Genomic DNA, 115,343 nt, shown 5'->3' with positions numbered 1-115,343 from the left:
TGTGTCCTTTCATGTCAATGAGGGCGAGACGCTCGCCGTTGTCGGCGAGTCCGGCTGCGGCAAGTCGGTTACCTCGATGTCGCTGATGCGGCTGATCCCGGAGCCGCCGGGCAGGATCGCGGGCGCGATCCGCTTCGCCGGCAAGGATCTGCTGCGGATGTCCGACCGCGAGATGCGGGCCATCAGGGGCAACGACATCTCGATGATCTTCCAGGAGCCGATGACGAGCCTCAACCCGGTTCTGACCGTCGGCCGCCAGATCCGCGAGACGCTGATGATCCATCAGGGCCTGGATAAGCAGGCGGCAGAGACGCACGCGATCGAGATGCTGACGCTCGTCGGCATTCCCGAGCCGAAGCGGCGCGTCCGCGAATATCCGCACCAGCTCTCCGGCGGCATGCGCCAGCGCGTGATGATCGCGATTGCGCTCGCCTGCAATCCAAAGCTCCTGATCGCCGACGAGCCGACCACCGCGCTCGACGTCACCATCCAGGCGCAGATCCTCAAGCTGATGCTCGATCTGAAGCGTCGTGTCGGCGCCGCGATCATCCTGATCACCCACGATCTCGGCGTCGTTGCCGAGATCGCCGAGCGCGTCATGGTGATGTATGCCGGCCGCAAGGTCGAGGAGGCGCCGGTCGCCGAGCTGTTCCGCTCGCCGCGCCATCCCTATACGCAAGGATTGCTCGGCGCGGTGCCCAAGCTCGGTTCGTCGCTCGCCGGCACCACGACGCGGCTCGCTGAAATTCCAGGGCAAGTGCCCGATCTGCGCAAACCGATCGCCGGCTGCGTCTTCGCCGGCCGCTGTGCGCTGGCGACCGATCTGTGCCGGCAATACGCGCCGGGCCTCGAAGAGAAGGGCCCGGGCCATATCGCGGCCTGCCACTACGCATCCAAGGGAGCCGTCGCGGCATGAGTGTCCCTCTGCTCCAGGTCAACGACCTCAAGAAACATTTTCCAGTCAACAAGGGCCTGTTCGGGCGACAAACCGAATTCGTTTATGCCGTGGACGGCGTGTCGTTCGAGATTGCGCGTGGCGAGACGCTGTCGCTGGTCGGCGAATCCGGCTGCGGCAAGTCGACGGTCGGCCGCGCGATCCTGCGGCTGTTCGATGTGACCTCGGGCCAGGTTGTCCTCGACGGTCAGCGTATCGACGACGCACATCCGAGCACGATGCGCCAGCTGCGGCAACGCATTCAGGTCGTCTTTCAGGATCCATTCTCCAGCCTCAATCCGCGCATGCGGGTGCGCGACATTCTGGCCGAGCCGATCCGCAATTTCGGCCTCGCCAAATCGGCAACCGATCTCGAGACGCGCGTGACCGCGCTGATGGACACGGTGCGCCTGCCGCGCGAGGCGCTGAACCGCAGACCGCACGAGTTCTCCGGTGGCCAGCGCCAGCGCATCGGCATCGCCCGGGCGCTCGCGGCTGAGCCCGAGCTGATCGTCTGCGACGAGGCTGTCTCTGCGCTCGACGTCTCGGTCAAGGCGCAGATCGTCAATTTGCTGCAGGATCTGCAGCGCGAGTTTGGCCTTGCATTGCTGTTCATCAGCCATGATCTCGCAATCGTCGAACACATGACCCACCGCGTCGCGGTGATGTATCTCGGCAAGATCGTCGAGATTGCGCCACGCCGTGAGATCTTTGCAGCACCCCGACATCCCTATACCAAAGCGCTGCTCTCGGCGGTGCCGCTGCCGGAGCCCGGGGCCAAGCGCAATCCCATCATTCTCGGCGGGGACGTGCCGAGCCCGATCAATCCTCCAAAAGGCTGCCGTTTCCATACGCGCTGCCCGTTTGTGTTCGATCGTTGCCGGACCGAAGAGCCGCACCTTCGTTCAGAAGGCGAGCAATGGGTCGCCTGTCATCTGGATGCGCTGCCGGCGGGATAGGGCGCAGTCGTGATGCTGAACGCAGCCATAAAAAAGAGGCCGTCCTGTTGGGGGCAGGGCGGCCCCAAGAGGCTCGTAGGCCCGGGAGGAGGAGGGCGCGAGCCGGCGCAAGCGGCAGGGCACTTACGCGAAGAGCGGTATCGACGGTGTTGTCATGCAGCCGTGCTCACGATGTGGTCCTGATCCCATGACGGGCGTCGTCGTGGCATCGCTTCAACGTCAGGCCGGTGGTTCTTGCTGGCCGCACGCCAGCGCGCCGGGGTCTCGCCGCTGACGCGCTTGAAGACGGTCGAAAAGTGCGCCTGCGTGCTGAAGCCGACTGCCAGAGCGATCTCCGCCAACGGTCTCTCGGTCGTCGTCAACAGCGACTTCGCCTGTTCGATGCGATGATTGAGCAGATATTCACGCGGACGATATCCGGTCGCTGCACGGAACTGCGCGGCGAAATGCATCCTGGAAAGGCCCGCGACGCCGGCGAGCTCGGACAGGCTGATGCCGCGTTCGAAATGAGCGGCGATGTGTTGTTCGACGCGCCGCAGGCGCCATTTTGGCAAGGCATTGACCTTGGCGCGCGGCAATTCGGGCCGGGCCAGATGCATCGCCAGAATCTGGCCAATGCAATGCGCGAATTGATGTCCGGCAGCGTCGCCTTGCTCGGCGAGCGCTCTGGCCAGTCCCGCAGCGAGTGGATCGCGCAGCAGAATGAGGTCGTCGAGACCTTCGGCTGCGGCTACGGACCACCGCGTCGGGAATTGCTCGGCGGAGATGTGGAGGTGCAGGAAGGCGCAAGGCGACTGGAATTGTGCGCTCAGTTGCCGCGACGGCGCGCTGACAAATAGCGTGCCTGACGGCATGGTGCCGTCGAAGATGATCCGGCGGCCCCTGGTCAAGGTGGCCCGCGTCGTCTTCAGCGCAATGCCGACAAAATAGCGATCGGACGGCGTCGTCGCTGAATGCCAGGAGGTCTCGCGGGAATTCTCCCACCGCGAAATCGTGATGTCGTCTAGCTCGGTCTGCGCGCTGCAAGCGATCTGACGCCACTCGTTTTCCCGGGTGATCGCCTTGGCGGCGCGGGGCGCTTCGTGATTCCCCCGACCGGCCGGAAGATTGATCCGGGCGTGGGCCCTCTGCAATTCGGTCAGCATTGCCTGTTCCTTCTGAGCTGCGCGATCGTTCGCGAGGATCGGTGGAGACGCATCCTCGGCATGCTCACAGGATAGGCCTGGGCAGGCTCGGACGCCCGTTAGGGGTGATTAGGATCTGTTAGATTATGTGGGGGTGGATCGGATGCCGCGGCCAGTCGCAGCGACCTCAACTTAAGCCAATATGTCAGGGACTTATCGGTCACTCGAAGACGGCATCGAAGATCTCGACGTCGATCAGCACGGGTTTGGCAATCACGGCCGCGTCAGGCTGTCGCGTCAATGTGCGTCGGAGGGTTGGCACCACGATGCCGCAGAAATTCTCGTGGGCCCACGAATAGTGCGCGACACGCGCGCCCAGGAGATCGTGGTCGGCTCGTCGCTGCAAGGCGTTCTCGTCGAAATAGAAGATTTGCTCGGACGCAAGGTTGATGAGGCTCGACGGGAATTGCGCGCGAAGGCATCGCCACGTCTCGCTGTTCTCCTGCCAGGGCGGCAGCTCCTCCACCACGACGTCAGGACGGGCGAGGAGGAATGGTGTCGTGAGATAGGTCCAGATCTGGACGCCGCAGAAGAACACCAGATGCAGTTCGTCCGCCAGCGCATGCGTGCCGTTGGTCGGGAAGTCAAGGCTTGGGTTTCGCCAGGTTCGCAGCACCTGGCCATCCAGGCTCTCGATCGTGATCGCGTCCGCCTGAAAGGCGCCGGACTGCTCGCCGCCGGTGATTCCAGTGAAACGGACCGATTGTGTGCGCGTCGATCCTTCCGCGGTCACATCCTTGAATTCGCGGGCATGTCCGGCGTCGGAAAACAGGCTACCGCCGACCGACAGATGCAGAGTGAACCGGCTCAAGCTGTCCCAGCGGGCCAGTCCCCCGCAGGCGTCGATCGCATCATCAAGAAGTGCCATGTCTCACTGCATCCACCATGAATTGTCGTCACCATGGCGGGGCGCGGGCGGCTTGGCGTGTTAGAAGTTGTTAGGAGTTGCAAGAACGTGATTTTGCGGTATCCCGTTGAAGACGCTTCTAATTCAGGGTGCTCAGCAGCCCTTTGGCGGCGACCAGGTCGCGGCTCGACAGGCCTTCCTGATAGTGCGCGACGATCGGCGCCAGCAGGGCCTGGGCGTCGCTCTTTCGACCGGCCTGCAGCCAGACGCGAGCGAGGCTCATCGCCCCCCGCAGCTCCCAGCCGCGCGCGCATTGCCGGCGCGACAAGGCGAGCGATTGCTGGAGCCAGGCTTCGGCTTCCGTCGCCCGGGCGGATTGCACCAGAATGTCCGCCTTGACCCGGAGCATTTCCGGCATGTCGAAGGATTCGCCGTGATCGCCGATCTGGGCGATGGCCTCATCGATCGTGCGCAACGCCTCATCAGCCTGGTTCTGGGCCGCAAGCCCCTCCGCGAGCGCCGTTGCGAACACCGTCGTCATGATCCGGTGCCGCGTGGCGTACAAGGTCGCCTGGCTGCGGCGAAGATGCTCGATGCCTCCGGCGATATCCCCGCGGCGGAGCAGAAGCTCGCCCTTCTGGCCGATACCGACCGCGTGATAGGGGCCGAGAAAATGCCGCGCGGCGTGATCGATCAGCCGCTCGATCAGGCTCTCGGCGCTGGTCCAGTCACCGACCCACAGAAACACGTAGATGGTCCAGATCAGGGAAATGCCGAGCGTCAGCGGTTGCTCGAGCTGCTCGGCTTCCCTCACGGTGTAGCGCGCCGCCTCGATGGCGCGATCGGGCCGGCCGCTGAGCCAGAGCCCTCGCGCCAGAGCCACCAGCGCGACAATGCGGTCGTCATAGCCAAGATGGCCGATATTCAGCCGCTGTGAGCCCGGATTGTCCACCATCGCGCTCTCGCAGAACTGAACAGCCTTGTCCTGGTTGCCGATCAGATGATGGGCCACCCCCAGCATCCACTCGACGTTCAGCGTGCTGGTCGGGTCGTTCAGCTTCCTGGCGACGGCCTGGCCTTGTTCGCCGGTGCCGAGCGCACCGTGAAAATCGCCGACCCGGGTGAGATAGATATGCAGCCCGCGCAACAGCCAGAGCTGCCAGTGCAGATCGTCGAGTTCCTCGGCCAGTTGCAGGCTGCGCGTGAATGCGGAGCGGACCCCTTCCGCATTGCCCTGGGTGAACATCACGGACACGCCGTGGGCCGCCTGCAAGGCCATTTCCTTGCGGCGGTCGATGGTATCCGCAGATGCAAGCGCCTGCTGGGTCCAGCTATGGCATTCCGTCAGCAAGGTCAGCTCGAGGAAGAACTGCGCGGCTGACGCGGCCAGGTCCACGCCGACCGTGCGGTCGCCACTTTCCGAGAAGCTCCACGTTAGCGCGGCGCGCACATTGGGCAGATGATCGGCATAGGGCAGGAAACCGCCCGCGCTCTGCATGCCCGTCGATTTCGCCGAGATGTTGTGCAGGAAATCGCGGAAATATTCGGCGTGGGCGCGCGCGACGCGGGCCGATTCTCCGCTCTCGACGAGCTTGTCGCCGACAAATGCGCGAGTCGTATCGAGCAGGCGGTATCTCAGCCGACGTTCCGCAGGCGAGGTCGCAATGAGAGATTTCGAGAGCAGATTAGTGATCGCTTCGACCGCCTCGGCTTCGTCGATGCTCTGACTTGCGGCGACCGCGAGTGCAGCTTCCAGCGTGAATGGTCCGACGAAGATCGACAATCCGCGCAAGGTCGCGCTCTCCGCCACGGGGAGAAGATCGTAGCTCCAGCTCAGCGCCGCGCTCAGCGTCTGGTGCCGGGGTATAGCGGTGCGACGTCCCCGCCAAAGCAGCGAGAAACGGCTGTCGAGCAGCGATGCCGTGCCGGCGATGCCGTAGGCATTGACTCGCCCGGCGGCAAGCTCGATCGCGAGCGCAATGCCGTCCAGGCGCCGGCAGATATCGGCGACGAGAGGCGCATCCTCCTCGCTGAGTTCGAATTCGCTGAGGCTCTCGGCGATCCGCTCGACGAAAAGCTGGCTGGCCGGATAGGCAAGGACGTCGGCCACGCTCAGTCCGTCGCGTTGCGGCGGACAATCCAGCGGAAACAGCCGGTATACCCGTTCGCCTTCGGTGCGGAAGGATTCCCGACTGGTGGTGAGAATATGCAGCTCAGGGGCTTCCCGCACGATGCGCTCTGCCAGGGGGGCGAGCTCGTCGATGATATGCTCGCAGCTGTCGAACACCAGCAGCATCGGGCGGCTGCTCAGCGACTGCAGCAGCCCCGGTAGCGGGTCGTCGGAACTGACGGTCAGGCCAAGGGCTGCGGCGATCGTGCCAGGGACGAGCTGAGGGTCCGTCAGCGCGCCAAAATCGACGAAGCAGACCTGGCCGTCGAAGGCCGCATACTGGCCATGCGCCACGGCGAGCGCGACGGAGGTCTTGCCGATGCCGCCGGGGCCGACGATGGTGACGAACCGATGCAGGGAAAGTTCGGCTCCGATCTTCTCGACCGCGTCGTCGCGGCCGATCATCTTCGCAAGCGGGGCGGGCAGGGAGCGAAGTGCGGAAACAACCGCGCCGGTCCTGATCTCTGCAGGTGCCGCGCGGAGCAGCGGCGCCGTGAAACAATAGCCCCGGCCAGGCACGTTGACCACATAGCGGGAGCCTTCGCCGGCATCGCCCAGCGCCTTGCGAAGCGACGTGATGTGAAATCGCAGGCTGCCCTCATCGACATTCACATCGGCCCAGACCCGCTTGACCAATTCCCGCTTGTCGACGACCTCGCCGGCACGCTCGGCGAGAAAGATCAGAATGTCGAGCGCGCGGCCGCCGAGATGCAGCGGCACGCCATCCTTTTCGAGCAGCCTGGACCGCGGAAACAGCCGGAAGGCCCCGAAGGAAATGGCTGAGTCCTGGTCGTTAGTGTCCGGCACGCGCCATGGTTCCAGCGAAAGGAAAGAGCTGCTGTCTGTTTGATCTACCAGAACGTTACCGAGAGTAAACCGGCCGAAAGCGGCGAAATCGAGCAACAGGCATAGGACCGGGTCGAAAGCGTTGGGATGAAACGCCGCGAATTTTGTTTAAACGCGAACGGCTTATGCGGGAAGCGGGAAATATCAGAGTGCTTCAGGCTGAAGCTTGTGCCATGGCCCGAAGATATCACGCGCCATGCAATCATAACACAATCTTGCAACGTCTAACGAGCGTGAGCGGCGGGTCTGCATCAGTATAGGCTTCGAGTTAGGCCCAATTTCAATGGGGGAAGCTATGATGCCCGATATCAGCGCTCGGCCGAACGACAGGGGCGTTCGATCACATTATGTCGCCAATCTGGACGACGTCTCGCGCGACTGGGAACTCGTCCTGCGTGAGTCTCACCATCGTATGAAAAACACGCTGACGCTGCTGGGCGCGTCAGTCCGTCACGACTTCACGCGGGCCGGAGGCCGGGACATGTCGGTTGCGGTGGAGCGGCTGGAGCGGCGGATTGTCGCCTTCGGCAGGCTCTATCAGCTCTTGTCCGACAATGACGACCTCTCGGAGATCTCCGTCGGAGCCTTCTTCGAAAAGCTCTGTGGTGCGCTTTCCGAAGCGGTGCTGGAACCGGCCGGCATCCGCTGCGAAGCATCGGTCGAAAACGGGGCGCTGCCGGCCTGGCAGTGCCACCGGCTCGCGCTGATGTTGACGGAACTGATTACGAATGCGGCAAAGCATGCCTTTCCATGCAAGAACGGCGCGCTGATCCGCATCGAGGTTGTGAACCGCGAGGGCAGCTGGCTTTGCGCAGTGGCCGACAATGGCGTCGGCGCGACCGGACCGCTTCAAGGGGCCGGCAGCCGGATCCTCGAGGGCTTGGCGCGCAGCATCTGTGCCCGGATGCATGGCGAAGCCGGGCGGGGCGGCACACGTGTCACCATCGCCATGCCGCTCGCTGCTGCGTGAGGAAGTGGCGCACATTCGCTAACGAAGCATAACAACCGATAGCGAGCACTATTTCATCGTTCGCGCAAAACTCGTGGTGTCACAAACGGTCTCGGTGCCGAGCCCGTATCTCAAATCAGGGAGTGCGACATGACCATCGCCGGGATGAATCACACAGCCGCCGCCAACCCGGCGAAATCGCGTGCCGTCGACCTCAAGCTCGAGGTCGTCGTGATCCCCGTGTCGGATGTGGATCGCGCCAAGGCATTTTATGCCAGTCTTGGCTGGAGGCTGGATGCGGATTTCGCCTCTGCCGACGGCTGGCGCGTCATTCAGTTCACACCGCCGGGCTCAGCCTGTTCGGTGATCTTCGGCAAGAACGTCACGTCAGCGGAGCCCGGCTCGGCGCAAGGCCTGTATCTGATCGTCTCCGACCTCGAAGCCGCACGACAGGATCTGCTCGCGCGTGGCGTCAAGATCAGCGAACCCTTTCACGGTGGCGGCGATGTTCACGCCGGCACGGACGAGCCATACCTGTTCGGCAGTATCAGGCTCAACGGTGCTGATCCAAAACGCGGCAGCTACAGCTCGTTTGCCTCCTTCAGAGATCCAGATGGCAACGGCTGGCTGTTTCAGGAGATCACGACGCGGCTGCCGGGTCGGATCGAGGCCACGGACACCACGTTCACCTCGTCAAGCGAACTTGCAGGCGCGCTGCGGCGCGCGGCAGCGGCGCATGGCGAACACGAGAAGCTGACTGGCGGACACGACGAGAACTGGCCGGTCTGGTACGCCGATTACATCGTGCGCGAGCAAGCCGGTCAGCCGCTGCCGACCTGACTTACGACCTTAGCCGATAGGTCGGCATTCACGGCGCGCGATAGCCGATCTCGCGCCGTAATGCGTTTGCACGGCGCATCTTGTGATGATCATGCTTCACCTTTCGAGCTTGCGTCGCGACAACTCGCAAAGGCTAACGCGCCCTAACAATCCATAACGAGCCAATGGACTGTCTCTGAGCCAATCTAGATCAAGGACGAGCCGATCTCGATTTCGAGTTTCGGTCAACGTCACGGACCAGAACCAGGGAGATGCGTAATGACAACGCAGACACGAGTCGACATCATCAACCCGGACCGCCGCCAATTGCTGGGTCAGGCCGCGATGATGGCTGTTGCTGCAGGCACGGCGAGCCTGTTTCCGGCGGGTTCGGTCAAGGCCGCCGCGAGCGATGCAATCCGCCCGTTCCACGTCAGCGTGCCTGAGGAGGATCTACTCGACCTGCGCCGCCGTCTCGCCGCGACGCGGTGGCCGGATCGCGAGATTGTCGCCGATCAGTCGCAGGGCGTGCAGCTGTCGACCGTCCAGCAGCTCGTTCGCCACTGGCAGACAGACTACGACTGGCGCAAGATGGAGGCCCGCCTGAATGCGCTCCCGCAATTCGTCACCGAGATTGACGGCGTCGACATTCACTTCATCCACGTGCGTTCGAAGCATGACAGCGCGCTCCCGATGATCGTCACGCATGGCTGGCCCGGCTCGGTCATCGAGCAGATGAAGATCGTCGGTCCGCTGACCGATCCGACCGCGCATGGCGCAGCAGCCGCAGATGCGTTTCACCTCGTGATCCCGTCGCTCCCGGGATACGGCTTCTCCGGCAAGCCCGCGGCCCTTGGCTGGGATCCGCAGCGTGTTGCAAGGGCCTGGGTCGTGCTCATGGAGCGGCTCGGCTACAGCAGGTACGTCGCCCAGGGCGGCGATTGGGGTAACGCGATCACGGAGCAAATGGCGCTGCTGGCGCCTCCGCAGTTGCTCGGCATCCACACCAATATGCCCGCGACCGTTCCGGACGAGATCGCCGAGGCACTCCAGCCCGGTGGGGCAAAGCCGTCGGGCCTCATGGCCGACGAGAACCTTGCCTACGATCAGCTCGACGATTTCTACAAACATGGCCTCGGCTATGCGATCGAAATGTCGAACCGGCCGCAGACGCTCTATGGCCTCGTGGATTCGCCGGCAGGTCTGGCGTCCTGGATGCTCGACCACGACGCCCGCAGCACAGCGATGATTACACGAGCCTTCGACGGCAAGTCCGAAGGATTGTCGCGCGATGATGTCATCGATAACATCACGCTCTACTGGCTGACCAACACGGCGGTGTCTTCGGCGCGTCTGTACTGGGAGAACAAGCTGGCGTTCTTCGCGCCCAAGCACGTGAAGATTCCGGTCGCTGTCAGCGTTTTCCCCGACGAGATCTATGCCGCGCCGCGCAGCTGGGCCGAAAAAGCCTATCCCAAGCTGATCCATTACAACCGGCTCGACAAGGGCGGCCACTTCGCGGCATGGGAACAGCCCGTGCTGTTCTGCGCGGAGGTGCGCACCGCGTTCCGCTCGTTGCGCCAGTCGATTTGAGGCAGGCCGGCAAGTTGAGGCAGGCCGGCAAGGCGTGTCCCGCCCTTCAAAAGACACTTCGGCGGTGCAAATCCTGAAGTGTCCCACGCAATGCCAGCGGCGCCGCCCTTCCACCGGTGCGGAGCGCCGCTGGTCGATCCGCCCCCAACAAGGAGAAGTGAGATGATCCGCAAGGCAAAGGCAGTTTGGCAGGGCACGGGCCGCGATGGCACTGGTCATCTGTCGAGCGAATCCGGCGTGCTCGCCGCGACCCCTTATTCGTTCAAGACCCGTTTCGAGACTGAGAAGGGCACCAATCCCGAGGAATTGATCGCGGCCGCACATGCCGGCTGCTTCACCATGGCCCTGGCGTTCGGCCTCCAGCTCGCCGGGTTCACGCCGACGGAGCTGTCGACCGAGGCCGCAGTCTCGCTCGAACCGGAAGGCAAGGGATTCAAGATCAGCAAGTCCGCTCTCACGCTGCGCGCCAAGGTGCCTAATCTCGACGATGCCGGCTTCGCCCACATTGCCGGCGAGGCCGAGAAGAACTGTCCGGTTTCCAAGGTTCTCAATGCCGAAATCAGCCTCGACGCCAAGCTGGTCTAGTCGGACCGCTTCGAATAGATTGGCCATCCGGTCCTTCGCCAAGAGGCTGAAACCGGAAGGACGTCCCTAGCATGACGGGAGCTGACAAATGACGACAGAGCGCGCGGTTTTGGCGGGAGGTTGCTTCTGGGGCATGCAGGATCTCATCCGCAAGCAGTCGGGCGTGATCTCCACGCGCGTAGGCTACACCGGCGGACGGGTGAAGAACGCCACCTATCGTAACCACGATGGCCATGCCGAAGCGATCGAGATCATCTTCGATCCTGCGAAGACCACCTTCCGGACCATGCTGGAGTTCTTCTTCCAGATTCACGATCCGACGACGCTCAATCGCCAGGGCAATGATTTGGGGACCAGCTACCGCTCAGCGATTTTCTACACGTCAGATGAGCAGAAGCGTGCGGCGGAAGATACCATCGCAGATGTCGAAGCGTCTGGCCTGTGGCCCGGCAAGGTAGTGACCGAAGTTGCTCCAGCCGGCGAATTCTGGGAAGCCGAGCCCGAGCATCAGGACTATCTCGAGCGTTACCCTGAGGGCTACACGTGTCACTTCATTCGGCCGAACTGGAAACTGCCGCGGCGCGCGGCCGTCGCCGGAGGCTAGCGATGGCCAAGGGCTACTGGATCACCCTCTATCGTTCGATTTCCGATCCAGAGGCGCTGGCGGCCTACGCGAAGCTCGCGGGGCCCGCGATTATTGCCCACGGTGGTCGCTTCCTCGCCCGCGGCGTTGCTGCGAAGGTCTATGAGCAGGGCATCGCCCAGCGCACCACGGTGACCGAGTTTGACAGCCTCGAACTCGCGGTGGCGGCACACGACAGCCCTGCCTATCAGGAGGCGCTGAAGACGCTCGGCAATGCCTGCGAGCGGGATGTCCGGATCATCGAAGGACTGGAGTGAGGGGCGGCGGTGCGAACTCGAACCGAATCGCGCTGGTGCTTGATTTGAGAACGGTCGCTAAACTCTAACGAGAAGGCGGGCGGAAATGCGCAAGCCATCCTCGCCGCATTGCCAGCAGCGTTGGTTGCCAACCGGCTCGGCCGGTAAAGGGCTTGATCTCAGGCGGGCGTCGCGTCTTGGCGCGCCTCCGGCCGGCATCCGCAGATCGCGTCGACGGCCTTCCGGGCGAGTTCTCGCAGTTCGGCGCGGCGGGTGCCAGCACGCGCGCGAATGGCAATCGTCTGCATCGTGGCAGCAGCAAGGATTGCGAGTGCGGCAGGGTCGACGTCCGGTTTCAGCTCGCCCTCGTCCCGCGCGCGGCGGAAGCGAGCTTCGAAATCGGCATCGATTGCGCGCAGTCCGGCCGAGACGCTGTTGCGGATCTCCGCATCTTCCGCGACTTCGGTTACGGCGGTTCCGACCACGAAGCAGCCGCGCGTGGTTCCCCTGCCGGAAAAATAGATCGAGAGCGCTGCCTCATAGGCCAGCATCAAGGCTTCGTCCAAGGGATGGTCCCCTGCGAGGGCCTCGCGCGTGGCGGCCAGGCTCGTCTCCCAATAGTGCGCGAGCGCCTCAAGATAGAGCGCGTGCTTGTTACCGAACACCGCATAGAGGCTCGGCGGGCTCATGCCGGTCACGGCGGCGACCTTGTCGAGAGATGTGCCGGAATAGCCGGTCCTCCAGAACGCTTCCGTGGCCCGTTTGAGGGCCGTTTCTGCGTCGTAGGCGGGGGGGCGTCCGCGGCGCGACGGGCTCGTGTCGTTCTTCTTCCGTGCCATGTCAGCATGATCCTGGTTGCGACGGTCTACACGTATATTTGTATGGATCGTTATAAAAATCAATGGCGGGCCATCTTGATCACCATATGGAGGTACAATATTTGTAACGAACGTTATTAAATGAGATAAGGACAACTTCTATGAGTCTGAACTTTGCGCCAATCACCGGCTGGCTGGGTGATCGCAGGCGCTCCCGCGGGAGCGGAGCAACTGAGCCTTTGTTCGGAATGGATCTTGCCGAGCGGCTGCGCCTGCCCCTGATGGTTGTGCTGCCGGCCGCGGCTGCCATGTTCGGCGCCTACATGTATCTGGTGCAGGAACGCTTTATCTCGACGGATGACGCATTCGTGCGCGCCGCGAAAGTGACCATCAATGCACGCGTGTCCGGTCAGGCGGTCGAGATCGCCGTGCACGACAACGAGCGCGTTCGGCAGGGCCAGGTCCTGTTTCGGATAGATCCGGAGCCTTATCAGATTGCCGTCGACCAGGCCGAGGCCCGGCTCGCCAGCGCGCGGCTCCAGATCGAATCGCTCAAGGCGACCTACCGCCAGCAGCAGGCTGAACTGCAATCGGCGAGGGACGCTGCTGCCTTCGACGAGCACGAGTTCGATCGCAAGAAAATGCTGGTCGCTTCCGACTTCACGCCGCGCGCGGTCTACGAGCGGGCTGAAACCGATCTCAAGGTCGCGCGTCAACGCACGGCGTCGATCGAACAGCAGATTGCAAACACGGTCGTCGCGCTCAATGGCGATCCTGATACCGACATCGACCGCCACCCGACGGTTCGTGCGGCCAAGGCGCAGCTCGACCGTGCACGGCTCGATCTTTCCTACGCGACCGTGAGGGCGCCCGACGACGGTGTCGTTACGAAGGTCGACGACCTGCAGGTTGGTGGGTTCGTTTCCGCGGGGGCGCCCACGTTCTCGCTGATGTCGAGCCGGGACGTGTGGATCGAAGCCAATTTCCGTGAGACAGGCCTGACCCACATGCGTCCGGGCCAGGCGGCGATGATTGATGTCGACGCCTATCCGGACCGCAAATTCGAGGCGCATATCGTCAGCATGAGCCCCGGCACCGGGTCGGACTTCTCGGTTCTGCCGCCGGAAAACGCGACCGGCAACTGGGTCAAGGTGGTCCAAAGACTGCCAGTGCGTCTGGAACTCGACGATACCGATCCGAGCCGACCATTGTTCTCCGGCATCAGCGTGACGGCGCGCGTCGACACGGGCCGTCGCCGAAGCTGGATACAACTGCTCCAACCCGCGAGCGCGACGGAGGTCAAATGAGTAGGCCCATCCCATCGACATCGGGGGCCGGCGGTCGTTATGCAATCTCCGCGGCGGCCCTTATGGCAACCTATTTGCAGGCGGTGAACATTTCCCTGCCGAACGCGGCGCTACCGCACATCCAGGCGACGCTCTCGATGGCCAATGACGAGGTCGGCTGGGTGTTCTCCTCGTATATCGCTGCAAGTGCCGTGACCATGTCGATCACACAATGGCTGGCGGGACGGTATGGGCGGAAGGCGATATATCAGGCGGCGCTGATCACATTCGGCCTAGGTCTCGTCTTCGATACGCTGGCGACGACGTCGATCCAGTTCGTGCTGGCCCGGATTCTCCAGGGAGCGGCGAGCGGGCCGCTGGTGCCGCTCTCATTGGCAATTCTGCTCGAGGTGACGCCGGCAGAGCAGCGTGCGCGCATGGGTCTGGCCGCGACGGCCTGCTCGCTGCTCGGCATCAGTACGGGTCCCGCGATTGGCGGCTGGCTCAGCGAATATTACGGTTGGCCGTCGATCTTCAACGTCAGTGTGCCGATGACGGCCATCATCTTCGTGACGATGGCTCAGTTGCTGGGAGAGAAGCGTCAAGACCGAGGCCAGGCGTTCGACTTCTTCGGGCTGACGACCTTTTCCGTTGGCATGATCGGGCTACAGATGCTGCTTGATCGAGGCGAGCGCCTGGAATGGTTCGCCTCGAAGGAAATCTGGGTCGAAGCGATCGCCGCGGTTCTCGGCTTCTATCTCTTCACCGTGCACGTTTTGACGAGAAAGGAGCATTTTCTGCGCACGGTGCTGTTCAGGGACCGCAATCTTCTCCTCGCGACGGTGATTTCCTTCGTGCTCGGTTTCGTCCTGTTGCCGACATTGGCATTGACGTCTCCGATGCTGGAGGAATTGCTCAATTACCCAGTCGACACCACCGGCTACATGAGTGTTCCCCGCGGCGTGGCGTTGGTGGGAGCCCTGGTACTGACGAGCCTTGCTCCGAGCCAGTTAGACTATCGGCCGTTCCTCATGGGTGGAATGGTGCTCGTGGTCTATGCCAATTGGTTGATGCTCGGCTATTCGCCGGGGATGGATTGGCGGCCGATTGTCGAAGCCGGTTTCCTTCAGGGTGCAGGTCTCGGCATGTCGCTGGCGGCGCTCGCGAGAGCGGCGTTCGGAACCCTTGATCCGAAGTTTCGCCCTGAAGGTAGCGCTCTGATCAACCTGTCGCGGCTCTATGGCAGCACCATCGGCATTGCCGTGGTCCAGCTGTTCTTCTATGCCAACACGCAGGCCGTGCACATAGCCCTCGCCAAGCACCTCACACCGTTCCGTGTGGCGGCGAATACGGTAGGTTCGATCGCGAAGCCGAGCCTCGCCGCTCTCAATGGCATTGTCACGCGCCAGGCGGCCACCGTTGCAGTTATCGATCAGTTCGAGATCCTGATGTTCGCCATGCTCGCCGTGATCCCGCTGGTCTTCTTTCTCCGCAAGCCTCGGCCCTCCGGTTAAGGGCGCGAGACAGAAAGTCGCATCTCATCTTCAACTTCAATCATTTCGTCCCGCGCAGGTGCGGGAGTCGGGGACAAGCAAAGGAGTATCAGCATGACGACGTCCGATTCGCTTCGTGACACGAGGATTCCCACACACGCGTCCGGCTCCGTCCCCGCCGTGGGATTTGGCACGCTGATCCCGGATCCGGTCGTGACGAGGCAGGCCACGAAGGCTGCTTTGGAGGCGGGGTTTCGACATCTCGATTGCGCCGAGCGCTACCGCAACGAAGAAGCGGTCGGCGACGCGATGCAGGAGGTGTTCGCAACGGAGAAGCTTCGGCGTCGGGACCTCTTCGTTACGACCAAGCTATGGAACACCAACCATCGGCCGGAGCGGGTGAAACCCGCATTTGACGCGAGCCGCAGGCGGCTGAAACTCGACGACATCGACTGCTACATCATTCACACGCCCTTTGCCTTTCAACCTGGCGACGAGCAGGACCCGAGGGACGAGCGCGGGCGGGTCATCTATGACTCTGGAGTCACGTTGGCGGAGACATGGGAGGCAATGGAGCGGCTCGTTGACGAGGGCCACTGCAGGTCGATCGGCCTTTCGGACATCACTTTGGAGAAGCTGCGCGAGATCGTCGCAGTCGCGCGGATCAGGCCCGCCATGGTGCAGGTCGAATCCCATCCGTATTTGCCGGAATGGGAGTTGCTCGACTTCTGCCGCGAGCATGGAATTGTGCTGCAAGCGTTTGCGGCACTTGGACACGCCATGAAGCCGAACGTCCTGGCCGATCCTGTGATCACAGCTATCGCGGAGCGCCTGCATAAGACGCCGGCTCAGATTGCGCTCGCGTGGGCCGTACAACGCGGCTCTGCCTTCCTGACCACCTCGACGAATCCTCGGCGCATCCGGGAAAACTTCGATATCTCGGCTCTACCTGAGGACGCCATGCGGGAGATAAAAGAGCAGATCAAGACGAACATCAGGTTCAACTCGGTAGTTGAGACCGGTGTACCCGGCTTTATTCCGAGGGCCGAATGAACGGAATGACCTGAGCCGCGTTCCATGACCACGATCAGCTTTGACTTTTTGGATCGGAATCTCCGGAGCGAGATGCGTTCGGATCATGTTTGCAGGTCCGCAATCAGGTCGCGCGCGAACCGCATATCCGCGATCCCGGATCCTTCGGTCATCGCATTGCATGCCCTCTCCAGAACCGCGCGTGCCTCAGCGCGCTGGCCTTGTCCGATCCTGAGCTGCGCAATGCTGATCGCGCAGCGCAGCTGCCAGAAATGCGCGCCTTGCTGTGTTGCTAGATCCATGGCTTCGTGAAAGCAGGCGTCGGCGGCTTCCGATTGCGGTGACTCCCTCAGCAACAGCTCACCCTTGATGCGGAGTAGCTCCGGCAGATACCAACGCTCCTGCCTGTCGTTGCAGCGCGCCAACACGTTCTCGATCGTGTCGAAGCCATGATGAACCTGATTGGCTTGTCCGAAGCAGGCGGCTAGCTCGCCAAGCAGGGGAAGGAAGCGCGGCAGGAAGCGGGCATCGCCGGCGCGATTGAGCTCGTCTCGCAACAGCGGCAAGCCGGTCTCGACGTCTGTGCGCTTTGCAGCGACCAGCGCGTTGAACGCGCGGGCCCATAGCCCCCAGAGTCGGATGGCGTGGCGATCAGCATGCTCCAGCAATTCGGTCCCGTAGCGCTCGGCGGCGTCGTAGTCGCCAGCCAGGAAGGCAATCGGGCAGGCGGCCTGTCCCAGCACGCTGCAGAAGGTCAGCGCATGGCCGTTGGCCCGACCTTCGTGGATATTCTGTTCGGCCAACGCCAAAGCCTGATCGGCATGACCCTGCAGCCACAGGATGCGGGCGCGAAAGTATTGCGTCGATATCCGCAGATCGAGCGGGAAGATCTTGGGCTTCTCGGCCAATACATGCAGCGAGGCATTGACCCGGTCGATACGGACCCGTGCCTCGCTCTGGTCTCCGAGATAATGCAGTGCGACGGCCATCAACCGGTCCGCCAGCATGAGATCAGTCTTGTCGGACGAATTCGCGGCGGCTTCGGTGAAACGATCGGCGAGCGCGCGCGCCTTGCCAAACGCCCCGTTGTTGAACTGATCGATGCACAAGCCCCAGAGAGCCCGTAACCGGAAATCCTTGTCGTCGAGCTTCTCGGCCAATTCGAGCGTGGACTCGAGGATCGGGCGGGCCTCGCGTGCCCGGCCTTCGCCATACATCAGCGACCAGCCGAGCGCTGCCAGGAGCTGCATGCGTACGCGCTCCTCGTCATGGTCTGCCAGCGCGGCAAGCGCGGTCCTGGCGCGCTCGCGACACTCTGCGAACAACGAAAGCCGAATCCAGAGCGTCACGGCCACCGCCGTCAGGGCGATACCAAGCCGTGCATCGCCTTCAGGCGAAAAGGCCCAGTCCAGCGCAGCGCGCAAATTGTCCAATTCGGCGCCGTAGGCGCCAAGCCAGTCCGACAATGGGGAGGAGGTTTCGGCTTCAGCGCGTTCGAACAGGCCGTGAAAATATTCGGCATGCCGCTGTGCGATCCGCTTCGCTTCATTGGCTTCGCTCAGCTTGCCGAGCGCATAAGTGCGCGTGGTGTCCAGCAGGCGATAGCGCAATGTTCGCGCACCTGATGGTGCGATCAGCGACTTTGTGACGAGATTGTCGATCGCCTCCATGGTCGCGGCGGCGCTGAGCCCGTCGCCCGAGGCGACGGCAGCAGCCGCCTCCGGCGTGAACGGCCCGGCGAACACGGAAAGTCTCCGCAAAATGGCGCTCTCGGATGCGGGAAGCAGGTCGTAGCTCCAGTCGAGCGCGGCGCCGAGCGTCTGATGTCGCGGGATGGCCGTGCGCCGCCCGCGCCATTGCAGCGAAAAGCGGCTGTCGAGCAGGGATGCCGTGCCGGCGATGCCATAGGCGTTGACGCGCCCTGCTGCGAGCTCGATCGCAAGCGCGATGCCGTCGAGGCGGCGGCAGATGTCAGCCACCAGCGGTGCTTCTTCTGCGCTCAGCTGAAATGGTCCGGAGCTCTGCGCGATACGTTCGACGAAGAGCTGGGCCGCCGGATAGGCAAGGACGTCGGCCACGGCGAGGTCGTCGCGCCGGGGCGGACAATCCAGCGGGAACAGCCGAAAGATCCGTTCGCCTTCGCTGCGAAAGGATTCCCGGCTGGTTGCCAGCACATGCAGTCGCGGTGCTTCGCGAACCAGGCGCTCGACCAGCGGCGCGAGCGTCTCCAGCACGTGCTCGCAGCTGTCGAAGATCAGCAGCGTCGGTTTCGTCTGCAGGTGCGTCAGCAGCGCCGGGACCGGATCCTCCGCATTGATGGATAGCCCGAGCGTCGATGCGATGGTGATTGCTGCGAGTTCAGGCTTCCGCACCGGTCCGAAGTCGACGAAGAACACATGCCCGTCGAAATGGGCAAGCCGGCGATGGCCGACGGTCACGGCCACTGCGGTCTTGCCGATGCCACCGGGGCCGACCACTGTCACGAAACGATGCATCGCGAGCCCGGTCGAAATCTTCTCGATGACGTCGTCTCGCCCGATCACGCGCGCGAGCGGGGCGGGAAGGAAACGCGGTAGAGGGATATCAGTCGGGCGAGCAGGAGGGGCGGGAGCAACCTGGGTGAGAGATGCGACGAAGCAATAGCCGCGCCCGGGGACGTTGACGACATAGCGGGCCGACTTGCCGGTGTCGCCGAGTGCCTTGCGCAAGGCTGCGATGTGGAAGCGGAGGCTGCCATCGTCGACATTCACGTCTGCCCAGACACGCTTGACGAGCTCGCGCTTGTCGACGACTTCGCCGGGCCGCTCGGCCAGGAAGATCAAGATGTCGAGCGCGCGGCCGCCGACATGAAGATGCGCGCCGTCCTTTTCCAGGAGTCGCGACCTTGGAAATAGACGAAATGGCCCAAAAGAAATGGCCGAGTCCTGGTTGTTGTCTGACACGCGCCATCGCCCCCGCTGCGGGGAGTCAAAATTGTTTGACTTTTTCCTATCAGAACGAAGCGTACAGTAAACTGGACGAAAGCAGCGGGAGCGGCTTGAGGTGTGCGCGCTGTTGCATTGACTGGATCAGGGGCATTTTGAAATATTGCTGTCAGATGAACGGTTTAGGCTAGTGGATGAGGTTGGTCATTCGCTGAGCTGTCCGTCTTGCGCAGGGATCGTAGTCGAAAAACGGATGGACACTCTCATTTTGCGCACGAACCGCGAATGCCTCGCTGATCGACTGTGCCGTTGACGATGGCCGGTTGCTGCTGCGTATGGAGGCTTGGGAGCCGGTCCCTTCTCTGATCAAAGCTTACGACGTTCGGAACAGGACATGTCTTCGCTCTCGCGACGAGATTTCGTCAATGCGGCCACGTTTGCCGTTGCGCTCGCCGGACTTTCGCGCGGCGGGAAAGCCGCTGATTATCCATCGCGCCCCATTCGGCTTGTGATTCCCTATGCGGCCGGCGGCTCGGGCGATCAGATCGGGCGCCCCTGGGTCGAGAAGATGTCATCTCAACTTGGCCCGACGTTTGTGGACAATGTCGGCGGTGCGGGCGGCGCGATCGGGACGTCAGCGGTGGCGCGCGAGAAGCCCGATGGCTATTCGCTGCTGCTGGGAAACGGCAGCACGCAGGTCATCATCCCCCTGACGACGCCAAATCCCTCGTATTCCATCGGGGATTTCCGGGCGATCTATCGCCTGATCAGCAGTGCGCTGGTTTTCGCCGTCCATCCATCGCTGCCTGCCACAGACCTGCAAGGCCTGATCGCCTATGCCAGGAGCAAACCGGGTACGCTGTCCTATGGAACTCCGGGCATCGGCACCGGCAATCACCTCGTGGGGGAACTGTTCAAGCAGCAGGCCGGAGCCCTGGATATCGTCCACGTTCCCTATCGCGGCATCGCACAGGCCACCAACGACCTCGTGAGCGGTCAGATATCTCTCGTCATTGCCGTCATGTCGGTTCAATTGCAGCAACTGGGCCGGGCCGGCAAGGTGAGGTTGCTTGCGGTCACGACCGACAGACGGTTGAGCGGCGCGCCGGAGATTCCGACCGCGATCGAGTCCGGCATGCCTGATCTCAGCTACGAGGGATGGTTCGGTCTTTTCGCTCCGAAAAAGACTGACGACGCGATCATTGATCGCATCGCGCAGGCAACACGGGTGGCGATGGCCGATCCGGCACTGCTGGCGAATTATCGCGCGCAGGGGATGGAGCCCGACAGCGATTCGGGTCCGGAGAAATTCCAGCAGACTGTCGATGCCACTTCGGCAAGTCTTGCGCCGGTGATCAAATCAATCGGGCTTCAAGCGCTGTAAGCGCGCCGGCGTTTCGTGTGTTGGAGGCGTCGTACAATCTCTGCGGGCCCGATGCCGGTGGCCCACGAACTGCGCTTGCAATGTTTAGTAAACCGTGCATTACTAAACAAATCGAGCCTGCCGGGCCTATAGAATCCGGGTGGCGCGAGGAAACACCAGTTTAGTTACTCAGCTCGTCGTGGACTGTGTCGCTCTGCTCGAAGCATTCGAGCGGGTAGGAAAGCCGCGCCATGTCGATGGCCGGCCCACTCGGAGGGAACGTGTAATGAAACGAACGAAGACGCTTGTAGTGGCATGCGCGGCAGTCGCCGCCGCGCTCAGTGTCGGCGCGGGCACCACGCCCGCGCACGCGCAAGGAAAGACCATTACGCTGTGCTGGGCCGCATGGGACCCCGCCAACGCATTGGTCGAATTGTCGAAGGACTTCACCGCCAAATCGGGTATCGGTATGAAGTTCGAATTCGTGCCGTGGACCAATTACGCCGATCGCTTCCTGAACGAACTCAATTCGCATGGCTCGCTGTGCGACCTCATCATCGGCGATTCACAATGGATCGGAGGCGCCGCGGAGAACGGCCAGTACGTCAAGCTCAACGATTTCTTCAAGAAGGAAGGAATCAGCATGGACGACTACATGCCGGCGACGGTGGTCGGTTATTCCGAGTGGCCGAAGAACACGCCGAACTATTGGGCGTTGCCCGCGATGGGCGATGCGGTGGGCTGGACCTATCGCAAGGACTGGTTCGCGCGGCCTGACGTGCAGAAGGACTTCAAGGCCAAGTACGGTCGCGAGATCGGCGTGCCGAAGACGCTTGCCGAGCTGAAGGACATCGCGCAATTCTTCCAGGGCCGCGAGATCGACGGCAAGAAGGTCTATGGTGCCTCGATCTATACCGAGCGTGGCTCGGAAGGCATCACCATGGGCGTCTCGAATTACCTCTACGATTACGGCTTCAAATACGACGATCCGAAGAAGCCTTATGCGATGGACGGATTCGTGAACTCGGCCAATGCGGTGAAGGGACTCGAAGCCTACAAGGAGCTCTACAAGTGCTGCACGCCGCCCGGCGCCTCCAACTCCTACATGTCGGAAGGGCTTGACGCCTTCAAGTCCGGTCAGGTCGCGCTGCAGATGAACTTCTTCGCGTTCTTCCCGGGCCTCTACAAGGACCCGAATGTCGGCGGCGACAAGATCGGCTTCTTCGTCAATCCGGCCGGTCCCGCCGCGCAGGCGACGCAACTCGGCGGACAGGGCATCTCGGTGGTCTCCTACTCGAAGAACCAGGCCGAGGCGCTGCAATACATCAAGTGGTTCTCCGGCGGCGACGTCCAGAAGAAGTGGTGGGCGCTCGGCGGCTATTCCTGCGCCAAGTCCGTGTTGAACGATCCGAGCTTCCCTGGTAGCGCGCCCTTTGCCAAGGAGTTCCTGCAGTCGATGGGCATGGTGGTCGACTTCTGGGCCGAGCCGTCCTACGCCCAGCTGCTGCAGGCGGAACAGAAGCGCGTGCATGATTATGTGGTGGCCGACAAGGGCACCGCACAGGAAGCGCTCGACGGTCTGGTCAAGGACTGGAAGGCGATCTTCAAGGAAGAAGGCAAGAAGTTCTGAGGTTGATACCCGGAGCGCGTGCGCTCGCGCTCCGGGCTTTCCTTCGAGATGACCGGGATCTGTCGCCACGCGACGGCCCGGGTGCCAGGATCGGTCGCTGCAATGAATGAATTGAGTGCCTCTTCGCGGATCACCTATCGGGCCGTCATGGTCCGGCCCAGTGTGGCGCGTCGTGTCCGCGGCCTGTCGGACAAGACACTCGCCTGGCTCTTCATCACGCCGACGATCGTGTTGCTGCTGGCGATCAATATCTTTCCGCTGCTCTGGACGATCTATCTGTCGTTCACGAACTATCGCGCCAACCGGGCCAATGTACCGACTATCTGGCTGGGTGCCGACTGGTACCAGTCGATCCTGACCGATCCGGACATCTGGGCGGCAATGCAGGTCACGGCGCATTTCGTGATCTGGACTGTTGTGATCGAGACCGTTCTCGGATTTGGCCTTGCCTACCTCATCGACAAGAAATTCCGCGGCCACGGCATGTGGACCACGATCATCCTGCTACCGATGATGCTGTCGCCCGCGGTCGTCGGCAATTTCTGGACGTTCCTCTACCAACCCCAGATCGGCTTGTTCAATTATGTGGTCGCCTTTTTCACGGGACGCGCGGCCTCGTCCTTCCAGATGCTCGGCGACGTCACGCTGAGCCCCTGGGCCATCGTCATCGTCGATGCCTGGATGTGGACGCCTTATGTGATGCTGATTTGTCTCGCCGGCCTGCGGTCGATCCCGGATTACATCTATGAAGCCGCCGAAGTCGATCGCGCGTCGAAATGGCGGCAGTTCTGGTCGATCACGCTGCCGATGGCGCTGCCGTTCATCATGTTGGCGGTGCTGTTCCGCGGCATCGAGAATTTCAAGATGTTCGACATGGTCAACCTGCTTACCGGCGGCGGGCCGGGATCGACCACGGAAGTTGCCTCGATCACACTCAAGCGAGCAGCGTTCGAGAGCTGGCGCACCGGCTACTCCTCGGCCTTCGCGATCATCCTGTTCGTGACGGTCTTCGGCCTCGCCAACATCTATGTCAAGGCGCTGAACAGGGTGAAAAGCCGATGACATCAGCCACCACAGCCCATTCTGTCGTCGAGCCGTCGGCCACGACGCGGCGTTTTGCCGGCTCGCTGGTCGTGCTCTACGCTGTCATCACCATGATCCCGCTGGTCTGGATCATGCTCACCGCGTTCAAGTCGCCTGACGATGCGATCTCCTATCCGCCCAAGGTGCTGTTCAGGCCGTCGCTCGAAGGCTTCTGCAATCTGTTTACGACACGCTCGCGCCAGACGCCAGAGTTCATCCGCTCGTTGGGACCGCCGCAGGGGATGTGCGACAGCATCGCGCGCGACCGCAACATGGTGGTCGCCGGTCCTTCGAATTATGTGCCGCGCTTCATCAACTCGCTGATCATCGCGTTCGGCTCGACCGTGCTCGCTGTCGCGCTCGGCACCTTGTCGGCTTACGGCTTCTCGCGGTTCCGCGTGCCTCTGAAGGATGATCTGCTGTTCTTCATTTTGTCGACCCGGATGATGCCGCCGATCGCGGTCGCGATCCCGATCTATCTGATGTATCGCACCATCGGATTGTCGGACACGAGACTCGGAATGATCCTGCTCTATACCTCGGTCAACGTCTCGCTCGCGGTCTGGCTGCTCAAGGGCTTCATCGACGAAATTCCGCGCGAATACGAGGAAGCCGCGATGATCGACGGCTATACCCGCTTCCAGGCCTTCGTGAAGGTGGTGCTGCCGCAGGCCACCACGGGAATCGCGGCAACGGCGATCTTCTGCCTGATCTTCGCCTGGAACGAATACGCTTTCGCGGTGCTTCTCACCTCGGGCAATGCGCAGACGGCCCCGCCGTTCATTCCGATCATCATCGGCGAGGGCGGACAGGACTGGCCCGCAGTGGCCGCCGGCACGACGCTGTTCCTGGTGCCGATCGTGGTGTTCACGGTGCTTCTGCGCAAGCATCTGTTGCGCGGCATCACCTTTGGAGCTGTCCGCAAATGAGCCTCGATGTCACCCCAGCCATTGCACGTCGTGGTCTCGCCGACCGTGTTCTGCGTCGCGGCCCGCTCGAAGCCATCGCGACGACAATCATCGCCGCCGGCGTCGTGATGCTGATGCAGCCGTTCTCGCTGACACTGTATTCCTGGTCGTTTGCGACAACCCTGTTCGGCACGGTGATGTTCACCATCGTGTCCAAGGTGCGGGAGTAGGGCGCGATGGCACAGATCAAGGTCGAGGCGCTCGACAAATCTTTCGGTGCGTTTCATGCAGTCAAGTCCGCCAGCTTCACTGTGGAGAATGGGCAGTTTCTCTGCCTGCTCGGGCCTTCCGGCTGCGGCAAGACCACGACGCTCCGCATGATCGCGGGACTGGAGCTGCCGACGGCAGGGACTATCCGGCTCGACGGCGAAGACGTGACGATGAATCGCGCGTCGGCCCGCGACATCGCCTTCGTGTTCCAGCTCTTCGCGCTCTATCCGCACATGAACGTCCGGCGCAACATCGGCTTTCCCCTGAAATGCGAGGGCATGGGTGCGGCCGAGCGCAACCGGCGGGTGGTCGAGGCCGCGCGCATCCTGCGGATCTCGCATCTGCTCGACCGTTCCGTCTCGGGCCTTGCGGGCGGCGACCGGCAGCGCGTGGCGCTGGGGCGGGCGATCGTGCGCAAGCCAAAATGTTTTCTGATGGACGAGCCGCTCGGCGCGCTCGATACCGAGATGCGCGAGGCCATGATTCATGAGCTGCGTTCTCTGCATGACCGGCTCGGCGCCACGACCGTCTACGTCACCCATGACCAGCTTGAGGCCATGGCGATGGCCGACAGGATTGCGGTGATGAACAATGGTGTGGTCGAACAGGTCGCAAGCCCGCGCGACATCTATGACCGGCCGGCTTCGCTGTTCGTTGCGGACTTCATCGGCTCGCCGCCGATGAACTTCCTGCCGTTCCGTGGCGGCTTGCAGACCGGTGCGGAGGCGATCCGACTCGGCGAACGGGACGTTGCGATTCCGGCTGCGCGCGAGGCGATGGCGGAGAGCGAGCTCGTGCTTGGGGTGCGGCCCGAGCACATACGTTTCACGGATCGCGGCATGGTGCGCGGCGAGGTCTATGGCACGGAATATCTGGGCACGACGCAGATCGTGACGGTGGCGACGAGCTACGGCGCGCTCAAGGCCCGCTCACCCAGCAGCAGATCGTTTCGGACGGGCGAGACTGTCGGGCTCGACTTCCGGCCCGATACGCTGTCGATCTTCGACAAGGCGTCGGGTCGGGCCATTCGCACCGCGCTGCACGAAGGAGTTGTGCATGGCTGAGGTTGAGATCATCTCCGTCTCCAAGGCCTTCGGCAAGACGCAGGCGCTGAGCGACTTGTCGCTGACGATAGGTGACGGCGAATTCGTCGCACTGCTCGGGCCGACCGGTGCCGGCAAGACCACCGCGCTGCGTTTGATTGCCGGGTTGGAGCAGCCGGATGGCGGCTCGATCCGCATCGACGGGCGCGACGTCACCGGCGATGCTCCCGCGGACCGCGACGTTGCCTTCGTCTTCCAGCAATATTCGCTGTATCCGCATCTCACCGTGTTTGAGAACATGGCCTTTGCGTTGCGGGCGCCAACCCGCCGCGTAGGCGAAGCCGATATCCGCACGAAAGTGCAGGAGGTCGCGCGTCTGCTTCATATCGAGACCAAGCTCGACAACAAGGCGACGCAGCTATCGGGCGGGCAGATGCAGCGCGTCGCGATCGGTCGGGCGCTGGTGCGTTCGCCTTCGATCTATCTGATGGACGAGCCGCTGTCCTCGCTGGATGCCAAGCTGCGCGGCGAACTCCGCCTCGAGCTGAAGCGGATCCAGGTCGATCTCGGCGCGACGATCCTCTATGTCACCCACGATCAGACCGAGGCGATGACCATGGCCTCGCGCATCGGCGTGATCGAGGGCGGACGGCTGTTGCAGATCGGCTCGCCGCGCGAGATCTACGAGAACCCGATCAACGCGCATGTCGCCGCAAGGCTGGGCCAGCCGACGATCAATCTGCTGCCAGCGGCCCTGTTCGGTCGCGCGCCTGCCGGTGCCGAGACGGTCGGCGCTCGGACCGAGCATCTGACGATTGCGCGCGGCGGCGGCGATGTCTCGGCAACCGTCAGGCGGGTCGAGCATCTCGGCGACCAGAGCCATCTCCATCTCGACCTTGCCGGCCGACCGGTTGTGACCCTGGCGGATCCCGAGGCGGGCTTTGGCGCCGGCGATGTCGTGTCGCTCCGTCTGAACAAGCCGCTGTTTTTCGATGCGAATGGCTGGAGGGTGGCGGCATGAGCCTTGATCGGGTAGCCAGGGAAAGACTGGTGCGAGCGCTGGCATGTTCAGTGATCGAGCACGCGGACGAATTGACGAGCCTCGACCAGGCGATTGGCGATGGGGATCACGGGCTGAACATGAAGCGCGGTTTCGAGGCGGTGCTCGCGGCATTGCCGGGCCTTGCCGACAAGTCGCTGCCCGACATGCTGAAGGCGATTGGAATGACGTTGGTAATGAAAGTCGGCGGTGCGTCAGGGCCGTTGGTCGGAACTTTCTTCATGGAGCTGGGTAAGTCTCTTCCGGAACAGCCGAGCCGGTCTGATCTGGTCGCGGCGACGGACAAGGCGATCGAGGCCGTCAAGGCGCGCGGTCGTTCCGAGGCGGGGCAGAAGACGCTGCTGGATGTCCTGGTACCGGTTCACGCCATTCTGGCAGGCGGCGGTGATGCCAAGGCCATTGCGGCTGAAGCTGTGCAGGCGGCCGATCGCACCACGCCGATGCTGGCGATTCGCGGCCGCGCATCGTTCCTTGGTGAACGCTCCATCGGTCATATGGACCCGGGCTCGCGCTCGGCATCCCTTCTGATCGGCGCGGCAGTTGAGATATTGGAATTCGAGGTCAATCCATGAGCAACGTCGGAATTGTCATCGTGTCGCATTCGCCGAAGATCGCGGAAGGCGCGGCCGATATGGTGCGCCAGATGGTCGGTGAAGCAGTGCCGCTGGCCTGGACCGGCGGCGATGTCGATGGCGGGTTAGGTACGAACGTTGCCGGAATCCTCGAGGCGATCGAGACCGCCTGGTCGCCGGCGGGTGTTGCGATCCTCGTCGATCTCGGCGGCGCCGAGACCAATTCGGAGATGGCGGTGGAGATGCTCCCCGAAGATCGTCGCGCGCGCGTGCTGGTTTGCAATGCCCCGGTGGTCGAGGGGGCGGTGATTGCTGCGACCGAATCTTCGGGCGGCTCATCGCTTGCCGCCGTCAAGCGCAGCGCGGAGGAATTCTATGCATGATGCCAACGCCAACCGGGCGGCTCAGTCGTTCGCGCCGCTGACCGCCTCCGCGGTTCTCGTCAACCCGGTCGGCCTGCACGCGCGACCATCGGTGAAGCTTACGCAACTGGCAAAGGGCTTTACCGCGAAGATCGAAATTGCGCTTGCGGCGGAGGGACCCTGGACTGACGCCAAGAGCCCTGTGAAGGTCATGCGTGTGAAGGCGCCGCAGGGCGCAACGCTCCATTTCCGCGTCAACGGTCCTGATGCCGAGGCCGCGCTCGCGGCCATGCTGGCGCTGGTGCATGACGGTTTCGGCGAGGCGTAAGTCGTGGGCGAGATCCATCTCACCGGCCATCCCGCTTCGCCCGGCCTCGCCATCGGGCCGGTCGCGGTGCTGACGACAGAAGTGGCGGGCAGGGCTGAGAAGGGCGATCCGGCACAGGAGGCCGCGGCGCTGAAGGCAGCGATTGAAGGTGCAGCAGCGGAGCTCGCCGATCTGATCGCGACGGTTCACGGCGAGGCCGCGGAGATCCTGGAGTTCCAGGTTGCGATGCTCGGCGATGATGCGCTTGCAGAAGGCGCTTACGAGGCCGTCGCGGGCGGTACGGCCGCCGATGAGGCCTGGCGCGCGGCGCTCGAAGCCGAGATATCAGGCTATCGCGCGGCGGACGAGGAATATTTTCGGGCGCGTGCTGCCGATCTCGTCGACATTCGCGATCGCGTCCTCGCGGGCCTGAACGGTGCAAACACGATCTCTGAGATTTCCGGCGATTCCATCGTCACGGGTGATGATATTTCGCCATCGACGTTCCTCGCTGTCGACTGGACCCGCGGCGGCGCAATTGCGCTCGCCAGCGGATCGCCGTCATCGCATGTTGCGATGCTCGCGCGATCGCGGGGCGCTCCGATGGTGGTCGGGTTGGGGCCGTTGCCATGGAACGGACAGCCGCCGTCACTGGCGCTGGTCGACGGTGACGCCGGCACCGTGATCTTCGATCCCCAGCCTGAAACGCGCCGCCTGTTCGAGCACCGGATGGCAGCCGCGACTGCCGCGCAGATTGCTGTCGATGCTGGTCGCCTCAAACCCGCGCTGACCGCCGATGGAAAGCGCATCGCCGTCATGCTCAATGTCGCCGCGCCGGAAGAGCTGGCGAGTCTCGATCCCGCCATCTGCGACGGCATCGGCCTCGTACGGACGGAGTTTCTGTTCGAGGGATCGAGAGGGCTTCCGGGCGAGGATGCGCAATATCAGGTCTATCGGCGCATTCTCGAATGGGCCGAAGAGCGGCCCGTGACGATTCGCACGCTCGACGCTGGCGGCGATAAGCCGATTCCCGGCGTGACGGTCGATGGCGAGCGCAATCCATTCCTGGGCCTGCGCGGAATCCGGCTCTCTCTGGCGCGACCGGAGGTGTTTCGCGTGCAGTTGCGCGCGCTCTGCCGCGCGGCCGTGCATGGGACACTGAAGGTGATGCTGCCGATGGTCGCTGTCCCCTCCGAGCTCGACCGCGCCAACGCCATGCTGGGCGCAGAGTTTGCGGCTCTCAGCGCAGAGGGCATTGCCTGCGCCCGGCCGCCGCTCGGCATCATGGTCGAGGTCCCCTCGGCCGCACTCTGCGCCGACGATTTCGACGCGGCGTTTTATTCCATCGGGTCCAACGACCTCACTCAATACACAATGGCCGCGGCGCGCGACATCGGCGCTGTCGCGGATCTCAACGACGCCGGCCATCCCGCGGTGCTGGCGCTGATCGCGCGGACGGTCGAGGCCGGGCTTAAGCGTGGCGTCGAGGTCTCGCTCTGCGGCGATGCCGCCGCCGATACGCGCTTGACGAATGCGCTGCTGGCGACGGGCCTGACGATCCTCTCGGTCTCGCCGATCGCTGTAGCCCGGCTCAAGGCTGCCATCGCCGGGGTGACCGCATGAGTGACGATGCAGGCGAAGACGCGAGCCGGCCGGGCGACAGCAACGTCGCGGATTACAAGCTCATCCTGCGGCGGGCGCTCGACAACCGGCCCTCGGGGACGCGGTTGAAGCTCGCGGCCGCGCTCGGCAAGAACCGCTCCTTCGTCAGCCAGATCACCAATCCGGCCTATCTGGTGCCGATCCCTGCAAAGCATGTCGCGATCATTTTCGAGGTCTGCCATCTCTCCGGCACCGAGCGTGCGGCGTTCCTCGAAGCCTATGGGCGCGCGCATCCGGGGCGGCTGCGCGGCGCCCATCGCGAGGCGCGCACGCGCGTCGTGACGGTGACGGTGCCCGATCTCGGTGACGACAAGAAAAATCGTGCGCTCGAGCAGCTCATCGTCGACTTCGCTGCCCAGCTCGCCCGCTACGCCGAAAGCATCGGCTGACGAATTCGTAACGCAAAAGATAACCGGGAGGACGCCATGAAAAAGCTGATCAACAGCGCCGACACGGTGCTCGAAGAGAGTCTCGACGGATTGGCGGCAGCCCATGCCGATATCCTGCTGCTCGGTGCTGACAGGAAGTTCGTGCGCCGCCGCAATCTGAAGCCTGGCAAGGTTGCGCTGATCTCGGGCGGTGGCTCCGGGCACGAACCGCTCCATGCGGGTTTTGTCGGCCACGGCATGCTCGATGCTGCCTGTCCGGGGCAGGTCTTCACCTCGCCGACGCCGGATCAGATGATCGAGGCGGCGGAGGCCGTCGATACCGGGGCAGGCGTGCTCTTCATCGTCAAGAATTACGAGGGCGATGTGATGAATTTCACCATGGCCGCCGAGATGGCCGGGCGCGAGGTTGCAAGCGTGGTCACCAATGACGACGTCGCGGTCGAGAAATCGACCTACACGACTGGTCGTCGCGGCGTCGCGGGCACGCTGATTGTGGAAAAGATGGTTGGCGCTGCGGCCGAAAAGGGCATGCCGCTCGCCGCGCTCAAGACGCTCGGTGACGATGTGAACAGGCGCACCCGCTCGATGGGCGTCGCGCTGTTGCCGTGCACCGTGCCGGCGGTGGGCCGGCCGAACTTCACGCTGGCCGACAACGAAATGGAGATGGGCGTCGGCATTCACGGCGAGCCGGGGCGACGCAGGGTGCCGCTGGCCTCTGCCGATGCGATTGCAGCCGACATACTTGGCGCGATCCTGGATGATCTCGAACCGAGCAAAGGCAGCGAAGTCCTGCTTCTGATCAACGGGTTCGGTGCGACGCCGCTGATCGAGCTCTATCTGATGGCCAATAGCGCCAAGCGCATCCTGGACGGGGCGGGAGTTACGGCCACGCGTTTTCTTATCGGCTCCTATGTGACCTCCCTCGACATGGCCGGTACGTCGATCACTGTCTCCGTGCTCGATGGTCAATCGAAGGAATTGTGGGACGCGCCGGTGCATACCGCCGCGCTTCGCTGGCGCATGTGATTGGCGGAAACCAGGCTCGATCACCAACGACATGGCTCACGTCGCTCGATGACGGATTGGGGCGAGGGTTGGGTCTTGCAAGATAGCGTGTGCACGATGCGCCCACGGGAGCTTCAATAGAAGCCGATCGCAGTCGGTATGAGCTGGCTTTGGCCAGCCTCGCACGATGTGTGCGACCCGCGGGCGTCTGGTTGCGGAAGCAATTTCTGTCGCTGGACGAGGAACGTGGCGTCGGAGCAATCGTGCCCCGTCCTCCACTTTAGGCAAATTCCCTGAAAGCACCGGCCGCCCTTGCCGCCGCCGCAGTCGGACGACCTGGGACGGCGCCAGCGGCCGTTCGAACCGGCTCGGGAAGGCGGGATCTCCCATTGACAGGTCGCCCGGGATGATAGAATTATAACAAGATAAGTTGCAAAAATAACAATATGTCACCATCGTACCAGCATCTCGCGGGGGCGACGGGAGGAAAGTTTGGAATTGTCCGGTTCGGTTGCAGCAGAATCCCTGCCGTCGACCTCGCTTGTGATGGTCAGTGCCATCAACAAGCGTTTTGGCGGCGTGCGGGCGCTCCGCGACGTCGACCTCCAGGTTCGCGCCGGCGAGGTGCATGCGCTGCTCGGCGAGAACGGCGCCGGAAAATCCACGCTGATCAAGATCCTCAGTGGAGTTCATAGCCTCGACAGCGGCACGATCGAGATCGCTGGCATTCCCGTGGAATTCGACAGCCCGGCGAAGTCGCGCGAGGCGGGGATCGCCGTTGTCTACCAGGACCTCAGCCTCGTCGAATCCTTGAGTGTTGCGGACAATTTGCTGCTCGGTCGCGAGCCGCGCACAGCTTTCGGCTTTGTCCGGAAGCGCGCGCTGATGGTCAGGGCCGAGGCGTTCCTGAAAGAGCTGGGCATTCCCCTGGATACGCGCGCGACTGTCGGCTCGCTGCCGTTCGCCTACCGCCAGATGACGGAGATCGCAAAGGCGCTGATGGGCGAGGTCCGGCTGCTGATCCTCGACGAGCCGACGTCGTCGCTGACATCGGATGAGGTCCGGATCCTGTTCGACGCGATCGGGAAGGCGACGCGCCGCGGCGTCGGCGTGATCTATGTGACCCATCGGCTGAACGAGGTCTTCGAGATCTCGCAGCGCGTCACTGTGCTGCGCGATGGCGCCAACGCCGGCACGTTCATCACCGCCGAGACCGACATGAAGCGGCTGGTGAACGCCATCGTCGGGTCAGATCGATCGGTATTGACAGGCTCGCGCACTGAGCCTGCCGTGAAGCGTGAGTTGGATCCGTCGCCGGTTTTGTCGCTGTCGAACGTATCCAACGACCGGCTTCGCGCGGTCGATTTGTCCGTGCGGAAGGGCGAGATCCACGGTCTTGCCGGGCTGATCGGGAGCGGACGCACGGAGATTTTGGAGACGGTGTTCGGCCTGCGACCGCTCGAGAGCGGCGCAATCGAAATCGAAGGCCGCCGCTGGCTGCCGGCCGGGCCGGCCGATGCGATCGAGCAGGGCGTCGCGCTGGTGCCGGAGGACCGGCACGTGCAGGGCCTGGTCCTCGATCATTCGATCGAACGAAACGTCACCTTGCCGCGGATTCCGCATTTCTCGCGCTGGGGCTGGATGCAGCAACGCGCCGCAGCCAGGCGTGCGGAAAGTGCGGTCGCAAGGCTTTCGGTGAAAGCGCAAGGCGCCTCCAGCCTGGTCAGGACGCTCTCGGGCGGTAACCAGCAGAAGGTCGTGTTCGGAAAATGGAATGATCCGCGGCCGCGCGTGCTGCTGCTGGACGAACCGACCGTTGGCGTCGACGTCGGCGCGCGTGAGGAGATCTACGCCGTGATCCGGAATGCCGCCCGCGACGGCAGCGGCGTTCTGGTCGTCTCGTCCGACCTCGTCGAATTGATCGAGCTCTGCGACCGCATCTCCGTGATCGTCAATGGGCGCGTCGCTCGAACGCTGGTGCGCGGCGAGATCGATGACGCCGAAGAGCTGCACCATCTCCTCCAAATCTACCAGGCCTCCGGGCTGAGCACATCGCAAGAGTTGTCCGCATGACCGAACTGACCGCTCCCAACGTCGTCGCTTCGTCGACCCGGTCCGACCGGCGCCGTAGAATTGTCCAGAATCTGCTGCGGGGCGAGAGGCCGTACATGCTGTACATCGCCTTCGTGATCCTGCTGGTCGTGTTCAGCCTGTCCTCGCCCTGGTTCCTCTCGGTCGACAACTTCCTGAACATCGGACGGCAGACCACGCTGGTGTCGATCATCGCAGTCGGCATGACCTTCATTATCATCGCGCGTCAGATCGATCTGTCGGTCGCATCGACGCTGGCGCTGTCAGGCATGGCGGCGGCTCTGGCGATGAGCCAGATCAACAACAGCTGGATCGTCGGCGCCGTCGCCGGGCTTGGCACCGGCGCGCTGGTCGGGCTGATCAACGGCATCCTGACCACGCAACTGTCGATTCCATCCTTCCTGGTGACGCTGGGCTCACTGAGCATGGCGCGGGGACTGGCGATGATGGTGACCAACACCAAGCCCGTCATCATCACCAACGAAACCTATTTCGCGATCTTCGGCGAAGGCACATTCCTCGGCGTACCGGTTCCGATTGCCTGGACATTGGCGGCGATGATCGTCGGCATCCTGCTGCTACACTACAACGTGTTTGGCCGTCGCATCTATGCCGTCGGCGGCAACCCGACCGCGGCGCTCTATTCCGGCATCAACACCAAGCGGATCACGACGGCGGCCTTCGTCCTCACCGGCACGCTCGCGGGCCTCGCCGCGCTGGTGCTGTCCGCGCGCTCACATGCCGCGCGACCCGATGTCGTGCAGGGCATGGAGCTCGACGTCATCGCTGCCGTGATCCTCGGCGGCTGCAGCCTGTTCGGCGGGCGCGGCTACATCCTGGGAACGCTGTTTGGCAGCCTGATCATCGGCACCCTCAATAACGGCCTCGTTCTGCTCGGCGTGAGCTCGCCGATGCAGCTCGTGATCAAGGGCGCGATCATCGTGGCCGCGGTTGCCTTCACGAAACGCTAGCCAGAGTCAGGCGCGGCGCATGAGCCACTGGTTCATTGCGCCGCGTGGGTAGGGGCAAGGTCGCTGGCCCTCCGGTAATCGGCGACCAACATGGAGGAAACAAATGAAACCAATCTTGCGACACGCCTTGCCTTTGACCGTGTTGATGGCCACTGCGGCCGTCGCGACGATCCCGTCGGCCCGCGCTGAAGTGCCCGCGACCTGCGTCAAGGGCGTCGATCTCGCAACGCTCGGACCAAAATCGATCGTCGGCCAGGGCCCCCACGGCGAGAAGGCGGCTTCGCCCGAGGTGCTCGCGCTGTCGGAGGCCGACGTTGCGAAGATCAAGGAGAAGCACTTCAAGGTCGGCATCTCCATGCAGACCGTCAACCTCGACTGGTCGCAGCTCCAGATCCAGGGCATCACCGACACGCTGAAGAAGTACGGCGTGACGGTGACCGGCGTCGCCTCCGCCGAATATCAGGTCGACAAGCAGATCGCCGATATCGAGAACACCATCCAGCAGCATCCTGATGGCATCATCTCGATCCCGGTCGACTTCACCGCGACCGCGCCGACCTACAAGAAGATCGCCAAGGCCGGCATCAAGCTCGTGCTGATGGACAGCATCCCGACCGGCCTGAAGCATCCCGAGGAATATGCCACGATGGTCTCGGCGGATAGCCAGGGCAACGGCCAAATCGCAGCGCAGATCCTGGCGTCCTGCATGCCGCAGGGCGGCACCATTGGTCTCGTCAATTTCGGCGTCGACTATTTCAGCACTAACGAGCGCACCAAGGGGGTGCGGGAGTGGATGAAGGCGAACCGGCCCGACATCAAGATGAAGCAGGTCGATTTCACTGATCCGCCAAAGGTCTCGCAGATCGCGGGCGACTTCCTCACCGGCAATCCCGACGTCAAAGGGCTCTACGCGGTGTGGGATCAGCCGGCACTGGATACGCTAAGCTCGATGCGCGCCCAGGGCATCGACATTCCCATGACGACGGTCGATCTCGGCCTGCAATCGGCGATCGAGATTGCCAAGGGCGGTCCATTGAAGGCGACCGGCTCGCAGCGTCCCTATGACCAGGGCGTCGCCGAGGCGATGGCGATGATGAACGCGCTGTTGGGCAAGGAAACGCCCGGCTGGGTCGGTGTGCAGTCGCTGCCGGTGACGCAGGCGAACGTGTTGGAGTCCTACAAGACCGTCTTCAAGAAAGACCCGCCGGCCGAGCTGACGGATGCCTGCAACAAGGCGAAGCCCGCTTGTAATTGAGCTCGCGGTTACAATGCGTGGTTCTACCGGACCACGCATTGTCCAGCAGGCCTGATCCGGGCGGACCAGCCCCCATCCGGATCAGGCTGCGCTGGTGATGTATTCGACGGGAAGGTTGCGGAAGTGCTTGCGCGTGTCTGGTGGCACTGCGCCGCCGACGATGATCCGCGAGAATGAGCCGACGTCAGAGAAGAAGGCCGGCTTGAGGCTGCCGAGCTTGCTGGCATCAACCACCAGGATGCTCTCCATAGCGGTCGCGATCACGGCCTGCTTGATAGCGACCTCGTGAAAATTCGAGCAGCTGGCGCCGCGGGTCCAGTGCAGGCCGCCGGCCGAGATGAAGGCCTTGTTGACCCCGAGCCGCCGCAGATAGGACAGGCCGTCATCCGACGAGAATGATTGCGATGATGGATGGTAGAGCCCGCCCATCAGCATCACCTGCGTTGCCGGGCGGTGAGTGACGATCGTGGCAACGTTCAGCGAATAGCAGATCACCGAGAGCGGCATGTCCTCGGGCAGGCAATCCGCCAGCGACTGCATGGTGGTGCCGCAGTCGATGAAGATGGTGTCGCCTTCCCTGATCGAGGCGGCAGCGGAACGGCAGGCGAGGCGCTTGTCCTGCGTGTGCTGGTCGATCTCCTGCTCGAACGTGTACTTGATACCGGTCGGCGAGGCCGCATTGACCACGTAGCCGCCGAGCAAGGCGAGCGTACCGTCCGGACCGGCGAGGTCGCGCCTCACCGTCATCTCCGACACTTTCAGCAAGTCAGCGGCGTCCTTCAGATGCAGCGCGCCGCTGGTTTCGACGGCGCGGCGCAGCCGTTGCAGCCGCTGGACGCGGGTCTCGCTGGAGCGTGCGGTCGGTGTTTCAGCCATTTTCGTCACCGAGCTTGCTTATCCGGTTGACAATGATCTTACAATGATGTGAGTTTAGCAACGTCAATTTGTTACAATAATAACATCTAGTCCGGAGGGCGGTCCTGTCAGCGATGGCAGGCAACGGAAGCTCCGACGGGCAAGGGATGGGAGGATCGCATGTTGCAATCGGCACCAGTCTATCTGTCGCTTCCGCCGATTCGCTAGCACAGCACGCGTACCGATGGCGCAGGGCGTCTTGATATCAAATCCATCCGCGGTGCCGGTGCAGCCACATGCACGGGATCACAATCACACTCATGCCATCGCGCGCAACACCGGCCGCGCGCTCGAGATGGACTGGGTCGACGAGATCAGGATCAATCTGTCCGCCGCCGAGCGCCGCGTCGCGAGCCTGCCCGGCCGACGCAGCGTCAAGAAGGACGCGCAGGCGGCGTGGCTGCTCAAGGCAATCACCTGCATCGATCTGACGACACTCAACGGCGACGATACGACCGAGCGTGTGAAGCGCCTCTGCGCCAAGGCGCGGGCGCCGCTACGGCGCGATCTCCTCGAGGCCGTGGGCTTTGCCGGGCGCACGCTGCACACGGGCGCGATCTGCGTCTATCACCGCTTCGTCGCAACCGCCGTCGAAGCGCTCGAAGGATCCGACATTCCGGTGGCTGCGGTTTCGACCGGTTTTCCTGCGGGCCTCATCCCCCACGATCTCAAGCTCAGGGAGATCGAGGCTTCCGTCAGGGACGGCGCGCAGGAGATCGACATCGTCATCACGCGCGAGCATGTGCTGACCGGCGATTGGCGCGCGCTCTACGATGAAGTGCGGGATTTCCGCGCCGCCTGCGGGGAAGCGCATCTCAAGTCGATCCTGGCGACCGGCGATCTCAAGACGCTGCGCAACGTCGCCAAGGCCTCGATGGTCTGCATGATGGCCGGCGCCGACTTCATCAAGACTTCGACCGGCAAGGAAGGCGTCAACGCCACGCTGCCGGTGACGCTGGCGATGCTGCGCATGATCAGGCTCTATGAAGAGCGCACCGGCTTCAAGATCGGCTTCAAGCCAGCCGGTGGAATCTCGACCGCGAAGGACGTGCTCAACTATCAGTTCTTGATGAAGGAGGAGTTGGGGCGCGACTGGCTCGAACCGGATCTATTCCGGATCGGCGCCTCGAGCCTGCTCGCCGATATCGAGCGCCAGCTCGAGCATCACGTCACCGGCCGCTACTCGGCCTTCAACCGCCATCCCGTGGGCTGAGCATGAGCATCGCACATTACTACGAGACCATGGAGTATGGTCCAGCTCCCGAGGCGGACGGCGAGGCGCGCGCCTGGCTGAAGCGGCATGAGGCGACGTTCGCGCATTTCATCGCCGGCAAGTTCGTGAGCCCAGCTTCGGGCAAGCATCTGACGACGATCGAGCCGGCCACCGGCAAGTCACTCGCTAAAATCGCGCAAGGCGTCGCTGCCGATGTCGAGGCTGCCGTCACCGCAGCCCGATCGGCGCAGGCACCGTGGGCGAAGCTCGGTGGTCACGGTCGCGCCCGCCATCTCTACGCGCTGGCGCGTATGCTGCAGCGTCATGCGCGACTGTTCGCGGTGCTGGAAGCGATCGACAATGGCAAGCCGATCAGGGAAACCCGGGATCTCGACGTGCCACTGGCCGCGCGCCATTTCCTGTATCACGCCGGCTGGGCGCAATTGCAGGAGCGCGAATTCGCCGACCACGTTCCGGTCGGTGTGATCGGCCAGATCATCCCCTGGAATTTTCCGCTGCTGATGCTGGCCTGGAAGATCGCGCCCGCGCTGGCGGCTGGCAACACCGTGGTGCTGAAGCCGGCGGAGTTCACCTCGCTCACCGCGCTGCTGTTCGCTGAGCTCGCGGCGGAAGCCGGCTTGCCGCCCGGAGTGCTGAATGTGGTGACCGGCGACGGCGCCACCGGCGCGCTCCTGATCGAAAATCCCGGTGTCGACAAGATCGCCTTCACAGGATCGACCGAGGTCGGCCGATTGATCCGCCAGTCGACCGCAGGCAGCGGCAAGTCGCTGACCCTCGAGCTCGGTGGCAAGTCGCCGTTCATCGTGTTCGACGATGCCGATATCGATGGCGCCGTGGAAGGCGTGGTCGACGCGATCTGGTTCAACCAGGGCCAGGTCTGCTGCGCCGGATCGCGGCTGCTGTTGCAGGAGGGTATCGCCGAGACCTTCCGCAAACGTCTGATCCGCCGCATGGAGACGCTCCGCGTCGGGTCGCCACTCGACAAGGCGATCGACATGGGGGCGGTGGTCGCGCCTGTCCAGCTCGAGCGGATCAAGGCGCTGGTCGAAACAGGTGTGAAGGAGGGGGCCGAGAAGTATCAGGCGTCCGGGGCGATCCCCGCAGAAGGCTGCTTCTATCCGCCGACCTTGCTCTGGAACGTCCATCCGTCCTCGACCGTGGCGATCGAGGAGATCTTTGGGCCCGTGCTGGTCGCAATGACATTCCGCACGCCTGATGAGGCCGTGATGCTCGCCAACAACACGCGCTACGGGCTTGCCGCCAGCGTCTGGAGCGAGACCATTGGCCTCGCGCTCGATATCGCGCCAAAACTTCAAGCCGGCGTGGTCTGGGTCAATGCGACCAATCTATTCGATGCCAGCGTCGGCTTCGGCGGCTATCGCGAGTCCGGCTTCGGCCGCGAGGGCGGGCGGGAAGGTCTCTTCGAATATCTCAAGCCGAAAGCATGGGCCGGCCGCAAAGCGCGAGCCAAGCTGCCGCCACTGCCTGAAGCCGCGACCGAGGGCGCTGGGTTCGGCACGCCGTCGATCGACCGAACCGCCAAGCTTTTCGTCGGTGGCAAGCAGGTCCGCCCCGACGGGAATTATTCGCGCAGCGTGTTGTCGCCGAAAGGAAAACACCTTGGCGAGGTCGGCGAGGGCAATCGCAAGGACATCCGCAACGCGGTGGCTGCCGCGCGTACGGCTGAAGCTTGGGCGCGGGCGACGGCGCATAATCGCGCCCAAATCCTCTACTACCTTGCCGAGAATCTGTCAGCGCGCGGCGACGAGTTCGCCCGGCGCATCAGTGATATGACCGGCGTTTCGCCTGCCAAGGCGCGCGCCGAGGTCGAGGCGAGTATCGAGCGGTTGTTCAGCTATGGGGCCTGGGCCGACAAATATGAGGGGACGATCCATGCGCCGCCGCTGCGCGGCGTGGCGCTTGCGATGCACGAGCCGATCGGCGTCGTCGGGGTCGCCTGTCCGGACGAAGCTCCGCTGCTGGGCTTCATCAGCCTGGTGGCCCCGCTGATCGCGATGGGCAACCGCGTCGTCGCAGTGCCGAGCGAGCGGCATCCGCTGGCTGCGACCGATTTCTACCAGGTGCTGGAGACGTCGGACGTGCCGGCCGGCGTCGTCAACATCGTGACGGGCGAGCGCGATGCGCTTGCCAAGGTCCTTGCCGAGCATGACGACGTCGATGCGCTCTGGGTGTTCGGCTCGCAGGAGGCCTCGACTGCGGCGGAGCGGCTCTCGGTCGGCAATCTCAAGCGCACGCTGGTCGACCATGGACTGGCGCTCGATTGGTACGACAGGGCAGCGAGCGAGGGGCCGATCCTGCTCCGCCATGCGGTGCAGGTGAAGAACATCTGGATTCCCTATGGTGACTAGAGACGTCACCTGGCGGTGATATGAATGGGCATCCGGACCATCAGAGTCCGGTCGTTTTTGAAGAAGGGAGGACACAACATGCTCAAGGGCATCAACCCACTGCTCAATGCCGACGTGCTCTATGCCTTGCGCGCAATGGGGCACGGGGATCGCCTCGTCGTGTGCGACACCAATTTCCCGGCGGACTCGATCGCGCGTCAGACCGTGTTCGGCGAGCTGCTGCGCATCGACAATGTCAGCACGGCAAGGGCGATCGAAGCCATTCTCTCGGTGATGCCGCTCGATACGTTCGTGGACGATGCGGCGATGCGCATGGAGATCGTCGGCAAGCCTCAGGAGGTGCCGCCGGTGCAGCACGAGGTGCAGGCCGTGATCGACCGCGCAGAGGGGCGCTCCTGGCCGCTGGTCGGGGTCGAACGCCACGCCTTCTATGAGAAGGCCAAGACGGCCTATTGCGTGATCGCGACCGGCGAGCGGCGCTTCTACGGCTGCTTCATCTTCTCCAAGGGCGTCATCGCGCCGGACGGAGAGTGATGACCATGAGCAAGTCTGGCGTCGCAGTCCTCGGCATCTTCGTCGTCGACCTGGCCTTCCGGGCCGGCAACATGCCGGCGATCGGCGAAACCATCGCAGGCTCGGGATTTGCCATGGGGCCGGGCGGCAAGGGCTCGAACCAGGCCGTCGCCGCGGCGCGCGCGGGCGCGGACGTGACCTTCATCTCCCGGATCGGCAGCGACGCCTTCGGTGATCTTGCCATCAAGACCTGGGAAGCCGAAGGCATCAGGCCGCGCGTCGCCAGGACCAAGGAGGCGCCGACCGGCGCCGCCTTCATCTACGTCCACGAGACGCGTGGCGACAACGCCATCATCGTGGTGAGCGGGGCGGCCGACGGCCTCAGCCCCGATGATGTCGACGCGGCCGCGGAGGCGATCCGCTCTAGCCGCGTCTTCGTGACCCAGCTGGAGCAGCCGGTCGCCGCCGCGCAGCGCGGGCTCGAGATCGCGCGCGCCGCCGGCAGCATCACCGTGTTCAACCCGGCGCCCGCGGGCGTCTTCGACGATGGCCTGTTCGCCTTGTGCGACTACGTCGTCCCCAACGAGACCGAGGCCGAAGCGCTGACCGGGATCGCGGTCGGCGATCTCGCCGGTGCTCGCCGCGCGGGCGAGGCGCTGCTGGCCAAGGGCGCCGGCACCGCGTTGATCACGCTCGGCGAGCGTGGGGCACTGTTTCATGGACGCGATCGCTCGCTGCACGTGCCGCCGTTCGCTGCCGGCAAAGTGGTCGAGACGGCCGGCGCGGGCGATGCCTTCGTCGGCGGCTTTGCGGCAGCGCTCGCGGGCGGCGCCGATCCGCTGGACGCGGCACGCTTCGGCTCGGCGACAGCGGGGATTTCCGTGACGCGCGCCGGCACTGCGCCAGCGATGCCGCGGCGCGCCGAGATCGAGGCCCTGTTGAAGGTTTGATCTACCGATGATGCGGAACGATCCGATCAAGCATGTCTTCATCTGGCCGGCGGTGCTCGTCGTGCTGGCGATTTCGATCTTTCCGCTGATCTATTCCCTCACCACGAGCTTCCTCAGCTATCGCCTGATTCCGCCGATCCCGCCGCGTGTGGTGTGGTTCGGCAATTATGTCACCCTGTTGCAGGAGCCGCGCTTCTGGAACGCGATCCTCACGACGACCTTGATCGCCTTCATCGCGGTCAGCTTGCAATATGTTATCGGCTTTAGCGTTGCGCTCGCGCTGAACGCGCGCGTGCCGGGCGAACGGCTGTTTCGCGTGGCCTTGCTGCTGCCGATGCTGCTGGCTCCGGTTGCCGTCGCGCTTGTGGCCCGCATGATCTTCAATCCGACCATGGGTCCGCTCAACCAGTTTCTCTCCATGTTTGGCCTCGCGAACCTGCCGTTCCTCACCAATGGACATTGGGCGCTCGGCTGCATCATCGCGGTCGAGATCTGGCAGTGGACGCCCTTTGTGGTCCTGATGATGCTGGCCGGCCTGCAAACGCTCCCAGAAGACGTCTATGAGGCTGCCGAACTCGAGAACGCCAGCGCGTGGCAGCAGTTCTGGGGCATCACCTTTCCGATGATGCTGCCGATCTCCGCCGCTGTCGTCTTCATCCGCCTGATCGAGAGCTACAAGATCATGGACACCGTGTTCGTGATGACGGGCGGCGGACCGGGCGTCGACACCGAGACGCTGACCCTGTTCGCCTATCAGGAGGGCTTCAAGAAGTTCAATCTCGGCTACACCTCGGCGCTGAGCTTCCTGTTCCTGATCGCCATCACGATCATCGGCGTGACTTATCTGGCGCTGCTGCGTCCGCATCTGGAGAAGCGCCGATGAGCGGGCAGGGCCTCACCGGACTGTCGACCTGGAGCCGCCGCCTGATCGCAGCAGGCGTTCTCGCCTGGTGCCTGATCACGGCGTTCCCGCTCTATTGGGTGGTGGTCACAGCCTTCAAGACGCCGCCGGGCGTGGTCGGTGGTCCGACCTATATTCCCTTCGTCGATTTCACGCCAACGCTTCAGCCCTTCATCGATCTCTACCAGGGCATCCGCGGTGAATTCTTCCACACCTTCCTGAACTCGACCATCGTCGGGCTGTCCGCGGCAGCGATCGCGACCGCGATCGGGGCGATGGCGGCCTATGCGCTTGTCAGGTTCGAATTCAAGGTGCGATTTGGCGCCGGCCTGATCTTCTTCCTGCTCGCGCTCGGCGGATATCTGCTCTTCAACAACAATCTCGGATTCACCCGCGCGCAGGCGCTGCTGCTCGCGTTTCCGATCGCGCTGGTCGTTGCCATCGTCGCCAACCGCCTGCCGCTGCCGGGTCCGATCCTCGGCAATGAGGACATCCTGTTCTGGTTCGTCAGCCAGCGCATGTTTCCGCCGATTGTCACGGCCTTTGCTCTGTATCTGCTCTACAGCGAAATCGGCCGGCTCGGCTTCCAGCTGATCGACAGCTTTGTCGGCTTGACGCTGTGCTACGTCGCGTTCTCGCTGCCGATCGTGGTCTGGCTGATGCGCGATTTCTTCGAGGCGATCCCGATCGAGGTCGAGGAAGCCGCGATGGTCGACAACGTGCCGAGCTGGCGCATCTTCCTCGGCATCGTGGTGCCGATGTCGATGAACGGGCTGCTGGCGACTTTCATGATCACGCTGGCCTTCGTCTGGAACGAGTTCCTGTTCGCGCTGTTCCTGACCAATTCCAAATGGCAGACGCTGCCGATCCTGGTGGCCGGACAGAACAGCCAGCGCGGCGACGAATGGTGGGCGATCTCGGCCGCGGCGCTCGTCGCCATCGTTCCGATGATGATCATGGCGGGCCTGCTCAGCCGCATGATGCGGTCGGGTCTGCTGCTCGGGGCAATCAAATAGCAAAAACTGATCTAGGGAGGACTGGACGATGTTGCGACGGACGTTTCTGATGCTGACCACCTCGCTCGCCGTGGCTTGCGCTGCGAGCCAGGCGAACGCGGCCTGTAGCCCGGATTATTCCGGCGTCACCTTGACGGTGGCATCGCAGACCGGACCCTATATCGCCTCCGCGCTCAAGCTCGGCGCGGATGAATGGACCAAGAAGACCTGCGGCAAGGTCAATGTCGTCGAGTTTCCGTGGTCGGAGCTTTACCCGAAGATCGTGACGTCGCTGACCGCATCGGACGCGACCTTCGACCTCGTCAGCTTCGCGCCGGCTTGGCTGCCGGACTTCGTGCCCTATCTCAGCGAGATGCCGAAGGCGATGCAGTCAGGCAAGGACTGGGATGATATCGAGCCGGCCTACCGCGAACGGCTGATGGTGTGGGAAGGCAAGATCTATTCGCAGTCGATGGACGGCGACGTCCACACCTACACCTATCGCACCGACCTGTTCAACGATCCCAAGGAGAAGGACGCCTTCAAGGCCAAGTACGGCTACGATCTGGCGCCGCCCAAGACCTGGAAGCAATATCTCGACATCGCCGAGTTCTTCCAACGTCCCGACAAGGGACTTTGGGGCACCGCGGAAGCCTTCCGTCGTGGCGGCCAGCAGTTCTGGTTCTTCTTCAGCCACGCGGCAGCCTACACCAACAACCCGAACTATCCGGGCGCGATGTTCTTCGACCCCGAAACGATGGATGCCCAGATCAACAATCCGGGCTGGGTGAAGGGACTGGAAGAATATATCCGCGCCTCCAAGCTTGGCCCACCCAACGCCTTGAACTTCTCATTCGGTGAGGTCAACGCGGCCGTGGCGGGCGGTCAGGTCGCGGAATCGATCGGTTGGGGCGACACCGGCGTGATCGCGGCCGATCCCAAGCAGTCGAAGATCTCAGGCAAGGTCGGCTCGGCGGTGCTGCCTGGCTCTGACGAGATCTGGAACGCCAAGACCAAGAAGTGGGACAAGTTCCCGGCCGTCCTGCCGGCGCCCTTCATGGCGTTCGGTGGATGGCAGATTGCCGTGCCGAAGGTCGGCAAGAACCAGCAGGCGGCATGGGATTTCATCAAGACGCTGACCAGCCCCGAAGTCTCCGGCCAGGCCGCCATTACCGGCGGCACGGGTGTCAACCCGTACCGCAAGTCGCACACCGCGAATCTGGAGCTGTGGAGCAAGATCTTCTCGCCGCAGGAAGCCAAGCAATATCTCGGCGCGCAGGCCGACTCCATCAACGGCAAGAACGTCGCGCTCGACATGCGTCTGCCCGGCTATTTCTCCTACACCGAGGTGGTGGAGATCGAGCTTGGCAAGGCACTGGCCGGGCAGACCACGCCGCAGGCCGCGCTGGACACGGTCGCAAAGGAATGGAATCGCCTGACTGACGAGTTCGGTCGTGCAAAACAGCTCGCTGCCTATCGCGCGGCGATGGGCCTGCCGCCCAAAAACTAAAGCCGAGAACTAAAGCCAAGAACTAACCTGAGAACTAACCTCCGCTGAGACTTCCCCGGATGACGCGTCAGCGTCATCCGGGTCTTGTTGACCGTCGATCTAAGGGACGGGAAAAGGATTCCATGGCGCGCGTCGAGATCGAGAATGTCAGCAAGGCATACGGGCCCTATGAGATCATCGAGGGGCTTGATCTGAACGTGGCTGACGAGGAGTTCGTCGTGCTCGTCGGCCCGTCGGGCTGCGGCAAGACCACGACGCTGCGCATGATTGCAGGACTGGAGACGGTCACGAGCGGAAGCATCCGCATCGGTGATCGCGATGTGACGCAGCTGCGTCCGGGCCTGCGCAATTGCGCGATGGTGTTTCAGAGCTACGCGCTCTATCCGCATATGACGGTTGGCGAGAATATTGGCTACGGCATGAAGGTGCGCGGCGAGGAGCGCGCCAGCATCGCGAAAGCGGTCCAGGACGTGGCCCGGGTGCTCGACCTCGAGCAATATCTGGACCGTCGTCCCAAGCAGCTCTCCGGCGGGCAGCGGCAGCGTGTCGCGATCGGCCGCGCTATCGTGCGCAGCCCGGACGTGTTCCTGTTCGACGAGCCGCTATCGAACCTCGACGCCAAGCTCCGCATCGAGATGCGGACCGAGATCAAGGCCTTGCACCGTCGTCTCGCCAAGACGATCGTCTATGTCACCCACGACCAGGTCGAAGCCATGACCATGGCCGATCGCGTCGTGGTGATGAATCGCGGCCGGATCGAGCAGGCGGCCGATCCCATCACGATCTATGAAAAGCCCAGCAATCTCTTCGTTGCGGGCTTCATGGGCGCCCCCAGCATGAACTTCATCCATGGCGAAATCGCCGCGCGCGATGGGGCGCTGGTCTTCACCGAGCCGTCGGGGACGGCGTTGAAACTGCCGAAATCCCGCGAGGCGGCCTATGCAGGCAGCGTCGGCAAGCCTGTCGTGCTTGGCGTGCGGCCCGACCATGTGTTGCGGCAAGACGCCCCGGCTGGCTCGTCCGTTCGGATCATGGTGAAGGACGTAGAGCCGCTCGGGCCGCATACGCTCGTGATCGGCACCGTCGGCGCGTTCCCGTTCACGGCGCAGATGCCGGTGGGGGTGGCTGCGGCGCCGGATCATTTCATCGACGTCGCGCTCGATCTGGAGCGGACCCATCTGTTCGACAAGGCGTCGGGGAAAGCAATCACCTGACAACGCGGCTCAGAACCGCTTCGCCATCTCCGCGAGGCGGCGATGCGCGGTCTCGCGGGCGGCGCGGATCGGCTCAGTCGGACCCGCGGTCGGTCCGATCGGCACGAAGCGCACGTCGCTGACACCGATGAAGCGGAGCGCCTCGCGCAAATAGGGCGTAGCCATGTCGATGCGGCCGCGGTTCATGCCGGTGGCAAAGTCGCTGCCGGAGGCGAGGATAACGATGGTCGGACGATCCTTCAGCAATGGAAGATAGCCCTGCGCGGGCTCGAAGCGGAACGTCAGGCCGGGCTGGATGATGATGTCGAACCACTGCTTCAGCTTGTAGGGGATGCCGAAATTCCACATCGGCGTCGAGATCAGAACGCGGTCGGCCAGTGAAAAGCGCAGCGCCATCCGTTCGGCCTCGGCGAAGCTGTCCCGCTGCGCGTCATTGAAGGCCTGCGCCGTCATCCGCGCATATTTGGCCTCGACGATGGGTCCCGCAAATTCCGGCATCCGTTCGCGCCAGAGATCGACGACATCGATGTCCCAATTGGGGCGGGCCTGGCGAAAGCCGTCAAGGAAGACGGCCGCGCCGGCGCTCGACTCGGAATCGGGGCGCGGCGAGCAGGAGAGATGCAGAAGCTTTGCCACCGCTCATCCCAGCGCTCTGATGACGGCATCCGCCCTGGTAACGACGGCAACGTTCTGCATGGCAAAATTGATCGAGGCCGAGTGCCAGTCTGCATTCATGGTCGAACAGCAATCCTCCGGCACGATCATGAAATAGCCCTTGTCGGCGCCGGTGCGCGCGGTGTGCTCGACCGACATGTTGGTCCAGGCACCGGTGTTGATGATCATGTCGCGGCCGGTGGCTTTCAGGATCGTCTCCAGCTTGGTGCCTTCCCAGGCACTCATCCGCATCTTCTCGACCACGTAATCGCCGGGCCGCGGCTCGAGGCCTGACACCGGCGCGGCGCCCCAGCTGCCGCGCACCATCGCCTTGCTGTCGACAAGCCCTTCGAACAGCGGCGCGTTCAGCGTCACGCCGGGCGCTCCTGGCTCGACCACGAACCAGACATGGATGATGGCAACGCCGCGCGCCCGCGCCGTCTCCGCCAGGCGCCGGACGTTCTCGACGACATGCTGCTGCTTGGCATGGCCTGGCGCACCGGAGTCAGCGAAGGCGCCGCCATCCATGATGACGTCGTTCTGGAGATCCTGGATGATCATGGCGCAGCGCTGCGGATCGAGGCGCAGCTCGCCGTCGGCAAGAATCGGCGCCGCAGCTGCAGGACCGGGGCTCGCGGCGCCACCGCTGCTGCGCCTGCCGCTCATATAGGGTTCGTGGCGCGGTCCGGTCCTGGTCGGGATCGCGTAGACCGAATGCGTCGAGGTCAGGTAGAGCGTGCGAAAATCAGGTCCACCCCAGGCGAGGTTGGCGACCAGTTCGGGCACGCGAACCTTGCCGAGCAGCTCGCCCCGCGGCGAATAGACCCAGACGCCGCCGGGCGCGGTGACCCAGACATTGCCGTGCTGATCGCATTTCATGCCGTCGGGCAGGCCAGGCTCGAGCTCCGACTTGATGCCGCTCGCGAACACCCGAGCATTCGACAGCGAACCGTCGCCGCTGACGTCGAACACGCGGATCAGCGCCTGCACGGTGTCGTTGACATAGAGCAGTCTTTCGTCGGGCGAGAAGCAAAGCCCGTTCGGCTGGTCGAACAACGTTCGATCGACCACCAGCTTTGGTTCGCCGCCAGGCATCACACGGTAGACGCCCTGAAAGCCGAGCTGCCGCGGTCGCTCGACGCCGTAGACCGGCATGCGGCCATACCAGGGGTCGGAGAAATAGATCGCGCCCGAGGAGTGCACGCAGACATCGTTGGGACTGTTGAGCTCCTGCCCCCCAAAGTGCGAGGCCAGCACCTCGCGCCGTCCGTCCGGCCGTTCACGGATCAGCGACGACGTCGCATGCTCGCAGACGATCAGATTGAGCTCGGCATCGTAGGTCATACCGTTGCATTTGTTCGACGGACGCTTGACCTCGGCGACACCGCGCCGCGAATCCCAGCGCCGGCGCACGTCGCCCGGCATGTCCGAGAACAGCAAATAATGATCGATCGGATGCCAGATCGGTCCTTCCGTGAACTCAAAGCCTGTGCCGACCTGGGCAACGGGTGCGTAAGGATCGATCAGGGTCTCGAATTCAGAACGTAAGGTGACGTGCGTCATCGGTCGGTCCTCACATCGTGCTACGCGGGAAACCAGTTGCGTGCGGGCAGGGACTGCACGATTGGTCCGGGCACCTGATCGTGCAGACGCCCCACGACATTGCCGCCTTCGATCTTGGCGGGGCGGTCGTGCACTGGCAGCAGATAGCGCGAGTTGCTGAGCAGCTTCTTGATTGCGGCCTTCTCCGCACGCTTGCTGGTGCCGTGGTTGCCCGTCGTGCGCGGCTCCCAGTCATGGATTTCGTGGAAGGGCGTGACGATCTGGTCGTTGAAATCGTAGATCACGTCGCCGCAGATGGTGGCGATTCCGTCGGCGGTCTCGACAATGATGTTCATCGAGCCCTCGGTATGGGCATTGGCGGCATCGCAATAGACGCCGGGCATCAGCTCGATCGGGCCGGTGATCTCCAAGTCGAGAAAGCGGAGCGCACTCTTGGTGTGCAGGCGGTCGATCAAATGCTTGATGTCGGGTGCCGGATATTGCGGATGCATCAGGCCGGAGACTGAATATTCCAGCTCCTTGCGGTTGAGAACGACCGTCGTGTTCATCGGGAACAGATCGTCCTTGCCCGCATGGTCGATGTGCAGATGGGTGTGGCAGACGAAGCGCACGTCGCCCATGCGCACGCCGTGGCGGGCGAGCTGGTTCTCGATCATGTGTTCGTGGTATTGCAGCCCCCGCATGCCCAGCGTCTCCATGATCTGATTGGAGCGATAGCCGGTGTCGACCACGACAGGATATTTGCCGCCGAGGATCAGAAAGCCCAGCGTAAGGACGCGGCGGGTGCGGCCGCAGTCGCGACCGAGCACCAGGAAGCTCGATTCCAGCTCGATATCCCCGTAGTCCAGGATCTTGATCTCCAGCGCCATTCGTTTCCCTCCTCGTGTTCTTTCTTGTCTTTCAAAGCCGATAGACGCGTGTTGCGGTGCCTCGGAAGATCGCATCCCGCTGCTCGGCGCTCAGCGGAGCGGCGGCTGCGCGAAATGCGTCAACAAGCGCGCGATAGCTGGTCCACAATTTCTCGATCGGGAAATTCGAGCCGAACAGGCAGCGCTCGGCGCCGAAGATCGCAACGGTATCCATGACCACCGCGGCGATGTGCGCGGGATCATTGCGGTGGATGAAGGTTCCAAGCCCGGAGAGCTTCGAGACGACATTCGGGCAGGTCGCAAGCCGCGCCATGCCCGCGCGCCAAGCGGCGCGGCCTGCTGGCGAAAGGTCTTCGAGCATGCCGGCATGCTGGAGGATGAAGGTCACCTTGGGGCAGGATTCGGCGAGATGTGCGGCATCCGGCATCTGCGGCGTGAAGACCTGGAGATCAAAACTCCAGCCGTAATCGGCGAGCCGCGCGACGTTGCGGCGGACCACGGGATCGATGCACAGATCGGGCTTGGCCGCGAAACGATAGAGCGGGTTTGCATGCCAGTGCAGCTGCATGCGCACGCCGCGCACCAGGGAATAGCGCTTGAGGCGGTCGAGCTGCGGACGCACGTCGTCCACGGCGAAATTGGCATAGGCGACGATGGCGTGCGGCCAACCGGTCTCGTCGGCGGTCCGCTGCACCCAGGCCGCCTCGTCCTCGAAACGATCGTTGGCCCAGTTGGTCTGGACGTAAACCGAGCGGGTAACGCCGTTGCCCTTGAGATCGTCGAGAAATTCCTCGATCGGATAGTCGCGCCGGATGGCCTCGTAGGGTCCGAAGATGCGAGGTTGCATCGGGCCGACCAGCCAGGGCAGATCGGCCTGCCGCCAGATATGATGATGCCCGTCGATCATCTCAGTCACGCAACTCTCCTTCGTCCCAAGGCGAGGACATGCGCGACGATCGACGCGCTCGATCCGCCGTCGACGAGATCGTCGACGAAGCGCTCGATCGCAACGAGCGCCTCGGTCTGCGGCCGAAAGCCGGGTCCGGACGCCAGCGGCGTCAGCCAGCTCACGCGCCAGGCCCGCTGCGATAGTTTGGCCACCGCATCGCGCAGGGCATCGGGCTCGCCGCGCTCCAGCCCATCGGAGACGACGACCACGGCCGCCCCGCGGGCATAGCCGCCAAAGCGCGGCACCGCGAGGAAGGCTTGCAGCGCATCGCCGATGCGGGTGCCGCCGTCCCAGTCGCTGACGAGATGCGCGGCCGCGCTCAGCGCCTGCTCGCGGCGCTTCACGCGCAGCGCGCGGGTGACACGGGTCAGCCGGGTGCCGAAGGTGAAGACCTCGACATTGGGCGCGGCCTGCACCAGTGCATGCGCCAGCTTCATGTTTTCCTCGGTGCGGCTCTTCATCGAGCCGGAGACGTCGATCAGCAGCAGGAATTTGCGTGGGCGCTGGCGCCGCTTCAGATGCCCGAGCCGCAGGATCTCGCCGTCGCTGCGGACGGAGTCGCGCAAGGTGCGACGGAGGTCGGCAAACGGTCCGCGGCGGGCGCGCATACGACGGTGACCACGTCGCTGCGGCAGGCGCCGTGGTGCCTCGCGGGACAAACGGCGGAGCGCCTCGGTGGTGGACAGCTGCGCGAAGCGGCGCTCGACCAGCGCCTCGGTACGGGTCGCTGTCAGGCCGGACTCGTTGGCGTCGTCGGAGAACAGCGGCTCCTCGTCGCCGCGGCCTTCTTCCTGGAGCCGAACGGTCTCGTCATCCTTGCCGTCATCGGCATGCTCGATTGCCTCACTGCCGCGGAAATGAAGGTCGAATAGCCGGTCAAAGGTCACGCGGCGCTCGGGTGGCGGGGCGAGGGTGGCCAGAGCGGCCTGCCTGATATCCCCGAGGTCGCGCGGGCCCAGCAGTTCGATCGCGGTAAGGAACGCAGTGGTCTGCTCCGGCGCGACAGCAAAACTGTTGGCGCGCAGCAGTGCGACAAAGGAGACGAAGACGCGGGCGGCGCGCGGAAGTTGAAGCTCGGTGCTCATGCGGTGGCCTCCGCGAGCATTGCGTCGAGCCGGGGCGCGATGAAGTGCAGATCCTCCTCGTCCTTGAGCGCCACGCCGATCGAGCGCTTGAAGGCGTCGGGCCAACGCGCACCGCCCTTGTGCAGCAGCGTTGCGGCCTCGGCCCAGTCGACAGCTTCGGCGATTCCGGGCGCTTTGCTCAGCGGCTCGCGCCGGAGCTTGCCGACCGCCGCGACGACCGCCCGCGCAGTGGCTTCGGCGACGCTTGAGGCTCGCAGCATCACGATGCGCGCCTCGCGCTCCTCGGTCGGATAGTCGATCCAGTGATAGACACAGCGGCGGCGGAGCGCTTCGTGCAGGTCGCGCGTCCGGTTCGATGTCAGCACCACCACGGGACGCTCGGCGGCGCGCACGGTGCCGCGCTCGGGGATCGAAATCTGGAAGTCAGAGAGGAATTCGAGCAGAAACGCCTCGAACTCCTGGTCGGCGCGGTCGATTTCGTCGATCAGGAGCACCGTGGAATCAGGCGCACGCAGTGTCGCCAGCATGGGCCGCTCGATCAGGAACGTCTCGCCATAGATGTCGATGCTCTCATCGCCGGCCTGGCGGATCGCGAGCATCTGACGAGGGTAATTCCATTCGTAGAGCGCCGCGGAGGCGTCGATGCCCTCATAGCATTGCAGGCGGATCAGCCGGCGGCCGAGCACGGCGGCGATGGCCTTTGCCGCTTCCGTCTTGCCGACGCCCGGCGCACCCTCCAGCAGCAGCGGCTTACCGAGCGCGAGGCCGAGATAGGCCGCGGTCGCAAGGCCTTCGTCGGCGAGGTAATAGGCCGCGCGCAGCGCCTTCTCCAGCGCCTCCGGGCTGTCGATGCCGACGATGTTGCTGCGGACCGCCATGAACCAAAACCTCTAGCGCCGCGCCTGCGGCCGCGCGCCGCCCTGGGCCTTGATTGCGCGCAGCACCCTCTCAGGGGTGATCGGAAGATCATCGATGCGCACGCCGACCGCGTTGAAGATCGCATTGGCCACCGCCGGCAGCACCGGGTTCGCGCACATCTCGCCGGGGCCCTTGGCGCCGAACGGACCATCCGGGGCAGGGCGCTCCAGCACCGCGATGTCATGCGGGCAGATGTCGCCGGGGCCGGGCATCAGATATTCAACGAAGTCGCGCGGGCCATGCACGGGCTCTGGATAGTAAGGCTCCGGCGTCTCATAGAGCGCGTGGCTGACGCCCATCCAGGCGCCGCCGACGAGCTGCTGCTCGACCAGGCGCGGATTGAGCGCACGGCCGAGTTCATAGGCCGAGTCCATTCGCACCATCGCTACTTCGCCGGTCTCGTCGTCGACATCGACCTCGGCGACGAGGCAGGCATGGGCGTAGCATGTCGCCGGCGACATCTCGCCGGTCTCCGGATTCACTTCGGAGAGCGGCACCAGGAAGATGCCGCGACCCGAGATGGTCTTGCCCTGCTTGAACTGCGCGGCAATCGCGACGTCCTTGGTCGAGATCGAGCGGTGCGGCGCACCCTTGACATGGATATTGCCGCGCCCGTCGGTCTCGAGATCGGCGGCGTTGACCTCCAGCTCCTCGGCGGCCGCCTCCATCATCACGCCGCGCGCCTCGCGCGCCGCCGCCATCACGGCATTGCCGACGCGATGGGTGCCGCGCGAGGCGAACGAGCCCATGCAATGCGGGCCGGTGTCGGAATCGGCCGTGTCGACATAGACATCCTCGACCGGCACGCCGAGCGTCTCCGCGCAGATCTGCCGCGTGACGGATTTCATGCCCTGGCCAAGATCGATCGACGACAGCGCCACCGTGAACTTGCCGCTCGGGTTGGAATGCACCAGCGCCTGGCTGGGATCACCGCCGAGATTCATGCCGATGGGATAGTTGATCGACGCGATGCCGCGTCCGCGATGCCGGGTCATCTAGCGCCTCCTGGTGCCGAAGACGGAGGAGAAGCGGGTCGCACCATGCGACGGTGCAGGTGGCCGCGGCGAGGGCGGCGGAGGAACCGGTGGAGGCGGCTCGCGCGGCGGTTCGCGCGTGACAGTGGGTGGCAGCCTGTCGTAGCTGGTGCGCTGCTGAGCCGGAGCGGTGGGACGTGCGCGCGAAGCATCCGCCGGTGTCGGCGGGATTACGGCGCGACTGCCGCCGCCGTCCTTGCGCGACGATGCGCGCTTGAATTCCTCGCGAAGCGGCCATTTTGCCTTTTCGGCCGCAACCTGCACACATTCGATCAGCGCCGTGTTCTTGGCTTCGCGCCGGTGCGCTTTCATGTCACCGTCGCGATAGGCGTTGAGGATCCGGAACTCCATCGGGTCCATGTTGATGAGGTGCGCCAGCTTGTCCATCTGGCACTCGATGGCAAAGTCCATCGCGGTGACACCGAAGCCGCGCATGGCGGTCGCCGGCGTGCGGTTCGTGAAGACGCAATAGACGTCGCCATAGACGTTCGGGATGGTGTAAGGGCCCGGCAGATGCGCTGCGCATTTCACCGCGGCGTAGCTCGACAGCCGCGTATAGGCGCCGCTGTCGAAATAGGCGAGGATCTTGCGCGCGACGATGCGGCCGTCACGCATCACGCCGTCCTTGATGTAGATGCGCTCGGCGCCGCGCGGCGGGCCGTATTGCATCTCCTCTTCGCGCCCGAACACGTAGCGCACGGGTTTTCCAGTCAGCATCGCGCCGAGAATGGCGAGCGGCTCGGTCAGCGTATCAACCTTGCCGCCGAACCCGCCGCCGACGGTGCCGCCGATGAAGTGGAAGGTGTTGGAAGGGACGTCCAAAATCTTGGCGCAGGTATCGACCGAGAAGAACAGCGCCTGGGTCGAGGTGTAGACGACGAAACGGCCGTTGGTGTCGGGGGCAGCGATTGCACCATTGGTCTCGGTCGGCGCGTGCTCGATCGGCGACATCTGGTAGCGCTGCTCCAGCACGTGATCGGCCGTCGCCAGCGCCGCATCGGCATCGCCGAAGCGAAGCCGCTGGTGGTCATAGGTCTCGTGATAGGTGAAAGTGTTCTTCGGATAGGTCTCGTTGACCACGGGCGCGCCGGGCTTCAGTGCGTCCTCGACGTCGAATACCGCCGGCAGCGGCTCGTAGTCAATCCTGACCTTTGCGATGGCCTCAAAGGCCTCGCGCTCGCTGTCGGCGACGATGGCGACAACGGGCTCGCCCTTGTAGCGGACCTTGTCGACCGCCAGCGACGGCTCGTCGTCCTTGCCGAAATTGATCAGGCTCAAAAGCGTGTTGAGATTGACCGGCACGTCGGCGCCGCGGATGATCCGGCGCACGCCGGCCGAACGCTCGGCCTCGGCCGTGTCGATACGGCGGATGCGTGCATGTGCCTGCGTCGAGCGTACGACCTTCAGATGCAGCATGCCCTGCAGCTTGTGGTCATTGAAGTAGCTCGACGTGCCCGTAACGTGGCCGAGCATGTCCTGGCGCTGGGTGCCCTTGCCGATTTCCTTCAAATTATCGTCGCGCTCGTCGGCGAAAATATCCTTGCGCAGTTCCAGCATGGCGACGTCCTTCAGGCGCTGACCCGGCCGCCGGCGGCGGCGAGGATGGCATTGATGATCGGCTCATAGCCGGTGCAGCGGCAGATGTTCCCGGAGATGGCCTCGATGACCTCGTCGCGGCTGGGCGAGGGATTGCGGTCGAGCAGGGCTTTTGCAGCCATCAACATGCCCGGCGTGCAATAGCCGCACTGGGCGGCGAAATTGTCCGCGAAGGCGCGCTGGAGCGGATGCAGGTTCGGACCCTGCTTCATGCCGTCGAGCGTCTCAACGGAGCGGCCCGCGACTGTTTCCGCCAGCGTCAGGCAGGAGAGGTGGAGTTCGCCGTCGATCAGCACGCTGCAAGTGCCGCAGCCGCCTTGGCCGCAGCCGAATTTCGGCGTCATGTCGCCGATCAGTTCGCGCAGCGCCACCAGCAGATTGGTGCCGCCGTCGACGAAGATCGCGACGTCGCGGCCGTTGTGACGAAATTGCAGGGGTATTTTGGACATGCGGTCTATTCCTGTCCGGACAGCAGGCGGCGCAGGTGGACGCCGACAATTTCGCGGCGATACCAGGCGCTGCCGAGCGCATTGTCGGGGGGTGACGTTCCTTCGGTCGCCGCGGATGCAGCGGCGGCGATGGTCGCCGCGTCCAGCGAGCGTCCTTCCAGTGCCCGCTCGGCAGCGCGGGCACGGATCTGTGTCGGCGCCATCGAACCCAGCGCAATCCGCGCGCCTGCGATCCGGCCGCCTGAGATCGGCAGATGCGCGGCGAGCGTGATGACCGAACCGCCCTTCGGCTTGATACGCGCGATCTTGCGATAGCGGAACGCCTCGCTGCTTACAGGCCGGGTGCAGGAGATCGACAAGACCAGCGTTCCGGGCTGCCGGTCGCGCGCCTGCAAAAATTCTTCGACTCCGATGTCGCGCGCGCCAAAGGCGCCCGCGACGGCGACGGTCGCATCGAGCGCGAGCAGCGCGACGGTGAAATCTCCATAAGGATTCGGCGCAAAGAGATTGCCGCCGACTGTTCCCATGTTGCGTACCGCAGGGCCGCCGATCGAACGCGCAGGGGCGTGCAGGAAGCCAAGATCGCGGTCAGCGAGGATGCGCGCGAAGGTGACGCCGGCGCCCAGCGTGATGCGCGGGCCGGATGCGTCGATCCGGGTCAATGCCTGATCTTGGGCGCGGACGACGGTCGAGATCGCAACATCGCCCTCGTTCAGCGCTCGCATCACCAGCGTGCCGCCGCCGAGATAGCGCGCGCTGCGATCCGAGGACAGTGCCCCCGCCGCCTCGCTGGCGCTCGCAAAAGTCTTCACTGTCACGGCCATCTAGGCGGCCTCCTTCAGATGCCGGCGGATTGCATCGAATCCGGCCTGGTAAATGTCTTCGGCGACCATGTGGGTGATGCGGTCGCGGTCTTCCGGCCTGGCCGTGAAGCGCGACTCCCAGTGCCAGAACGTGCGGTCGCCGTCGGTCACAGGCAGCAGGCGGACATGGGCGACGTAGTTGAACATCGGGATCGGTGTATCGAGCAGGCAGTAGCTAAAACTCTGTTCGAGGTCGGATAGCGCCAGCAATTGCTCGCGCAGCTCCGCGCCGTCCTTCAGCTTGAACCGCCTGATACAGCCGATCTTGTCCGAGGCATGCGCGCGCTCGATCGAGGAGGTCGCCACTGCCGGATGCCAGCGGTCGTGCCCGTTGAAATCGCGCAGCATCGCCCACGCCGCATCGGTCGGTGCGTCCAGGATCGTGCTTTTGACGATATGCGGCACGGATATCAGCCTCCGAACACGCGCTTCAGGGCATCGAACCCGCCCTGGAACACACCGCCGCCGATATTGCCGACGAGCTCGGTCTCGCGCTCCGGCGCGCAGTCGAACTCGGCGGTCCATTCCACAAAGGTCTGGTCGCCGTCGGTGACCGGCGTCAGGCGCAAGGTTGCGACGTAGTTCTCGACGCCCATCGGGGATTCCAGGATCGAGTAGGTGCAGAACATGTCGTAGTCGGAGAGGCCGAGCAGCTTCTCGCGGATGCGGTCGCCATTGCGCAGGCGAAAGTCGCGCACACATCCGATCTTGTCCGAGGGCTCGCCGCCCTCGATGCGGCTTTCGGCAATCGCCGGGTGCCAGTTCGGCAGGCCGTTGAAATCACGCACGCGCGCCCAGACGCGATCGTTGCGCGCATTGACGACGGTGGAGACGTAGACGCGGGGCATGGGTCAGACCTCAGCTCTTCTTCCGCGGACCGCGTTCGGCCGGCGGTTCGCCGCCGCCCTCGGCCGCAGGCGGGGAGGCCGCGGGTTTGTCGCCGCCACCGCCGCTCTTGCGTGCGGACTCCTTGATACCCTGCATGTCGCGAGCTTCGCGGATCAGGCCCGGCATCTTGGCAAGGCTGCCACCCTCGACGCCGATGTCCGACAGAAGGGAGTCGATCAGCGGCGCCTGCACGCGGTAGCGCAGCGCGGAGTCGATCACCTCGTCGGTGGCGCTGCGTCCGCCATTGCCACCGCCGCCGTTGCCATGGAGGCCGTCAACCTGGAGGATACGGATGCCCTCGATCTTCTCCATCGGCTTGACGCTCTCGCGCACGATACCTTCGATCTTGTCGAGCAGCTTTCGGCGGAACAACGAATAGCGAGCCTGGTCGGTCAGCACGTTCTCGGCCTCGTTGAGCATCCGCTGCGCCTCGGCTTCGACGGCCGCACGCACACGTTCGGCGTCCGCGGCGATCCGTGTCTCCTCGGCCTGCTTCTCGGCGAGCAGCACCTCGACCGTCTTGCGTCGTTTTGCGATCTCGCTCTCGCGCGCGGTGATGACGCGTTCGGCGGCCTCGGTGGCCCGCATCCGCGCTTCCTCCGCCATCGCCTTCGCGGCCGATTCTTCCAGCGACTTTTGGTGAATGGCGATCGCCTTCTCCATCAAAACAGTCTCGACCTCCTTCTCGCGGTTGACCTCCAGCTTGCGCAGCTCGCGCTCGCGGCCGACACGAGCCTCGTCGAGGCCGCGGTCGGACGCGATGCGGGCGCGCTCGACTTCCTCGCGGGAGGCGATCTCGGCCTCCTGCAGTGACTGGACACGGGCCACCTCGAGCTGCTCGATTGCGCGTCGGCGCTCGAGGCGGGCGGCCTCCAGCGCCTGCTCGCGCGAGACGTCGGTGGTCTCGACCTCCTTGCGGGCGACGATTTCGGCCTGCCGAACCTGGCGGTCGGCGTCGATCCGCTCGGACTTCTTGGCGGAGAGCGCGATGACGCGGTCTTCGTCCGCGATCTCGATCGCCTTCTTCTGCTCGATATTGAGCACCTCGCGCTTCTTGGACGAGTTGATCCGCTCGGCCTCCAGCGCGAGATCGACCGTGATGCGCTGCCGCTCGATGGCATCGCGCCGCTTCAGCTCGGCGGCCTCCAGAATGCCGGTGCGTTCGATCTCCAGCGAACGCGTGTCGCGCTCGGCCTGGATGCGCTCGGCCGCGACCGCCTTCTCCTGGGCAATGCGGGCCGCCTCGATCGCCTCGCGGGAGGCGATGTCGGCCTCCTCGACGGCCCGGTTGCGCGCGATCTCCAGCGAGCGGACGCGCTCTTCCTGGGCAATGCGCGAGGCTTCCGTGGTCTCGCGCGCGGCGATCCCGGCGACTTCGAGGCTCTGGTTGCGCTCGATCTCCAGTTGCCGCGTGCTCTGCTCGGCGGCGATCCGCTCAGCGGCCAGCGTCCGCTCGCGGCCGATGCGGGCGGCCTCGACCGCACGCTGCGCCTCGATCTCGGCCTCCTGGATGGTGCGGACCTGCTGGATCTCCAGCGCGCGGGTACGCTCATCGGAGGAGATGCGCTCGACATTCACGATCAAGGTCTGGGCGATGCGGGCCTTTTCGGTGGCTTCGCGGGCGGCGATCTCGGCCTCGTCGACGGCGCGGGTGCGCTCGATCTCGCGGCGCTTTGTCTCCTCCTCATTGGCGATGCGGGCGTCGGTGACGACACGGTCCTGCTGGATGCGGGCCTTCTCGATGGCCTCGCGTGCCGCGATCTCGGCTTCCTCGACAGTGCGCATGCGTTCGATCTCGCGCTGGCGGACATCACGTTCGGAGGCAATCCGCGTCGTGTCGATCGAGCGCTGATTGGCGATTCGGGTCTTCTCGATCTCCTCGCGCGCCAGCAACTCCTTTTCTTCGATGGTGCGGGTGCGCTCGATTTCCTTCTGGCGCGTCTCGCGTTCGGCGGCGATGCGGGCCTCCGCAATCGCCTGCTCATTGGCGATCCGCGAGCGCTCGATCGCCTCACGCGCAGAAATCTGGGCCTGTTCGGCCTCGGTCTCGCGCAGCGCGCGTTCGCGGGCGACTTCAGTGCGCTGGAGCGCGCGGCGCATCTCGATGTCGCGTTCCTGCTCCAGCCGCGCGGTCTCGCTCTCGCGCTCGATTTCGAGCGCCTGCCGCTCGGCCTCAAGATTGCGGGTGCGGATCTTGATCATCGAGTCCTGCTCGATGTCATTGCGCAGCTTGCGCCGGGCCTCGATGTCCTCCATCAGCCGGGTCAAGCCTTCGGCGTCGAACCGGTTCGAGGGATTGAAGAATTCAAGGTCGGTCTGGTCGAGATCGGTGATGGCGACGGATTCGAGCTCAAGACCATTCTGGGCGAGGGCTTCGGCCGCATTGGTCTTGACGCGTGTGACATAGTCGCCGCGTCGTTCGTGCATCTCTTCGAGGGTCATTTCGGATGCGACCGAGCGGATCGCTGAAATGAACTTGCCGGCCAGCAGCGCATGGAGCTGTTCCGGCTCCATGGTGCGGCGGCCGAGCGTGGCGGCGGCGATCGAGACCGCTTCGCGGGTGGCCTGGACCCGGACATAGAAGTCGGCCTCGATGTCGACACGCATGCGGTCGCGGGTGATCACCGCGTCCTGCCGCGAGCGCACGATGCCCATCGGCAGCACGTTCATGTTGACGGGCGTGTAATCGTGGATGAAGGGCAGCACGAACGCGCCGCCGTTGATGACGACGCGTTCGCCGAGGAAACCGGTGCGGACGAACGACACCTCCTTGGAGGAGCGATGGTAGAGCCAGTTGACGATGTAGACGCCAACCACGATCACGATGATGGCGACGATCAGCCAGAGGATGAGCTCGCCGACCAGGATCCCTGACATGTTTCCCTCCCTCGATCTTGCAGGCGTTACGGCGCGCCGATCGCCTTGAATTTGCGGACCTGTTCCGTCAAAGCCCGCTCCACCGGCAGCCGCTCCATCGAGGAGGCGCCGTAGAAGCCGTGGCAGTAACGCGTGTTCTTCATGATGAAATCGGCATCGGCGGGATCCGCGATCGGGCCGCCATGGGCGAGCACCAGGATGTCAGGGTTGACGCTGAGCGCCGCGGATGCCCAGGTGTCGATGCGTGCCGGGCAGTCCTTCAGCTTGGGCGCGGTCTGCGCGCCGATCGTGCCGCCGGTGGTGAGGCCGAGATGGCAGACGATGATGTCGGCGCCGGCGATCGCCATCGCCGCCGCTTCCTTCTCGCTGAAGACGTAAGGCGTCGTCAGCAAGTCCTTCTCGCGCGCCTTCGCGATCATGTCGATCTCCAGCGCGTAGGACATGCCGGTTTCTTCGAGATTGGCGCGGAAGACGCCGTCGATCAGGCCGACGGTCGGAAAGTTCTGCACGCCGGCGAAGCCGAGTGTCTTGAGCTGGTCGAGGAACACATCCATGTCGCGGAACGGATCGGTGCCGTTCACGCCCGCGAGGACCGGCGTCTTGCTGACGACCGGCAGCACTTCGCCGGCCATTTCGACGACGATCGCGTTGGCATCGCCATAAGGCATCAGCCCGGCAAGTGAGCCGCGCCCAGCCATACGATAGCGGCCGGAATTGTAGATGACGATGAGATCGACGCCGCCGGCCTCCTCGCATTTGGCCGACAGGCCGGTGCCGGCGCCGCCGCCGACGATCGGCTCGCCGCGCTTCGCCATCTCGCGGAACCGCTTCAGGAGTGCTGCGCGTTCAAACCGGGCCATCGGTCACCTCGCTACTCTCCGGCGTGCCCCGGCGCGTCCGAACAGGGTTCGGAACGCGCTCACGATGATCGAGGCGAACTCGGGATCGTTGATGTTCTGCTTGACGCGAATGAGTTGCCGGTTGCCGGTCTGCCGTACCGTGCGCTCCAGCGCGCGGAACAGGGCAGCGTCGGCCTCGGGGTCCCAGAACGGCTGGCCGCGGGCATCGAGCGCGGAAACGCCACCCTCGGGCAGGAAGAAGCGCACTGGCCCGTCCATCTGGTTCAGCCGTTCGCCGATCCAGCGGCCCATGCGTTCGTTCTCGTCCGCAGTGGTGCGCATCAAGGTCACCTGCGGATTGTGGACGTGGAATTTGCGGCCGCGACAGCGCTCGGGGATGGTGTCGGGCGCGCCGAAATTGACCATGTCGAGCGCGCCGACCGAGCCGACATAGGGCAGGCGGGTGCGGATAACAGCGCCGAAGCGATCCTCCGTCGCCGGAAACACGCCGCCCATCAAGAGGTCGCAGATCTCGGTGGTGGTGAGATCGATCACGCCGGCAAGCTGACCGGAATCGACCAGCTTCTCCATCGATCGTCCGCCGACGCCGGTGGCGTGGAAAACAAGACACTCGAAATCGTCGGCGAGCTCGGCTGTGATCTTCTGCACCGCCGGCGTGGTGACGCCGAACATGGTGATGCCGATCGACGGCAACCCGGCACTCGCAGCGCGCTCCTTCGCTTTACGCGGGTCGAGCCGCGCCTTGACCATGCCGGCGATGGCATTGGCGCCGTTCGACAGCACCGCGCGCGAGATCGAATTCAGCCCCTGCACGTCGGTGACCGAATACATCATGGTGATGTCGGCAGGACCGACATAGGGCGCGACGTCGCCCGAGGCGACCGAGGAGATGATCAGCTTTGGCACGCCGACGGGGAGGGTGCGCATGGCAGGGGCGACCAGCGATGCCGCTCCCGAGCCTCCGGCCGAAATGACGCCGGCGATGTTGCCCTGGCGCTTGATCCAATTGGCGAACGCATCCGCCATCGCGGTGACAGCGGCGCCGCGGTCCGGGCCGAACACAGCCGAGCCGCCGCGGCCGTGGTTCAGCGCAATCTCCTGCGCGGAGACGTCGCATGTGGCGTGCTTGCCGCTTGTGGAGACGTCGACGAGCCGCGTGCGCAGCCCGCTCTCGCCAATGATGTCGCGGATGAAGCGAAGTTCAGTACCCTTGGTGTCGAGCGTGCCGACGACCAGAACCGCTGGGGGCCCTGACGTCTGCGTCGTCACCGGCTCGCGCTTGCGCCGTGCGGGCTCGTCGAGGCGCGAGACCTGCGTCGACAGTGTGCGCGCGGCGGCTTCGATACGGCCGATCGGGACCGGCTGCGACCAGCGCGTCGGCGGAGTGGGGTTGGAAATGTAGACCCGGATCGGACCGCTGGTGCGTGGAAGCTGAGCAGCTGGCTTGGCCTCGCCGTCGGTAGAAGGCACATCGAGATCGGGCTCCAGTTCGGCGTGCAGTCCGACGCCAAGCAGGCGTTGCTGGAGCTCCCGGTCGGCGGACAGCCGAGCTGAATCGATGATGCGGTTGATGCGGCCGTTGACCATGATCGCGACGTTGCGCGAGATCGCGGTGGCGACGCCGATGTTTTGCTCGATCACGAGCACGGACATGTCGCCGTCTTCGCCGAGCTGAAGCAGCATCTCTTCGACCTGGGCGACGATGACGGGTGCAAGCCCTTCGGTCGGCTCGTCCATGATCAGCAATTGCGGATTTGTCAGCAGCGCGCGCGAGATCGCGAGCATCTGCTGCTCGCCGCCCGAGAGCTGGCCGCCGCCGTGGTCCTTGCGCTCGGCGAGCCGCGGAAAGGTGTCGTAGATGCGCTCGACCGTCCAGGGGCCGGAGCGCATGCCGCCGGCGAGCCGCAGATGTTCGTCGACGCTGAGCGAGCGCCAGAGTCGGCGGCCCTGTGGCACATAGCCGACGCCGAGCCGCGCGATATTCGCGGGCGGCCGCCGCGTGATGTCGTCGCCGCGAATCCGGATCGAGCCCCCGCTCACGGGCACCAAGCCCATGATCGCCTTGCACAGCGTGGTCTTGCCCATCCCGTTGCGACCGACCACGGAGAACACGCCGGCATCGAGCGTGAGGTCGACGCCCTGCAGCGCGTGCGAATGGCCATAGTAAACGTCGAGGCCGCGGACCTCGAGCGCTGCAGCGCTGCGGCGGGCCTCACTCATGGCCGCCTCCGAGATAAAGCTCCTGCACCTCGGGGTCGGACTGGATCTCCTCCGGCACGCCTTCCTTGAAGATGCGGCCGTTGTGCATCATCGTCACGCTCTCGACGACGCGTAAGGCCACGTCCATGTCGTGCTCGATGATGATGTAGCCGATATGCGCCGGTAGCGAGGTGAGGATCTCGACCAACTCGGCGCGCTCGGTCGGCGACAGGCCCGCGGCCGGCTCGTCGAACAGCACGAAGCGGGGTGCGCCGGCGAGCGCCAGCGCGATCTCGAGCTGCCGCTGCTGGCCGTGCGCGAGCTCGGCGACGCGCTGGTCCCTGACCGCGCTCAAGTGCACCGCCTGCACCAGATTGTCGGCGGCGTGCATCAGCGCATCATTCTGACCGGGCCGCAGGAACGAGAAGCGTCCGCGCGAGACGCCGCGGCAGGCGAGATAGACGTTGTCCTGCACCGTGAGGCCGGGGAACAGCGCGGAGATCTGGTAGGTTCGCCTGAGGCCGCGACGGATGCGCTCATAAGGGGGGAAGTGCGTGACGTCCTCGCCAAAGAAACGGATCGTGCCTGAGGTCGGCGGGAAGTCGCCGGTGATGCAGTTGAACAGCGTGGTCTTGCCGGCGCCATTGGAGCCGAGCACGGCGCGCCGCTCGCCGGGGCGCACGGTGATGGTGACGTCGGTGAGCGCCGCCAGCGCGCCGAACAGCCGCGTGACGCCGCGCAGTTCCAGGGCTGCACCGGCGCCGACGGCGGAGAGGCGCTGCGCGACGCTATCCATGACCGCGCCCTCCGCCCGGGCGATCCGACTGCGGACGATGGCTCCGCCGCCAGCGCTGCCACAGGCCGATCACGCCATCCGACGACCAGAATACAATCGCGAGGAAGCCGAGGCCGATCAGCAGCCGGAAGCGGTTGCCATCGAGCCCGATCTTGACCAGGAAGTCGAGCGCAAAGGTACGCAACAGCACGAACACCAGCGCGCCGATATAGGGGCCGATCGGCCGCGTGATGCCGCCGACGATGGCGATGATGAGGATGTCGATGCAGGCGCCGACGCTGACAGAGCCCGGCGAGATCTGGCGATAGTTCCAGACCTGGAGCACGCCGGCGAGGCCCGCGATGAAAGATGCCACCGCATACGCGGCGACGCGGTGGGCATTGACATTGAAGCCGAGCGCCGCCATGCGGCGCGGATTGTCGCGCACGCCCTGCAGCGCAAGGCCGAACGGCGCGCGGGAGATGTAGTCGACGGCGAAATAGCAAAGCGCGGCGACCGCGAGCACGACATAGTAGAACGGAATGTCCGCCCGCCAGTTGACGCCCCAGAAATGCGGCGTCGCGACGTTGTTGATGCCGGTATGGCCGTTGAAGATCGCCCAGTTCTGATTGGTGAAGTAATAGAACGCAGCCCCGATCGCGAGCGTGATCATGATGGTGTAGATGCCCTCGGTGCGCACGGCGAGCGCACCGCCGAGCGTGCCGAAGATGGTCGCGAGCGTCAGCGCCATCGGCACCGCCAGCCACCAGGGCCAGCCCAGGCTGATATTGGCGTTGTCGCTGGTTCCGAACACCGCGACCATGTAGGCGGCAAAGCCCGCGATGGTGAGCTGCATCAGGCTGACCATGCCGCCATAGCCGGCCAGGAACATCAGGCTGAGCGCGATGGTGCCGAGCATCAGCGTGGTTGCGAAGATCTCGATCAGGAAGAAGCCGTTGGCGATCAGCGGCATGATCAGCAGGATGATCGCTACGATCCAGGCGGCGGGATTGTTGAGGTCGGGCCAGGAGCGAGCAGCCTGCCGCTGCGCCGCCGAGGCGGGGCTGCGGATCTGAATGCGCGTATCGTGGGTAACGGACATGTCAGCGCCTCGCCAGCAGGCCCTGCGGCCGAAGCGCCAGCACCAGCACCATGATCAGGAAGGTCACGACGATGGCGTATGTCGGGATGTAGACCGAGCCGAGTTGCTCGGCGAGGCCGATGATGAGGGCGCCAAGCGCGGCGCCGGGGATCGAGCCCATGCCGCCGACGATCACGACGACGAGCGAAGCAAGCAAGAAGCGAATGTCTTCGCCGGGCGACAGTGACTGGAAGGTGCCGCCGACCACGCCCGCGATGCCGGCAAGGCCCGCGCCGAGCGCGAAGACCAGCACAAACACGGCCTGGATGCGCACGCCGGTCGCAGCAAGGATGTCGCGGTCGTCGACGCCGGCGCGGATGATCATGCCGATCCGGGTGCGGTTGAGCGCAAGCCACATCGCGATGCCGATGATCACGGAAGCCAGGAAGATCACGAGCCGGACCAGCGGATAGCGCAAGTAAACCGGCTCGCCCGACGATTTCACCGCGGTGATGAGCGGCAGATCGATCGGGCCAATCAGCCAGTTCGGGGTCTGGATCTGGTAGAAGTCGCCGCCGCAGGCCCACAGCATGAGATCGGCGAACACGATGGAGAGGCCGATCGTCACCATGGTCTGGCGCAGATCCTGGCCCTCCATGCGGCGGAACACGAGCACCTGGAGCAGGACGCCGACCAGCGCCGTCAGGATGAAGGCGACGATGAAGGAGAGGATCCACGATCCGGTCGAGGCGCTGATGGCATAGCCGACATAGCCGCCGAACAGATAGAGCGAGCCGTGCGCGAGGTTGACGTTGCGCATCAGGCCGAAGATCAGGGTGAAGCCGCTGGCGACGAGGAAATAGAGGCCGCCGAGCGTGATGCCGTTGAAGAGTGCGTTGAGGAAAACCCGCTTGCGACCGATCGCGTCTTCAAGCCCGGGCGGCCAGACCGCAAAGATCAGCCACAGCACTACCGCGACCGCGATGATGACGATCAACGACCAGGCCGGATGGCGTTCGACAAAGCGGGTCATGGCGTCACCTCGCTCCGCTTGCGATGGCCACCATCACACCTCGAATGCAGGTCGGACAGCCTTGTGCAGGCTGCGTACCGCGCCATGGATTTGCGTCCTCCCCGGACATGCGATCCTCTTGCAGGGATCGCGTTCCGCCCATCCTAGTGGGGCGGCGAGAGAGGCACTTGATCGTGAGTATCTTTTCGCGCGTCCGTCAGCCGCGCAAAACCTTGGCGGCGCGGCGATAATCGGTCGGCGCCATCCCGACATTGGCGGCGAAGAAGCGGGTGAAACCGCTCTGCGAGGAGAAGCCGAGGTCGAAGCCGATATCGGCGATCGGCGCCTCGCTCGCCACCAGCGCCTCCAGCGCCTGCTCCATCATCAGGGTGTTGAGATAGAGGTGCGGCGTGACGCCGGTCTGGGTGCGGAACAGCCGGTAGAAATGCGGCCGCGACAGGCCGGATTCGCGCGCGATGGTGTCGAGCTCGATCTCCGCGCCGGGGCTCTCCGACATCATCTTGATGCACTTGCGAACGCGAAAATCGGTGATGGAACCATTCGCGCGCAGATCGGGCGCGGTCTCGGCCTGCTGCCAGCTTTCGTCGTAGCAGATATCGATCAGCCGTCGCAGCTCGCCGTCGAGGCTGTTTAGCGAGGGTGCGCCGCACACAAGGGCGGCCGCGTGCCTGATGTGCTTGTCCAGCGCCGGCGTTCGCGCGAACTGGGTGCGGCCGAAGCGGAGGCGGTCGGCGCCGGGCGCATCGGGTGCGAACCATTCCGGATTGACATAGAGCACGAAGAAGACCGCGCCGCCGTCGAGGTCGGTGGGAAGGAAATTATGCGGCTCCCATGGATTGACCGCGACGACGGAGCCTTCGGTGAGGTCGTAGCGTCCGTCGTTGACATCGATGCATGCGGAACGCCCGCCGACATGGAAGATCAAATGACCTTCGCGATGCGCGTGGATATTGAAGGGGCGGTTCAACTGATAGACCGTCGCCCGGCCGAAACGGCCATGGAAGACGGCGAGCGCCCGGCTCATGCCTTCCCTCCCGGAAGCCTTTGACTTTTTTTGATAGCGTTCAACAACCGGGGAGAGAATGCAAGGGCGTGCGTGTCGCGCGCTTTGCAAATCTCTCCCCGGTCAGTCATCACATCGCTGATGCGACTACGTCAGTACTTCTTACATTCCGGTACTGTACGACTGGGCAAACCGATCTTGGCGAACACGGCGGGGTCGTAGCCCAGCGTCTGGTTCACGTTCGGGATCACCTTCACGACCTTCGAGAACAGCGCACCCTTGCCGTCATCCACCACTTCGGTGACGAAATTGGTGCCGATCGCCTGACGGTTGGAGTCGAGCTTGATCTTGCCGTTGGGCGCATCGAGCTCGATCTTGGCGAGCGCAGCCTTGTACTTCGACTGATTGTCGCTGAGATCGCCATTGACCTGACGCAGCGCCAGGATCAGCGCCATGGTCGAGCCGTAATAGTTGGTGGCGAGCAGCGACGGGCTCGGGAAGCGCTTGGCCGGGGGGAAGGCGTCCTGATAGTCCTTCACGAATTTTTGCCAACCCGGATCCTCCCAGGTGTCGGCCTGGCCGCTGGCGGCCAGCGTGCCGACAAGCGCGTTCTTGGCGTTGCCCTTGGACGACAGGATGGTCTGGTCGATCATGATCGAGCCGCCCATCAGATGCGCCTTGCCGCCAGCCTGCTGGTACTGGTTGAGGAAGTTGACGGCGTCGGCACCGCCGAGGCCCAGATAAATCGCGTCGACATCGTCGGGCAGGGCGGCGATGACCGAGGCAAAATCCTTGGTGCCGAGCGGCACCCATTGCCGGTTGGTGACTTGCCCGCCGGCGCCGCAGAACTCGAGCACGAGGCCGAACACCTGGGTGTAGATGAAGGAATAGTCCTCGCCGACGGTCGCGATCTTGCGATAACCCTTGGTCTCATAGGCGTACTTGCCGAGGCCGACCTGCCACTGCGCGCCGTCCATGTTGTAACGGAAGAAGTTCGGGGCCGGATCGACATAGGTCGTTTCCTGCGCGCCGGAGGCTGCGTTGATGAAGGTCAGCTCCGGATGAGTCTTCGCGAAGTTCTTGACCGCGATGCCCTCGTCGCCCGAGAGCGGGGACAGCAGAATCTGCACCTTGTCCTGCTCGATCAGCTTCCGTACCGCGCGCACCGCGGAGTCCGGTGTCGCGTCGGTCGAGGCGATGACGAATTCGAGCTCCTTGTCGCCGACCTTCTTGCCGAGCACGTTCAACGCGGTCTGGAAGCCACGGATGCCGTCCTCGCCGAGCACGGTGTAGGTGCCTTCGAGGGTGGCGGTGACGCCGACCTTGATCTTCTCCTGTGCAAATGCGGTGCCCGACATTAGCAGGCTGCTCAATGCAATCAGTCCTAGACTGCCTTTCAACATTGCTCTCCTCCCTGTGCGTTTTGTCGCTGTTTTTTCACTGCGCCTCACGCGTCCGCCGCGCGGTGCGACGTTCTTGCAAAGCTCAACGGGTCTTCGACGATTTCTTGGGATGAAAGCTAGCCGAACTCGCATGCGGCGCACGCGTCGGAGCTACGCGCGGCTTAACAGGCAGTCTCATTTTGAATGGTGCGTCGCAATTCGTCCCGCGGTGCAATAGGCGCGGGCCCACGCGCCGTGGTTGTCGCTGAAACCCGGCCTCGGGATAGCGCGAGGTCGTGAAGTTCCCAGCTTGACACTGTCTGGCGAAAAGAACAGAAGTCGAACATGGACTCCAGGGAATCACGGGGAACTTCGACCAGAGCAGGAGCGCGCTACGCCGCGCCGAGGGCGACGCGCGGATGACGCTGCCTGTCCTGCCGGTCTACTATTATCACGACCACTTCACGGAGATGCTGAGCTTCGTTTGCGAGACCTACGGTCCGGTGCTGGCCGAGAGGCATCATGGTTTTGTCGCTCGCTTCTCGTCGGTGTCGAAGGACGCCCAGTGCCTGTTCATCCGGATGGTCAACCGGAACGGCACTGTCTTCAATCCCTCCACGTTCAAATACGCTGAGATCGCTGACCTTGTCGGTGCGCTGGGGGAGCTTGGCATCGCCGGCTACGTTCGAGGCCTGACCGAACAGGACTACGCTGCGTTCCTGGCGTGCCTTGCAAAGCCTGACCTGTTCGACGGCGCCAAGGCAGCCGGCATGAGCGATGTCAGGGCGTCGTGGCCCAAGGCCAAGCTATCGGAGTACTATCTCGCCAATCTGTCGTTCGGCACGGCCTTCCGGCTTTGCGGTGGTGATGCCTTCATCGCGCTCGGCGACACCGAGCCGCTGGAGTTCCTGCTCTATCTTTATTTCGGCAAGACCGAGAACAACCTCAAGAATTTCGCGCTGCGCGATCTCGGCATCCTGCGCACCAACGACCAGGCGGATTTCAGCGCCCGGTTTGCCGATGCGGACGAGGCGAGGGCCTGCTTCCACTACGCGCGCCTGCTGCGCCACCTCGAGGCCAAATCTGACGAGGTGTATCGCAGGTCCGTTGCCGACATTCTCGGCGGTCCTGTCTGCCCGACGGATTACGCCATCGATCTGCGCAGCCGCGCGGCCCACAAAGCGGGTCTGCACTTCGAGAAGAAGGGCGAAGCCGCACTCGCGGTGGAGCTCTATGGCGCCGGCTCCTCGGCGGAATGCCGCGAACGGCTCGCACGGCTTCTCTATGCCGAAGGCGACAAGGACGCCGCCGAGGAACTGCTGCGGCGTATGATCGACGATCCCGCCAGCGACGACGAGTTCGTCTTCGCGAGCGACTTTTATGCCCGGAAGTTCGACGGGCGCCGGACGGGATTATGCACCGAGCTGCTGCGGGCCGGACGAACGCTTCGGGTCGACGATACCTGGCGCGGCAGCCCGGAGGCCGGGATCGCGGGCGTTCTGCGCCGGCAGGGCCTTGAGGTCTTCCACGCCGAAAACACGCTCTGGCACTGCCTGTTCGGATTGCTGTTCTGGGACGAGCTGTTCGAATCCGGACAGCTGCACAGCGGCTTCGACTGGATACCGCATTGCCTGAAGGACAGAACCTTTGCGCAGATGTTCTCGTCCCAGATCGAGACGAAGCTGGCGGCCGTCGCCTCCAGCTCCGCGCTGCCCCAGATCCTGCGGATCGTTGCCGCGAAATGGGGCAAGCCGAACGGCGTGTTCGCATGGGACCATGTCGATATCGATGCGCTCCGCGCGCTGCTTGCGGGCGCAAGCGCCGATGGTCTCGCCACGATCCTCCGCCTGATGTGCGAGGACTATCGCGCGATGCGCGACGGCTTCCCCGATCTCATGCTTGTGGCCGATGGCGCCGTCTCGTTCATGGAAGTGAAGGCCGAGGGCGACGTCATCAGGCGCAACCAGCTGACGCGGCTTCGCCAGCTCGGCAACGCCGGCATTCCAGCGGAGATCGGCCGCGCCGATTTCCGCTTCGATCCGGACCAGGACTATGTCGTCGTGGACATCGAGACCACCGGCGGCTGGACCGGCGGGGATCGCATCACCGAGATTGGCGCCGTCAAGATCCGCAACCACGAGGTCGTGGCGGAGTGGCATTCGCTGATCAACCCGCAGCGGTCGATCCCCGCCAAGATCGTCGCGTTGACCGGCATCACCAACGAGATGGTGCGCAACGCGCCGTTGTTCGCGGAGGTCGCTGATAGTTTGATGCAGTTCATGGGTGACGGCGTTTTCGTCGCCCACAACGTCAATTTCGATTACGGCTTCATCACTGCGGAATACGAGCGCCTCGAACGCCGTTTCCGCTTTCCAAAACTCTGCACCTGCGCGAGCATGCGCCGGCATTACCCAGGTCACAAGTCTTACGGGCTCGGCAAGCTCACCCGGGCCTACAATATCGAGCTGAAGGACCACCACCGCGCCCTGTGCGACGCCCGCGCCGCCGCGCATCTCCTCAATTTGATCAACGCGAAGCGCGACGAGCTCGAGAGCAGGGCGGAAGAGATCGCGGCGTAATCCTTCGAATCCTGGCGACTGGATCAAATTTCGAAAGTGAGTTGCGGCTCCGCATCGTCTCCGACCTGGAGCGATGACAGCGAGACGCCCAGAAGCCTGACCCGTTTGGGCAGGGGCATCTCGAGCTCGAGCAGGCCGCAGGCGAAGCGAACGAGCTCGTCCCGGCCTGCGACCGGTGTGGCCACGGACCTGCTCCGCGTGATGATCTCGAAGTCGGCAAACTTGATCTTCAAGGTCACGGTGCGGCCCCGGCTGCCTGATGTCTCGCAATGGCGCCAGACCTTGTCGACGAGCGGGCGCAGCTCGACGGCCAGCGCCTCGAAATCGGAAAGGTCGGTCGAGAACGTGGTCTCGGCGCCGATCGACTTGCGGATCCGGTTGGCCCGCACCGGCCTTTCGTCGACGCCGCGCGAGATCCAGTAATAATAGGCGCCCGACTTGCCGAAATTCACGTTCATGAACTCGAGCGTCTGGTTGCGGATGTCGAGACCGGTGAACAGGCCGAGCGCATTCATCTTTGCACTCGTTGCCGGTCCGATCCCGTGGAACTTGCCGACGGGCAGCGTCTCCACGAAGGCGGCCCCCATCTCGGGCGAGATCACGAACTGGCCGTTCGGCTTGCGGTGATCGGAAGCGAGCTTTGCTAGGAACTTGTTGTAGGAAATGCCCGCCGACGCATTGAGGCCGGTCTCGGCCTTGATCTTCTCACGGATCCGCAGCGCGACATCACGGGCAAGCGGGATGCCTTGCAGGTTTTCCGTCACGTCGAGATAGGCCTCGTCGAGGGACAGGGGCTCGATGATCTCGGTGTGCTCGGCAAAAATCTCGCGGATCTGCCGGCTGATCGCCTTGTAGACCTCAAAGCGGGGCTTCACGAAAATCAGGTCGGGACATTGCCGCTTCGCGGTCACAGACGCCATCGCGGACCGAACGCCGAATTTGCGCGCCTCATAGCTCGCCGCCGCGACCACGCCGCGCTCGGCCGAACCACCGACAGCAACGGGCTTGCCGCGCAGGTCGGGATTGTCGCGCTGTTCCACGGATGCGTAGAAGGCATCCATGTCGATATGGATGATCTTGCGAACGCGCGGCGCGTCGCCGTCCACGGCATCGGACTCGCTCATGCCTCGATGATACAATCGGCCCGCAGGAATCGCGAGGGAGTATGCGGATACGAGACCGTCACCGAACGAGAGCAATATATTGTTGGGCGAATGACAGCCTGATCGCGGCACCTTCAGCCGGAATCTCATCGGTTTGCCGGCTGACGACAAAAAGCTCGCCGATCGGCGTCGAGACGATCATCTCGACGTGATCGCCGAGGTAGGAGGATTTTCTGACGGTTCCGGCGAGGTCATCGCCGAGCATGATGCCGTGGGGCCGGATGGCGGCTTTTGCCGGCCCAGGCGTGAGGCCGCGCGCCGGAAGCGTCAGGCGGAGAGGCCCCAGCATGACCTGTGCCTGCCCGTCATGCACCGCTTCGATCATCACTTCCACGAGATTGGCATCGCCGATGAAATCGGCAACGAAGCCGTTCGCAGGGGCCTCATAAAGCTCGCGCGGCGAACCCTGCTGCGCGATCTTCGCATTCGACATCACGATGATGCGGTCGGAGACCGCAAGGGCCTCCTCCTGGTCATGCGTGACATAGGCGACGGTGAGCTTCAGCGACTGCTGGAGTTCGCGGATCTCCTGCCGCACCCGGCGCCTGAGCTTGGCGTCGAGATTGGACAGCGGCTCGTCGAACAGCAGCACCTGCGGCTCCAGCACGAGGGCGCGTGCCACGGCAACGCGCTGCTGCTGACCGCCGGACAGCTCGGCCGGATAGCGCTTCTCGAAGCCTTTCAGCCCGACCAGGGCGAGCTTCTCCTGCGCCATCGCCTCGGCCCGCGCCTTGCCCAGCCCCTTCACCGTCGGCCCATACGCCGCGTTCTCCAGCACATTCATGTGCGGGAACAGCGCGTAGGACTGGAACACCATGCTGACGTCGCGATCCGCCGCCGAGAGCCGCGTCACATCCTTGCCGCCGATCAGGATCTGCCCTTCGCTCGCGATCTCGAGTCCGGCGATCATGCGCAAGGTCGTCGTCTTGCCGCAACCGGAGGGGCCGAGCAACGTCACGAGCTCGCCGGCGTGAATCGTGAAGCTGACATCGTCCACCGCCGTCACATTGCCGTAGCGCATGCTGACATGTCTGAACTCGACGGAGGCGGGACCTGATTTGAGCATGGGAGATCCTATTTGGCGGGCTCGGCGGCCGAGGTCGCGAGCGCGACGGGCCTGCGGCCGAGCTTGCGCTCGCCGACGCCGAATTGGATGAGCGCGATGCCTGCTGCCATGACGACGATCAGCACCGAGGAATAGGCGATGGCGAGGCCAAACTCGCCGGCCTCGACCCGTCCGACGATGTAGGCGGTGGAGAGGTTGTACTCGGCCGACACGAGAAAGATCACGGCGCTGACCGAGGTGATGCTGCGCACGAAGCTGTAGATCAGCGCCGCGGCGAGCGCGGGCTTGAGCAACGGCAGCACCACACGGCGCAGCGTCGTGAAGCTGCGCGCCCGCAGGGTCGTCGAGGCCTCGTCGAGGCTCTTGTCGATCTGGGCCAGTCCCGCTATGCCCGAGCGTATGCCGACTGGCATGTTGCGGAAGACGAAGGCGAGCACGAGGATGAGGCCGGTCCCGGTGATCTCGATCGGTGGTACGTTGAAGGCTAGGATGTAGGCGACCCCGAGCACGGTGCCGGGAATGGCGAAGCTCAGCATGGTCGTGAACTCGAGCAGCTGCCGGCCGACGAAGCGTTGCCGCGTGAGCAGATAGGCGGTGAGCAGGCCGATCAGCGCCGTCAGAGGTGCGGAGATCGCGGCGACCTTCAGTGTCGTGAACAAAGAGGGCCACGCTGCGCCCTCGAAGAACAGGCCGTGGCTGAAATCGACGGCGAAGCCGGTGCGGTAATGCTCCAGCGTCGGCGTATGGTCGCGGCCCATCGTCTTGACGAAGCCGCCGATCAGGATCACCGCGTAGATCACCGCCGTCAGCACGACCCAGGGTATGATGACCGCGGCGGAGAGCACGGTGACGGAGGTCGGCAGCTTCGCCGGAATGCCGGCGTCGCCTTTGCCGGAGACCGTGGTGTAGCTCTTGCCGCCGAGCCAGCTCTGCTGCAGCCAGAACGCGCCGAGCGTGAAGACGAGCAGCACGATCGCGAGCACGGCCGCCAGACCCTGATTGTGTGCGGCACCGACCACGGCGAAGAAGATCTTGGTCGAGAGCACCTCGAAATTGCCGCCGAGCACGAGCGGGTTGCCGAAATCGGCCAGGCTCTCGACAAAGCCGAGCAGAAAGGCGTTGGCGAGCCCCGGTCGCAGCAGCGGCCATGTCACGGAGCGGAACGTCTGCCAATGCCTGGCACCAAGCGTCTGGGACGCCTCTTCGAGGCTCGGTGCGATGCCCTGGACCATACCCATCAGCACGAGGAAGGCGATCGGCGCGAAGGCCAGTACCTGCGCCAACAGCACGCCCGGCAGACCGTAGATCCAGCGCGAGCGTGGGATGCCGAACCAGTCGGACATCAAGCCGGTGACGACGCCGGCACGGCCGAACAGCAGGATGAGCGCAAGGCCGATGACGAAGGGCGGCGTGATGATCGGCAGCACCGTCATCGCGCGCATCAGCCGCTTGCCCGGCATCGCCGTGCGCAACACCAGCAGCGCGCAAGCGAGGCCCAGCAGCGTGGTGATGAGGCCGGTCAGCACGCCGAGGATCAGCGTATTCCAGGCGACGCCGCAGGCGATGCCGCCGCCGACGCAGCCGAGGCCCCAGATCGTCGAGGACAGCAGGCGGTCCGCGAATTCGCCCAGCGCCCAGCCGCCGGTGGCATCGACCAGCGCGCTGCGCAGGATCGTCGCCACCGGCAGGAAGATGAAGAGGCCGATCAGCAGCACCACGACGCCGATGGTGGACGTGGTGAAGAGATCGCCCCGACAGAACCCGCGATAGGCGAGGCCGTGGCAGAGCAGCAGGAGAAGCGAGAACAGGGTCAGCAGCGCGCCGAAACCCATGCCCGGTTGCGCGGCACCTGCGCCGCCCAGCAGCGCGGCGAGCCAGGGAATGCCCTGGCCAGGCAGCGTCACCGCAAAGCCTTGTGCGAAGAACGCGACCAGGCCGAACAGCCCGGCGACGATCAACGCCGGGCTGCTAAGGCTGGACTCGGCGCGGACGGCGAGGAACGTCGGCGCGAGGAGTGCGATGCCGATCGGCCAGAGCCAAGGCGCTGCGCCTGATGTCGCAAGCACCAGCGCGGTGCCGGCCCGCCCGAACGGATAGCCAGCAAGGTCCCAACCTTCCGGCAGGTACCAGGGCACGAGCATGTAGCCCAACCAGCCGAGCAGCAGGGCAAGCCGTGTCGAAGGGCGCATCCGATATCTCCGCAGCCTTGCTGCTATTTCGGCAGCGCCTTGACCTCCTTGTCCCACTTTGTCAGCAGCCGCGTTCGCTCGGCCGACGAGCCGTATTTGACGAAGTCGTAGTTGATCAGCTTCATCTCGCTCATCTTCGGCGCCTGCGGCGGCACCGTCGCGTTCTTGTTGGATGGCACCTGATACGACTTCGCGGGGGCGGCGAGGGCCTGTGCGGCGGGGCTCAGCGCCCAATCGTAGAACTTCTTGGCGTTCTCCAGATTGCGTGCGCCCTTGATGATCGACATCGAGCCGATCTCGTAGCCTGTGCCCTCGCACGGCGCGACCGGCTTGATCGGATCGCCTTGAACCGCGAAGACGACGGCATCGTGGATGAAGACGATGCCGACGGCGGTCTCGCCGAGGCTCGCTGCCTTGGCTGGTGCTGCGCCTGATTTGGTGTACTGGCTGACATTCTTGTGCAGGGCCTTGAGATAATCGAAGCCCTTGTCCTCGCCCATCAGCTGCACGACCGTGGCAAGCAGGGTATAGGCGGTGCCGGACGAATTCGGGTCGGCGACCTGCACGTCATCCCTGAGCTTGGGGTTGAGCAGGTCGGCCCAGCATTTCGGCTCCGGGATACCCTTGGCCTTGATCTGCTCGGTGTTGTAGCCGAAGCCGAGCGCGCCGGCATAGATGCCGATCGAGCGCTGCTTCGCCGCTTTCCACTGGTTCAGCGCCCAGTCGTGCAAATCCTTGTTGGCGGGAGATTCGTATTCGAGCGTCAGCCCCTCGTCGGCCGCCTGAAGATGTGGATCGCCGGTGCCGCCCCACCAGATGTCGCCGCGCGGGTTCGAGGCCTCCGCCCTGAGCTGCGCATAGGTCTCGCCGGCGGATTTCCGCGTCATCGAAACCTTGATGCCGGTCTCTTTCTCGAAAGTGGTGGACATCGCGCGGCACCATTCTTCCTGCACGCCGCAATACATGACGAGCGAGCCCTCGGCCGACGCCGGCGCCGCGCCCGCGATCAGGATACCGGCACCGAACAGCGCCCTGACAGTCAGGGATCTCGAAACCATGGTCCACCTCCCCAGAACGAGAACTTGATGTTCTCTGTAATTGGCTGTGACGGTGGCGTCTCTTCAGCTCCAAAGCAACAACTATTAAGTCGACTAGGTAATCCCGGTGATGTCGCTGAGCTGCGATGCCAGCGCCGGTACGCAGCACAGGATCGGGTTGCCCTTGCTGATGCCGTCGCCCGCGAAGAAGTCGCTGACCCAGCCGCCGGCTTCGCTAACAATCACAATGCCGGCTGCAACGTCCCAGGCGTTGATGTGCAGTTCGGCGTAGCCCTCGGTGCGCCCGTTGGCGACATTGCAGAGGCCCAAAGTGCCGGAGCCCGCGCGCTTGATGGAGCAGCCGGCGGCATAACCGCGGCTGATCATGTCGAGATAGCGCTGCGAGGGAATACGGGGCGACCAGCCCAGTTCGATACAGGCGCGGCTGATGTCGTCGGCACCAGAGACGACAATGTGCTGCCCGTTCAGCGTCGCGCCCTCGTCGCGCTGCGCGACATAGAGCTCGCCCAGTGAGGGCGCGCTGACGATGCCGATCGTCGGCTGGCGGTCGAGCAGGAAGCCGATGGAGATGCACCAGTTGCGATCGCCATGGGCGAAGTTCGCAGTGCCGTCGATCGGATCGAGGATCCAGACCGCATCGCTGGCCTCACCGCCGCCTTCCTCGCCGATGACAGTGTCACCAGGGAAAAGCGCCGACAGCCGCGCACGCAGAAAATCCTCCACCGCGCCGTCGGCGACGGTGAGCCAGTCCTGCGTGCCCTTCATCGTGACGCCGAGGCTTTCCCTGCGGCCGAAATAGTCGAGCGCGATGCGTCCCGCCTCGGCGGCGAGGCCCTGGGCCGCATAGCGGCGCAGCATGAGTTCGGCTGGCGTCATGGTCAGGCGGACTTGATGGTGACAGGGCGGCCGGTGCGCGCCGACTCGGTCGCCGCGTCGGCGAGCATCTGGGCGCGGAGCCCGTCGAGACCGGTCGGAGAGGGCGCCGCCTTGCCGGTGCAGGCATCGATGAAGGCCGCGAGCTCGGCACGATAGGCGGCGGCATAGCGTTCGAGGAAGAAGTTCTGCACCGGGTCGGCACGGAAGCCCTGGCCGGTCGCGATCTCGACGGTCGTTTCGTGGATGTTGCCGGCCCTCAGCATGCCCTTCGAGCCGTGCACCTCGATGCGCTGATCGTAGCCGTAAGTGGCGCGGCGCGAATTCGAGATCTGCGCGATGCGCCCGCTCGCCGTCTTCATCAGCACGGCGGCGGTGTCGACATCGCCGGCTTCGCCGATGGCCTTGTCCACCAGCGCCGAGCCGAGTGCGAAGATTTCGACCGGCTCCTCCGCCAGCAGGAAGCGCGCCAGGTCGAAATCATGGATCATCATGTCGCGGAACAGGCCGCCCGAGCGCTTCACATAATCGACCGGCGGCGGTCCGGGATCGCGCGAGATGACGCTGACGATCTCGATCTCGCCGGCCTCGCCGCCGCGCAGCCGCTTCTCCAGCGCCGCAAAATTCGGATCGAAGCGGCGGTTGAAGCCGATCATCAGAGCCTTGCCCGACCTCTCGACCGCGGCCAGGCAGCGGCGAATGCGGTCCGAATCGAGATCGACCGGCTTCTCGCAGAACACCGCCTTGCCGGCCGAGACGGCGGCCTCGATCAGGTCGGCGTGCGTGTCGGTCGGCGTGCAGATCAGGATGGCGTCGATGCCGGCATCGCCGATGATCGCATCCGCATCGGCCACCTTCGCGCCTGTCGCCTGCGCCAGCGAGGCCGCGGCCTCGCTCGAGGCGTCGGCCACCGCGACGAGCCGCGCATCGCCGCGCGCCGCAACATTGAGACCGTGAATGCGCCCGATCCTGCCGGCGCCAAGAAGTCCAAACCGCATTGTCATCATCACTGCTTGACTATTCGAATAAGCATTCCATTCTCTGCGCCGCCCAGTCAAGGTCGGAGCCTGCACTTCTCGATGTCATCAACCGCCTCGCAATATCGTATCGGATCGAGCGACGACACATTCGCGACACAGTTGCGCGAGCATGCGCGCACGGTCAGCGCAATGATGGAACATCTTGACAGGCCGGTCTGCGCCGGGCGGTTCAGCGGGAGCGAGTGATGGCGACGATCAGGCTCACGATGGCGCAGGCGCTCGTCGCCGCGATGGCCGCGCAAAGGACTGTCATCGACGGGAAGACCCAGCCGCTGTTCGCCGGTGTCTGGGCGATCTTCGGGCATGGCAACGTCGCAGGCCTCGGCGAGGCGCTGTATGCCGCGCGTGACCGCCTGCCAACCTTGCGCGCGCATAATGAGCAGGCGATGGCGCATGCCGCGATCGCTTTCGCGAAGACCTCGCGTCGCCGGCGCATGATGGCGGTGACGAGCTCGATCGGCCCCGGTGCGACCAATATGGTGACGGCCGCAGCCGTTGCTCACGTCAATCGCCTGCCGGTGCTGCTGCTACCGGGTGACGTCTTCGCCGGACGCCGTCCCGATCCGGTGTTGCAGCAGATCGAGGATTTCGGTGACGGCACTGTCTCCGCCAATGATTGCTTCCGGCCCGTCTCGCGCTATTTCGACCGCATCACAAGGCCTGAACAGATCATGCCCGCCTTCGAGCGGGCGATGCAGGTTTTGACCGACGCGGCCGAATGCGGACCCGTGACGCTCTCGCTCTGCCAGGACGTGCAGACGGAGGCCTTCGACTATCCCGAATGGTTCTTCGCCGAGCGCGTTTGGCAGCCCCGACGGGCGCGGCCCGACGAGGCGCAAATGGCGCAAGCCACAGCGCTGCTCAAGGCCGCGAAGCGCCCGCTCGTCGTCGCCGGTGGCGGCGTGCTCTACAGCGAGGCGGAAGCTGATCTCGCCGCCTTCTGCATGGCGCACGGCATTCCGGCGGCGGAAACGCAGGCCGGCAAGAGCGCGCTGCCTCATGATCATCCGCTTAACCTCGGCGCGATCGGCGTCACCGGCACGGGCGCGGCCAACGATGCGGCGCGACAGGCCGATGTCGTGCTCGCGATCGGCACCCGCTTGCAGGATTTCACCACCGGCTCGCGCTCGCTGTTCGCGGATCCCGCCTGCAGGATCGTCGGCCTCAATACGCAGAGCTTTGATGCCGGCAAGCATCGTGCGCAGCCGCTCGTGGCCGACGCCAAGGTCGGACTAGCGGAGCTCGGCGCCGCCCTTCAGGGTTGGACGGCGCCTGCCGTCTGGAGCGGGCAGGCCAAGGCTGGCCGCACGGCCTGGCTGGAAGCGGCCGCACGCTACACCGCGTCGGGCAACGAAGCCTTGCCAAGCGATGCCCAGGTCATCGGCGCCGTTCAGCGCCGCAGCCGGCCAAGCGATATCGTGCTTTGCGCCGCCGGCGGCTTGCCCGGCGAGCTGCACAAGCTCTGGCAGCCGGGCGCAGCCGGCGGCTACCACATGGAATACGGCTATTCCTGCATGGGCTACGAGATCGCCGGCGGGCTCGGCGTCAAGCTCGCTGATCCCAAGCGCGAAGTCATCGTGATGGTCGGCGACGGATCCTACCTGATGATGAATTCCGAGATCGCCACGTCGGTGATGTTGGGTGCGAAACTCATCATCGTGGTGCTCGACAACCGCGGCTTCGGCTGCATCAACCGGCTCCAGAACGCCACCGGTGGTGCCCCTTTCAACAACCTCTTGCGCGATGCTCGCCACGAGACCTTGCCCGAGATCGACTTCGCGGCCCATGCCGCTTCGATGGGGGCGATCGCGCGCAAGGTCGCTGGCATCGCCGAGCTGGAGGCGGCGTTCGAGGAGGCGCGAGGTCACGATCGGACCAGCGTCGTCGTGATCGACACCGACCCGCTGCGCTCGACCGATGCCGGTGGCCATTGGTGGGAGGTGGCGGTGCCGGAGGTCTCGGAGCGCACCGAAGTCGAGGCCGCAAGGCGCGGCTACATCGAGGCGCTCGCGCGTCGCAATATCTGATCGAGTGAGGACGACATGCCAATCCGTATCGGCGCCAACCCCATCGGCTGGTCGAACGACGATCTCCAGGAGATTGGCGGCGACACACCGCTCGAAACGTGCCTCGCCGAGGCACGCGAGGCGGGCTTTGTGGGCATGGAGCTCGGCCACAAATTTCCGCGCGAGCCGCAGGCCCTGAAGGCTGCGCTCGCGCCTTTCGGGATGGCCTGCATCTCCGGCTGGTATTCGGCTGAACTCCTGAGGCGCGATGCCGACGAGGAGATGCGGCATCTGCGCCCGCATCTCGATCTCCTGAAGGCGATGGGATCATCAGTCCTCGTTTTCGCCGAGACCTCGAATGCGATCCATGGCGATCGCAGCAAGCCGTTATCGCAGCGGCCGGTGATGAAGGCAGGCGACTGGGCGGAGTTCGGTCGCCGCATCACTGAAGTCGCGGAGCGTACGCTCGCCGAAGGCGTCAGGCTGGTCTACCATCATCACATTGGCACCATCGTCGAAAGCGCCGATGATATCGATGCCTTCATGGCGTCGACGGGCGAGGCCGCACATCTCCTGCTCGACACCGGCCATGCCACCTGGGGCGGTGCCGATCCGGCCGCGCTGGCTCGAAAATATCGCGCCCGCATCAGCCATGTCCACGCCAAGGACGTGCGCCGGGCGGTGATGGAGCAGGCGCGGCGCGAGGATTGGAGCTTCCTCGATGCAGTGCTGGGGCAGGGCAGCGCGCTCGGTGTCTACACCGTGCCCGGCGACGGCATGGTCGACTACCCCGCCGTCTTCCGCGAACTCAAGGGCTATTCCGGTTGGATCGTCGTCGAAGCGGAGCAGGACCCGCAGAAGGCACACCCGCTGACCTATGCCAAAAAGGGTGTTGCCCATCTGAAGCAGAGCCTGACGGCGGCGGGGCTGGCCTGATACGCGGACGCTGTTGAGTTCTGAAACGTCCGGAGCGGCACGACATGGCCATGGTTTTCATCACCGGCAGCACGGACGGGCTTGGCCGCGCGGCGGCACAATCGCTCCTTGATCAGGGCCACCGTGTGGTGCTGCACGCGCGCTCAGTCGATCGCGCTGCGGCGCTCGAGGACCTCGCCTCGCGCGCCGAGGGCGTTGCAATCGGCGATCTCCAGAGCGGCGCCGAGACGAAGGGCGTCGCGGATCAAGTGAACGCGATCGGGCGCATGGATGCGGTCATCCACAACGCCGGTGTCTATGCACAGCGGAGTCGCGGCTCCACTCCGGAAGGCCATGCGACGACATTCGCGATCAACACCCTTGCGCCTTATATGTTGACCGCGCTGATCGAGCGCCCCGCCAGATTGATCTATCTCAGCAGCGGCTTGCATCGCGGCGGAGAGCGGTCGCTGAATGACCTCGACTGGGCGAAGAGGCCGTGGGATTCGGCAACCGCTTACGCCGAGAGCAAGCTTCAAATCGTCGCACTCGCGTTCGCGTTGGCGCGACGCTGGCCGCAGGTCCTGAGCAACGCGGTCGATCCCGGCTGGGCGCGGACAAGGATGGGCGGCTCTGGCGCCCCGGTCGATATCGCGACGGGGCAGAAGACGCAAACCTGGCTCGCCGTCAGCGACGATCCCGCGGCGCTCGTCAGCGGCCGCTACTGGCATCATATGCAGCAGCAGGAGCCGGCCTGCGAATCCATGGACCCCGCCTTTCAGGACGCTCTGGTCGACAGGCTGCGCGAGCTGACTGGCGTCGCGCTGCCCCGGTCCTAGCGGCCTTTTCGCCGGAGTGCGCAGGGCGCGGCAAGCGTCTCAGACCCAGCCGCCGTCGACGATGTAGTGCTGGGCGGTGCAGGCAGAGGCTTCGTCGGAGGCGAGGAAGAGGGTGAATTTCGCGACCTCGTCAGGCACCAGCCGGCGCTTCAGGCACTGGCGCTGCTGCAGTTCGGCCTCGCCGGCCGGCGTCATCCATTTCTCGAGTTGGCGCTCGGTCATGATCCATCCCGGTGCAATCGCGTTCACGCGGATGTTGTAGGGACCGTAGTCGCGCGCCAGCGAGCGCGTCAGCCCAATCACGCCGGATTTGCTGGCGGTGTAGGCTGCCATGCCGCCTTGTCCGGCGATCCATGACACCGAGCCGAAATTGATGATGGCGCCCGCGTTGGCCGCCTTCATGTCAGGCAACACCGCCTGCGACGCGAAGAACTGATGCTTCAGGTTCACCGCGATGCGGTCGTCCCAATATTCGGGCGTCATCTCCTCGGTCTTGTGCCGCTCGTCATGCGCGGCGTTGTTGACCAAAATGTTGATCGCGCCGTGTGCCTTGCGCGCCTCCTCGACGCCGGCGCGCAGGGCCGGGATGTCGGTCAGGTCGACGCGCTGGAAATGCGCGGCCAGCCCTTGATCCGACAGCTCGCGCGCCAGGCGCTGACCCTCCTCGACCTTGATGTCAAAGAACACGACCTTGGATTTCTGCTCCGCGAAGCGCCGCACGATCGCAGCGCCAATTCCCGCGGCACCTCCGGTGACGAGCACAACCTTGCCGGAGAGGTCGGAATAGATGGCGGCCATGGGGGAACCTTTCAGTTTGTTATGGGCGGCGAAGGCCGCCCCGATTCTTTCGCAGGAACTTAGCCGTTCCTCTCGTGAGGTCCATATGTCAGAATTTTAGTTGCGTACCTCAAAAACTGAAGGCAGGATTGCGCCCAAAGAATAAAAGCCGTTGGGAGGTTGTGATGAGACTGCTCGGGAAGCTGAGATTCGCCTTCGCTGCATGCCTGCTAGGCGCAAATGTCGCGGCAGCCGACACCACCGTGAAATGGCTCCACATCGAGGTCAATCCGGCCCAGGTGAAGATCTGGGAGGAGGTCGCGCGCAGCTATGAGGCCTCGCATCCCGGCGTGAAGGTCGAGATGCAGTTCCTCGAGAACGAGGCCTACAAGGCCAAGCTGCCGACCATCCTGCAATCCAAGGATCGGCCGAACATCATCTACAGCTGGGCCGGTGGCGTGTTGAAGACGCAGATCGACGCCGGCGTTCTTGAAGACATCACGGACCAGGTGAAGGGCTATAGCGACAGCATCACGCCCGCGGCGCTCGCCGCCTTCACCAGCAATGGCCACGTCTATGGCCTGCCCATTTCGCTGTCGCAGGTCGGCTTCATCTGCAACAAGGATCTGATGGCCAAGGCGAAGGTCGATCCCGCTGCCATCAAGACGTGGGACGATCTGCTCGCCGCGGTGAAGACACTCAAGGCAGCCGGCGTGACGCCGATCGTGGTCGGCGGCGCCGACAAATGGCCGCTGCACTTCTACTGGACCCACCTTGCGGTGCGGATCGGTGGCAAGGCAGCCTTCGACGCTGCATTGCGCGGCGAGAATGGCGGCTTCGCCGGCGAAACCTTCCAGAAATCCGGCGAGCTGTTCAAGCAGCTCGTTGATCTCCAGCCGTTCCAGAACGGCTTCCTCGGCTTCAAGAACCCTCAGGCGGTAGGCTATTTCGGCGATGGCAAGGCTGCGATGTCGCTCGCAATTAGCTCGGTCTATAATTTGCAGCGCGCGCTGGCCGCCGACAAGGTCGGATTGAGCGAGGACAAGATCTGTTGGTTCGATTTCCCTGTCGTGCCCGGCGGCAAGGGCGCGCCGACGGACACGCTCGGCGGCATCACAGGCTGGCTGGTCACCAAGGACTCGCCGAAGGAGGCGGTCGATTTCCTCAAATACTTCATCTCCAAGGACGTGCAGACGAAACTTGCCGCGGGCAGCTACATCATCCCCGTGGTGCAGGGTGCGGACGCCGGTCTCAACAATTCTTTCATGAAGCTGATCGCGTCCAATCTCGCAAAGTCGAACTACCATCAGAACTTCTATGACCAGAGCCTCGGCCCCTCGGTCGGCCGCGTCGTCAACGACGTCTCGGCGGAGATTGCCGGCGGCAGCATGAGCCCGCAGGACGCGGCGAAAGCGATCGAAGCGGCGTTCAAGCAGGGTAACTGACGGTGGCGCGACGGATGGCGATCACCTCGCCGGTCGGCGTTGCCGGCGAGGCGGCTCCTCAGGCCGCGGTCCGCGGCCCGCATTGGGACAGTCGTTTCACCGTTCTGATCCTGTTCCTGCCGCCGGCATTGCTGCTGTTCACGCTGTTCGTGGTGCTGCCGATCGGCGAGGCGGCATGGTACTCGGGCTTCAACTGGAACGGTTTCGGCAGGCCGACCCACTGGATCGGCTTCGATAACTATCGCTTCGTCTTGGAAACGCGCGCGTTCTGGCTCGCGCTGCGCAACAACGGGCTGATCATCGCAGTCTCGCTCGCGGTCCAGCTGCCGCTGGCGCTGACATTGGCCCTGATGCTGGCCGAGAAGTTTCGCGGCGCGGTGGCGCTGCGCATGCTGTTCTTCATGCCCTACATTCTGGCGGAGATCGCGACCGGGTTGATCTTCTCCTTCGTCTACGACGGCGACTACGGACTTGTCGCATCGATCTGGCGCACCTTCGGTGCCGAGCCGCCGCATCTGTTGGCCTCGACCGACACGGCGATGCTGGCGGTGCTGATCGTGATCGTGTGGAAGTATTTCGGCTTCCACATGATGCTGTTCATCGCGGCGCTGCAGAGCCTCGACAAGACCCTGGTCGAGGCGGCGCGGATCGACGGCGCAACGCGATCGCAAACCTTGCGCCATGTCGTGATCCCCTTGCTCTACCCGACCATCCGGCTCTCGGTGTTCTTCGCCATCGTCGGCTCGCTGCAGCTGTTCGATCTCGTGATGCCGCTGACGCGCGGGGGGCCGGCGGATTCCTCGAACACCATGGTCAGCTTCCTCTACAACAACGGCATCTCGCGCATGCGGGTCGGCTATGGCAGCGCCATCGGCGTTATCCTGTTCGCGATCTGCGTGACCTTTGCCTTCACCTACAAGCGATGGTTCATGCGCGATGAATAGTGCCGAGACTGCCCGCGCCCCGTTCGACCCCGCCGTGCTGTTCAAGGCGGCATTTCTCGGGATCGTTGCCATCTTCGTGCTGGTGCCGCTGCTTGCGACCTTGCTCGGCGGCTTCAAATCGCTCGGCGAATTACGCGTCAATCCGTTCGGCCTGCCGCAGCATTGGGAGTGGCAGAACTATGCGGACATCCTGTTCTCGGGGCGCTACTGGCAGCTCCTGCGCAATTCGCTGATCATCTCGACCCTCACGGTGACATTGACGCTGATCGTCGCCTCGATGGCGGCGTTCACCTTCGCCCACGTCAGGTTCTTCGGCTCGTCGATGCTGCTGAGCTATCTGACGCTCGGCCTGTTGTTTCCGGCGGCGACCGCCGTGCTGCCGCTGTTCATCAAGGTGCGCGATCTCGGCCTGCTCGATACCTATTTCGGCGTTGCGCTGCCGCAGGTGGCCTTCAGCCTTGCCATGAGCGTGCTGCTGCTGCGCCGCTTCTTCAAGGACATTCCCTATGAACTGCTGGAGGCCGCGCTGGTCGATGGCTGCAGCTACATCAAGTTCTTTCGTTACGTGACGCTGCCGCTGTCGCGGCCGATCCTGGCGACCGTCGGCACCATCACCTTCGTCAACAGCTGGAACGCCTACCTGCTGCCGCTGGTAATGCTCAACACCGATGCGCTCTATCCCTGGCCGCTCGGCATCATGGTTTACCAGGGCGAATATTCGTCCGAGTGGCACCTGATCCTCGCCTTCATCACGCTCACCATCCTGCCGACGATCATTCTGTTCCTGCTGGCGCAGAAGCATATCGTCGCCGGCCTCACGGCAGGCGCAGTCAAGGGATGAACAAGACTTCACGGAGACAAAAATGAGAAAAGTCGGCATCGGAATCATCGGCTGCGGTGTCATCAGCACCGCTTACCTCAAGGCAGCACAGCGCTTTCCGGTCATGGAGGTGAGGGCGCTCGCCGACATGCGGAGCGATGTCGCGGAGCGCCAGGGGGCCGCCTTCAACCTGCCGGCGATGCGGGTCGACCAGCTGCTCAAGCGCGACGACGTCGAGATCGTCGTCAATCTCACCGTGCCGCTCGCCCATACCGATGTCAGCCTCGCGGTGCTGAACGCCGGCAAGCACGTCCATTCCGAGAAGCCGCTCGGCATCAACGTCGCGGAAGCCCGCAAGGTGATGGATCTCGCCGCGCAGAAGAACCTTCGCGTCGGCTGTGCGCCCGACACGTTCCTCGGCGGTGGGCACCAGACCGCGCGCAAGCTCATCGACGACGGCGCGATCGGCACGCCCGTGGCGGGCAGCGCCTTCTTCGGCTGCCCCGGCCACGAGCGCTGGCATCCGGCGCCCGGCTTTTACTATTTGCGCGGCGGCGGGCCGATGCTCGACATGGGACCGTATTACATCACCGATCTCGTGCAGCTGCTTGGGCCTGTCGCCAGTGTGATGGGCTCGACCGCGCGCCCGAGATCCGAGCGTTTGGTCACCAGCCAGCCGATGAACGGGGCCTTGATTCCGGTCGAGGTGGCGACCCACGTCGCGGGCACACTCGAATTCGAGAGCGGGGCCGTCGTCTCGATCACCATGAGCTTCGATGTGCCGAAGCACCGCCACGCGCCGATCGAGATTTATGGCGACAAGGGCAGCATGCTGGTGCCCGACCCGAACCGCTTCGGCGGCGAAGTGCAGGTCGCCAAGACCGGCGGCGAATTCGAGACGATGCCGTTGACGCACGGTCATGTCGAAGGCGAATTCCGCTCGATCGGCGTCGCCGACATGGCTTCCGCGATCCTGAACAACCGGCCGCACCGCGCCAGCGGCGCGCTGGCCTTCCATGTGCTCGAGGTGATGGAGGCGTTCCAGATCTCGGCGGACGAGGGACGGCGGGTCAAGATCGAAAACCGCGTCGAGCGGCCGGCGATGCTGCCGGCCGGACGTGAAACCGGACAGATCGACTGAGGGAATGAGCATGCGCAAGGCATTGATTGTATGGGGCGGCTGGCCGGGACACGATCCGGATTTGTGCGCCTCGATGATCCGCGGCTGGCTGAAGGCGGAAGGCTTCGAAGTCCAGATCGAGACGACGACCGAGGCATTCGGCGATCCCGGGATTCATGATCTCTCGCTGATCATCCCGATCTACACCATGTCGAAGATCGAGAAGGCGGACGCTCTCAATCTCTGCGCCGCGGTGCGAAGCGGCGTCGGGCTCGCCGGTCATCATGGCGGCATGTGCGACGCGTTCCGTGACTCCGTCGACTACCAGTTCATGTGCGGCGGGCAATGGGTCGCGCATCCCGGCAACATCATCGACTACAAGGTCGACGTGACCAAGCCTGATGATCCCATCATGAAGGGCCTGAAGAGCTTCGAGCATCGTTCCGAGCAGTATTACATGCATGTCGACCCCGCGATTGAGGTGCTGGCGACGACGACGTTTACCGGCGAGCACGCATCCTGGATCGATGGCGTGGTGATGCCGGTGGTCTGGAAGAAGCAATATGGCGTGGGCAGGGTGTTCTATTCCTCGCTCGGTCATCGCGCCTACGAGCTCGACGTGCCGGAGATCCGGACGTTGATGACCCGCGGCATGCTGTGGGCGGCGCGCGAATGACTGAAGGCGCGACCCAGCCCATGGTTCGCGCCACGCTCGAGGATGTCGCGCGCGCCGCGGGGGTTTCGCTCGCCACCGTCGATCGCGTCGTCAACCGGCGGGAGGGCGTGCGCGCCAAGACCGTCGCGCGTGTCGAGGCGGCGGTGGCAAAACTCGGCTATCGTGCCGACGTCGCTGCTGCGCGCCTCGCCCGCGGACAGTCGTTTCGTTTCGCCTTCGTGCTGCCGACCGGCAGCAACAGCTTCATGACCAATTTGTCCGAGCAGGTCCAGCGCGCCGCCGACTGGCTTGCCGGCCAGCGCGGCTTCATCGACATCCTCCACGTCGACGTGTTCGATCCTGATGTCCTCGCCGGCGCGCTGGATGATTTGTCGCCGGTCTATCAGGGGGTCGCCGTGGTCGCACTCGACCATCCGAAGGTACGCGACGCGATCGACGAACTCACCGCGCGCGGGGTCGCCGTAGTGACCCTCGTGTCGGACGCGCCGAGCTCGCGCCGTCTGCACTATGTCGGCATCGACAATCCGGCCGCAGGCCGAACCGCGGCAACGCTGATGGGGCGCTTTCTTGCCGCCCGCGAGGGCAAGGTTGCCGTCATCGCGGGATCGTTGTCGCTGCGCGATCACACCGAGCGGCAGTTCGGCTTCCACCAGATATTGACGAGCGAGTATCCAAACCTCGCGACATTGCCGGTCATCGAGGGCCGCGATGACAGCGCGCGCACGCGCGAGCTCACCGCCGCGCTGCTGAAACGCCATACCGACCTGCGCGGCATCTACTGCTGCGGCGCCGGCAATCGCGGCATTGCCGAGGCACTCGAGGCGTCCGGCCGCGCGCGTGACGTGGTCTGGATCACCCATGAGCTGACCCAGCATACGCGGCGCTTCCTGGTGCGCGGCACGCTCGATGCGATCATCAACCAGGATCCCGGCCACGAGGCGCGCTCCGCCGCGCGGGTGCTGCTGGCGCATTGCATGGAAGAGCCGATCAGCCCCGATCAGGAGCGCATCCGGATCGACATCTTCCTTCGCGACAATCTGCCGTAACGGCCTGATGGTGTCGGGGAAGTGCGCGGGGCTGTTCAGGCCGGCACACGCGCAACGCACCAAGAGCTCCATCTTCCCAGATAGTTAGAGGCGCAATGTGCGCCCTGCCGGGCCTGTCCCGCGCCGACGATTGACAGCCAATTATTACATGTCTAAAAATATGCAAATTCATATAATTCACGAGACGCCTGAATGGACGCTCATCCGCTCAAGCTCAAGGTCAGGTCGTATGTCGCGGAGACGCCGTTCGTACGGAGCCTTGTGTTTGGCGTGGAGGACGGCGTGGTGCCGCGTTGGCAGGCCGGCGCACATCTGCGCGTGGCGCTTCCTGATGGAGGGGACCGGCCGTACTCGCTGATGGCGTTGCCGGGTCTGGCCGAGGATGCGCTGGCGCTCGGTGTGCTGCGCGAGGAGGCTTCGACCGGCGGCTCGCAATTCATGCACGCGCTGAAGGTTGGCGATGTCGTGAAGGCGAGCGCGCCGGTCAACAATTTTCACCTGCACGAGGGCAGCGCGCCGGCGCTGTTGTTTGCCGGCGGCATCGGCATCACGCCTGTCCTGTCGATGGCCGCGGAGCTCGCGGCGCGAGGGAGCCCGTATCGCCTGCACTATGCGGGTCGCACCCAAGGACTGCTGGCGTTCCTGCCGCAATTGCAGGAGATCTGCGCCAAGGGCCTGTCCGTCCACTACGACAGCGACGAGTCTCGCCTCGACATTGCAGCAGCGCTCGCCGATGCCGCCGCAGACGCCCACGTCTACGCCTGCGGGCCCTCAGGCATGATCGATGCCGTGAAGGTCGCCGCGCTTGCCGCCGGCGTGTCGGCTGGCCGCATTCATTATGAACTCTTCAAAGCCGAGCAGCCGTCATCGCCCGATCGGCCGTTCGAGGTCGAGCTGAAATCGACCGGGCGGGTCATCGGCGTTGCCGCCGGCCAGACCATCATCCAGGCGCTGGAAGCGGCCGGGCTCGACGTCCTCTACGACTGCCAGCGTGGCGATTGCGGCATCTGCCAATGCGGGGTGATCGAAGGGGTGCCTGATCATCGCGACGTCATCCTCAGTGACGACGAGAAGGCGTCCAACAAGGTCATGCAGATCTGCGTGTCACGCGCCAAGTCGGAACGTCTGGTGCTGGATCTCTAGGGGGAGGCGAAGGACGCCATGAACAAATACGGAGGCAATGCCGGGGCGATTGCGGCGCTGGTGCGCGAGGCCGAGGTGCACCGCGACGTCTATGTCGATCCCGAGATTTTCGAGCTCGAGATGGAGCATCTGTTCCCGAACAGCTGGATCTATGTCGGGCATGCGAGCCAGCTGGCAAAGCCAGGCGACTTCATCACCGCCAATATCGGCCGGCAGCCCGTCATGGCCAGCCGCCACACCGACGGCTCCATCCACGTCTTCTACAACCGCTGCCCGCACAAGGGCGTGAAGATTGCCTCGGAACCCTGCGGCAACACCGGAAAGTTCTTCCGCTGCCCCTATCACGCCTGGTCGTTCAAGACCGACGGCTCGCTGCTCGCGATCCCCTTGAAGAAGGGCTATGAGGGCACCGGCTTCGGCGACACCCAGGCGAATGAGGGGCTGTCGAAGGTCAGGAACGTCGTCATCTACCGCGATTTCATCTTCGCCCGCCTCAGCGATTCAGGCGTGTCCTTCGAGGATTATTTCGGCGAAAGCCTTTCGACCATCGACAACATGGTCGACCGCTCGCCGGAGGGGAAACTCGCAGTCCAGGCGACGCCGATCCGCTACATGCACACCTGCAATTGGAAGATGCTGGTCGAGAACCAGACCGACACCTGCCATCCCATGGTCGCGCATGAGAGCTCGGCCGGCACCGCCGTCAAGGTCTGGAAGCGCGAGCAGGGCGATGCCACGGAGACGCCGATGGCGGTGCAGCTCTACGGTCCCTTCATGAGCCCGTACGAGTTCTACGAGCAGAGCGGCATCAGGATCTGGCCGAACGGCCACGGCCACACCGGCGTCGCCAACTCGATCCATTCGAACTATCAGGATATCCCTGGATATCTCGACCAGATGGTCGCGGCCTATGGCGAGCAGCGGGCCCACGAGATCCTCGGCGAGGTCAGACACAACACGGTGTACTTCCCGAACATCATGGTGAAGGGCGCGGTGCAGATCCTGCGCAATTTCATCCCTGTAGCGGTCGACAAGACGCTGGTCGAAAGCTGGGTCTATCGCCTGGTTGGCGCGCCCGACAAGCTCTACGAGCGCGCCTTGATGTACAACCGCTTCATCAATGCGCCGACCTCGATCGTCGGGCACGACGATCTCGAAATGTACGAGCGGGCCCAGGAAGGGCTGAAGTCAAACGGCAATCAATGGGTCAATCTGCGGCGGCTCTACGACGGCCATGAAGAGCAGGACGTGACGGCCGTGATCAACGGCACGTCCGAACGGCAGATGCGAAACCAGTTCCACGCCTGGGCGAAATTCATGACCATGGACATGGACAAGCGCATCGAGGCGGCGGAATGATCAGCGAGAAGACCATCACGGACTTCATTTACGAAGAGGCCGAGCTGCTTGACACGATGCAGTGGCAGGCTTGGCTCGATCTGTTTCACCCGGAGGGGCGCTACTGGATGCCGCTGGAATGGCAGCAGCAGGACCCGGTGCTGCAGCCGTCCTTGATGTATGAGGACCTGCTGCTGTTGAAGGTCCGGGTCGAGCGGCTCGCCGGCGAGCGCACCTTCAGCCAGAAGCCGAAGAGCCGCTGCCATCATCTGCTCCAGTCGCCCCGGATCGTGGCGTGCGACCCGGCTGCCGGCGTGTTCAAGGCGCGGACGTCCTATATCTACACCGAGACGCGCGGCGATAATCTGGAGCGGTATTCGGGCTGGGCCTCGCATGATCTTGTCCGGGTCGGCGATGCCCTGAAGATCAAGCTCAAGCGCGTCGATCTCGTCAATTTCGACGCGCCGTTCGGCAATATCCAGCTTTTCATGTGAGACTGCTTTGACTACTGCGACCACAGTCTACGACCGCTTTCGCGAGACCGCTCTCCGCCGGGGCGAGGCGGGTTTCCTCAACGTGCTGCCGGAAACCGCCGGGATCTACGGCATCGCCGCCGGAGAGATCACCTACCGCGCCATGCTGGATCGGGTCGAACGCTGGCGCGCGGCGTTCGCAGAGCGCGGATACGGCGAGGGCCACCGGGTCGGATTGCTGCTCCAGAACAGGCCCGTCTTCGTCGAGCTGTGGTTCGCGCTCAACGCGCTCGGCGTCTCCGTGGTGCCGATCAATCCGGATTTGCGACTCAGCGAGCTCGAATACATCATCGCGCATTCTGAGATGAATGCGGCCTTTGTCCTTGCCGATCGGCGCGAGGAAGTCGAGACGGCGGCGCGTCGGGCCGACCGGCCGATCCCGGTCGTGACGGACGAGAGCGACGTTCCCGCGCCCTTCGGCGGCGTGCGGCCGGCGACGGCCGGAACCGAGGCGAGCGAATGCGCGCTGCTCTATACCTCGGGGACGACGGGGCAGCCCAAGGGCTGCGTGCTCACCAACAGCTATTTCCTGCATTCCGGCAACTGGTATCGCGATGTCGGCGGGCTGATCGATCTCAAGGGCGACGGCGAGCGCATGATCACGCCGCTGCCGCTGTTCCACATGAATGCGATGGCGGTATCGCTGATGGCGATGCTGTCGGTCGGCGGCTGCCTGACCATGCTTGATCGCTTCCATCCGCGCAGCTGGTGGGCGTCGGTGCGCGACAGCCGCGCGACCTGCCTGCACTATCTCGGCGTGATGCCCTCGATGCTGATGAGCGCACCGCCTTCGGCGCAAGATCGCGCGCACAGCGTTCGCTTCGGCTTCGGCGCGGGTGTCGACAAGCTGCTCCATGCACCGTTCGAGGCGCGCTTCGGTTTTCCGCTGCTCGAGGCCTGGGCGATGACAGAAACGGGCAGCGGCGGCGTCATCGCCGCCAATGTCGAGCCGCGCAAGGTCGGCACGTCTTGTTTCGGCCGCCCGGCCACCGAGGTCGAGGTGCGTATTGTTGATGATGCCGGCAATGACGCCCCCAGCGACACGCCCGGCGAGCTGCTGGTGCGGCGCGCCGGCGCGGACCCGCGATACGGCTTCTTCCGCGAGTATCTCAAGAACGAGGCCGCCACCGCCGAGGCGTGGGCCGGTGGCTGGCTGCACACCGGCGATATCGTCTCGCGCGATGCCGATGGCGACCTGCATTTCGTCGACCGCAAGAAGAACGTGATCCGTCGCTCCGGCGAGAACATCGCCGCGGTCGAGGTCGAATCCGTCCTCAACCGCCATCCTGCGATCCGGCAGGCCGCGGTTGCGGCGACGCCCGATCAGGTGCGCGGCGACGAGGTCGCGGCCGTGATCATCGCCGAACAAGCTGGCGCCGACCGCGCGCTGGCCGAAGGCATCGTGCGCTGGAGCCTGGAGCAGATGGCATATTACAAGGCGCCGGGCTGGATCGCTTTCGTCGACAGCCTGCCGCTGACGGCAACCGAGAAGATCCAGCGCGGCGGCCTGAAAGACTTCGTCATCAAGCTGATGCATGACGGCGCGTTCTTCGACCTGCGCGACCTCAAGAAGCGGCAAGTCTGATCGAGGAGTCTGATCATGGTCGAGATCCGCACCACACTCATCACCGGCGGCAATTCGGGGATCGGCGAGGCACTGGCGAAGAAGCTCGTCGCGCGCGGGGAGCGCGTGGTCTCGGTCGGGCTGGAGAAGCCGAGCTGGACGCACGAACTGCTCGCAGCCTATTGCGCCGATCTCTCCAACCTTGAGGAGACACGCGCCATCTCGCAGGAGATTTGCCGCGACCATGCCATCGATCGCCTCGTGCACAATGCCGGCGTGATCCTGCCGAACCTGCTGCCCGATGCCAGGCCGGAAGACATCCTGATGTTGGCGCAGCTGCATCTGGGCGCCCCGATGCTGCTGACCCAGGCGGCGCTGGAGGGGATGCTCGCGCGTCGCTTCGGGCGTATCGTGTTCGTCTCGTCGCGTGCCGCGATGGGGGCGGCGACGCGATCGGCCTATTCGGCCACCAAGGCCGGCGTGCACGGCATGGCGCGGACCTGGGCGCTGGAGCTCGCCGCGAGCGGCATCACCGTGAACGTCGTCGCGCCCGGGCCGATCCTGACCGACAATTTTTGGGGCATCATCCCGAAAGGCTCCGAGCAGCAGGAGCGGATGGCGCGCAACGTCCCGGTCGGCCGGCTCGGCTCGCGCGAGGATGTCGCGCACGCGATCTCGTTCTTCCTCGACGAGCGCTCGGACTTCGTCACCGGCCAGGTGCTCTATGTCTGCGGCGGCACCAGCCTCGTCGGCCTTGGCCCCTAAATCTGGTTCTGCCTGATATTCTCGACCATCTTGGCCAGCACGCGCGCGCAGACCTCGATGTCGTCAGGGTCGATGCCTTCGATCAGTCTGTCGTAATTGTTCGCCATGATCGGCCAGATCTTGCGCAGCAGCGCCTCTCCGTCAGGCGTCAGCCCGACGACGCGGCGGCGCTGGTCCTCCTCGGCGATCTCGCGCTTGACGAGGCCCGATGACACCATGGACTCGACCATGCGGCTTGCCGTCGACTGCTCGGTCACCGCGAGCACGGCGACCTCGTTGACTGTCAGGGTCTTGTAGATGAACAGCACCGACAGTGTCCGGAACACGACATTGTTGATGCCGTGCTCGCTGAGGTCGCGGTTCTGATCGAGGTTCCAGCGATTGGCGAGCCGGTTGAACAGATACGGTATGTAGGTTTGCAACTGGTCCCGCGTCCGCGGCGGACCCGATTTCCATCTGCTCTTGGATTCTCTGGCCATTATCTCTTGCGACTTTGCTTCTTGCTCTCGGTATGATCATTTGAGGACAGCGATTTCAGCACGGACAGCGCGCTGTCCAGATCCCGGGCCGGGACGTTCTCGAACCGTTTGGCGAGATGTTTCTTGTGGATTTCGGCCGCCTTCCTGAAAAGTGCTTCGCCCTTCGGCGTCAGGCGGACGATGAAGGACCGCCGGTCCTCGCTCGACATCTCCCGGCTGATGAGATCGTCGGCGAGCAGGCGCTGCACTAGGCCGGAGACATTGCCGCCGGTGACCTTCAGGTTTTGCGACAATTGGCCGAGCGCGAGACCATCCCTGTAACGATCGAGCTGGGCCAGCACGTCGAATTTTGCCAGCGACAGGCCGAACTCGGAGTTCAGCATCGAATTGAGCGAGGCGAAGAGTTCGCCATGCAACGACAGCAATTGCAGCCAGAGCCGGGTTTCGATCTGCCCGGGCACGGGAACAACGTTCTCTTTGAGTGCTGCCGGCATCGCCCAGTCCGTTTGAATCATGCGAAAGTCTTGATGGTCTGGATTACGCCGTCGAGTGCCGTGCCAGCGCTGTCCTTCAGCGCGGCCTCGCGCAATCGGCGCGCCCAGTCGGCGGCATCCTCGCGGCGTTCGACCAGCTTGATCGCAGCGAGCGTCCTGTCGAATTTCGACAAGCCGCGGCTGTGGGTATCGGAATAGCCTTTGACGAGGCGGCGGCATTGCAGGATTTCGACGCCGAGCTGGTAACTGTTGGCGACAGCGTCGGTCGCGGCCCTGAGCCAGGCATCCCGGTGCGCCGTCTCGACGGCGTGACGGAGCGAGCGGCGGCGCAAGCCGCGCATCCCGCCGACGACATAGAGCGCCAGGAACCAGGGCAGCGAATAGGTCTTCACTCGGCGCCCTTTGTTGACACGCCGATCGAGCCAGCCGAGCAGGCGCGGTCGCGCGCCAAGCCAGCGGCTGACGCCCACGGGCAGCATGCCCATCACTTCCTCCATGCGCGGATGCATGAATTCCGTGGTCTGCAGCACCTGTCCGTCCGACATCTCGAGCTCGTTCTCGATGCGCGTGCGGCGACCGGCGCGGGTCTTGAGGTCGGCGACGCGGATCACGTCGTCATAGCTCATGGCGTTGGCGAGGTACTTTGCCGCGACCTCCGTAAAAGCATAGGCGTGCGCGCCGCCGCCAGCGCTTCGGTCGGCCGCGTGCAGGACCTTGAGGATATCGAGATATTCGCCGCCATAGGCGACGTCCTGGAAGTCGACGACCTTGCGCAAGCCCGCGCGCGCCATGGCAAGCGCAGGCGCGGGCAGTTCCTGGTTCAATCTTGCGATCAGTGCGCCGAGCTGCGGATCTGAGATTGCGGACGAGGGGATCTTGCTGACCGGTTTCGCTTCCGCCGGCGCTGCAACCTCGGCCGGACCGGACTTGACCCGCGCGAAGGCAGCCTCGAACGTCTCGACGCTGGCCTTGGCGCCTTTGCCGCCGGCGCGAATCACGTCGAGATAGCTGTCGCGGCTGAACGGCAGCACACCGGCCGCGGCGAGCGCGCCGAACATCGCGGCCGAGATGACGCTGCCATGCGCGATCGCGAGCGCATTCAGATCGAAGATAATCTCGGTCTTCGCCGCAATGCCAATGGCGCCGGTGACGGCGCCGCTGTCGGCGATACCGTTGCCCGGCGCGATCTTCTCGCCAACCGCGAACGAGCGGTGATTGGACGCGATCAGCGTGGTACGGTCAGGCGTCACCAGGCCGCGCAGGATCGAGCGGCCGGCCTCCATGAACTCCGCCGCCATCACCACGTCGACATCGCCGGGCGTCGGCATCAGCGACAGGATCGGCTTGCGGCCGTCAAGCGGCGGCATCGCCTCGATGTAATAGATCGTGGCGCCGGTACGCTGGGCAACCCCGGGCACGGAGGTCGATTGCGCGACCCAGCCGTGGTTCTCGGCGAGCTGCACGATCCAGTCTGTCAGCACGCCGCCGCCCTGGCCGCCCATCGCGACGATCGCGATCGAGATCGGCCGCTCGGTCGCTTCGCCTGAAGCGGGCAGGGCCAGCCGGACCGTCTCGTCCCTCATGCCAGTGCCTCGAGCGCCGGCCGGCGGCGGTCGCGCCGCCGCTGCAGCCAGCCGATCACGTTCATCGCGATCTTCGATTTGAACTTGTCCCAGCCGGTCGGATTGTGAATCACGTCGGCGCGGTAGAACGAGGGGCAGAGCACGGCGGCCTCCGAGACCTCGCCGCAATTGCCGCAACCGACGCAGGAATTGTCGATCGCCGCGACGGGATCGTCGCGCAGGGGATCGTCGAGCTGCTTCACCGACAGCGACGGGCAGCCGGAGAGGCGGATGCAGGCGTGGTCGCCGGTGCAGACATCCTCGTCGACGCCAAAGCGCTCCTTGACGATGCGCACGCCGTCCTTGATCGCCTTGTTGATCTGCGGCTTCACGCGGCGCTGCTTGTTCAGCATGCATTCGGAGGAGGCGACAATGACCTTGGGGCCTTCGTCCTTGGTCGTCAGCGCCTCCTTCAGAATGTCGCGCATCTTGGCGACGTCGTAGGTGCGGTCGAGCTGACGCACCCATTGCCCGCCGATGCCCTTCACCGCCTTGACGATCGAATTGTTGGTGTCGCGCCGCTTGTTGATCGCGCGCGAGGACAGGATGTCCTGACCGCCGGTCGCCGAGGTGTAGAAATTATCGACGATGACGAACACGCCGTCATGCTTGTTGAACACGGCATTGCCGATGCCGCTGGTCAATCCGTTGTGCCAGAAGCCGCCATCGCCCATCACGGCGATCGAGCGCTTGTCGGCCTTGACGTTGAAGGCCGAGGTCGAGGCCGGGCCGAGGCCGAAGCCCATCGTGGTTGCTCCGATGTTGAACGGCGGCAGGATCGAGAACAGATGGCAGCCGATGTCGGCGGAGACGTGGTGCTGGCCGAGCTCTTCCTCGACCAGCTTCATGGCGGCGAAGATCGGCCGTTCCGGGCAGCCGGTGCAGAGCCCGGGCGGGCGCGCCGGCACCACCTGCTTGAGCTTCTCGACCGCGGGGTGATTGAGCACGGGCGCGGCATCCGGCGCCGGTGGCCGGTTGCCGAGCAGCCGCGGCTCGGTCTTCTCCAGAAATTCCCTGACGCCGCCGAGCAGCACCTGCGCGGTGTAGTCGCCGCCCATCGGCAGCACGTCCTTGCCGTGAACGCGCGCCTGAATGTCCTTGCGGCGCAGCACCGTGTTGATGGCCTGCTCCAGATATTCCGGCTGTCCCTCTTCGACGATGAGCACGGCGTCCTTGCCGGCGCAGAACTCCGCGACCTCGGTGTCGATCACGGGGTAGGTGACGTTCATGACGTAGAGCGCCACTTGCGTGTTGCCGTAGGCGTCTGACAGCCCAAGATATTGCAGCGCGCGGATGACATTGTTGTACATGCCGCCTTGCATGATGATGCCGACCTTGCCCTGCGTCGGTCCCATCCATTCGTTCAGCTTGTTGTCGCGGATGAAGCCGATGGCCGCGGGCATCCGCGTCTTGATCTTCTCCTGCTCGTGCTCATAGGCCGCCGGTGGCAGCACGATGCGGTTGACGTCACGCTTGGGATTGTTCAGCGCGTCCTTGATGGTGTGCGCCGGCTTGCGGTTGTCCTTGCAGGCAAAGCTGCCGTGCATGTGACAGGCGCGCACGCGCACCTCGAGCATGACGGGCGTGTTGGAGAACTCGGAGAGCTCAAAGCCCTTCTCGATGAGATTGACGATGCATTCATGCTCGGGACGAGGATCGAGCAGCCACATCTGCGACTTCATCGCAAACGCATGCGTGCGCTCCTGCATGATGGAGGAGCCCTCGCCATAATCCTCGCCGACGATGATCATGGTGCCGCCGGTGACGCCGCCCGAGGCGAGATTGGCGAGCGCGTCGGAGGCGACGTTGGTGCCGACGGTGGATTTCCACGCCACCGCGCCGCGCAGGGGATACATCACCGAGGCCGACAGCATCGCCGCGGCGGCCGCTTCGTTGGCGGAGCTCTGGAACACGACGCCGAGATCGTCGAGCACGTCCTTGGCGTCGGCGAGTACGTCCATCAGATGCGAGATCGGCGAGCCCTGGTAGCCGCCGACATAGGCGACGCCGGATTGCAGCAGCGCCTTGGTGATGGCGAGGATGCCTTCGCCGCGGAAGGTGTCGCCGTCGCCGAGCCGGAGATCCTCGACCTCACGAGCAAAGGAACGTTCAGCCATTGCACCCTCCAGAAATATGCGATAGCATACGTTTACATGTGAAGTAAGTCAACGCCGCGCCATGCTATCACGCCTGCGGATGGTCTCTTTCGGCAAGGCGGTCATGAGCGAGCCGACAGGGTAGGGCCGATGCTGAAGCTGCCTCGCTTTAGAGCCGCCGCCGTCCAGGCTTCACCAGTCTATCTCAACGCGAGCGCGACCGCCGACAAAGCCGCCTCACTGGTGCGTGAGGCCGCGGCCAACGGCGCGAAACTCGTCGCGTTCCCCGAAGTATTCGTGCCCGGTTACCCCTATTGGAACTGGATCACCGATCCCGTCACCGGCAGCGCGTGGTTCGAGAAGCTCGCAAAGGTCTCGGTGCTGGTGCCGGGCCCGGAGGTCGACGTCGTCAGGAAGGCCGCGCGCGATTGCAGCTGCTATGTTGTCCTCGGCGTGAACGAGCGCAGCCCGGTCTCGCTCGGCGCGATCTACAATACGCTTGTTTTCATCGGGCCGGATGGCGCACTGCTCGGCAAGCACCGCAAGCTGGTGCCGACCTGGGCAGAGAAGCTGACCTGGACCGGCGGTGACGGATCGAGCCTGCGCGTCTATGATACCGAGATCGGGCGTCTCGGCGGCCTTGCCTGCGGCGAGAACACCAACACGCTCGCGCGCTTTGCGCTGCTCGGCCAGGGTGAGCTCGTGCACGTCGCCAGCTACATCTCGCTTCCCGTCGCGCCGCCTGATTACGACATGGCGGAGGCGATCAAGCTGCGCGCCATCGCCCATTCCTTCGAAGGCAAGATCTTTACCATCGTCTCCTGCTCGACCGTTTCGGAGGAGATCATCACCGCGATGGAGACCATCGTTCCCGACGCGCGTGCACGGCTGCAGCGCAAATCGAGCGCATTCTCCGGCATCATCGGCCCCGACGGGCGCGTGGTCGGCGCATCGCTGATCGACGACGAAGGAATCGTCTATGCCGACATCGATCTCGAGCGCTGCATTCAGCCGAAGCAGATGCACGACATCGTCGGTCACTACAACCGGTTCGACGTGTTTGATTTGCGGGTCAACAGGCGTCCCCTGGCGCCGCTGGGCATCGCAGGCGAGGGCGACGCCGCGGAGCAGAGCTTTACGCCGATCCCGCTGAGATCGGAATAGACTTTGGAGGACAGCATGCGCGAGAACGTGATCGGTCGGGCCAATGTCGAGGATACGCCCGAGCTCAAGGCCTATTACAAGGATCTCGAAAGGTACGAGGCCGGCGCGCTCTGGACGGTCGCCAACAAGATCGAGCCGTGGGCGCCGCAATCGGCCTCCGTCCCCGTGCTCTGGCGCTACAGGGATCTGCGTGAGCATGTGCTGCGCTCGGTCGATCTGGTCTCGCCGGAGAAGGCCGGGCGGCGGGTGATCTATCTCAACAATCCTGGAAGGCGCGATGTGTCCGCCGCGGTCGGCTGGCTCTATTCGGGATTGCAGGTGATGCATCCCGGCGAAGTCGCCACCGCCCATGCCCACTCGGCCTCGGCGCTGCGCTTCATCATGGAAGGCGCGGGCGCCTACACCGTCGTCGACGGCCACAAGATGACGCTGGGCGCGCGAGATTTCGTGCTGACGCCGAACGGCACCTGGCACGAGCATGGCGTCGAGGGCAACGGCTCGGTCTGCATCTGGCAGGATGGCCTCGACATCCCGCTGGTCAATGCGCTGGAAGCCAATTTCTTCGTCGTGCATCCAAAGCTCCAGCAGGAGCCGTCAGGCTATCCCGTCGACGACATGACCAAGACCTGGGGCAATCCCGGTCTTCGTCCAGCCGGCTCGAAATGGGCGAAGGGCTATTCCCCCATGTTCAAATATGAGTGGGAGCCGACCTACGAGTCCTTGCAGAAATACGCCGCGGCGACGGACGGCTCGCCTTACGACGGCACGCTCATGAACTACGTCAATCCGATCACCGGCGGTCACGTCATGCAGACGATCGGCGCCAGCATGCAATTGCTGCGGCCCGGCGAAAAAACAAAATCGCACCGGCATACCGGCAGCTTTCTCTACCAGGTCGCCAAGGGGCGCGGCTATTCGATCATTGGCGGCAAGCGGCTCGAATGGGAGGAGCGCGACATCTTCTGCGTTCCCTCCTGGGCCTGGCACGAGCACGGCAATGCCTCCGCGAGCGAGGACGCCTGCCTGTTCTGCTTCAACGATCTGCCTGTTATCGAAGGCCTCGGGCTCTACCGGGAAGAGGCCTATGGCGACAACGGCGGCTATCAATCGGTCGCGGCCTGATATCTCTTTGCAAAATTCAACCAGAACAGCCGGGTAAAGCCTTTCATGCGTCTCGTCACCTACACCTTGGGCAACAGTGGTGCCCGTCTTGGAGCTCTTGCGGGCGGACTGGTCGTCGATGTCGAGCACCTCGGTGCGTCCAGCGGCGTGACATGGCCCGATGATATGCTGTCGTTCATCGACAACAGCGTGACCCTGCTGCCTGCGCTTAAGGAGGCACTGGAGGACGCCAATGGCCGCTTTCCGGCTGGCTCTGCCGTCGCAGTCGAGGACGTCAGGCTGCAAGCTCCGATCCCGCGTCCGCGCAAAAACATCTTCGGCATCGGGCTGAACTACCGCGCGCACGTGGCGGAGTCGGCCAAGAGCCTCGACACCAGCAAGGACCTGCCGAAGCAGCCGGTCGTCTTCTCCAAGCCGCCGACATCGGTCGTCGGACCGGGCGGTGCGATCCATCACAATGCCAAGATGACGCAGCAGCTCGACTGGGAGGTCGAGCTCGCCGTCATCATCGGCAAGACCGCAACGCGCATCTCCACCGACAAGGCGATGGACCACGTGTTCGGCTATTCCGTGATGATCGACATTTCCGCGCGCGACAACCGCCGCGCCGGGCAGTGGATATTCTCCAAGGGCATGGACACCTATGCGCCGTTCGGCCCCTGCATCGTCACCGCGGACGAGATTCCCGATCCGCACGATCTCAGGCTGTGGCTGACCAAGAACGGCGTCATGAAGCAGGACTCCAACACCAAATACATGATCTTCGACATCCCGGTGCTGATCTCGGACATTTCGTCGGGCATGACGCTCGAGCCGGGCGACATCATCGCGACAGGAACGCCTGAAGGCGTCGGCGCCGGCATGAGCCCGCAGGAATGGCTGTGGCCGGGCGACGTGGTCGAGGCCGGGGTCGACGGCGTCGGCGTCCTCAGGCATCCCGTCGTTGCGATCTGATGACGGTCTTCTCGTTCGATCGCGAGCTCAGGTTCGGAGACTGCGACCCCTCGGGCATCGCGTACTTCCCGTCCTATCTGAACATCCTCAACGGTGTCGTCGAGGACTTCTGGGTTAAAGTCGGCTTTCCATGGCCGGAGCTGATCACCATCAGGAAGATCGGGACGCCGACGGTGCATCTCGCCTGCGACTTTTCGCGTCCATCGATGTTCGGCGATCTCTTGACCTTCAATCTGCGCATCATCAAGGTCGGCGGATCATCCCTCCATCTAGACCATGTCATATCAGGCGCGAACGGCCCGCGCTGGCGCGCGCGCCAGATCCTGGCCGCGACCTCGCTGGTCGATCATCATGCGATCCCATGGCCCGACGACATCAGAGCTGCGCTCATGGCCCATGTGACCGCGGGTGAGGGGACCGAGGCAACACCGGCATGATCTCGCTGTTCATGACATTCTCCGATTCCACGGGTCAACGGCGAGTACGCCCTGACGAGGTGGACGCCGCGGCGGACTTGGTCGGATCGATCCCTGACATGACCGAGGCCCTGCTGTTCACGCCGCTCGAACAGTCGGTCGATCATCCCTACAAGGCCGACGGCTCAGGCCCCGTGTTTGCGCTTCAACTGCGCTTTCCCGACCTGTTCGCCTGCGAGGCGGCGATGGACGGCGGCAGCATCCTTGCCTGCCTCGCGATAGGGGCCGGACACGCCGGCCTCACCGGGCTCGACGTTACGCACCAGGTGATGCTGACACGCGCATTCCCCGTCGATGTCGCGGACCATCCGGCAGGGACGACAACGCCGTGCAGCTACCTCGTCCACTATCCCGGCCCGGCCGAGGACATGAACGCCTGGAACCTGCATTATCTCGAGCATCACCCATCGATCATGCGGACCTTCCCTGATGTCCGCCAGATCGAGATCTACACCCGCATTGATTGGATCGACCGCCTGCCGTCGCAGCGCGTCGAGCACATGCAGCGCAACAAGCTGGTGTTCGACAGCCCGCAGGCCCTCGCGCACGCGCTCGGCTCCGACGTGATCAAGCACATGCGCGCCGACTTCGTGAAATTCCCGCCATTTGCTGGCGGCAACAAGCATTTTCCGATGCTGACGCGAGTGATCCTGAAAGACAGGATGTGAGCGGGTCGCCTAATCGATGAAGGCGGCGAGCTCCTCGGGCGTGCCGGAAGGGAAGGCGCCTTTGAGGAAATCCAGGAAGGCCGAGACCCGGGCGCTCAACAATCTGCGCGACGGATAAAGCGCCCAGAGCGCGATTGGCGGGCCATCGACGTCGCCCCAATGGACGAGCTTGCGGCTACCAAGGTCGTGACTGACAAGAGACAGGGGAAGGCGCGCCGCACCCACGCCGGCGCGGACGGCGTCGCGAACCATGATGAGTGACGACAGGCGAAGCACCGGATCGGTCGTGATCCGGATTTTCCGGCCGCGCGCAGTCACGTCCCAGTCGGGGCCCAGATCGCTCGCGCCCCGTACCACGGTCGGAACGGCGCGATCGCTTTTCGGACGCTTCAGGTCGGGGCTCGCCACCACCACCAGCCGATCGCGCATCAGAATTCGTCCGACCAGCGTTTCATCGGGATCCGGATTGACCCGGATCACGAGATCATAGCCTTCCTCGATCATGTCGACGGAACGGTCTTCCGTCGTGATCTCGAGGCGGACCTCAGGATATTTCAGCGCGAAGCCGGCGGCCAGCTTTCCCATCGCGGTCTGCGAGAACAAGAGGGGGGCGCTGACCCGCAACCTGCCGCGCGGCTTGTCGCCGCCGGACGCAATCGCCACTGCTGTCTGTTCGAGATCAATGAGGAGTGCCGCCGTCCGCTCATGAAGCGCTCGTCCTTCCTGGGTGAGCTTGACGGTCCGCGATCCGCGCTCGAACAGGCGCAGATCAAGGCTGCTCTCCAGCTCGGAGACCCGGCGAGAGAGCGTTGCCTTCGGCCGTCCAGAGGCGCGGGCGGCTTTCCCGAAGCCTCCATGTCGTGCAACCAGGTTGAAATCGGTGAGGGCAAGCAAATCCATACGGGCCACCTGTGATTTGGTGAGCGACCCGGCCGCGCCGCCGGGTTGATCGCACTGCGCGTTCGTCTTGTCTTGCTCAGGAGTCAAGAAGTCCGCGCACCACTAACGCTATTCGCTGATCACGCGCACTCTTCCTGATCCGACCGGAGCGCTCGAGCTCGGCCAATCCGTGAAGAGCCGCCCAGAATGTCTCGGTCGCGACCTCGACGTCGCTTCTCGATGGCGCGACTACGGAAGCCAGCGCCGCAAAACCGTCCTTCAACTCCGGCTTGGTGTCGGCTTCCGCGAAGCGGAGGCTGGTCGGCAGAGTGAACATCGCCTCATAGAGCGCCGGGTGCTGGCGCGCAAAGGTGAGATACGCCATTGCGACGTTCTCGATCGCTTTTCCTCGATCTCCCGATCGGTGCGCGGCCTTTCGAAGCGCTTTGGCGAGTTCGCCGAACCCTTCGAGCGCGACCGCTGTCACGATCGCGTCCCTGTTCTCGAAGTGAGAATAGACCACAGGCTGGCTGTATTCGATCTCGTCGGCAAGCCGCCGGATCGTGACGGCAGGCCATCCCTCCCGCTCGGCAATCAGCCGAGCCGCCGCCGTGATGCGGTGCTCCCGGTCGGCCCGCTCCCTGGTTTTCCTCTCGGCGACACCCAAGACCTGATCTCCAAACCGTGATGGCGCGACATAATAGCGGTACTTGATAATCTAGCAATGCTAGAATAGTTAGTAACGAAAGAAGGAGGCGTCTATGTCCTGGTTTTCAATCGCTGTGGCGTGGCTAGCGGCCCTCGGCATCATCGCCATCGGAGTCATGTACCTGACCAACCCGCGGGCCGTGACGCAGAGCTTTGGCCTGCCGCTTCCCGAGCAGGGGCCGAACGTCGCCTGGTGGCTGCGGCTCAAGGGCGTGCGCGACGTCGTCTCGGGACTGGTCGTGCTCGCCTTGATGGCGTGGGGCGGCCCGCGGATGCTCGGCGTGGTGCTGCTGATCGAAGCGATCATCCCCGTGGGTGACATGTCGCTCATCCTCGCCGCGAAGGGCTCGACGGCGAGGGCGTTGGGTGTCCATGGCCTCACCGCGGCGCTGATGATCCTGGCGGCGATCCCTCTGATCGCGAACGCGGGTTGATCAGACGAGGATACGAGGCGCCGCGGTGGCCTTGTCACCCGAATTCGGCGTCCCCGTCGGTTCGATCAAGAGGATGTGCACTTCGCCCCGCGCCACGGGCCTGTGCTCAACGCCCTTGGGGACGACAAAAACCTCGCCCGGGTTGAGTGTGACCGTGCGATCCCGCAGTTCGATGTCGAGCGTCCCGCTGAGCACGAGAAAAAAGTCGTCCGTATCCTCGTGCTTGTGCCAATGAAAGGGCCCCTCGAGCTTGGCCACCATAATGTCATTGTCGTTGTAAGTCGCGACCGTGCGCGGAGAGAAACGGTCGGTGAATGTTGCGAGCTTCTCGGCGAGATTTGCGGGTGCTTTCATGGCGTTTCCTCGAGCGAGCGGTCTGGTCCACGTTTGCAAGACGGGGGCGTGCTGGTTAGCACGAGCTCAATCACGGAACGAGACTGCTGCGACTTAGGCATGGCCGAGAGGCGCACGAGTTCCGCATCGCCATAGCCGCAACCATGACGAGCCTGCCGGTGCTCAGGCGATTGCGGGCGCCCGGCCTAACGGCCGCTCTCGGAAGCGATCGTTCCACCAGTGAGACGGACTGTCCAAAATCGTCGGCTATCGTGATTGATTTGGATCGCTAGTTTCGTGGCTACGAACTCGGTCGACACCACTGACGCGGCCGAACGTCAACCACAGCGACAAGGACCATCGTCATGATCTATTCGACCGCCACCGTCCCGGTGAACCTTGAGGGCGAAGCCACGCTGACCCGCGAGCAGGTCTGGAAAGGGCTAGAGCTCAAGGCGCGCGACGCCCGTCTTTTTCTGCCGCCCGGCCTCTGCACGCGCTGCGACGTCGTCGAGGAGAGCGCAACGCACCTGGTGCGCGAAGCCACCATCGCCGGCGCGGATCTGCGCGAGATCATCACGCTCGAGCCGCGGAGCAAGGTCACGTTCTTCCAGGCCACCGGCCCGCGCGAAGGCGCCATCATCAACGAGATCGTCGAGAACGACGCCGGCGAGCTGCAGCTTACATTCTACTGCTATCTCGGCCTGCGCGGAAAGCAGCCTGATGGTCCCGAGGAGCAGGCCGAGCAGGCGCAGTCCGACAGCGACAAGGGCTACAGGGCCGCGCTGCTGTCGACGCTCAAGCGCACCCGCGAGCTGCTGGCCGACGGCACGCTCTGACCAATCCCATTACGCCGAGCAATCTGGTCCCCGATCACTCTCATTCATGGAGGCAACAATGAATACGCTCACGGACAACAACGCGAAGACATCCGCAACGAAGATCCTGGTTCTTGGCGCAACCGGCGGCACCGGACGCCAGATCGTCAAGCAGGCGCTTGCCCGCGGCCATCAGGTCACCGCGCTGGTGCGGTCACCGGAAAAGGCGGGCGATCTGAACGGCGCCCGGCTCGTTGTCGGCGACGTGCGCGACGAGAAGGTGCTTCGCGAAGTGCTCAGGGGACAGGACGCCGTCGTCAGCGCGCTTGGCACCCCGGCAAGCCCCTTCCGCGAGGTGACGCTGCTCTCGACCGCGACGCGCGCGCTCGTCCAGGCGATGACGGCCGAGCGCGTCTCTCGCCTGGTGGCCATCACGGGGATGGGCGCCGGCGACAGCCGCGGGCACGGCGGCTTCCTGTTCGATCGCGTGATCTTTCCGCTGCTTTTGAAGAAGGTGTATGCCGACAAGGACAGGCAGGAAGCCATTGTGAGGGAGAGCGGGCTCGACTGGGTCCTCATTCGTCCCACTGTTCTGAATGACAAGCCGGGTCGTAGCTCGGTACGGGCCCTGACGGATCTCTCGGATTTCCACGGCGGCAGCATCTCCCGACAGGACGTCGCGACATTCGTCCTGGATCAACTGCGCAGCGTTGATTGGCTGCATCGTGCTCCGTTGATCACGGGGTGAGGGGCGAGGCCTCTGCTTCCTCCCGTGAGGGCGATGGTGGATGGAAACGGCGCGAGAATCTCGCCGGGTGTGTTTGCCAATTGGAAAGATGACCCCAAAATCATAGGGCCAAGCCCGCGCTTTCAACCGTGCCCGTGGAGCTTGGATATCGCATCCATTGCAACGCTCCAGAAGAAGCCATTTTGAAATGCTACTAACCATTTAGCCAAGGTGAGCTGCCCACGGTTGAGACCAGCCTTCTCGTATAGGTAAGGAAAGGCAACGAGCCCGGCAATCGCCGCCACAGCAAAAGATGACCAACTGAGCGAAGCGGATGCCTGAGAAGTCAGCCAGTCGTAGACGACCTTGGCCAACGCGCCGAGCAAAACACCCAAGAGGATCAAGGGTTGTCGCACACGGCTTTGACCGCTCGAACCGCCGAGTTCGGGGACCGTAGTCCAAAGTGAAAAGTAGTTGATGATGTTAGCCAAGCCACGTCTCCATACTGTAATTGCCGGTAGCATTTTCAGCGTCACGAAGACCCGTAATTGGGGGCTGTCCCGAGGCCAGCGCAAGGAAGTTGGAGAACAACGGTCGCGATAGATCCGGCCGAATGGTTTCCTGAGGGGCCACTACGGCCGCCGCACCACACCGCAACAGGGTTTGAGAAATGGACTCCACCATTGAGTATTGTGCCGTCTCGCAACAAAAGAGATAGACAACCGGCTTGTTGCGATCGATCTCGTCGCGCATCGCTTCGATATCGGCAGGCCGCACTTGCGATCCGTCCGGGAAATAGAGACAGTCGCTCTCTGCGTGAGCAACCAGGACGATCACGTTCTCCTTGCTCCGCAGCGCGCGGGAGAACTCTGACGCTGTCGCATGTGTGGTAGAGGCAGGCGAGAAACCGCGGTCAGCTATCGTTTGCCCGTAGGCTTGAGGTAATGCTTCCCAAAGATCAAAATCCGCAGAATCGAGACCTAAGCGGGCGAGGTCCTCCGCCGATTCTGGCATTGCCGAAAGAATTGACGTGTTCTCTGGTGTGAGTGGAGCCCTGTCATAGAGCATCCCTATCCGTTGCATTATCGGCTCGGCCTGATCGGATCGCGATCTCACGACAACTCGCCCGGATATTATTTCCTTCATGTTTATTTCTGGGAACGCACCATTTAGAACGACCACCGGATCCGATGGATTAAGTCCATCGGCCAGCGCGCCTCGCATTGCCTCCAAGACCTGTCTTGCGACGTCTGTCGGATCGAGAAGGCCCGGCAAGGTAACGAAAACACTGCCCGCTTGTCCCGATGCGAATTGAATAATTGTCTGGCCCTCTTCAGTGTCCTGGTAGACAGAGAATACGCCTTGATCTTCTACACGTATCTTGTCCGACCAATCCGAAGCGAGAAGGCGCGCAGCCTGGTTGATCTTTTGTCTTGTAGCTTTACCAATCGGGTCCGGGTCAAAACTGACCTTCGCTTGGCCCAATTTTGTCCAGGCAGCACCCCGCACGTTGAGCTCGTCGAGGAGCAACAGCTCACGGCTCTTCCTTCTCTTTCGCTTCAGTCCAGACGAAGAGATCGCCAGTGCGCGCCAAGGCAATGTACCGAGCTTTCCCTTGACGGCATCTAACCGCCATTGATGTTCGGCAATCGTGCTCTCCAATCTCCTTCGTTCCCCTGATAGTGCCAACTGGATTTTGCCTGGCGATTGCGGTTGCTGTTCCTTTTCGAAGTCCTTGAAGAGGCGTAGCGCATCGAATGCGAGGGGAGTAGGAGGGTTGAAGTTCGCCTTTTTGCAAAATTCGTCAAAAGTCGCGACCACGTTACATGAAAACGGAGATTGAAATGGATCCGGGTCAGCGCTTGCGGCATCCGTTTCAGCCTCCGGGCTGGCCGTGATTTCTGCGCCGCTTCTCAAGGCGCGATCGCGAATGAGTCTCCCCAAGGCTTTGATGGCGCCGCCAGTTGCTCCATTTGTTGAACGATTCTCGGACGTTGTTCGGGGACGCGCCCCAGCGGCGCGATTGGACGTCACTCGACCGGTTGGTTCAGCAGAACTATCCTGTGCATTGACGCGCGTCTCCGCAGCGGCGCGATTATGTGCACGACTGCCTTCTGAACGGACCTGGATCTTTGTTGCCAGGTCAGAAAGTTCGCGCGTCAAGTCCCGCAAGGACTCAACAGAAGGCTCATAGTCCGGAGGCTTGGAAGTGGTGGTGGTGACGCCCTCTAAAAATTTCTGTCGTTCTTGGTCGTCGGATAAGGCGTGGTATCGCTCTAGCTCTTGAGGAGATAAATCTGCGTAGATTGGTTCCTCGCGAACGAGTCGCGCGGGACCGACCGCGGCGCCGGACTCGTCAACTGGTGTCTCATAATATTTCTTCCAACCGATCAGTAGCCACACCATGGAGTTAGCCTCCCTCGGCAGGACATGGCTTAGCTCGCGAGCCTTTGGTGTCGACGAGCATGGGCTTCATTTCGAATTGATCGTCGTGCAGTCGAATATTCGCTAAGTAGAGCACTGCACGCAGGGGTTTAATATGATGTACTTCACACTATGCTAGGTAAAGCAGTGAGGTGAATTGCCGTCGGTTCAATCCGCTATCAAAACCGGATTCGGCATGCCTCTGGCTTGAACGACGCCGGCCCCCGGGGGGGGCGCGCATAACGCTTTGGCTGACCTTGAGACTTCCGCGTGGCCATACGAACCCGGCATTCGCCTTTGCGTGCGCGCCCGGGACGCAAGTGTTAGCGCTTGGGTCACGAGCGGGATGATGACACTATGCCACTGTTTTGCCCGACGGAACAAGCGAATTTCGCAAAATCCGCAAGAGAGGACTAAGCCATTGACGTCGATGCTACCGGCTACTGTGCATGGGGTTGTTTTCGGCTGTTCTGGTCGGACCGGCCTCAATGCCCGCCGAGATAGGCCGTGATCAGCCTCTTATCGTGGATCAGATCCTTCGCAGGGCCGGACTGCACGATCTCGCCGGTCTCGAGCACATAGCCGTAGTCGGCCGTCTCCAGCGCGGCGCGGGCGTTCTGCTCGACCAGCAGGATCGAGACGCCGAGATCGCGCAGCGATGCGATGGTGCGGAAGATCTCGCGCACGATCAGCGGCGCAAGGCCGAGGCTCGGCTCGTCCAGCATCAGCAGCTTGGGCTTCGCCATCAGCGCGCGGCCGAGCGCGAGCATCTGGCGCTCGCCGCCGGAGAGGGTGCCGGCGGCCTGGCGCTGCCGCTCCTTCAGGCGCGGGAAGCGGTCGTAGACCTCGTCGAGCGTCTTCTGCACGCCGGAGCGATCGCGCAGGCTGTAGGAGCCGAGCAGGAGGTTGTCGGCGACCGACATGTCGGAGAACAGCTCGCGCTTTTCCGGCACGAGGCAGAGCCGGTGCTCGACGCGATCCTCGACCGACATCCTGCCGATGTCGTTGCCCTGAAAGACGAGGCGGCCGCGCGAAGCGAGCAGGCCGATCGCTGCCATCAAGAGCGTGGTCTTGCCGGCACCGTTCGGGCCGATCACGGTGACAATCTGCCCTTCCTCGACCGACAGCGAAACGTTGCGCACCGCTTCGACATTGTCGTAGCAGACGGTGACGTCAGTCATCGAAAACATCTCGGTCACGCGACGCCTCCGAGATAGGCCTCTTGCACGCGCTCGTCGCTGCGGATCGCGGCGGGCGCGCCTTCGCAAAGCTTAGAGCCGAAATCGAGCACGACGATGCGATCGACCAGCGACATCACGAACTCCATGTCATGCTCGACGATCAGGATGGTGAGATGGTCCGATCGCAGTGACCGTAGCAGCTCGGCCAGCCGCAGCTTCTCCTGGCGGCGCAGGCCGGCCGCCGGCTCGTCGAGCACCAGCAGCGCCGGATCCGCGGCGAGCGCGCGGGCGATCTCGAGGATCCGCTGGTTGCCGAGCGGAAGATTGCCGGCGAGCTCGAACGGCTTGTCGCCGAGCCCGACGCGTTCGAGCTGCATCAAGGCCTCGTGCCGGATGCTCGCCTCCTCGCGCCGGTTGAGGCGGAAGGCGCCGGCGAACAGGCCGGCGCGGGTGCGCGCATAGGTGCCGAGCATGACGTTCTCGAGCAGGCTCATGCGCGGCCGCAGTTTGACATGCTGGAACGTCCTGGCGACGCCGGCCTTGGCGATGCGGGACTGCGGATCGCGCGTGATCGGGCGCCCGGCAAAGACGATCTCGCCCTTGTTCACGCGAAGCGCGCCGGTCAGGCAATTGAACATCGTGCTCTTGCCGGCGCCGTTCGGGCCGATGACGGCGAGGATCTCGCCGGAGCGGACTTCGAAGCTGACATTGTTCACCGCGACGAGGCCGCCGAACCGGCGCTCGGCACCGTCGACTTTCAGAAGCAACTCGCCCGGTGTCGGCTGCGGGCGGCGGGGCAGGGGTGGCGCGGCCGGCGGCCGCTCGCGCTTGATCTTCGGCAGATAGCGCGCGACGAACGGCACGATGCCTTGGCGGGCCCATTGCAGGAACAGGATGAACAGCGCGGAGAAGGCGACGATCTCGAGCTGGCCGGATGCGCCCTTGGCGATCAGTGGCAGATAGTCCTGCACGCTGTTCTTCAGAAGCGTGACGATGGCAGCCCCCACGACGCCGCCAAGCAAGCTGCCGGCGCCGCCGACCATCGACATCATCAGATATTCTATGCCCATGCCGGCGTCGAACGGCCCCGGGCTGATGAAGCGGCTCATATGGGCGTAAAGCCAGCCGGAGAGCGAGGCGAGGAACGCCGCGATCACGAAGGTGACGAGCTTGATCCGGAAGGCATTGATGCCGAGGCTCTCGACCAGGATGTTGCCGCCGCGCAGCGCGCGCATGGCGCGGCCGAGCCGGGAGTCCAAGAGGTTGTAGCCGAGGAAGAGGACCACGGCGACGATGCCCCAGATCAGGAAATAGATATGGACGCTGGACACAAGCGCGAATGATCCGACGCTGATCGGCGGGATCGACGAGATGCCGTTGAAGCGGCCGAGCCCGTCGACATTGCCGAACAGGAAGCCGATGGCGAGGCCCCAGGCGACAGTCGAGAGCGACAGGAAATGGCCCTGCAGCCGCAAGGTGACTACACCGAGGATGCCAGCGACGCAGCAGGTCAGCGCCACGCCGAAGACGAGGCCGAGCCACGGCGAGTATCCGTTCAGCGCGGAGACCCAGGCGGTGGCATAGGCGGCGACACCGACGAAGGCGGCCTGTCCAAACGACACGATGCCGCCGACGCCGGTGAGGAGCGCAAGGCCGATCGCGACCAGCGAATAGATGCCGATATAGTTCATCAGCGTGATGCTGAACGGGCTGAGCACCAGCGGCGCGAGCGCGAGACACACAACGGCCGCCACAGCCGCGAGCTGAACGTGAAGGCGCGTCATTCCTCGATCTCCTCCTCGGAATGCAGCGAGGCGAGCGATCGCCAGATCAGGATCGGGATCAGCAGCGAGAATACGATGACATCCTTCAGCGCGCTGCTCTGGAAGGAGGCGAAGCTTTCGAGGATGCCGACGCCGACGGCGCCGATTGCGGCTCCGGGATAGCTGGTCATACCGCCGACGATGGCGCCGACAAAGGCCTTGAGGCCGATCAGGAAGCCGGAATCATAGAATACCGTGTTGACAGGTGCGATCAGGATGCCGGAGACGCCGGCCATCAGCGAGCCCAGGAGATAAGCGATGGTGCCGGCGCGGGCGGGGCGGATGCCCATCAGGCGCGAGCCGGTCCGGTTCACCGCGGTGGCGCGCAACGATTTGCCGACCAGCGTGAAGTCGAAGAAGAGATAGAGCAGGCCGGAGAAGACGAGTGCAGCAATCACGATCAGCATGGTCTGGCCCGAGATCAACACGCCGGCGAATTCGGTGGAGAACGAGGTCAGCGGTTCGGTTCGTACACCTTCGGGGCCGAAGAAGAGGAGCCCGAGGCCGACCAGGGCGAAGTGCAGCGCGACCGAGACGGTTAGCAGCAACAGCACCGTTCCGTCCGCGATGGGACGAAAGACGATCCGGTCCAAGAGCGGGGCAATCGGCGTGATCAGCATCAAGGCGAGCACGAGTCTGACGGCGAGAGGAGGATCGGCGCGCATCGTCAGCCAGGCAATGCCAACCACGGCCAGCGGCAGAACGAGATAGAAGAACAGCGCCCGCGGAAGCAGCCGAAGCTCGCCCGTGCGCACCAGCGAGATGATCTCGATCAGGGTCGCGAGGCACGCCAGGATCACGACCAACGCGCCCGTGCCCGGAAAGCGCTTCGCATCGAGGGCGGCCAGCGTCAGCGCCGTAAAGGCGGCGATGTCGCCAAAGGGGATGAAGATGACCCGTGTCACCGTGAAGATGAGGACGGTTCCGATTGCCACCAGCGCATAGACCGCGCCGGTGGCGATCCCGTCGATCGCAAGAATGGCTGCGATGTCGCTCGTCATTGAGAACGCCGTCCCCTTGTTGTGCTGGCCAGCCGCCGTCCGGCTACGGCGCGTACTTCCAGGCGCCGCCGTTCAGGCGCACCACGACGAGCGAACGCTCGTCGACGCCGGTCACCGAACCTGGCTTGAAGTTATAGACGGCATGCACGCCGGCCAGCTCCTTGGTGCTGAGGATCGCGTCTCGCAGCGCCGCGCGGAATTCCACTGTGCCCGGTTTCGCGGTCTTCAGCGCGCGCTCCGCGGCGTTGGCGAAGATCAGCCAGGCGTCGAAGGAATAGGCGGAAAAGCCGTCGGTGGTCGGGATGTTGTGGACCTTCTGGTAGACACTGCGGAATTCCAGCGCGATCTTCTTGGCGAAGTGGTCGTCAGGCAGCTGCTCGGCGACGATCACGGGACCTGCGGAAACCTGGATGCCGTCGGCCGCCTTGCCGCCGACATTCACGAAGTCCGGATTGACCAGAGCCACCGTGCCGTAGGTGTTTCCCTTGAAGCCGCGGTCGGCGAGGCTGAGGAGAGGCAGCGCGCCCTGCGTTCCCGAGCCGCCGTCCAGCACGGCGTCCGGCCGCGCGGCCAGGACCTTGAGGATCTGCGCGGTCACCGAGGTGTCGGTACGGGCATAGCGCTCGTTGCTTTGGATCTTGATGTCGCCAGCGGCTTCGGCCGCCTTGGCACCGTTATAGACGAGATCGCCCCAGGCGTCGGAGAAGCCGATATAGCCGATGTTCTTCATGCCGTCGCGCTTCATGCGATCGGCGACGATCTTGACGAGGAGGGAGGCCGGCTGCGGCACCGACACCACCCACTGCTCGGGCGTATCAGGAAGCTTGCCGATCGGCGAGACCGCGATCATCGGCACCTTCAATTCGCTCGCCACCGCCGCCATGGCGATGGTCGAGGGCGCAGTGGCCGTGCCGATCAGGAGGTCCACCTTCTCTTCTTCCACCAGCTTGCGTGCGTTGCGGGTCGCGGCCGATGGGTCGGAGCCGTCATCCAGCTGGATCAGGCGGATGGTCTCGCCGTTGATGGTCTTCTTGTATTCATAGGCCGCATTGATGCCGCGCCCGTAGGGGATGCCGATCGACGAGCCGTTGCCGCTGAGCGAGGTGACGAAACCGATCGTGATGTCGGCATGCGCAGCCGGGGCGGCGACGATGCCGACGGCGAATGCAAGGAAGCTCAGAGTCTTGCGCATATGCGTTCTCCTCCGTTGATGCTGGATAGGAATGCCGTGAAGCTGCCGCGCGGGGACCCCGAACGACGAACTATCGATTGAAAACATTGCTGCGGCGCCAAATCCCGGGCGCGACCGAAGAGAGTTTGTTCGCCCCGGCGCTCAGCAGTCATGGTGATGCTTGTCGCGTGAACGTCGAACCCACCGGCGGATGCAAGCGGGCCTTTTGCGGAGCGATGAAAGGTCGTCGGTGCGGCCGCGATGCGCGGCCGGCGATGCTGCTGCTACGGCCGGCTGTTCGAGCCCGGCGACTGTCCACACGATCGAGTCTCTCAAAATCGGTGCCCTGCAACATTCATTGTCATGGCCGCCGGTCTCTAGCCGGCGATGAATTACTTAAAGCCTAAAGTATCGTCTGTGGCGCCGTCAACACGTGTCATGGGGCTGTCAGGAAAAAATGTTGTTGCATACAATTTCGTCAGTGTGCGGCGCTTCTTGACGGTCCGGTTGAGCAAAAAGGTCGTGCGGCCTGGTTCTGAAAGGCGAGCCTTGAGGTCGCCGTCGCGCGCATTTGACGCGCGAATTAGTTTATGATTGAAATATATTCATCGGCAGCCGACGACCGATCCTCCGATCAACGTTTGAGGAGAAGGACGATGCGCATCTTCTGGCAGAGCTTCGTTGATGCGAGCGCGAACGCGCCCTACATGGCGCGGCTGTCGGAATACCTCAACAACATCGCTGCACCAGGCACGACGGTTCACGTCGAGGGCATCAGCCCGCCGGACCGCGAGTTCGGCCGGCTTGCGGAACTACGCTGCGCAGTCCAGGCGATCGACAACGGCATCGCGGCGGAGGAGGGCGGCTTCGATGCCTTCGTCATGGGGCATTTTCAGGATCCG

At 63.9% G+C, this 115,343-nt stretch carries 105 protein-coding genes (2 of these 105 only partly in view); 59 read left to right on the top strand and 46 right to left on the bottom strand.

The window, feature by feature from the left end; translation table 11 throughout:
• Window positions 1–916: the 3' portion of an ABC transporter ATP-binding protein gene (locus tag L6637_RS07360; RefSeq protein WP_237869756.1), read on the top strand. The gene continues 74 nt to the left of window position 1, outside the view; 916 of the gene's 990 nt are visible here — the last part of the coding sequence; its start codon lies off the left edge, out of view; the stop codon is at window positions 914–916.
• Window positions 913–1,893, top strand: coding sequence for an ABC transporter ATP-binding protein (locus L6637_RS07355; protein ID WP_237859088.1), 981 nt, complete (start codon window positions 913–915; stop codon window positions 1,891–1,893). The genes L6637_RS07360 and L6637_RS07355 overlap by 4 nt, the downstream gene beginning before the upstream one ends.
• 152 nt (window positions 1,894–2,045) lie before the next feature.
• On the opposite strand, the gene L6637_RS07350 is transcribed toward L6637_RS07355, so the two are convergent.
• The 3 genes from L6637_RS07350 to L6637_RS07340 all read right to left on the bottom strand — a co-directional run bounded on the left by L6637_RS07350 (window position 2,046) and on the right by L6637_RS07340 (window position 6,901).
• Window positions 2,046–3,038, bottom strand: coding sequence for a helix-turn-helix domain-containing protein (locus tag L6637_RS07350; protein ID WP_237859086.1), 993 nt, complete (start codon window positions 3,036–3,038; stop codon window positions 2,046–2,048).
• Between the two features lie 199 nt (window positions 3,039–3,237).
• Complete coding sequence (locus tag L6637_RS07345; protein WP_237859085.1) at window positions 3,238–3,945, bottom strand: hypothetical protein; 708 nt, start codon at window positions 3,943–3,945, stop codon at window positions 3,238–3,240.
• A 118-nt stretch (window positions 3,946–4,063) separates the two neighbouring features.
• Entirely contained in the window at window positions 4,064–6,901 is a 2,838-nt protein-coding gene (locus tag L6637_RS07340; RefSeq protein ID WP_237869754.1) for an ATP-binding protein, read from the bottom strand.
• A gap of 337 nt (window positions 6,902–7,238) precedes the next feature.
• On the opposite strand from L6637_RS07340, the gene L6637_RS07335 reads away from it, so the two are divergent.
• From L6637_RS07335 to L6637_RS07310, 6 genes are all read left to right on the top strand, one after another.
• Entirely contained in the window at window positions 7,239–7,910 is a 672-nt protein-coding gene (locus tag L6637_RS07335; RefSeq protein WP_237869753.1) for a sensor histidine kinase, read from the top strand.
• Window positions 7,911–8,039: 129 nt separating this feature from the next.
• Window positions 8,040–8,729, top strand: a complete 690-nt coding sequence (locus L6637_RS07330) for a VOC family protein (protein ID WP_237869751.1) — start codon at window positions 8,040–8,042, stop codon at window positions 8,727–8,729.
• A gap of 258 nt (window positions 8,730–8,987) precedes the next feature.
• Complete coding sequence (locus L6637_RS07325; RefSeq protein ID WP_237859079.1) at window positions 8,988–10,301, top strand: epoxide hydrolase family protein; 1,314 nt, start codon at window positions 8,988–8,990, stop codon at window positions 10,299–10,301.
• A gap of 162 nt (window positions 10,302–10,463) precedes the next feature.
• On the top strand, window positions 10,464–10,886 hold the full coding sequence (locus L6637_RS07320) for an OsmC family protein (RefSeq protein ID WP_237859077.1): 423 nt from the start codon (window positions 10,464–10,466) through the stop codon (window positions 10,884–10,886).
• Window positions 10,887–10,974: 88 nt separating this feature from the next.
• On the top strand, window positions 10,975–11,490 hold the full coding sequence (msrA, locus tag L6637_RS07315; RefSeq protein ID WP_237859076.1) for a peptide-methionine (S)-S-oxide reductase MsrA: 516 nt from the start codon (window positions 10,975–10,977) through the stop codon (window positions 11,488–11,490).
• A 2-nt stretch (window positions 11,491–11,492) separates the two neighbouring features.
• Entirely contained in the window at window positions 11,493–11,786 is a 294-nt protein-coding gene (locus L6637_RS07310; RefSeq protein ID WP_237869749.1) for a DUF1330 domain-containing protein, read from the top strand.
• A gap of 158 nt (window positions 11,787–11,944) precedes the next feature.
• Here the strand turns inward: L6637_RS07310 and L6637_RS07305 are convergent, their stop codons facing one another.
• Window positions 11,945–12,604, bottom strand: coding sequence for a TetR/AcrR family transcriptional regulator (locus L6637_RS07305; RefSeq protein WP_237859074.1), 660 nt, complete (start codon window positions 12,602–12,604; stop codon window positions 11,945–11,947).
• Window positions 12,605–12,831: 227 nt separating this feature from the next.
• Here L6637_RS07305 and L6637_RS07300 point away from each other — a divergent pair, with 227 nt between their 5' ends.
• The 3 genes from L6637_RS07300 to L6637_RS07290 all read left to right on the top strand — a co-directional run bounded on the left by L6637_RS07300 (window position 12,832) and on the right by L6637_RS07290 (window position 16,415).
• Window positions 12,832–13,890, top strand: a complete 1,059-nt coding sequence (locus L6637_RS07300; protein WP_237869747.1) for an HlyD family secretion protein — start codon at window positions 12,832–12,834, stop codon at window positions 13,888–13,890.
• A gap of 62 nt (window positions 13,891–13,952) precedes the next feature.
• The gene (locus L6637_RS07295) at window positions 13,953–15,383 is read left to right on the top strand and encodes an MDR family MFS transporter (RefSeq protein WP_237869745.1); all 1,431 of its coding nucleotides are present in this window, start codon (window positions 13,953–13,955) and stop codon (window positions 15,381–15,383) included.
• Window positions 15,384–15,476: 93 nt separating this feature from the next.
• On the top strand, window positions 15,477–16,415 hold the full coding sequence (locus L6637_RS07290; protein WP_237869743.1) for an aldo/keto reductase: 939 nt from the start codon (window positions 15,477–15,479) through the stop codon (window positions 16,413–16,415).
• Window positions 16,416–16,498: 83 nt separating this feature from the next.
• Here L6637_RS07290 and L6637_RS07285 read toward each other — a convergent pair whose 3' ends face one another.
• A complete protein-coding gene (locus L6637_RS07285; RefSeq protein WP_237869741.1) occupies window positions 16,499–19,336 on the bottom strand; it encodes an ATP-binding protein in 2,838 nt (945 codons plus the stop codon).
• 376 nt (window positions 19,337–19,712) lie between these two features.
• Between L6637_RS07285 and L6637_RS07280 the strand changes: the two genes are divergently transcribed.
• The 16 genes from L6637_RS07280 (at window position 19,713) to L6637_RS07205 (ending at window position 35,289) form a co-directional block, all read left to right on the top strand.
• Entirely contained in the window at window positions 19,713–20,702 is a 990-nt protein-coding gene (locus tag L6637_RS07280) for a Bug family tripartite tricarboxylate transporter substrate binding protein (RefSeq protein WP_237869739.1), read from the top strand.
• Window positions 20,703–20,967: 265 nt separating this feature from the next.
• Window positions 20,968–22,311 carry an ABC transporter substrate-binding protein gene (locus L6637_RS07275; protein ID WP_237859067.1) on the top strand — a complete coding sequence of 448 codons (1,344 nt, stop codon included), beginning with the start codon at window positions 20,968–20,970 and terminating at the stop codon, window positions 22,309–22,311.
• Between the two features lie 102 nt (window positions 22,312–22,413).
• Window positions 22,414–23,373: a carbohydrate ABC transporter permease gene (locus L6637_RS07270; RefSeq protein ID WP_237859066.1), complete on the top strand. Its 960-nt coding sequence runs from the start codon at window positions 22,414–22,416 to the stop codon at window positions 23,371–23,373.
• Window positions 23,370–24,323, top strand: a complete 954-nt coding sequence (locus L6637_RS07265; protein ID WP_237859065.1) for a carbohydrate ABC transporter permease — start codon at window positions 23,370–23,372, stop codon at window positions 24,321–24,323. The genes L6637_RS07270 and L6637_RS07265 overlap by 4 nt, the downstream gene beginning before the upstream one ends.
• On the top strand, window positions 24,320–24,532 hold the full coding sequence (locus L6637_RS07260; RefSeq protein WP_237859064.1) for a hypothetical protein: 213 nt from the start codon (window positions 24,320–24,322) through the stop codon (window positions 24,530–24,532). The genes L6637_RS07265 and L6637_RS07260 overlap by 4 nt, the downstream gene beginning before the upstream one ends.
• A gap of 6 nt (window positions 24,533–24,538) precedes the next feature.
• Entirely contained in the window at window positions 24,539–25,636 is a 1,098-nt protein-coding gene (locus tag L6637_RS07255) for an ABC transporter ATP-binding protein (protein WP_237869737.1), read from the top strand.
• A complete protein-coding gene (locus L6637_RS07250; protein WP_237869735.1) occupies window positions 25,629–26,636 on the top strand; it encodes an ABC transporter ATP-binding protein in 1,008 nt (335 codons plus the stop codon). The genes L6637_RS07255 and L6637_RS07250 overlap by 8 nt, the downstream gene beginning before the upstream one ends.
• The gene (gene dhaL, locus L6637_RS07245) at window positions 26,633–27,247 is read left to right on the top strand and encodes a dihydroxyacetone kinase subunit DhaL (RefSeq protein ID WP_237859061.1); all 615 of its coding nucleotides are present in this window, start codon (window positions 26,633–26,635) and stop codon (window positions 27,245–27,247) included. The genes L6637_RS07250 and dhaL overlap by 4 nt, the downstream gene beginning before the upstream one ends.
• A complete protein-coding gene (dhaM, locus tag L6637_RS07240; RefSeq protein WP_237869733.1) occupies window positions 27,244–27,630 on the top strand; it encodes a dihydroxyacetone kinase phosphoryl donor subunit DhaM in 387 nt (128 codons plus the stop codon). Before dhaL ends, dhaM begins: the two co-directional genes overlap by 4 nt.
• Window positions 27,623–27,937: an HPr family phosphocarrier protein gene (locus L6637_RS07235; RefSeq protein WP_237859056.1), complete on the top strand. Its 315-nt coding sequence runs from the start codon at window positions 27,623–27,625 to the stop codon at window positions 27,935–27,937. Before dhaM ends, L6637_RS07235 begins: the two co-directional genes overlap by 8 nt.
• A gap of 3 nt (window positions 27,938–27,940) precedes the next feature.
• Window positions 27,941–29,539, top strand: coding sequence for a phosphoenolpyruvate--protein phosphotransferase (ptsP, locus tag L6637_RS07230; RefSeq protein ID WP_237869731.1), 1,599 nt, complete (start codon window positions 27,941–27,943; stop codon window positions 29,537–29,539).
• On the top strand, window positions 29,536–29,967 hold the full coding sequence (locus tag L6637_RS07225) for a hypothetical protein (protein WP_157332153.1): 432 nt from the start codon (window positions 29,536–29,538) through the stop codon (window positions 29,965–29,967). Before ptsP ends, L6637_RS07225 begins: the two co-directional genes overlap by 4 nt.
• A gap of 36 nt (window positions 29,968–30,003) precedes the next feature.
• A complete protein-coding gene (gene dhaK, locus L6637_RS07220; RefSeq protein WP_237859053.1) occupies window positions 30,004–30,993 on the top strand; it encodes a dihydroxyacetone kinase subunit DhaK in 990 nt (329 codons plus the stop codon).
• A 471-nt stretch (window positions 30,994–31,464) separates the two neighbouring features.
• Window positions 31,465–33,045: a sugar ABC transporter ATP-binding protein gene (locus L6637_RS07215; RefSeq protein ID WP_237869729.1), complete on the top strand. Its 1,581-nt coding sequence runs from the start codon at window positions 31,465–31,467 to the stop codon at window positions 33,043–33,045.
• Complete coding sequence (locus L6637_RS07210; RefSeq protein ID WP_237869727.1) at window positions 33,042–34,034, top strand: ABC transporter permease; 993 nt, start codon at window positions 33,042–33,044, stop codon at window positions 34,032–34,034. The genes L6637_RS07215 and L6637_RS07210 overlap by 4 nt, the downstream gene beginning before the upstream one ends.
• Window positions 34,035–34,137: 103 nt before the next feature.
• On the top strand, window positions 34,138–35,289 hold the full coding sequence (locus L6637_RS07205; protein ID WP_237859050.1) for a substrate-binding domain-containing protein: 1,152 nt from the start codon (window positions 34,138–34,140) through the stop codon (window positions 35,287–35,289).
• Window positions 35,290–35,370: 81 nt separating this feature from the next.
• Here the strand turns inward: L6637_RS07205 and L6637_RS07200 are convergent, their stop codons facing one another.
• A complete protein-coding gene (locus L6637_RS07200) occupies window positions 35,371–36,165 on the bottom strand; it encodes a DeoR/GlpR family DNA-binding transcription regulator (RefSeq protein ID WP_237859049.1) in 795 nt (264 codons plus the stop codon).
• 334 nt (window positions 36,166–36,499) lie between these two features.
• Here L6637_RS07200 and deoC point away from each other — a divergent pair, with 334 nt between their 5' ends.
• The 8 genes from deoC to L6637_RS07160 all read left to right on the top strand — a co-directional run bounded on the left by deoC (window position 36,500) and on the right by L6637_RS07160 (window position 45,890).
• Window positions 36,500–37,417, top strand: a complete 918-nt coding sequence (gene deoC / locus L6637_RS07195; RefSeq protein ID WP_237870029.1) for a deoxyribose-phosphate aldolase — start codon at window positions 36,500–36,502, stop codon at window positions 37,415–37,417.
• A 2-nt stretch (window positions 37,418–37,419) separates the two neighbouring features.
• Window positions 37,420–39,807 carry an aldehyde dehydrogenase family protein gene (locus tag L6637_RS07190; protein ID WP_237859048.1) on the top strand — a complete coding sequence of 796 codons (2,388 nt, stop codon included), beginning with the start codon at window positions 37,420–37,422 and terminating at the stop codon, window positions 39,805–39,807.
• Window positions 39,808–39,885: 78 nt separating this feature from the next.
• On the top strand, window positions 39,886–40,341 hold the full coding sequence (locus L6637_RS07185; RefSeq protein WP_237859047.1) for an RbsD/FucU family protein: 456 nt from the start codon (window positions 39,886–39,888) through the stop codon (window positions 40,339–40,341).
• Window positions 40,342–40,346: 5 nt separating this feature from the next.
• Window positions 40,347–41,270, top strand: coding sequence for a ribokinase (gene rbsK, locus L6637_RS07180; protein WP_237859046.1), 924 nt, complete (start codon window positions 40,347–40,349; stop codon window positions 41,268–41,270).
• 7 nt (window positions 41,271–41,277) lie between these two features.
• Complete coding sequence (locus L6637_RS07175) at window positions 41,278–42,153, top strand: carbohydrate ABC transporter permease (RefSeq protein WP_237859045.1); 876 nt, start codon at window positions 41,278–41,280, stop codon at window positions 42,151–42,153.
• Window positions 42,150–43,187: a carbohydrate ABC transporter permease gene (locus tag L6637_RS07170; protein ID WP_237859044.1), complete on the top strand. Its 1,038-nt coding sequence runs from the start codon at window positions 42,150–42,152 to the stop codon at window positions 43,185–43,187. The genes L6637_RS07175 and L6637_RS07170 overlap by 4 nt, the downstream gene beginning before the upstream one ends.
• Before the next feature lie 49 nt (window positions 43,188–43,236).
• Window positions 43,237–44,676 carry an extracellular solute-binding protein gene (locus L6637_RS07165; protein ID WP_237859438.1) on the top strand — a complete coding sequence of 480 codons (1,440 nt, stop codon included), beginning with the start codon at window positions 43,237–43,239 and terminating at the stop codon, window positions 44,674–44,676.
• A 122-nt stretch (window positions 44,677–44,798) separates the two neighbouring features.
• Window positions 44,799–45,890: an ABC transporter ATP-binding protein gene (locus L6637_RS07160; protein ID WP_237859043.1), complete on the top strand. Its 1,092-nt coding sequence runs from the start codon at window positions 44,799–44,801 to the stop codon at window positions 45,888–45,890.
• 9 nt (window positions 45,891–45,899) lie between these two features.
• On the opposite strand, the gene L6637_RS07155 is transcribed toward L6637_RS07160, so the two are convergent.
• The 20 genes from L6637_RS07155 to L6637_RS07060 form a co-directional block, all read right to left on the bottom strand.
• Window positions 45,900–46,526, bottom strand: coding sequence for an FMN-dependent NADH-azoreductase (locus L6637_RS07155; protein WP_237869725.1), 627 nt, complete (start codon window positions 46,524–46,526; stop codon window positions 45,900–45,902).
• Between the two features lie 3 nt (window positions 46,527–46,529).
• Window positions 46,530–48,107, bottom strand: coding sequence for an isochorismatase family protein (locus tag L6637_RS07150; protein WP_237869723.1), 1,578 nt, complete (start codon window positions 48,105–48,107; stop codon window positions 46,530–46,532).
• Window positions 48,108–48,127: 20 nt separating this feature from the next.
• Window positions 48,128–48,976 (bottom strand): MBL fold metallo-hydrolase, encoded by an 849-nt coding sequence (locus L6637_RS07145; RefSeq protein WP_057758792.1) that lies wholly within the window; start codon window positions 48,974–48,976, stop codon window positions 48,128–48,130.
• Window positions 48,977–49,007: 31 nt separating this feature from the next.
• Window positions 49,008–49,892, bottom strand: coding sequence for an amidohydrolase family protein (locus tag L6637_RS07140; protein WP_237869721.1), 885 nt, complete (start codon window positions 49,890–49,892; stop codon window positions 49,008–49,010).
• On the bottom strand, window positions 49,889–51,010 hold the full coding sequence (locus tag L6637_RS07135; RefSeq protein ID WP_237859037.1) for a vWA domain-containing protein: 1,122 nt from the start codon (window positions 51,008–51,010) through the stop codon (window positions 49,889–49,891). The genes L6637_RS07140 and L6637_RS07135 overlap by 4 nt, the downstream gene beginning before the upstream one ends.
• A complete protein-coding gene (locus L6637_RS07130) occupies window positions 51,007–51,888 on the bottom strand; it encodes an AAA family ATPase (protein WP_237859036.1) in 882 nt (293 codons plus the stop codon). Before L6637_RS07130 ends, L6637_RS07135 begins: the two co-directional genes overlap by 4 nt.
• 12 nt (window positions 51,889–51,900) lie before the next feature.
• Window positions 51,901–52,923, bottom strand: a complete 1,023-nt coding sequence (locus tag L6637_RS07125) for a xanthine dehydrogenase family protein molybdopterin-binding subunit (protein WP_237869719.1) — start codon at window positions 52,921–52,923, stop codon at window positions 51,901–51,903.
• The gene (locus L6637_RS07120; RefSeq protein ID WP_237869717.1) at window positions 52,924–54,519 is read right to left on the bottom strand and encodes a xanthine dehydrogenase family protein molybdopterin-binding subunit; all 1,596 of its coding nucleotides are present in this window, start codon (window positions 54,517–54,519) and stop codon (window positions 52,924–52,926) included. It lies immediately after the preceding gene.
• An 11-nt stretch (window positions 54,520–54,530) separates the two neighbouring features.
• Window positions 54,531–55,007 carry a (2Fe-2S)-binding protein gene (locus tag L6637_RS07115; RefSeq protein ID WP_183243641.1) on the bottom strand — a complete coding sequence of 159 codons (477 nt, stop codon included), beginning with the start codon at window positions 55,005–55,007 and terminating at the stop codon, window positions 54,531–54,533.
• 5 nt (window positions 55,008–55,012) lie between these two features.
• Entirely contained in the window at window positions 55,013–55,831 is an 819-nt protein-coding gene (locus tag L6637_RS07110; RefSeq protein ID WP_237859034.1) for an FAD binding domain-containing protein, read from the bottom strand.
• On the bottom strand, window positions 55,832–56,275 hold the full coding sequence (locus L6637_RS07105) for an SRPBCC family protein (RefSeq protein WP_237859033.1): 444 nt from the start codon (window positions 56,273–56,275) through the stop codon (window positions 55,832–55,834).
• Between the two features lie 5 nt (window positions 56,276–56,280).
• Window positions 56,281–56,718, bottom strand: a complete 438-nt coding sequence (locus L6637_RS07100) for an SRPBCC family protein (protein ID WP_015686997.1) — start codon at window positions 56,716–56,718, stop codon at window positions 56,281–56,283.
• Window positions 56,719–56,728: 10 nt separating this feature from the next.
• The gene (locus L6637_RS07095; RefSeq protein WP_237859032.1) at window positions 56,729–59,635 is read right to left on the bottom strand and encodes a flotillin family protein; all 2,907 of its coding nucleotides are present in this window, start codon (window positions 59,633–59,635) and stop codon (window positions 56,729–56,731) included.
• A 26-nt stretch (window positions 59,636–59,661) separates the two neighbouring features.
• Window positions 59,662–60,495 (bottom strand): phosphoenolpyruvate hydrolase family protein, encoded by an 834-nt coding sequence (locus tag L6637_RS07090; protein WP_237859031.1) that lies wholly within the window; start codon window positions 60,493–60,495, stop codon window positions 59,662–59,664.
• A 3-nt stretch (window positions 60,496–60,498) separates the two neighbouring features.
• Complete coding sequence (locus L6637_RS07085) at window positions 60,499–62,715, bottom strand: ABC transporter permease (RefSeq protein WP_237869716.1); 2,217 nt, start codon at window positions 62,713–62,715, stop codon at window positions 60,499–60,501.
• The gene (locus L6637_RS07080; RefSeq protein WP_237859028.1) at window positions 62,708–63,490 is read right to left on the bottom strand and encodes an ABC transporter ATP-binding protein; all 783 of its coding nucleotides are present in this window, start codon (window positions 63,488–63,490) and stop codon (window positions 62,708–62,710) included. The genes L6637_RS07085 and L6637_RS07080 overlap by 8 nt, the downstream gene beginning before the upstream one ends.
• A complete protein-coding gene (locus tag L6637_RS07075) occupies window positions 63,483–64,571 on the bottom strand; it encodes a branched-chain amino acid ABC transporter permease (protein WP_237859027.1) in 1,089 nt (362 codons plus the stop codon). Before L6637_RS07075 ends, L6637_RS07080 begins: the two co-directional genes overlap by 8 nt.
• Window position 64,572: 1 nt before the next feature.
• Window positions 64,573–65,583 (bottom strand): branched-chain amino acid ABC transporter permease, encoded by a 1,011-nt coding sequence (locus L6637_RS07070; protein ID WP_237859026.1) that lies wholly within the window; start codon window positions 65,581–65,583, stop codon window positions 64,573–64,575.
• A 196-nt stretch (window positions 65,584–65,779) separates the two neighbouring features.
• Window positions 65,780–66,607 (bottom strand): helix-turn-helix transcriptional regulator, encoded by an 828-nt coding sequence (locus L6637_RS07065; RefSeq protein WP_237859025.1) that lies wholly within the window; start codon window positions 66,605–66,607, stop codon window positions 65,780–65,782.
• Between the two features lie 131 nt (window positions 66,608–66,738).
• Window positions 66,739–67,989 (bottom strand): ABC transporter substrate-binding protein, encoded by a 1,251-nt coding sequence (locus L6637_RS07060; RefSeq protein WP_237859024.1) that lies wholly within the window; start codon window positions 67,987–67,989, stop codon window positions 66,739–66,741.
• Window positions 67,990–68,387: 398 nt separating this feature from the next.
• Between L6637_RS07060 and L6637_RS07055 the strand changes: the two genes are divergently transcribed.
• Window positions 68,388–70,547: an exonuclease domain-containing protein gene (locus L6637_RS07055; protein WP_237869706.1), complete on the top strand. Its 2,160-nt coding sequence runs from the start codon at window positions 68,388–68,390 to the stop codon at window positions 70,545–70,547.
• Window positions 70,548–70,570: 23 nt separating this feature from the next.
• On the opposite strand, the gene dinB is transcribed toward L6637_RS07055, so the two are convergent.
• The 6 genes from dinB to iolG form a co-directional block, all read right to left on the bottom strand.
• Window positions 70,571–71,671: a DNA polymerase IV gene (dinB, locus tag L6637_RS07050; RefSeq protein WP_237869704.1), complete on the bottom strand. Its 1,101-nt coding sequence runs from the start codon at window positions 71,669–71,671 to the stop codon at window positions 70,571–70,573.
• 58 nt (window positions 71,672–71,729) lie between these two features.
• Window positions 71,730–72,776, bottom strand: coding sequence for an ABC transporter ATP-binding protein (locus L6637_RS07045; RefSeq protein ID WP_237859019.1), 1,047 nt, complete (start codon window positions 72,774–72,776; stop codon window positions 71,730–71,732).
• 8 nt (window positions 72,777–72,784) lie between these two features.
• On the bottom strand, window positions 72,785–74,965 hold the full coding sequence (locus L6637_RS07040) for an ABC transporter permease (RefSeq protein WP_237859017.1): 2,181 nt from the start codon (window positions 74,963–74,965) through the stop codon (window positions 72,785–72,787).
• 23 nt (window positions 74,966–74,988) lie between these two features.
• Window positions 74,989–76,023 (bottom strand): ABC transporter substrate-binding protein, encoded by a 1,035-nt coding sequence (locus L6637_RS07035; RefSeq protein ID WP_377802676.1) that lies wholly within the window; start codon window positions 76,021–76,023, stop codon window positions 74,989–74,991.
• Between the two features lie 93 nt (window positions 76,024–76,116).
• Window positions 76,117–76,899: an inositol monophosphatase family protein gene (locus L6637_RS07030; protein WP_237859015.1), complete on the bottom strand. Its 783-nt coding sequence runs from the start codon at window positions 76,897–76,899 to the stop codon at window positions 76,117–76,119.
• 2 nt (window positions 76,900–76,901) lie between these two features.
• Window positions 76,902–77,894: an inositol 2-dehydrogenase gene (gene iolG, locus L6637_RS07025; protein WP_237859013.1), complete on the bottom strand. Its 993-nt coding sequence runs from the start codon at window positions 77,892–77,894 to the stop codon at window positions 76,902–76,904.
• 227 nt (window positions 77,895–78,121) lie between these two features.
• Between iolG and iolD the strand changes: the two genes are divergently transcribed.
• From iolD to L6637_RS07010, 3 genes are read left to right on the top strand one after another with little or no spacing between them, the layout of a single operon-like run.
• Window positions 78,122–79,963, top strand: coding sequence for a 3D-(3,5/4)-trihydroxycyclohexane-1,2-dione acylhydrolase (decyclizing) (gene iolD, locus L6637_RS07020; protein ID WP_237859011.1), 1,842 nt, complete (start codon window positions 78,122–78,124; stop codon window positions 79,961–79,963).
• Window positions 79,964–79,978: 15 nt separating this feature from the next.
• Window positions 79,979–80,878 carry a myo-inosose-2 dehydratase gene (gene iolE, locus L6637_RS07015; protein ID WP_237859010.1) on the top strand — a complete coding sequence of 300 codons (900 nt, stop codon included), beginning with the start codon at window positions 79,979–79,981 and terminating at the stop codon, window positions 80,876–80,878.
• A gap of 44 nt (window positions 80,879–80,922) precedes the next feature.
• Window positions 80,923–81,696 carry an SDR family NAD(P)-dependent oxidoreductase gene (locus tag L6637_RS07010; protein ID WP_237869703.1) on the top strand — a complete coding sequence of 258 codons (774 nt, stop codon included), beginning with the start codon at window positions 80,923–80,925 and terminating at the stop codon, window positions 81,694–81,696.
• Between the two features lie 39 nt (window positions 81,697–81,735).
• Here the strand turns inward: L6637_RS07010 and L6637_RS07005 are convergent, their stop codons facing one another.
• Entirely contained in the window at window positions 81,736–82,494 is a 759-nt protein-coding gene (locus tag L6637_RS07005) for an SDR family NAD(P)-dependent oxidoreductase (RefSeq protein WP_237869702.1), read from the bottom strand.
• Window positions 82,495–82,658: 164 nt separating this feature from the next.
• Between L6637_RS07005 and L6637_RS07000 the strand changes: the two genes are divergently transcribed.
• From L6637_RS07000 to L6637_RS06950, 11 genes are all read left to right on the top strand, one after another.
• A complete protein-coding gene (locus L6637_RS07000) occupies window positions 82,659–83,918 on the top strand; it encodes an ABC transporter substrate-binding protein (protein ID WP_237869701.1) in 1,260 nt (419 codons plus the stop codon).
• Between the two features lie 14 nt (window positions 83,919–83,932).
• Complete coding sequence (locus L6637_RS06995) at window positions 83,933–84,862, top strand: carbohydrate ABC transporter permease (protein ID WP_249798035.1); 930 nt, start codon at window positions 83,933–83,935, stop codon at window positions 84,860–84,862.
• Complete coding sequence (locus L6637_RS06990) at window positions 84,855–85,703, top strand: carbohydrate ABC transporter permease (protein WP_237859005.1); 849 nt, start codon at window positions 84,855–84,857, stop codon at window positions 85,701–85,703. Before L6637_RS06995 ends, L6637_RS06990 begins: the two co-directional genes overlap by 8 nt.
• A 22-nt stretch (window positions 85,704–85,725) precedes the next feature.
• Window positions 85,726–86,823 (top strand): Gfo/Idh/MocA family protein, encoded by a 1,098-nt coding sequence (locus tag L6637_RS06985; protein WP_237869700.1) that lies wholly within the window; start codon window positions 85,726–85,728, stop codon window positions 86,821–86,823.
• Window positions 86,824–86,833: 10 nt separating this feature from the next.
• Window positions 86,834–87,478: a ThuA domain-containing protein gene (locus L6637_RS06980; RefSeq protein ID WP_237859003.1), complete on the top strand. Its 645-nt coding sequence runs from the start codon at window positions 86,834–86,836 to the stop codon at window positions 87,476–87,478.
• Complete coding sequence (locus L6637_RS06975; protein WP_237859001.1) at window positions 87,475–88,524, top strand: LacI family DNA-binding transcriptional regulator; 1,050 nt, start codon at window positions 87,475–87,477, stop codon at window positions 88,522–88,524. The genes L6637_RS06980 and L6637_RS06975 overlap by 4 nt, the downstream gene beginning before the upstream one ends.
• Window positions 88,525–88,716: 192 nt before the next feature.
• Window positions 88,717–89,667 carry a PDR/VanB family oxidoreductase gene (locus tag L6637_RS06970; RefSeq protein ID WP_237869699.1) on the top strand — a complete coding sequence of 317 codons (951 nt, stop codon included), beginning with the start codon at window positions 88,717–88,719 and terminating at the stop codon, window positions 89,665–89,667.
• A gap of 18 nt (window positions 89,668–89,685) precedes the next feature.
• Window positions 89,686–91,026 carry an aromatic ring-hydroxylating dioxygenase subunit alpha gene (locus tag L6637_RS06965; RefSeq protein ID WP_237858997.1) on the top strand — a complete coding sequence of 447 codons (1,341 nt, stop codon included), beginning with the start codon at window positions 89,686–89,688 and terminating at the stop codon, window positions 91,024–91,026.
• Window positions 91,023–91,499, top strand: a complete 477-nt coding sequence (locus L6637_RS06960) for an aromatic-ring-hydroxylating dioxygenase subunit beta (RefSeq protein ID WP_237858995.1) — start codon at window positions 91,023–91,025, stop codon at window positions 91,497–91,499. The genes L6637_RS06965 and L6637_RS06960 overlap by 4 nt, the downstream gene beginning before the upstream one ends.
• Before the next feature lie 7 nt (window positions 91,500–91,506).
• A complete protein-coding gene (locus L6637_RS06955) occupies window positions 91,507–93,123 on the top strand; it encodes an ATP-dependent acyl-CoA ligase (protein ID WP_237869698.1) in 1,617 nt (538 codons plus the stop codon).
• 15 nt (window positions 93,124–93,138) lie between these two features.
• A complete protein-coding gene (locus L6637_RS06950) occupies window positions 93,139–93,867 on the top strand; it encodes an SDR family NAD(P)-dependent oxidoreductase (RefSeq protein WP_237858991.1) in 729 nt (242 codons plus the stop codon).
• On the opposite strand, the gene L6637_RS06945 is transcribed toward L6637_RS06950, so the two are convergent.
• The 4 genes from L6637_RS06945 to L6637_RS06930 are packed head-to-tail and all read right to left on the bottom strand — an operon-like array spanning window position 93,864 to window position 98,579.
• Complete coding sequence (locus L6637_RS06945) at window positions 93,864–94,289, bottom strand: MarR family winged helix-turn-helix transcriptional regulator (RefSeq protein WP_237858988.1); 426 nt, start codon at window positions 94,287–94,289, stop codon at window positions 93,864–93,866. The genes L6637_RS06950 and L6637_RS06945 overlap by 4 nt on opposite strands.
• 56 nt (window positions 94,290–94,345) lie before the next feature.
• Window positions 94,346–94,840: a MarR family winged helix-turn-helix transcriptional regulator gene (locus tag L6637_RS06940; RefSeq protein ID WP_237858987.1), complete on the bottom strand. Its 495-nt coding sequence runs from the start codon at window positions 94,838–94,840 to the stop codon at window positions 94,346–94,348.
• Between the two features lie 17 nt (window positions 94,841–94,857).
• Entirely contained in the window at window positions 94,858–96,423 is a 1,566-nt protein-coding gene (locus tag L6637_RS06935) for an indolepyruvate oxidoreductase subunit beta family protein (RefSeq protein WP_237869697.1), read from the bottom strand.
• On the bottom strand, window positions 96,420–98,579 hold the full coding sequence (locus L6637_RS06930; RefSeq protein WP_237869695.1) for a thiamine pyrophosphate-dependent enzyme: 2,160 nt from the start codon (window positions 98,577–98,579) through the stop codon (window positions 96,420–96,422). The genes L6637_RS06935 and L6637_RS06930 overlap by 4 nt, the downstream gene beginning before the upstream one ends.
• Window positions 98,580–98,708: 129 nt before the next feature.
• On the opposite strand from L6637_RS06930, the gene L6637_RS06925 reads away from it, so the two are divergent.
• From L6637_RS06925 to L6637_RS06905, 5 genes are read left to right on the top strand one after another with little or no spacing between them, the layout of a single operon-like run.
• The gene (locus L6637_RS06925; RefSeq protein WP_237869694.1) at window positions 98,709–99,722 is read left to right on the top strand and encodes a carbon-nitrogen hydrolase family protein; all 1,014 of its coding nucleotides are present in this window, start codon (window positions 98,709–98,711) and stop codon (window positions 99,720–99,722) included.
• 15 nt (window positions 99,723–99,737) lie between these two features.
• Window positions 99,738–100,844, top strand: coding sequence for a cupin domain-containing protein (locus L6637_RS06920; RefSeq protein WP_237869693.1), 1,107 nt, complete (start codon window positions 99,738–99,740; stop codon window positions 100,842–100,844).
• 45 nt (window positions 100,845–100,889) lie between these two features.
• Window positions 100,890–101,798 carry a fumarylacetoacetate hydrolase family protein gene (locus tag L6637_RS06915; protein WP_237869692.1) on the top strand — a complete coding sequence of 303 codons (909 nt, stop codon included), beginning with the start codon at window positions 100,890–100,892 and terminating at the stop codon, window positions 101,796–101,798.
• Window positions 101,798–102,235 carry an acyl-CoA thioesterase gene (locus L6637_RS06910; protein WP_237869691.1) on the top strand — a complete coding sequence of 146 codons (438 nt, stop codon included), beginning with the start codon at window positions 101,798–101,800 and terminating at the stop codon, window positions 102,233–102,235. Before L6637_RS06915 ends, L6637_RS06910 begins: the two co-directional genes overlap by 1 nt.
• A complete protein-coding gene (locus tag L6637_RS06905; RefSeq protein WP_237869690.1) occupies window positions 102,232–102,942 on the top strand; it encodes a hypothetical protein in 711 nt (236 codons plus the stop codon). The genes L6637_RS06910 and L6637_RS06905 overlap by 4 nt, the downstream gene beginning before the upstream one ends.
• 9 nt (window positions 102,943–102,951) lie before the next feature.
• On the opposite strand, the gene L6637_RS06900 is transcribed toward L6637_RS06905, so the two are convergent.
• Both L6637_RS06900 and L6637_RS06895 read right to left on the bottom strand, forming a co-directional pair.
• Entirely contained in the window at window positions 102,952–103,842 is an 891-nt protein-coding gene (locus L6637_RS06900) for a LysR family transcriptional regulator (RefSeq protein ID WP_237869689.1), read from the bottom strand.
• A 76-nt stretch (window positions 103,843–103,918) separates the two neighbouring features.
• Entirely contained in the window at window positions 103,919–104,488 is a 570-nt protein-coding gene (locus L6637_RS06895; RefSeq protein WP_237869688.1) for a TetR/AcrR family transcriptional regulator, read from the bottom strand.
• Between the two features lie 94 nt (window positions 104,489–104,582).
• Here L6637_RS06895 and L6637_RS06890 point away from each other — a divergent pair, with 94 nt between their 5' ends.
• Window positions 104,583–104,963, top strand: a complete 381-nt coding sequence (locus L6637_RS06890; RefSeq protein WP_237869686.1) for a DUF4267 domain-containing protein — start codon at window positions 104,583–104,585, stop codon at window positions 104,961–104,963.
• On the opposite strand, the gene L6637_RS06885 is transcribed toward L6637_RS06890, so the two are convergent.
• Window positions 104,964–105,317 carry a cupin domain-containing protein gene (locus L6637_RS06885; RefSeq protein ID WP_036024830.1) on the bottom strand — a complete coding sequence of 118 codons (354 nt, stop codon included), beginning with the start codon at window positions 105,315–105,317 and terminating at the stop codon, window positions 104,964–104,966.
• Window positions 105,318–105,661: 344 nt separating this feature from the next.
• On the opposite strand from L6637_RS06885, the gene L6637_RS06880 reads away from it, so the two are divergent.
• Window positions 105,662–106,135 (top strand): SRPBCC family protein, encoded by a 474-nt coding sequence (locus L6637_RS06880; RefSeq protein ID WP_237869684.1) that lies wholly within the window; start codon window positions 105,662–105,664, stop codon window positions 106,133–106,135.
• Window positions 106,136–106,193: 58 nt separating this feature from the next.
• Window positions 106,194–106,862: an NAD(P)-dependent oxidoreductase gene (locus tag L6637_RS06875; protein ID WP_237869683.1), complete on the top strand. Its 669-nt coding sequence runs from the start codon at window positions 106,194–106,196 to the stop codon at window positions 106,860–106,862.
• 122 nt (window positions 106,863–106,984) lie between these two features.
• On the opposite strand, the gene L6637_RS06870 is transcribed toward L6637_RS06875, so the two are convergent.
• The 6 genes from L6637_RS06870 to L6637_RS06845 all read right to left on the bottom strand — a co-directional run bounded on the left by L6637_RS06870 (window position 106,985) and on the right by L6637_RS06845 (window position 114,462).
• Window positions 106,985–107,332 (bottom strand): hypothetical protein, encoded by a 348-nt coding sequence (locus tag L6637_RS06870; RefSeq protein WP_237858972.1) that lies wholly within the window; start codon window positions 107,330–107,332, stop codon window positions 106,985–106,987.
• The gene (locus L6637_RS06865; RefSeq protein WP_237869682.1) at window positions 107,325–109,247 is read right to left on the bottom strand and encodes a hypothetical protein; all 1,923 of its coding nucleotides are present in this window, start codon (window positions 109,245–109,247) and stop codon (window positions 107,325–107,327) included. The genes L6637_RS06870 and L6637_RS06865 overlap by 8 nt, the downstream gene beginning before the upstream one ends.
• Before the next feature lie 503 nt (window positions 109,248–109,750).
• Entirely contained in the window at window positions 109,751–110,464 is a 714-nt protein-coding gene (locus L6637_RS06860; RefSeq protein WP_237858970.1) for an ABC transporter ATP-binding protein, read from the bottom strand.
• Window positions 110,461–112,230, bottom strand: coding sequence for a branched-chain amino acid ABC transporter ATP-binding protein/permease (locus tag L6637_RS06855; protein ID WP_237858968.1), 1,770 nt, complete (start codon window positions 112,228–112,230; stop codon window positions 110,461–110,463). Before L6637_RS06855 ends, L6637_RS06860 begins: the two co-directional genes overlap by 4 nt.
• Window positions 112,227–113,270 (bottom strand): branched-chain amino acid ABC transporter permease, encoded by a 1,044-nt coding sequence (locus L6637_RS06850; RefSeq protein ID WP_237858965.1) that lies wholly within the window; start codon window positions 113,268–113,270, stop codon window positions 112,227–112,229. Before L6637_RS06850 ends, L6637_RS06855 begins: the two co-directional genes overlap by 4 nt.
• A 43-nt stretch (window positions 113,271–113,313) precedes the next feature.
• Window positions 113,314–114,462 carry an ABC transporter substrate-binding protein gene (locus L6637_RS06845; protein ID WP_237858963.1) on the bottom strand — a complete coding sequence of 383 codons (1,149 nt, stop codon included), beginning with the start codon at window positions 114,460–114,462 and terminating at the stop codon, window positions 113,314–113,316.
• Window positions 114,463–115,097: 635 nt separating this feature from the next.
• Here L6637_RS06845 and L6637_RS06840 point away from each other — a divergent pair.
• Window positions 115,098–115,343: the 5' portion of an aspartate/glutamate racemase family protein gene (locus tag L6637_RS06840; protein WP_237858962.1), read on the top strand. Its footprint extends 537 nt past the window's final position; 246 of the gene's 783 nt are visible here — the first part of the coding sequence; it begins with the start codon at window positions 115,098–115,100; its stop codon lies beyond the right edge, outside the window.

This window comes from Bradyrhizobium zhengyangense, assembly GCF_022012435.1.
GTDB classification, from domain to species: Bacteria; Pseudomonadota; Alphaproteobacteria; order Rhizobiales; family Xanthobacteraceae; genus Bradyrhizobium; species Bradyrhizobium zhengyangense.
The sequence above is the reverse complement of the archived record's forward strand: the minus strand, read 5'-3'. Positions and strand labels throughout refer to the sequence as shown.

Coding starts and splice junctions, on each gene's coding strand:
- L6637_RS07350 (WP_237859086.1), bottom strand. CDS start 3,038: ATGCTGACCGAATTGCAGAGGGCCCACGCCCGGATCAATCTTCCGGCC.
- L6637_RS07110 (WP_237859034.1), bottom strand. CDS start 55,831: ATGGCCGTGACAGTGAAGACTTTTGCGAGCGCCAGCGAGGCGGCGGGG.
- L6637_RS07305 (WP_237859074.1), bottom strand. CDS start 12,604: ATGGCACGGAAGAAGAACGACACGAGCCCGTCGCGCCGCGGACGCCCC.
- L6637_RS06990 (WP_237859005.1), top strand. CDS start 84,855: ATGAATAGTGCCGAGACTGCCCGCGCCCCGTTCGACCCCGCCGTGCTG.
- L6637_RS07085 (WP_237869716.1), bottom strand. CDS start 62,715: ATGAGTGAGGCCCGCCGCAGCGCTGCAGCGCTCGAGGTCCGCGGCCTC.
- L6637_RS07300 (WP_237869747.1), top strand. CDS start 12,832: ATGGATCTTGCCGAGCGGCTGCGCCTGCCCCTGATGGTTGTGCTGCCG.
- L6637_RS07170 (WP_237859044.1), top strand. CDS start 42,150: ATGAGCGGGCAGGGCCTCACCGGACTGTCGACCTGGAGCCGCCGCCTG.
- L6637_RS06910 (WP_237869691.1), top strand. CDS start 101,798: ATGACGGTCTTCTCGTTCGATCGCGAGCTCAGGTTCGGAGACTGCGAC.
- L6637_RS07325 (WP_237859079.1), top strand. CDS start 8,988: ATGACAACGCAGACACGAGTCGACATCATCAACCCGGACCGCCGCCAA.
- L6637_RS07030 (WP_237859015.1), bottom strand. CDS start 76,899: ATGACGCCAGCCGAACTCATGCTGCGCCGCTATGCGGCCCAGGGCCTC.
- rbsK (WP_237859046.1), top strand. CDS start 40,347: ATGAGCAAGTCTGGCGTCGCAGTCCTCGGCATCTTCGTCGTCGACCTG.
- L6637_RS06905 (WP_237869690.1), top strand. CDS start 102,232: ATGATCTCGCTGTTCATGACATTCTCCGATTCCACGGGTCAACGGCGA.
- L6637_RS07345 (WP_237859085.1), bottom strand. CDS start 3,945: ATGGCACTTCTTGATGATGCGATCGACGCCTGCGGGGGACTGGCCCGC.
- L6637_RS06935 (WP_237869697.1), bottom strand. CDS start 96,423: ATGAGGGACGAGACGGTCCGGCTGGCCCTGCCCGCTTCAGGCGAAGCG.
- L6637_RS07090 (WP_237859031.1), bottom strand. CDS start 60,495: ATGGCCCGGTTTGAACGCGCAGCACTCCTGAAGCGGTTCCGCGAGATG.
- L6637_RS07125 (WP_237869719.1), bottom strand. CDS start 52,923: ATGACCCGGCATCGCGGACGCGGCATCGCGTCGATCAACTATCCCATC.
- L6637_RS07100 (WP_015686997.1), bottom strand. CDS start 56,718: ATGCCCCGCGTCTACGTCTCCACCGTCGTCAATGCGCGCAACGATCGC.
- L6637_RS07175 (WP_237859045.1), top strand. CDS start 41,278: ATGATGCGGAACGATCCGATCAAGCATGTCTTCATCTGGCCGGCGGTG.
- L6637_RS07135 (WP_237859037.1), bottom strand. CDS start 51,010: ATGAGCACCGAGCTTCAACTTCCGCGCGCCGCCCGCGTCTTCGTCTCC.
- dhaM (WP_237869733.1), top strand. CDS start 27,244: ATGAGCAACGTCGGAATTGTCATCGTGTCGCATTCGCCGAAGATCGCG.
- L6637_RS07330 (WP_237869751.1), top strand. CDS start 8,040: ATGACCATCGCCGGGATGAATCACACAGCCGCCGCCAACCCGGCGAAA.
- L6637_RS07270 (WP_237859066.1), top strand. CDS start 22,414: ATGAATGAATTGAGTGCCTCTTCGCGGATCACCTATCGGGCCGTCATG.
- L6637_RS07255 (WP_237869737.1), top strand. CDS start 24,539: ATGGCACAGATCAAGGTCGAGGCGCTCGACAAATCTTTCGGTGCGTTT.
- L6637_RS06920 (WP_237869693.1), top strand. CDS start 99,738: ATGCGCGAGAACGTGATCGGTCGGGCCAATGTCGAGGATACGCCCGAG.
- L6637_RS06975 (WP_237859001.1), top strand. CDS start 87,475: ATGACTGAAGGCGCGACCCAGCCCATGGTTCGCGCCACGCTCGAGGAT.
- L6637_RS07260 (WP_237859064.1), top strand. CDS start 24,320: ATGAGCCTCGATGTCACCCCAGCCATTGCACGTCGTGGTCTCGCCGAC.
- L6637_RS07040 (WP_237859017.1), bottom strand. CDS start 74,965: ATGCGCCCTTCGACACGGCTTGCCCTGCTGCTCGGCTGGTTGGGCTAC.
- L6637_RS07225 (WP_157332153.1), top strand. CDS start 29,536: ATGAGTGACGATGCAGGCGAAGACGCGAGCCGGCCGGGCGACAGCAAC.
- L6637_RS07235 (WP_237859056.1), top strand. CDS start 27,623: ATGCATGATGCCAACGCCAACCGGGCGGCTCAGTCGTTCGCGCCGCTG.
- L6637_RS07265 (WP_237859065.1), top strand. CDS start 23,370: ATGACATCAGCCACCACAGCCCATTCTGTCGTCGAGCCGTCGGCCACG.
- L6637_RS06865 (WP_237869682.1), bottom strand. CDS start 109,247: ATGGTGTGGCTACTGATCGGTTGGAAGAAATATTATGAGACACCAGTT.
- L6637_RS07035 (WP_377802676.1), bottom strand. CDS start 76,023: ATGGTTTCGAGATCCCTGACTGTCAGGGCGCTGTTCGGTGCCGGTATC.
- L6637_RS06845 (WP_237858963.1), bottom strand. CDS start 114,462: ATGCGCAAGACTCTGAGCTTCCTTGCATTCGCCGTCGGCATCGTCGCC.
- dhaL (WP_237859061.1), top strand. CDS start 26,633: ATGAGCCTTGATCGGGTAGCCAGGGAAAGACTGGTGCGAGCGCTGGCA.
- dinB (WP_237869704.1), bottom strand. CDS start 71,671: ATGAGCGAGTCCGATGCCGTGGACGGCGACGCGCCGCGCGTTCGCAAG.
- L6637_RS07000 (WP_237869701.1), top strand. CDS start 82,659: ATGAGACTGCTCGGGAAGCTGAGATTCGCCTTCGCTGCATGCCTGCTA.
- L6637_RS07190 (WP_237859048.1), top strand. CDS start 37,420: ATGAGCATCGCACATTACTACGAGACCATGGAGTATGGTCCAGCTCCC.
- L6637_RS07150 (WP_237869723.1), bottom strand. CDS start 48,107: ATGACGCACGTCACCTTACGTTCTGAATTCGAGACCCTGATCGATCCT.
- L6637_RS07115 (WP_183243641.1), bottom strand. CDS start 55,007: ATGTCCAAAATACCCCTGCAATTTCGTCACAACGGCCGCGACGTCGCG.
- dhaK (WP_237859053.1), top strand. CDS start 30,004: ATGAAAAAGCTGATCAACAGCGCCGACACGGTGCTCGAAGAGAGTCTC.
- L6637_RS06970 (WP_237869699.1), top strand. CDS start 88,717: ATGGACGCTCATCCGCTCAAGCTCAAGGTCAGGTCGTATGTCGCGGAG.
- L6637_RS06880 (WP_237869684.1), top strand. CDS start 105,662: ATGATCTATTCGACCGCCACCGTCCCGGTGAACCTTGAGGGCGAAGCC.
- L6637_RS07250 (WP_237869735.1), top strand. CDS start 25,629: ATGGCTGAGGTTGAGATCATCTCCGTCTCCAAGGCCTTCGGCAAGACG.
- L6637_RS07010 (WP_237869703.1), top strand. CDS start 80,923: ATGGCCATGGTTTTCATCACCGGCAGCACGGACGGGCTTGGCCGCGCG.
- L6637_RS06915 (WP_237869692.1), top strand. CDS start 100,890: ATGCGTCTCGTCACCTACACCTTGGGCAACAGTGGTGCCCGTCTTGGA.
- L6637_RS07355 (WP_237859088.1), top strand. CDS start 913: ATGAGTGTCCCTCTGCTCCAGGTCAACGACCTCAAGAAACATTTTCCA.
- L6637_RS07075 (WP_237859027.1), bottom strand. CDS start 64,571: ATGTCCGTTACCCACGATACGCGCATTCAGATCCGCAGCCCCGCCTCG.
- L6637_RS06940 (WP_237858987.1), bottom strand. CDS start 94,840: ATGCCGGCAGCACTCAAAGAGAACGTTGTTCCCGTGCCCGGGCAGATC.
- L6637_RS06925 (WP_237869694.1), top strand. CDS start 98,709: ATGCTGAAGCTGCCTCGCTTTAGAGCCGCCGCCGTCCAGGCTTCACCA.
- L6637_RS07120 (WP_237869717.1), bottom strand. CDS start 54,519: ATGCTGGAACTGCGCAAGGATATTTTCGCCGACGAGCGCGACGATAAT.
- L6637_RS07200 (WP_237859049.1), bottom strand. CDS start 36,165: ATGGCTGAAACACCGACCGCACGCTCCAGCGAGACCCGCGTCCAGCGG.
- L6637_RS06855 (WP_237858968.1), bottom strand. CDS start 112,230: ATGACGCGCCTTCACGTTCAGCTCGCGGCTGTGGCGGCCGTTGTGTGT.
- L6637_RS06980 (WP_237859003.1), top strand. CDS start 86,834: ATGCGCAAGGCATTGATTGTATGGGGCGGCTGGCCGGGACACGATCCG.
- iolD (WP_237859011.1), top strand. CDS start 78,122: ATGGCGACGATCAGGCTCACGATGGCGCAGGCGCTCGTCGCCGCGATG.
- L6637_RS07320 (WP_237859077.1), top strand. CDS start 10,464: ATGATCCGCAAGGCAAAGGCAGTTTGGCAGGGCACGGGCCGCGATGGC.
- L6637_RS07095 (WP_237859032.1), bottom strand. CDS start 59,635: ATGTCAGGGATCCTGGTCGGCGAGCTCATCCTCTGGCTGATCGTCGCC.
- L6637_RS07185 (WP_237859047.1), top strand. CDS start 39,886: ATGCTCAAGGGCATCAACCCACTGCTCAATGCCGACGTGCTCTATGCC.
- L6637_RS06965 (WP_237858997.1), top strand. CDS start 89,686: ATGAACAAATACGGAGGCAATGCCGGGGCGATTGCGGCGCTGGTGCGC.
- iolE (WP_237859010.1), top strand. CDS start 79,979: ATGCCAATCCGTATCGGCGCCAACCCCATCGGCTGGTCGAACGACGAT.
- L6637_RS07130 (WP_237859036.1), bottom strand. CDS start 51,888: ATGGCGGTCCGCAGCAACATCGTCGGCATCGACAGCCCGGAGGCGCTG.
- L6637_RS07160 (WP_237859043.1), top strand. CDS start 44,799: ATGGCGCGCGTCGAGATCGAGAATGTCAGCAAGGCATACGGGCCCTAT.
- L6637_RS06900 (WP_237869689.1), bottom strand. CDS start 103,842: ATGGATTTGCTTGCCCTCACCGATTTCAACCTGGTTGCACGACATGGA.
- L6637_RS06995 (WP_249798035.1), top strand. CDS start 83,933: ATGGCGATCACCTCGCCGGTCGGCGTTGCCGGCGAGGCGGCTCCTCAG.
- L6637_RS07005 (WP_237869702.1), bottom strand. CDS start 82,494: ATGGCCGCCATCTATTCCGACCTCTCCGGCAAGGTTGTGCTCGTCACC.
- L6637_RS06930 (WP_237869695.1), bottom strand. CDS start 98,579: ATGGCTGAACGTTCCTTTGCTCGTGAGGTCGAGGATCTCCGGCTCGGC.
- L6637_RS07055 (WP_237869706.1), top strand. CDS start 68,388: ATGACGCTGCCTGTCCTGCCGGTCTACTATTATCACGACCACTTCACG.
- L6637_RS06960 (WP_237858995.1), top strand. CDS start 91,023: ATGATCAGCGAGAAGACCATCACGGACTTCATTTACGAAGAGGCCGAG.
- L6637_RS06950 (WP_237858991.1), top strand. CDS start 93,139: ATGGTCGAGATCCGCACCACACTCATCACCGGCGGCAATTCGGGGATC.
- L6637_RS06985 (WP_237869700.1), top strand. CDS start 85,726: ATGAGAAAAGTCGGCATCGGAATCATCGGCTGCGGTGTCATCAGCACC.
- L6637_RS07290 (WP_237869743.1), top strand. CDS start 15,477: ATGACGACGTCCGATTCGCTTCGTGACACGAGGATTCCCACACACGCG.
- L6637_RS07080 (WP_237859028.1), bottom strand. CDS start 63,490: ATGGATAGCGTCGCGCAGCGCCTCTCCGCCGTCGGCGCCGGTGCAGCC.
- L6637_RS07165 (WP_237859438.1), top strand. CDS start 43,237: ATGCTGACCACCTCGCTCGCCGTGGCTTGCGCTGCGAGCCAGGCGAAC.
- L6637_RS07045 (WP_237859019.1), bottom strand. CDS start 72,776: ATGCTCAAATCAGGTCCCGCCTCCGTCGAGTTCAGACATGTCAGCATG.
- L6637_RS07295 (WP_237869745.1), top strand. CDS start 13,953: ATGGCAACCTATTTGCAGGCGGTGAACATTTCCCTGCCGAACGCGGCG.
- msrA (WP_237859076.1), top strand. CDS start 10,975: ATGACGACAGAGCGCGCGGTTTTGGCGGGAGGTTGCTTCTGGGGCATG.
- L6637_RS07205 (WP_237859050.1), top strand. CDS start 34,138: ATGAAACCAATCTTGCGACACGCCTTGCCTTTGACCGTGTTGATGGCC.
- L6637_RS07335 (WP_237869753.1), top strand. CDS start 7,239: ATGCCCGATATCAGCGCTCGGCCGAACGACAGGGGCGTTCGATCACAT.
- L6637_RS07275 (WP_237859067.1), top strand. CDS start 20,968: ATGAAACGAACGAAGACGCTTGTAGTGGCATGCGCGGCAGTCGCCGCC.
- iolG (WP_237859013.1), bottom strand. CDS start 77,894: ATGCGGTTTGGACTTCTTGGCGCCGGCAGGATCGGGCGCATTCACGGT.
- L6637_RS06885 (WP_036024830.1), bottom strand. CDS start 105,317: ATGAAAGCACCCGCAAATCTCGCCGAGAAGCTCGCAACATTCACCGAC.
- L6637_RS06875 (WP_237869683.1), top strand. CDS start 106,194: ATGAATACGCTCACGGACAACAACGCGAAGACATCCGCAACGAAGATC.
- L6637_RS06890 (WP_237869686.1), top strand. CDS start 104,583: ATGTCCTGGTTTTCAATCGCTGTGGCGTGGCTAGCGGCCCTCGGCATC.
- L6637_RS07065 (WP_237859025.1), bottom strand. CDS start 66,607: ATGAGCCGGGCGCTCGCCGTCTTCCATGGCCGTTTCGGCCGGGCGACG.
- L6637_RS07310 (WP_237869749.1), top strand. CDS start 11,493: ATGGCCAAGGGCTACTGGATCACCCTCTATCGTTCGATTTCCGATCCA.
- L6637_RS06850 (WP_237858965.1), bottom strand. CDS start 113,270: ATGACGAGCGACATCGCAGCCATTCTTGCGATCGACGGGATCGCCACC.
- L6637_RS07280 (WP_237869739.1), top strand. CDS start 19,713: ATGTCTTCGCTCTCGCGACGAGATTTCGTCAATGCGGCCACGTTTGCC.
- L6637_RS07070 (WP_237859026.1), bottom strand. CDS start 65,583: ATGACCCGCTTTGTCGAACGCCATCCGGCCTGGTCGTTGATCGTCATC.
- L6637_RS07210 (WP_237869727.1), top strand. CDS start 33,042: ATGACCGAACTGACCGCTCCCAACGTCGTCGCTTCGTCGACCCGGTCC.
- deoC (WP_237870029.1), top strand. CDS start 36,500: ATGGACTGGGTCGACGAGATCAGGATCAATCTGTCCGCCGCCGAGCGC.
- L6637_RS07145 (WP_057758792.1), bottom strand. CDS start 48,976: ATGGCGCTGGAGATCAAGATCCTGGACTACGGGGATATCGAGCTGGAA.
- L6637_RS07060 (WP_237859024.1), bottom strand. CDS start 67,989: ATGTTGAAAGGCAGTCTAGGACTGATTGCATTGAGCAGCCTGCTAATG.